The organism is Methylotenera sp. L2L1 (assembly GCF_000744605.1).
Taxonomy (GTDB): domain Bacteria; phylum Pseudomonadota; class Gammaproteobacteria; order Burkholderiales; family Methylophilaceae; genus Methylotenera.
Genome location: NZ_JQMG01000001.1, coordinates 2,364,029 through 2,479,371, shown reverse-complemented (window position 1 = coordinate 2,479,371; position 115,343 = coordinate 2,364,029). Strand labels below are relative to the sequence as shown.

96 protein-coding genes and 1 other RNA gene (2 of these 97 running past the window's edge) are annotated in these 115,343 nt (G+C 43.0%); 69 read left to right on the top strand and 28 right to left on the bottom strand.

Annotated features, from left to right (window positions below; genetic code table 11):
- The 4 genes from FG24_RS11670 to hflX (FG24_RS11655) form a co-directional block, all read left to right on the top strand.
- A protein-coding gene (locus FG24_RS11670) for a PD-(D/E)XK nuclease family protein (RefSeq protein WP_036303573.1) crosses the window boundary here: on the top strand, positions 1-334 show its 3' portion. The gene continues 2,378 nt to the left of window position 1, outside the view; 334 of the gene's 2,712 nt are visible here — the last part of the coding sequence; the start codon falls outside the window, past its left edge; the stop codon is at positions 332-334.
- The gene (locus tag FG24_RS11665) at positions 331-3,696 is read left to right on the top strand and encodes a UvrD-helicase domain-containing protein (RefSeq protein WP_036303572.1); all 3,366 of its coding nucleotides are present in this window, start codon (positions 331-333) and stop codon (positions 3,694-3,696) included. Before FG24_RS11670 ends, FG24_RS11665 begins: the two co-directional genes overlap by 4 nt.
- A 142-nt stretch (positions 3,697-3,838) precedes the next feature.
- On the top strand, positions 3,839-4,954 hold the full coding sequence (gene ald, locus FG24_RS11660) for an alanine dehydrogenase (RefSeq protein WP_036303571.1): 1,116 nt from the start codon (positions 3,839-3,841) through the stop codon (positions 4,952-4,954).
- Positions 4,955-5,122: 168 nt separating this feature from the next.
- Positions 5,123-6,466 (top strand): GTPase HflX, encoded by a 1,344-nt coding sequence (hflX, locus tag FG24_RS11655; RefSeq protein ID WP_036303570.1) that lies wholly within the window; start codon positions 5,123-5,125, stop codon positions 6,464-6,466.
- 45 nt (positions 6,467-6,511) lie between these two features.
- Here the strand turns inward: hflX (FG24_RS11655) and FG24_RS11650 are convergent, their stop codons facing one another.
- The 5 genes from FG24_RS11650 to FG24_RS11630 form a co-directional block, all read right to left on the bottom strand.
- Positions 6,512-8,479 carry a putative bifunctional diguanylate cyclase/phosphodiesterase gene (locus FG24_RS11650; protein WP_200876894.1) on the bottom strand — a complete coding sequence of 656 codons (1,968 nt, stop codon included), beginning with the start codon at positions 8,477-8,479 and terminating at the stop codon, positions 6,512-6,514.
- Positions 8,480-8,705: 226 nt separating this feature from the next.
- Positions 8,706-12,146: a transcription-repair coupling factor gene (gene mfd, locus FG24_RS11645; protein ID WP_036303569.1), complete on the bottom strand. Its 3,441-nt coding sequence runs from the start codon at positions 12,144-12,146 to the stop codon at positions 8,706-8,708.
- 79 nt (positions 12,147-12,225) lie between these two features.
- A complete protein-coding gene (gene tldD, locus FG24_RS11640; protein WP_036303568.1) occupies positions 12,226-13,701 on the bottom strand; it encodes a metalloprotease TldD in 1,476 nt (491 codons plus the stop codon).
- 246 nt (positions 13,702-13,947) lie between these two features.
- Positions 13,948-14,823, bottom strand: a complete 876-nt coding sequence (locus FG24_RS11635; protein ID WP_036303567.1) for a carbon-nitrogen hydrolase family protein — start codon at positions 14,821-14,823, stop codon at positions 13,948-13,950.
- Between the two features lie 55 nt (positions 14,824-14,878).
- Positions 14,879-18,805, bottom strand: coding sequence for a YhdP family protein (locus tag FG24_RS11630; RefSeq protein WP_036303566.1), 3,927 nt, complete (start codon positions 18,803-18,805; stop codon positions 14,879-14,881).
- A 283-nt stretch (positions 18,806-19,088) separates the two neighbouring features.
- On the opposite strand from FG24_RS11630, the gene FG24_RS11625 reads away from it, so the two are divergent.
- The gene (locus tag FG24_RS11625) at positions 19,089-20,993 is read left to right on the top strand and encodes an ATP-binding cassette domain-containing protein (RefSeq protein ID WP_036304336.1); all 1,905 of its coding nucleotides are present in this window, start codon (positions 19,089-19,091) and stop codon (positions 20,991-20,993) included.
- A 67-nt stretch (positions 20,994-21,060) separates the two neighbouring features.
- Positions 21,061-21,624 (top strand): hypothetical protein, encoded by a 564-nt coding sequence (locus FG24_RS11620; RefSeq protein WP_200876893.1) that lies wholly within the window; start codon positions 21,061-21,063, stop codon positions 21,622-21,624.
- A 61-nt stretch (positions 21,625-21,685) separates the two neighbouring features.
- On the opposite strand, the gene FG24_RS11615 is transcribed toward FG24_RS11620, so the two are convergent.
- The 11 genes from FG24_RS11615 to FG24_RS11565 form a co-directional block, all read right to left on the bottom strand.
- Positions 21,686-22,240, bottom strand: coding sequence for a hypothetical protein (locus FG24_RS11615; protein WP_036303565.1), 555 nt, complete (start codon positions 22,238-22,240; stop codon positions 21,686-21,688).
- Between the two features lie 206 nt (positions 22,241-22,446).
- Positions 22,447-22,848, bottom strand: coding sequence for a YchJ family protein (locus FG24_RS11610; protein ID WP_036303564.1), 402 nt, complete (start codon positions 22,846-22,848; stop codon positions 22,447-22,449).
- An 87-nt stretch (positions 22,849-22,935) separates the two neighbouring features.
- Positions 22,936-24,510, bottom strand: coding sequence for a peptide chain release factor 3 (locus FG24_RS11605; RefSeq protein WP_019898077.1), 1,575 nt, complete (start codon positions 24,508-24,510; stop codon positions 22,936-22,938).
- A 147-nt stretch (positions 24,511-24,657) separates the two neighbouring features.
- Positions 24,658-25,107: a CBS domain-containing protein gene (locus tag FG24_RS11600; protein ID WP_036304329.1), complete on the bottom strand. Its 450-nt coding sequence runs from the start codon at positions 25,105-25,107 to the stop codon at positions 24,658-24,660.
- 56 nt (positions 25,108-25,163) lie between these two features.
- A complete protein-coding gene (locus FG24_RS11595) occupies positions 25,164-25,610 on the bottom strand; it encodes a universal stress protein (protein ID WP_036303562.1) in 447 nt (148 codons plus the stop codon).
- A 68-nt stretch (positions 25,611-25,678) separates the two neighbouring features.
- Positions 25,679-26,284, bottom strand: coding sequence for a nitroreductase family protein (locus FG24_RS11590; RefSeq protein ID WP_036303560.1), 606 nt, complete (start codon positions 26,282-26,284; stop codon positions 25,679-25,681).
- Between the two features lie 438 nt (positions 26,285-26,722).
- Positions 26,723-27,535, bottom strand: a complete 813-nt coding sequence (locus FG24_RS11585) for a formylmethanofuran dehydrogenase subunit C (protein ID WP_036303558.1) — start codon at positions 27,533-27,535, stop codon at positions 26,723-26,725.
- Positions 27,532-28,440: a formylmethanofuran--tetrahydromethanopterin N-formyltransferase gene (gene fhcD / locus FG24_RS11580; RefSeq protein ID WP_036304327.1), complete on the bottom strand. Its 909-nt coding sequence runs from the start codon at positions 28,438-28,440 to the stop codon at positions 27,532-27,534. The genes FG24_RS11585 and fhcD overlap by 4 nt, the downstream gene beginning before the upstream one ends.
- A gap of 6 nt (positions 28,441-28,446) precedes the next feature.
- The gene (locus tag FG24_RS11575) at positions 28,447-29,106 is read right to left on the bottom strand and encodes a pyridoxamine 5'-phosphate oxidase family protein (protein ID WP_036303556.1); all 660 of its coding nucleotides are present in this window, start codon (positions 29,104-29,106) and stop codon (positions 28,447-28,449) included.
- Between the two features lie 27 nt (positions 29,107-29,133).
- Positions 29,134-30,810: a formylmethanofuran dehydrogenase subunit A gene (locus FG24_RS11570; RefSeq protein WP_036303554.1), complete on the bottom strand. Its 1,677-nt coding sequence runs from the start codon at positions 30,808-30,810 to the stop codon at positions 29,134-29,136.
- A complete protein-coding gene (locus tag FG24_RS11565; protein ID WP_036303553.1) occupies positions 30,807-32,081 on the bottom strand; it encodes a formylmethanofuran dehydrogenase in 1,275 nt (424 codons plus the stop codon). Before FG24_RS11565 ends, FG24_RS11570 begins: the two co-directional genes overlap by 4 nt.
- Positions 32,082-32,220: 139 nt before the next feature.
- Between FG24_RS11565 and ndk the strand changes: the two genes are divergently transcribed.
- The 12 genes from ndk to der all read left to right on the top strand — a co-directional run bounded on the left by ndk (position 32,221) and on the right by der (position 44,187).
- A complete protein-coding gene (gene ndk / locus FG24_RS11560; RefSeq protein ID WP_036303551.1) occupies positions 32,221-32,628 on the top strand; it encodes a nucleoside-diphosphate kinase in 408 nt (135 codons plus the stop codon).
- A gap of 99 nt (positions 32,629-32,727) precedes the next feature.
- Positions 32,728-33,831 carry a 23S rRNA (adenine(2503)-C(2))-methyltransferase RlmN gene (gene rlmN, locus FG24_RS11555; protein ID WP_036303549.1) on the top strand — a complete coding sequence of 368 codons (1,104 nt, stop codon included), beginning with the start codon at positions 32,728-32,730 and terminating at the stop codon, positions 33,829-33,831.
- A 16-nt stretch (positions 33,832-33,847) separates the two neighbouring features.
- Positions 33,848-34,645 carry a type IV pilus biogenesis/stability protein PilW gene (gene pilW / locus FG24_RS11550; RefSeq protein WP_036303548.1) on the top strand — a complete coding sequence of 266 codons (798 nt, stop codon included), beginning with the start codon at positions 33,848-33,850 and terminating at the stop codon, positions 34,643-34,645.
- Between the two features lie 2 nt (positions 34,646-34,647).
- A complete protein-coding gene (locus FG24_RS11545; RefSeq protein WP_036303547.1) occupies positions 34,648-35,658 on the top strand; it encodes a RodZ domain-containing protein in 1,011 nt (336 codons plus the stop codon).
- A 15-nt stretch (positions 35,659-35,673) separates the two neighbouring features.
- Positions 35,674-36,963 (top strand): flavodoxin-dependent (E)-4-hydroxy-3-methylbut-2-enyl-diphosphate synthase, encoded by a 1,290-nt coding sequence (gene ispG / locus FG24_RS11540; protein WP_081880982.1) that lies wholly within the window; start codon positions 35,674-35,676, stop codon positions 36,961-36,963.
- Positions 36,964-36,986: 23 nt separating this feature from the next.
- Positions 36,987-38,252 carry a histidine--tRNA ligase gene (gene hisS, locus FG24_RS11535; RefSeq protein WP_036303545.1) on the top strand — a complete coding sequence of 422 codons (1,266 nt, stop codon included), beginning with the start codon at positions 36,987-36,989 and terminating at the stop codon, positions 38,250-38,252.
- A gap of 37 nt (positions 38,253-38,289) precedes the next feature.
- Complete coding sequence (locus tag FG24_RS11530) at positions 38,290-39,042, top strand: SIMPL domain-containing protein (protein ID WP_036303544.1); 753 nt, start codon at positions 38,290-38,292, stop codon at positions 39,040-39,042.
- A 3-nt stretch (positions 39,043-39,045) separates the two neighbouring features.
- Positions 39,046-39,936, top strand: coding sequence for an ATP-binding cassette domain-containing protein (locus FG24_RS11525; protein WP_081881009.1), 891 nt, complete (start codon positions 39,046-39,048; stop codon positions 39,934-39,936).
- Positions 39,933-40,736 (top strand): ATP-binding cassette domain-containing protein, encoded by an 804-nt coding sequence (locus FG24_RS11520; RefSeq protein WP_036303543.1) that lies wholly within the window; start codon positions 39,933-39,935, stop codon positions 40,734-40,736. Before FG24_RS11525 ends, FG24_RS11520 begins: the two co-directional genes overlap by 4 nt.
- A gap of 83 nt (positions 40,737-40,819) precedes the next feature.
- A complete protein-coding gene (locus tag FG24_RS11515; RefSeq protein ID WP_036303541.1) occupies positions 40,820-41,443 on the top strand; it encodes a tetratricopeptide repeat protein in 624 nt (207 codons plus the stop codon).
- Between the two features lie 6 nt (positions 41,444-41,449).
- Complete coding sequence (gene bamB / locus FG24_RS11510; RefSeq protein WP_036303539.1) at positions 41,450-42,628, top strand: outer membrane protein assembly factor BamB; 1,179 nt, start codon at positions 41,450-41,452, stop codon at positions 42,626-42,628.
- Between the two features lie 104 nt (positions 42,629-42,732).
- Positions 42,733-44,187 (top strand): ribosome biogenesis GTPase Der, encoded by a 1,455-nt coding sequence (der, locus tag FG24_RS11505; RefSeq protein ID WP_019898987.1) that lies wholly within the window; start codon positions 42,733-42,735, stop codon positions 44,185-44,187.
- 232 nt (positions 44,188-44,419) lie between these two features.
- Here the strand turns inward: der and FG24_RS12945 are convergent, their stop codons facing one another.
- The 3 genes from FG24_RS12945 to FG24_RS11490 form a co-directional block, all read right to left on the bottom strand.
- Positions 44,420-47,494: a methyl-accepting chemotaxis protein gene (locus FG24_RS12945; RefSeq protein ID WP_036303538.1), complete on the bottom strand. Its 3,075-nt coding sequence runs from the start codon at positions 47,492-47,494 to the stop codon at positions 44,420-44,422.
- 690 nt (positions 47,495-48,184) lie between these two features.
- The gene (locus FG24_RS11495) at positions 48,185-48,517 is read right to left on the bottom strand and encodes a hypothetical protein (RefSeq protein WP_036303537.1); all 333 of its coding nucleotides are present in this window, start codon (positions 48,515-48,517) and stop codon (positions 48,185-48,187) included.
- 36 nt (positions 48,518-48,553) lie between these two features.
- Positions 48,554-49,357 (bottom strand): outer membrane protein assembly factor BamD, encoded by an 804-nt coding sequence (locus FG24_RS11490; RefSeq protein ID WP_036303536.1) that lies wholly within the window; start codon positions 49,355-49,357, stop codon positions 48,554-48,556.
- A gap of 38 nt (positions 49,358-49,395) precedes the next feature.
- Between FG24_RS11490 and rluD the strand changes: the two genes are divergently transcribed.
- The 4 genes from rluD (at position 49,396) to rimO (ending at position 53,827) form a co-directional block, all read left to right on the top strand.
- Positions 49,396-50,505, top strand: a complete 1,110-nt coding sequence (gene rluD, locus FG24_RS11485; protein WP_036303534.1) for a 23S rRNA pseudouridine(1911/1915/1917) synthase RluD — start codon at positions 49,396-49,398, stop codon at positions 50,503-50,505.
- A 36-nt stretch (positions 50,506-50,541) separates the two neighbouring features.
- A complete protein-coding gene (gene pgeF / locus FG24_RS11480) occupies positions 50,542-51,336 on the top strand; it encodes a peptidoglycan editing factor PgeF (RefSeq protein WP_036303533.1) in 795 nt (264 codons plus the stop codon).
- A 33-nt stretch (positions 51,337-51,369) separates the two neighbouring features.
- The gene (locus tag FG24_RS11475; protein WP_036303532.1) at positions 51,370-52,272 is read left to right on the top strand and encodes a ZIP family metal transporter; all 903 of its coding nucleotides are present in this window, start codon (positions 51,370-51,372) and stop codon (positions 52,270-52,272) included.
- 199 nt (positions 52,273-52,471) lie between these two features.
- Positions 52,472-53,827: a 30S ribosomal protein S12 methylthiotransferase RimO gene (gene rimO, locus FG24_RS11470; RefSeq protein WP_036303531.1), complete on the top strand. Its 1,356-nt coding sequence runs from the start codon at positions 52,472-52,474 to the stop codon at positions 53,825-53,827.
- Positions 53,828-53,831: 4 nt separating this feature from the next.
- Here rimO and FG24_RS11465 read toward each other — a convergent pair whose 3' ends face one another.
- The gene (locus tag FG24_RS11465) at positions 53,832-54,155 is read right to left on the bottom strand and encodes a hypothetical protein (protein ID WP_036303530.1); all 324 of its coding nucleotides are present in this window, start codon (positions 54,153-54,155) and stop codon (positions 53,832-53,834) included.
- A gap of 109 nt (positions 54,156-54,264) precedes the next feature.
- Positions 54,265-54,888, bottom strand: a complete 624-nt coding sequence (locus FG24_RS11460; RefSeq protein WP_036303529.1) for a TetR family transcriptional regulator — start codon at positions 54,886-54,888, stop codon at positions 54,265-54,267.
- Between the two features lie 177 nt (positions 54,889-55,065).
- Between FG24_RS11460 and FG24_RS11455 the strand changes: the two genes are divergently transcribed.
- From FG24_RS11455 to FG24_RS11445, 3 genes are read left to right on the top strand one after another with little or no spacing between them, the layout of a single operon-like run.
- Entirely contained in the window at positions 55,066-56,313 is a 1,248-nt protein-coding gene (locus tag FG24_RS11455) for an efflux RND transporter periplasmic adaptor subunit (protein ID WP_036303528.1), read from the top strand.
- A 45-nt stretch (positions 56,314-56,358) separates the two neighbouring features.
- On the top strand, positions 56,359-59,514 hold the full coding sequence (locus tag FG24_RS11450; protein ID WP_036303527.1) for an efflux RND transporter permease subunit: 3,156 nt from the start codon (positions 56,359-56,361) through the stop codon (positions 59,512-59,514).
- Entirely contained in the window at positions 59,511-60,953 is a 1,443-nt protein-coding gene (locus FG24_RS11445) for an efflux transporter outer membrane subunit (RefSeq protein WP_051901536.1), read from the top strand. Before FG24_RS11450 ends, FG24_RS11445 begins: the two co-directional genes overlap by 4 nt.
- 20 nt (positions 60,954-60,973) lie before the next feature.
- On the opposite strand, the gene FG24_RS11440 is transcribed toward FG24_RS11445, so the two are convergent.
- Positions 60,974-62,611 carry a hypothetical protein gene (locus tag FG24_RS11440; RefSeq protein ID WP_036304313.1) on the bottom strand — a complete coding sequence of 546 codons (1,638 nt, stop codon included), beginning with the start codon at positions 62,609-62,611 and terminating at the stop codon, positions 60,974-60,976.
- Between the two features lie 280 nt (positions 62,612-62,891).
- Here FG24_RS11440 and gltX point away from each other — a divergent pair, with 280 nt between their 5' ends.
- The 16 genes from gltX to FG24_RS11360 all read left to right on the top strand — a co-directional run bounded on the left by gltX (position 62,892) and on the right by FG24_RS11360 (position 78,299).
- The gene (gene gltX / locus FG24_RS11435; RefSeq protein ID WP_036303526.1) at positions 62,892-64,286 is read left to right on the top strand and encodes a glutamate--tRNA ligase; all 1,395 of its coding nucleotides are present in this window, start codon (positions 62,892-62,894) and stop codon (positions 64,284-64,286) included.
- Between the two features lie 125 nt (positions 64,287-64,411).
- Positions 64,412-64,648, top strand: coding sequence for an RNA chaperone Hfq (gene hfq / locus FG24_RS11430; RefSeq protein ID WP_019898964.1), 237 nt, complete (start codon positions 64,412-64,414; stop codon positions 64,646-64,648).
- A gap of 3 nt (positions 64,649-64,651) precedes the next feature.
- Positions 64,652-65,788 (top strand): GTPase HflX, encoded by a 1,137-nt coding sequence (gene hflX / locus FG24_RS11425; protein WP_036303523.1) that lies wholly within the window; start codon positions 64,652-64,654, stop codon positions 65,786-65,788.
- A gap of 124 nt (positions 65,789-65,912) precedes the next feature.
- Positions 65,913-67,118, top strand: coding sequence for an FtsH protease activity modulator HflK (gene hflK, locus FG24_RS11420; RefSeq protein ID WP_036303521.1), 1,206 nt, complete (start codon positions 65,913-65,915; stop codon positions 67,116-67,118).
- 9 nt (positions 67,119-67,127) lie between these two features.
- Complete coding sequence (hflC, locus tag FG24_RS11415; RefSeq protein ID WP_036303519.1) at positions 67,128-68,000, top strand: protease modulator HflC; 873 nt, start codon at positions 67,128-67,130, stop codon at positions 67,998-68,000.
- Between the two features lie 9 nt (positions 68,001-68,009).
- Entirely contained in the window at positions 68,010-68,195 is a 186-nt protein-coding gene (locus FG24_RS11410; protein WP_036303517.1) for a DUF2065 domain-containing protein, read from the top strand.
- 9 nt (positions 68,196-68,204) lie between these two features.
- Positions 68,205-69,368 carry an ATP phosphoribosyltransferase regulatory subunit gene (locus FG24_RS11405; protein ID WP_036303514.1) on the top strand — a complete coding sequence of 388 codons (1,164 nt, stop codon included), beginning with the start codon at positions 68,205-68,207 and terminating at the stop codon, positions 69,366-69,368.
- Between the two features lie 71 nt (positions 69,369-69,439).
- Positions 69,440-70,771, top strand: coding sequence for an adenylosuccinate synthase (locus FG24_RS11400; RefSeq protein ID WP_036303513.1), 1,332 nt, complete (start codon positions 69,440-69,442; stop codon positions 70,769-70,771).
- Positions 70,772-70,944: 173 nt separating this feature from the next.
- On the top strand, positions 70,945-71,502 hold the full coding sequence (locus FG24_RS11395) for a flavoprotein (RefSeq protein ID WP_036303512.1): 558 nt from the start codon (positions 70,945-70,947) through the stop codon (positions 71,500-71,502).
- Between the two features lies 1 nt (position 71,503).
- Positions 71,504-72,916, top strand: a complete 1,413-nt coding sequence (locus tag FG24_RS11390) for a DUF6513 domain-containing protein (protein WP_036303510.1) — start codon at positions 71,504-71,506, stop codon at positions 72,914-72,916.
- Positions 72,917-72,984: 68 nt separating this feature from the next.
- Positions 72,985-73,560, top strand: coding sequence for a DUF447 domain-containing protein (locus FG24_RS11385; protein ID WP_036303509.1), 576 nt, complete (start codon positions 72,985-72,987; stop codon positions 73,558-73,560).
- A gap of 80 nt (positions 73,561-73,640) precedes the next feature.
- A complete protein-coding gene (locus FG24_RS11380) occupies positions 73,641-74,327 on the top strand; it encodes a (5-formylfuran-3-yl)methyl phosphate synthase (RefSeq protein ID WP_036303507.1) in 687 nt (228 codons plus the stop codon).
- A gap of 125 nt (positions 74,328-74,452) precedes the next feature.
- Positions 74,453-75,544, top strand: a complete 1,092-nt coding sequence (locus FG24_RS11375; RefSeq protein ID WP_036303506.1) for an OmpA family protein — start codon at positions 74,453-74,455, stop codon at positions 75,542-75,544.
- A gap of 60 nt (positions 75,545-75,604) precedes the next feature.
- Positions 75,605-76,957 carry a TRZ/ATZ family hydrolase gene (locus FG24_RS11370; protein ID WP_036303505.1) on the top strand — a complete coding sequence of 451 codons (1,353 nt, stop codon included), beginning with the start codon at positions 75,605-75,607 and terminating at the stop codon, positions 76,955-76,957.
- Entirely contained in the window at positions 76,924-77,652 is a 729-nt protein-coding gene (ubiG, locus tag FG24_RS11365) for a bifunctional 2-polyprenyl-6-hydroxyphenol methylase/3-demethylubiquinol 3-O-methyltransferase UbiG (RefSeq protein WP_036303504.1), read from the top strand. Before FG24_RS11370 ends, ubiG begins: the two co-directional genes overlap by 34 nt.
- Before the next feature lie 2 nt (positions 77,653-77,654).
- The gene (locus FG24_RS11360; RefSeq protein ID WP_036303503.1) at positions 77,655-78,299 is read left to right on the top strand and encodes an HAD family hydrolase; all 645 of its coding nucleotides are present in this window, start codon (positions 77,655-77,657) and stop codon (positions 78,297-78,299) included.
- Positions 78,300-78,444: 145 nt separating this feature from the next.
- Here the strand turns inward: FG24_RS11360 and recR are convergent, their stop codons facing one another.
- The 5 genes from recR to FG24_RS11340 form a co-directional block, all read right to left on the bottom strand.
- Positions 78,445-79,047, bottom strand: coding sequence for a recombination mediator RecR (gene recR, locus FG24_RS11355; RefSeq protein ID WP_036303502.1), 603 nt, complete (start codon positions 79,045-79,047; stop codon positions 78,445-78,447).
- Positions 79,048-79,071: 24 nt separating this feature from the next.
- Positions 79,072-79,380 (bottom strand): YbaB/EbfC family nucleoid-associated protein, encoded by a 309-nt coding sequence (locus FG24_RS11350; RefSeq protein WP_036303500.1) that lies wholly within the window; start codon positions 79,378-79,380, stop codon positions 79,072-79,074.
- A gap of 20 nt (positions 79,381-79,400) precedes the next feature.
- A complete protein-coding gene (gene dnaX, locus FG24_RS11345) occupies positions 79,401-81,104 on the bottom strand; it encodes a DNA polymerase III subunit gamma/tau (RefSeq protein ID WP_036303498.1) in 1,704 nt (567 codons plus the stop codon).
- Between the two features lie 90 nt (positions 81,105-81,194).
- Positions 81,195-81,291, bottom strand: an RNA gene (gene ffs, locus FG24_RS12580) — signal recognition particle sRNA small type.
- A gap of 108 nt (positions 81,292-81,399) precedes the next feature.
- Complete coding sequence (locus FG24_RS11340; protein ID WP_036303496.1) at positions 81,400-82,464, bottom strand: HD domain-containing phosphohydrolase; 1,065 nt, start codon at positions 82,462-82,464, stop codon at positions 81,400-81,402.
- A 262-nt stretch (positions 82,465-82,726) separates the two neighbouring features.
- Here FG24_RS11340 and FG24_RS11335 point away from each other — a divergent pair, with 262 nt between their 5' ends.
- From FG24_RS11335 to FG24_RS11240, 20 genes are all read left to right on the top strand, one after another.
- Positions 82,727-84,226 (top strand): sensor histidine kinase, encoded by a 1,500-nt coding sequence (locus FG24_RS11335; protein WP_051901535.1) that lies wholly within the window; start codon positions 82,727-82,729, stop codon positions 84,224-84,226.
- Between the two features lie 101 nt (positions 84,227-84,327).
- Positions 84,328-84,975, top strand: a complete 648-nt coding sequence (locus FG24_RS11330; RefSeq protein WP_036303494.1) for a response regulator — start codon at positions 84,328-84,330, stop codon at positions 84,973-84,975.
- A 202-nt stretch (positions 84,976-85,177) separates the two neighbouring features.
- Positions 85,178-89,902, top strand: coding sequence for a tetratricopeptide repeat protein (locus FG24_RS11325; protein WP_235189770.1), 4,725 nt, complete (start codon positions 85,178-85,180; stop codon positions 89,900-89,902).
- Between the two features lie 17 nt (positions 89,903-89,919).
- Positions 89,920-91,074 (top strand): ATP-grasp domain-containing protein, encoded by a 1,155-nt coding sequence (locus FG24_RS11320; RefSeq protein ID WP_160172177.1) that lies wholly within the window; start codon positions 89,920-89,922, stop codon positions 91,072-91,074.
- A gap of 11 nt (positions 91,075-91,085) precedes the next feature.
- Positions 91,086-92,264, top strand: coding sequence for a Gfo/Idh/MocA family oxidoreductase (locus FG24_RS11315; RefSeq protein ID WP_051901533.1), 1,179 nt, complete (start codon positions 91,086-91,088; stop codon positions 92,262-92,264).
- Between the two features lie 51 nt (positions 92,265-92,315).
- On the top strand, positions 92,316-93,425 hold the full coding sequence (locus FG24_RS11310; RefSeq protein WP_036303492.1) for an iron-containing alcohol dehydrogenase: 1,110 nt from the start codon (positions 92,316-92,318) through the stop codon (positions 93,423-93,425).
- Entirely contained in the window at positions 93,410-94,735 is a 1,326-nt protein-coding gene (locus FG24_RS11305; protein WP_036303490.1) for a radical SAM protein, read from the top strand. Before FG24_RS11310 ends, FG24_RS11305 begins: the two co-directional genes overlap by 16 nt.
- A complete protein-coding gene (locus FG24_RS11300) occupies positions 94,719-95,750 on the top strand; it encodes a hypothetical protein (RefSeq protein ID WP_036303488.1) in 1,032 nt (343 codons plus the stop codon). The genes FG24_RS11305 and FG24_RS11300 overlap by 17 nt, the downstream gene beginning before the upstream one ends.
- 49 nt (positions 95,751-95,799) lie before the next feature.
- A complete protein-coding gene (locus tag FG24_RS11295; protein WP_051901532.1) occupies positions 95,800-96,894 on the top strand; it encodes an FkbM family methyltransferase in 1,095 nt (364 codons plus the stop codon).
- Positions 96,895-96,960: 66 nt separating this feature from the next.
- On the top strand, positions 96,961-97,371 hold the full coding sequence (locus FG24_RS11290; RefSeq protein ID WP_036303487.1) for a sugar 3,4-ketoisomerase: 411 nt from the start codon (positions 96,961-96,963) through the stop codon (positions 97,369-97,371).
- Positions 97,372-98,484, top strand: coding sequence for a DegT/DnrJ/EryC1/StrS family aminotransferase (locus FG24_RS11285; RefSeq protein WP_036303485.1), 1,113 nt, complete (start codon positions 97,372-97,374; stop codon positions 98,482-98,484).
- Between the two features lie 64 nt (positions 98,485-98,548).
- Positions 98,549-99,577, top strand: a complete 1,029-nt coding sequence (locus FG24_RS11280) for a class I SAM-dependent methyltransferase (RefSeq protein ID WP_036303483.1) — start codon at positions 98,549-98,551, stop codon at positions 99,575-99,577.
- Positions 99,578-99,617: 40 nt separating this feature from the next.
- Entirely contained in the window at positions 99,618-101,711 is a 2,094-nt protein-coding gene (locus tag FG24_RS11275; protein ID WP_036303481.1) for a tetratricopeptide repeat protein, read from the top strand.
- 347 nt (positions 101,712-102,058) lie between these two features.
- Positions 102,059-102,856, top strand: a complete 798-nt coding sequence (locus FG24_RS11270) for a flagellin (RefSeq protein WP_036303480.1) — start codon at positions 102,059-102,061, stop codon at positions 102,854-102,856.
- Between the two features lie 70 nt (positions 102,857-102,926).
- Positions 102,927-103,310, top strand: a complete 384-nt coding sequence (locus tag FG24_RS11265; RefSeq protein WP_036303479.1) for a flagellar protein FlaG — start codon at positions 102,927-102,929, stop codon at positions 103,308-103,310.
- 148 nt (positions 103,311-103,458) lie between these two features.
- Positions 103,459-105,144, top strand: a complete 1,686-nt coding sequence (gene fliD, locus FG24_RS11260) for a flagellar filament capping protein FliD (protein ID WP_036303478.1) — start codon at positions 103,459-103,461, stop codon at positions 105,142-105,144.
- Between the two features lie 21 nt (positions 105,145-105,165).
- Positions 105,166-105,645, top strand: a complete 480-nt coding sequence (fliS, locus tag FG24_RS11255; RefSeq protein WP_036303476.1) for a flagellar export chaperone FliS — start codon at positions 105,166-105,168, stop codon at positions 105,643-105,645.
- A 16-nt stretch (positions 105,646-105,661) separates the two neighbouring features.
- On the top strand, positions 105,662-105,985 hold the full coding sequence (locus FG24_RS11250) for a flagellar protein FliT (RefSeq protein ID WP_036303475.1): 324 nt from the start codon (positions 105,662-105,664) through the stop codon (positions 105,983-105,985).
- Positions 105,986-105,997: 12 nt separating this feature from the next.
- Positions 105,998-106,966 carry a flagellar hook-length control protein FliK gene (locus FG24_RS11245; protein WP_036303474.1) on the top strand — a complete coding sequence of 323 codons (969 nt, stop codon included), beginning with the start codon at positions 105,998-106,000 and terminating at the stop codon, positions 106,964-106,966.
- Complete coding sequence (locus FG24_RS11240) at positions 106,959-107,318, top strand: EscU/YscU/HrcU family type III secretion system export apparatus switch protein (protein WP_235189769.1); 360 nt, start codon at positions 106,959-106,961, stop codon at positions 107,316-107,318. The genes FG24_RS11245 and FG24_RS11240 overlap by 8 nt, the downstream gene beginning before the upstream one ends.
- On the opposite strand, the gene fliE is transcribed toward FG24_RS11240, so the two are convergent.
- On the bottom strand, positions 107,315-107,671 hold the full coding sequence (fliE, locus tag FG24_RS11235) for a flagellar hook-basal body complex protein FliE (protein ID WP_036303473.1): 357 nt from the start codon (positions 107,669-107,671) through the stop codon (positions 107,315-107,317). The genes FG24_RS11240 and fliE overlap by 4 nt on opposite strands.
- Positions 107,672-107,874: 203 nt before the next feature.
- Here fliE and fliF point away from each other — a divergent pair, with 203 nt between their 5' ends.
- The 8 genes from fliF to fliM all read left to right on the top strand — a co-directional run.
- Positions 107,875-109,515: a flagellar basal-body MS-ring/collar protein FliF gene (fliF, locus tag FG24_RS11230; protein WP_036303472.1), complete on the top strand. Its 1,641-nt coding sequence runs from the start codon at positions 107,875-107,877 to the stop codon at positions 109,513-109,515.
- A 5-nt stretch (positions 109,516-109,520) separates the two neighbouring features.
- On the top strand, positions 109,521-110,519 hold the full coding sequence (fliG, locus tag FG24_RS11225) for a flagellar motor switch protein FliG (protein ID WP_036303470.1): 999 nt from the start codon (positions 109,521-109,523) through the stop codon (positions 110,517-110,519).
- Between the two features lie 11 nt (positions 110,520-110,530).
- Positions 110,531-111,205, top strand: a complete 675-nt coding sequence (locus tag FG24_RS11220) for a FliH/SctL family protein (RefSeq protein ID WP_036303469.1) — start codon at positions 110,531-110,533, stop codon at positions 111,203-111,205.
- Positions 111,202-112,650, top strand: coding sequence for a flagellar protein export ATPase FliI (gene fliI / locus FG24_RS11215; protein WP_051901531.1), 1,449 nt, complete (start codon positions 111,202-111,204; stop codon positions 112,648-112,650). Before FG24_RS11220 ends, fliI begins: the two co-directional genes overlap by 4 nt.
- Before the next feature lie 43 nt (positions 112,651-112,693).
- Positions 112,694-113,140, top strand: a complete 447-nt coding sequence (gene fliJ / locus FG24_RS11210; RefSeq protein WP_036303468.1) for a flagellar export protein FliJ — start codon at positions 112,694-112,696, stop codon at positions 113,138-113,140.
- 96 nt (positions 113,141-113,236) lie between these two features.
- Positions 113,237-114,553: a flagellar hook-length control protein FliK gene (locus FG24_RS11205; protein WP_036303466.1), complete on the top strand. Its 1,317-nt coding sequence runs from the start codon at positions 113,237-113,239 to the stop codon at positions 114,551-114,553.
- Between the two features lie 179 nt (positions 114,554-114,732).
- Positions 114,733-115,224 (top strand): flagellar basal body-associated protein FliL, encoded by a 492-nt coding sequence (gene fliL, locus FG24_RS11200; RefSeq protein WP_036303465.1) that lies wholly within the window; start codon positions 114,733-114,735, stop codon positions 115,222-115,224.
- A gap of 14 nt (positions 115,225-115,238) precedes the next feature.
- On the top strand, positions 115,239-115,343 hold the beginning of the coding sequence (gene fliM / locus FG24_RS11195; RefSeq protein ID WP_036303464.1) for a flagellar motor switch protein FliM. It continues 900 nt past the right edge of the window; 105 of the gene's 1,005 nt are visible here — the first part of the coding sequence; its start codon is at positions 115,239-115,241; the stop codon falls past the right edge of the window.

Sequence of the window (115,343 nt, the reverse complement as noted above, 5' to 3'; positions counted from 1 at the left end):
TACCGCAGACCATGTTGCCGGCATCTATTTTGGGATGGTAAAAACTGCTGATCATGAATTTTCTGGTGTGGGTGAGGATAACTTCGAGACTGAGCAAGCCAAACGTAAACCAACTTTCACACAAAATTTTGTAGATTGGCAGCATTTGTTAAACCATTGGAAAGCATCTATCGAAGAAATTGCACTCGAACTGAGGGCGGGCGAAGCAGCCACCCGTTTTAATGATGAGGCAGACTTGATGTACTGCGAAGTGACCACCTTGCTCAGGCTGCCTGAGCGTCAATTACAATTTGAGCGGTTTCAAGGTGCTAACTCACAAGGTGGTCGTGTATGAGACCAGACCAAGTGAACCACATGGCGTCAGATGCTTTAGCGGATGATGCACAAAACCGTTTACGTGCGCTCGACTTAACTTCATTTATTGTTGAAGCACCTGCCGGCGCGGGTAAAACAGAGTTGCTTACACAGCGATATTTAAAGCTATTGCAAACGGTCAAGGCACCTGAAGAGATTATTGCAATTACTTTTACCAATAAAGCGGCGGCAGAAATGCGCTTGCGGATTTTGGATAGTTTATTAAGAGCTGCCAACCAAGATAAGCCTGCAGAGCCACATAAGCAAATTACTTATGATTTAAGTTTGAGGGCGTTGCAACAATCTGAACAGCACAGTTGGCAATTGATTGAAAACCCATCTCGGCTACGTATTTTTACCATTGATAGTTTATGTGCGCATTTAGCAAGGCAAATGCCACTAATGAGTCGTTTTGGCGCACAGCCCGGGGTGACGGTTGATGCCGGTGTTTTATATGCACAAGCGGCAGAACAGGCACTTGCTTTGGTGGATAGTGCTGAGCATAGCGAGTTGGTAAAAGCTGCACTGCGCTATGTAGATAATGATGCAAATCAGCTTAAAAGTCTGCTAGTCAAAATGCTGGAAAAACGCGACCAATGGCTGCATCACGCACAGCATGAGGTCGATGCAGAAGCATTGCAGCAAACGTTACGCTATTTGGTCGAGCAGGAGCTGGAAACAGCTACGCTTGCCTTGCCATTTAGGTTGCAGCATTTGTTAATGCCGATAGCACGATTTGCCGCGTCTAACTTGCCATGTGACCATGCGATTGCTTTATTGTTAGATTGGGAAACGCCGATTGTACAAAAACAAGAAGCGCTGCCTATGTGGTGTGCTGTGGCGGAGTTGTTACTAACTGCTAAAGGTGAGGCACGTAAAGAAGCGGGGCTTAATGTAAAAGTTGGCCTTCCCGCTACTGATGAAGGCCGTGCCCAAAAGAGTGCATTGGTTGAGATCATCAATGCGATTGAGGATGTTAATGCTCTGCATCGCGTGCGTTCATTACCAAATTTAAGTCATGAAAGCACGGGTTGGCAAATCATTACAACGCTTTCTAAGCTGCTGACGCTTGCAGTTGCTGAGTTGTGGTTGGTATTTCAACGTGCGGGAGAAGTGGATTTTGTTGAGATTGCCCAACGCGCCACACATGCATTGTCTGACCATTTTGGTGAGCCAACAGAATTAGCGCTAAAGCTTGATTATCAGATTCAGCATTTGTTGGTAGATGAGTTTCAAGATACCAGCCCTAGTCAAGTAGCGTTGATTGAGCAGCTAACGCTTGGCTGGCAGGCTGATGATGATGGACGTACCTTGTTTGCGGTAGGTGACCCGATGCAGTCTATCTACCGTTTTCGTAAGGCAAATGTTGGCCTGTTTATTGATGCCGCTGTCAATGGCATTGGTAGTATCTATCTGGAGCGCTTACAGCTTTATCGTAACAATCGCTCATGTCCTGAAGTCGTAAATTGGATTAACCAGACCTTCGCACCGATATTTCCACTGCATGATGAAGTGATGCAAGGGTCGATTCATTACCGGCCATTTATTGCGACAAAGCAGGCACTACCAGATGCGGGTGTAGAAGTGCACCCTATTATTAAGCAAGCCGATGAAAACTACGAAACCGCAGCGCAACGTGAAGCTGAAGCGGTCATTCGTATTATTCAAAAAGAGCGTACAACTAACCCGAACCAAAAAATTGCGGTGCTAGTGCGCTCTAAAAAACACTTGGCAAATTTGGTGAGCCAATTGCGCCGCGATTATAAAGAGACTCCTTTTCAGGCGGTGGAGATTGAAGCGCTTGAAGGTCGCCAGATTGTGCAAGATTTACTTTCACTGATGCATGCATTGCACCATCGTGCGGACCGCGTGCACTGGTTGGCGATTCTGCGCGCACCGTGGTGTGGCTTAACTTTGCAGGATTTATATACGTTGGCTGGGCATGCGCATCATCAAACGATTTGGTCGCTAATGCAGGATAACGAGCTTGTTGGCCGTTTGTCTGCCGATGGGCAAGCGCGTCTACTTCATGTGCGTGAAGTGTTACTAGAAGCTTATGCAAACCAAGGCCGTATGAATGTAAGCCGTTGGATTCGTGGCGTGTGGTTAATGCTAAACGGGCCAGATTGCTTGTGGGAGCAGGCTGATGTGATAGATGTACAAGCGTTTTTTGCTTGTTTGGATAATCTCGACCGTAGTAATCAGTTTTCACCAGAGCGCATGCAAGGTGAAATTACCAAGTTGTTTGCCGCACCTGATAGCCATGGTGAGCATCTGCAAATGATGACGATACATAAATCTAAAGGCTTAGAGTTTGATACGGTCATTTTGTTGGGGCTAGGCGCATCAACTGGCGGCAATAATAGCGATCAACCTTTAGTGCTATGGGAAGAGGTTAAAACGCCATACAGTCATGAGTTGCTTGCTGCGCCCTATATTCCTAAAGGCGCGCGCGATAAAGAGTCGGTGAGCCCTTATGATTATTTGGCATCACGTGAAAAAGCGCGGGATGCCAATGAATCTGCACGGGTGCTTTACGTGGCGGCAACGCGTGTAGAGCGTAAATTGCATTTGGTCGGCATTGCTAATCAAAATGCAAAGGGCGAGATTAGCGCCACCAAAAATACTTATTTGGATTTATTATGGTCTACAGTTGCGCCGATATTTGAAGCTGATTTGCAACTGGACTCTAGTCATCAAGAGCACAAGGATATTACAAGCTTTACGCCACAACTGGTAAGGCTTGCCAAGCCTGCTGTGCCGTCAATTCTACAGACGAATAAAGCGACAGCACTGTATTCAAAACCTAATACAAAACCTAGTTACCAGAGTAGTCTAGAAGCCGATATTGGTACCCTGGCTCATCGATATATGGAGATGATTGCACAACAAGGGTTGTCTCATTGGACGGAGTCTCACATCGAAACACTTTCGCCTGCCATGCAATACTGGTTGCGTCAGCGAGGGCACGTAGAGTCTATAGCCAACGATGCAGCGGTTACCGTACAAAAGATATTAAAACAGACCCTGAATAGTGCAGATGGTCAGTGGGTGCTAAAAACAAGACCTGATGCAGGCGCTGAGCTGGGTATTACTCGCTGTCAAAATGATGTGGTGAAAAGCTATGTGATAGACCGTACGTTTATTGAAGATGGTATCCGTTGGATTATTGATTACAAATCAGTGAGTTTAGAGCGTAATCTGACAGATAGTGAACTGAAAACAATTGCCGCGCAATATCGTGCTCAGTTAGAAGACTATGCAACACTATTTGCAGATCAAGTGGCGCCTGTACAAAAGGCTATTCTGTTTTTAAGTTTAGGAAAGTTAGTCATTATATAACAACTGTGCAATTAGCTTGGGTAAAGCTTAGTCAGTTGCTACAGCGCCAGCACCGTAACCAAAGTACCGTAACCAAAGTACCGTAACCAAAGTACCGTAACCAAAGTACCGTAACAAGAAAATAATGAAGGAGTGTTTGCTCATGCTCATTGGTGTGCCTAAAGAAATAAAAGTACAAGAATACCGAGTAGGCCTAGTACCTGAGAACGTGCGTGAGCTAGTATCACGAGGCCATGAGGTGATGGTAGAGGCCGGCGCAGGTATTGGCATTAGTGCCACAGATGAACACTATCTGGCGGCTGGTGCAAGCATTGTTCAATCTGCACAAGAGCTATTTAAAAGCGCTGAATTGATTGTTAAAGTCAAAGAGCCGCAAGCCTTGGAGCGGCAGTGGTTACAGTCAGGGCAGATGCTGTTTACTTATTTGCATCTCGCGCCAGACCCGCAGCAAGCAAGTGAGCTTATAGATTCTGGCGCAACCTGTATTGCTTATGAAACGGTAACGGGTAAAGTTGGATTACCATTATTGGCACCGATGTCTGAAGTGGCAGGTAGGCTTGCAGTGCAGGCGGGTGCCTATTTTCTTGAAAAAGCGCATGGCGGCTTAGGCATATTGCTGGGAGGCATCCCGGGAGTGGAGCCTGCCATGGTCACTGTGCTTGGTGGCGGTGTAGTAGGGGTACATGCGATTGATGTTGCGCTTGGCATGGGTGCTAATGTCACCGTATTAGATCGCAATATTGATGTATTGCATAAGCTTCAAAAGCAGTTTGGCCATCGATTGCATACTGTTAGCTCAACAGCCGATGCGATTGAACAGCACTGCATCATGGCTGATTTAGTGATTGGTGCAGTTTTGATTCCTGGTGCGTCAGCCCCTAAGCTGATTACGCGTGAAGTGGTAGCGCGTATGAAATCTGGTAGTGTGATTGTCGATGTGGCGATTGATCAGGGCGGTTGCTGTGAAACAGCGCATCCCACTACGCACGATGCACCGACTTATATCGTGGATGGCGTGATTCATTACTGCGTAGCAAACATGCCGGGCTCTGTGCCCCGCACCTCAGCGTATGCGCTTAATAATGCCACTTTGCCTTATGTGATTGCGCTGGCAGATAAAGGCTTACAAGCATTGCGCGATGATGAAGATTTGAGAAATGGCTTAAATATTCATCAAGGCAAAGTGACTAATTTACCTGTGGCTACTGCATTAGGGTTTGCTTTTCATGAGCCAGCAGAAGCCTTGGGCATGCTGTAAATGTATGATGGAAGAAAGTGCCTAGTTGTTTTTCTGAGAGCATGATTCTTAAAACTTAACTGAATAATTAAACGTAAATAAATAGTATCCAACCTTGAAACTCAATAAGGTCAAATCGCACTTTTCAGGTACTATCTGACCTCAACAAATTAAGACACAAAGTACCTAATGCAAAAAGAAGTTAAAGAGCGTTCAAATCTCGCGCTAGTCGCGGCTGTTCAATTGCCCAACGTCAGTGATGCCGAGTTTGAAGCCTCACTCACCGAGCTACGCGAACTTGCAAAAACCTTAGGTTACGATGTGGTGAAGACCTTTGTACAGAAACGAGCCGGGTTTGATATTAAAGCCTATCTCGGTGAAGGTAAGCGTGAAGAAATTCGCGCTTTTGTTAATCATGAGTCATATGATATCGAGTTTGATAAAGCGCCACCTAATATCAACGATTGGGAAATTGACACAGTACTAGTCGACCATGAAATATCGCCATCACAAGCGCGTAATCTTGAAAAAGAAGTGGGTTGTGAGGTGATGGACCGCACCATGGTGATTCTGGAGATTTTTCACCGCAATGCCCGCTCTCGTGCAGCACGTGCACAAGTTGAAATTGCACGTTTAGGTTATATGGCACCACGCTTGCGTGAAGCTGCAAAACTAGCCGGGCCTCAAGGCCGGCAGCGTAGTGGTGAAGGCGGGCGCGGTGCTGGTGAGTCACATACTGAGCTGGATAGACGTAAAATACGTGACCGCATTGCTGAGTTGCAGCAAGATATTCTCGCGATGGAAGCAGAGCGTAAAACACAACGTGCGCGCAGGCAAGAGCGCCAAGGCTTGGCTGGGGTTGCACTGGTTGGGTATACCAACGCTGGTAAATCTACCATGATGCGAGCACTGACAGGCAGTGAAGTGCTAGTGGCTAATAAATTATTTGCCACATTGGATACCACTGTGCGTGCGCTTTACCCAGAGAGTATCCCGCGTATTCTGGTGAGCGATACAGTTGGTTTTATTAAGAACCTGCCACACGGCCTTGTGGCCTCATTTAAATCAACACTAGATGAAGCACTAGATGCATCGCTGTTGCTACACGTGATTGACGCCAGTGACCCAGGGTTTGAACGTCAACTTGAAGTGACCAATCATGTACTAAGCGAGATTGGTGCAGATGAAGTACCACGCATTAAAGTATTTAATAAAATTGATTTTGTAGGTGATGATGCGGCACAAGCAGCATTAACGCTTACTTTGCAAAGCCGTTACCCAGATTGCGTGGTGATGAGTGCGAAGCGGCCTGAAGATGTAGCGAAGCTACATAAAAAGATCGTAGCGTTTTATCAGCAGGACCAAGTGGAGACCGAGCTGTTTCTGCCTTGGGAAGCACAGCAGTTACGTAAAGATATTTATGCGAATTGCCAAGTATTAGCAGAAACTTCTGACCATGAGGGTGCGTTTTTTAAAGTGCGCGGAGAGCCTAATGCAATTAAAAAGCTGACTGAGAGCGTTAAGCCTAAGTGAAAGCGTTAAATCAGTGAACGTGTTAAATTAAGTGAAAGAATTAAATTAGTTTAACGAGAAGTTAGATTGTGTAGCATTCAGTAAATTTTCAAACTGGTCGACCATCACTGGTCTTGAGTATAAATAGCCTTGCGCAAAGTCACAACCAGCATTGCGTAATAAATCACGTTGCTCATGGGTCTCAACGCCTTCAGCAATTACCTGCATGCCAAGTTTGTGTGACATTTCGATAATTGCCTCGCACAGCACCATGTCGCTTGAGTTAGGACTGATGTTTGAGGTAAAAGAGCGGTCAATCTTGACATAATCAATATCAAATCTGCGCAGGTATGCGAGTGATGAGTAGCCAGTGCCAAAATCATCAATCGCAACTTTTATCCCTGCTTCTCTAAACGCATTCAGTTGGTTAATCACAGACTCCCTAGCATCAAGCAGCAAGCCCTCTGTAATCTCGACAATAAAACTATCTCCTGATAACCCTAGTAGTTTTAGCTGTTCTATCCAATTAGTGCAGTTGTCGTGCACACTTCTAAATTGCACCGGTGATTTATTCACGCTGACTTGCAGGTTGGGGTAGTGTTGCTTCCACTTTGCGGTTTGACTGGCCACTTCATTAAAAAGCCAATCGCCAATATCTACAATTAAGCCAGTATCTTCAGCCACTGGAATAAACTCATCAGGACTCACTAAACCGCGCGTTGGGTGTTGCCAGCGTATCAGCGCTTCTGCTTTGTAAATAGCACCTGTTGCAAGGTCCACAATCGGCTGATAGTAGACTCTAAATTGGTTGTCATTTAAAGCACCCCATAAATCGCTGATTAAGCGCATACGTTTTAATGCTTCTTCTTGCATGATCGGCGTGAAATATTGGAAGCGGTTTCGTCCTTGCTCTTTAGCCGCATACATTGCCTGGTCAGCATTTTTGAGTAAGAGTTCTACTTCACTCCCATCTTTAGGATAGTTACTAATGCCGATACTGGTTGAAACATGGATGACTTCATCGCCAAGGTGAAAGGGGCTGGTCACTTTATCTAAAATATCTTGTGCAATACGCTCGATGTTTATTTGGCTATTCATGTCATTCAGAATAATGGTGAACTCATCACCGCCCATGCGCGCCACAGTGTCGGATTCCCTCACGCAACTTTCAAGGCGTTGCGCTACGTTTTTTAGTAGCATATCGCCCATGTCGTGTCCGAGTGAATCGTTCACTTCTTTAAACTTATCTAAGTCTAAAAACATGAGTGTTACGGTTTGCCCTGTGCGTTGTGCCTTTTTAATATCTTGTCTAAAACGGTCAAGAAATAACACGCGATTTGGTAAGCCTGTTAATTGGTCATAGTGCGCTAAATGCGTGACTTGAGCTTCTGATGTTTTACGGTTGGTAATGTCGGTATGGGTGCCGATCATCCTCAGCGGTTTCCCATCTTTAGACCTGCTCACTGTCATGCCACGAGCCAATGTCCATTTCCAAGAGCCATCTTTGCAGCGTAGGCGAAATTCAGAAATGTAGACGTCATTATTGCCCGAGAAGTAATTTTGAACATCACCAATTAGTATTGCTAAGTCATCGGGGTGAACCAGCTCTCTGCCGGCAGTAGCGGTGGCGGCTATTTCATTTTCTGCGTAACCGTAAATCTCATGCCAGCGAGAGGAACGAAAAACATGGTCGGATGGTATGTCCCAATCCCATACCCCATCACCAGAGCCTTCAAGTGCAAACTTCCAGCGCTCTTCACTTGCTTGCAGTGATTCTTCAATGCATTTTTGTTGTTGTAAGGTTTGGCGGAACAGGGAGTATAGGATAACTGCTGTGACCAAAATAAAGGCGACACCTTTATAGGTGTTAAACAATGAGAACTCTTCGTGATCAGTAATGAGCTTAAATAGCGCTGAGTCTGTCGTTAATATCCAAAGCAAGCCGAATGCAATGTAGATGCCTACGATGCGCAAGACGATTAAATCTAGCTTGGGTATTTTTTTACTAAATAACTGATTGAAGAGCTTATTCACTACACTACGCCTTTACCTGCTTTTAGCTAGCATTGTAAATTGATTTTACGGTGTTACAAGATTTACTTATGCAGTCTAGCGCTATTTTTATATTATGCGATTTAATGGTAACTGTTTGAATAGTATGTTAATTATTTACATTTACTCAGTGAGGATGTAAATTTTAAGATAATTTACACGAAGTTGTGTGAATAAGCACCTCCTCGTGCAAACTTTCAAACATTATCTATGCAAACTCTTTGAGTAAACTCTTCACAAAATCCGCACGTAGATTAATCGCTTCAAACTCTACTGACACCCTAAGTTTATCTGGCCCATTCATGCGGCATCTTCTGTCGCGTTGTAATAGGTTAATTAACTTCAGCGGATCTATATCGGCTTTAGGGTTAAATTGTAATTGAATCGCCGCATCCGAGGCGTCAATTTTAATGATACCCAGCGGCTTAGCAGCAATACGCAAGCGGTGGCATGCTATCAGTGCCTCACCTTGTTCTGGCAGTAAGCCAAAGCGGTCAATTAGCTCTTCTTGCAAGTTATCTAAGCTATCGTCATCGTTGCAGTTGGCTAGGCGTTTATAAATTACCAAACGTTCATGCACATCTGGGCAATACTCATTGGTGAGTAGTGCAGGGGTGTGCAGGTTGATTTCTGTGGTCACGCCTAAAGGTGCATTTAGGTCTGGTTCTTTGCCAGCTTTCAGTTGCTTCACGGCGTGGTTCAACATATCGGCATATAAATTAAAGCCGATTTCTTGCATTTCACCGCTTTGTGAGTCACCTAGCAATTCACCTGCGCCACGAATCTCTAAGTCGTGCATCGCAAGGTGGAAACCTGCGCCTAGGTCTTCCATTAACTGAATCGCATCTAAGCGTTTTTGTGCCTGTACCGTAATTTTACGGCCAGCCTCAGTCAATAGGTAAGCATAGGCTTGATGATGCGAGCGTCCAACACGGCCGCGTAGTTGATGCATTTGCGCTAGGCCAAACATGTCTGCTTTGTTCATGATGATGGTATTGGCGGTTGGCACGTCAATACCCGTTTCAATAATCGTGGTGCACAACAATAGGTTGTAGCGCTGATGATAAAAATCACGCATCACATGCTCTAGTTCACGTTCGCGTAACTGTCCGTGTGCAACGGCAATGCGTGCATCTGGCAGAATACGCTCAAGTTTTTCACGCATGGAATGTATCGTATCTACCTCATTGTGTAGGAAATACACTTGACCGCCGCGTTTAAACTCACGGGTCACCGCTTCACGGATAATGCCTTCTGAATATTCGGTATGGAATGTTTTAATGCTTAAGCGTTTTTGCGGTGGTGTAGCAATCACACTAAACTCACGTAAACCTTCCATTGCCATGCTTAATGTACGCGGAATAGGGGTTGCTGTCAGTGTCAGTACATCAACCTCTGCACGTAATGCTTTGAGTTGCTCTTTTTGACGCACGCCAAAACGGTGCTCTTCATCCAAAATCGCTAGGCCTAAGTTTTTGAACTTCACGTCTTTTTGAATCAAGCGGTGGGTGCCGATAATAATATCAATTTCACCAGCCTCTAGTCCACGTAAAGCTTCAGCTTGTTCTTTGGCTGTTCTGAAACGTGAGATTTCTGCGATTTTAATGGGCCACTCGGCAAAGCGGTCACTAAAGTTATTAAAATGCTGCTCAGCAAGCAGGGTGGTCGGTACTAGCACTGCAACCTGACGCCCACCCATGACAGCAACAAATGCTGCGCGCAGGGCTACCTCGGTTTTACCAAAGCCAACATCACCACATACCAACCTATCCATCGGACGGCCTGATTGCATGTCTTTAATGACGTTTTCAATCGCTTCCAGTTGGTCTGGCGTTTCTTCAAACGGAAAGCCTTCACAGAATGCTTCGTAATCTTGCAGACTTAAGGTGAATGCATGACCACGTCTGGCAGCACGTTGCGCATAAAGATTCAGTAATTCTGCCGCAGTGTCACGAATTTGTTTCAGTGCTTTTTTCTTGGCTTTTTCCCAGCTGCCGCTGCCTAAGCGATGCAAAGGCGCAGATTCTGGCGGTCCACCAGAGTAGCGTGAGATAAGAAATAATTGTGATACCGGCACATACAGCTTGTCATCACCGTAATACTCTAACAGTAAGAACTCAGTTTCACCTTCGCCTAGGTCTAGGTTAATTAAACCTTTGTAACGACCTACACCGTGTTGTTCGTGTACAACAGGGTCGTTAATGCGCAACTCAGATAAGTCTTTGAGCATGCCTTCGGTGCTACGTGCTTTTTCTTTCTCTCGACGGCGCTGCTGGCGCACGGTAGCTGCATAGAGCTCCGCTTCAGTCACAATGGCAATTGACTGTGCATGATTGTCTTTAAAAGCGACACCACTGTGTAGTGTGCTTACGCCCAACATCACGTGTGCATCACTAGCTTGGAACTCAGCCCAAGTTTCGCAGATGGCGACTTTTAAGCCATGTTCTGCAAACAGTTGGCTCATGGTTTCACGACGACCAAGACTTTCAGCCACAATGAGGATGCGACCTTTAAACTGACTGATAAATGCGGTTAATTTATGTAGCGGTTGCTCTGCGCGACGTTCAATATCGAGTGCTGGTAGTGTGCTGGTAGTCTTTCCAGCTTCCAAAGTACCGCTAGTGAGTACCACTCTGGCAAAGGTATGTGTAGCACTGAAAAAGTCTTCAGTTTTAATCAGCAGTTTTTCTGGTGGCAGTAATGGCCGCTCAGCGTCATGGGCCAAGGTGCGATAGCGTGATTGCGCCTCTCGCCAAAACTGCTGTGCACTTGAATCTAGGTCACCATGCAGACATAATAGGCTGTCAGTCGCTAGATAGTCCAGCAAAGTGGCAGTCTGTTCAAAAAATAGGGGTAAATACCACTCAATACCACCCGAGGCGATACCTTTACTTACGTCTTTATAGATTTTTGCGCGTTGCGGGTCGCCTTCAAATGTTTCGCGGAATTGGCTGCGGAATAGCGCAATTCCCGTTTCATCTAATGGAAACTCACGTGCCGGCAGTAAACGTATTTCTGGCACTGGGTAAAGGCTACGCTGTGTGTCTACGTCAAAAGTGCGGATGGTTTCAATTTCATCGTCAAACAGGTCAATCCGATACGGTAGTGCAGAACCCATCGGGAATAAATCTACTAAACCGCCACGTACACTGAATTCACCGTGTGAGATCACTTGCGTCACATGATGGTAACCCGCTTCTGCACATTGCAGTCGCAGTGCTTCAATATCCAGTGTCTGCCCTTTTTTGAGCATAAAGGTATTGGCACTTAAATAAGCCTTAGGACTTAAGCGAATCAGCGCTGTTGCCAAAGGCACAATCACGACATCACAGGCGTTCTGTGCGATATGGTAGAGCGTAGTAAGGCGGTCTGAAATTAAGTCAGGGTGCGGAGAAAACTGGTCATAAGGTAAGGTTTCCCAATCCGGTAGCAAATGCACTGATAAATCTGGCGCAAAGTAAGGGATTTCCTCTAATAGCCTTTGCGCATCAAATCCGCCCGCAGTGATAATCACTAAGGGTTGATTAGGTTTCTGCGCCTTGGATTGCGTTGCTAACATCGCCAGTGCAAAAGCATCTTCGCCACTGTTTTTGAGTGTTAGCCGATTCGCTTGGCCTTTATTGGGAATTGGCAGGGTGTTCTGCGTCATGGGATTATGATTTTGTTGCGATGAGAAAGGGCAGATTATAACGGCTGTTCACAAACAACCGTTATAAAATCTATATTATTTAGGCCGTGCCGCCCACGGTTAAGCCATCAATTTTTAGGGTTGGTTGTCCAACACCTACTGGCACGCTTTGTCCTTCTTTACCGCAAGTGCCCACGCCTGAGTCAAGCGACATGTCGTTACCAATCATGGACACGCGTTTCAGCACATCTGGACCGTTACCAATCAGGGTTGCGCCTTTGACTGGATAGGTAATTTTGCCGTCCTCAATCATATAGGCTTCTGCGGCGCTAAATACAAACTTGCCGCTAGTGATATCGACCTGACCACCACCGAAATTGGCGGCATACAAACCTTTTTTAACAGACTTGATGATTTCTTCAGGCGGTAGTGTGCCGTTGAGCATGTAAGTATTAGTCATACGTGGCATTGGCACATGTGCGTAACTTTCACGGCGTGCATTGCCTGTAAGTGGCATATTCATGAGGCGTGCATTTAATGTGTCTTGAATATAACCACGTAAGATACCATCTTCAATCAGTACAGTTCTATTGGTTGGGTTGCCTTCATCATCGATGCTAAGTGAACCGCGACGGTCTGCAATCGTGCCATCATCAACAATGGTAATGCCTTTTGCCGCTACTTGCTGCCCAATCATATTGCTAAAGGCAGAACTACCTTTGCGGTTAAAGTCACCCTCTAAGCCGTGGCCAATTGCTTCATGTAACAAAATACCAGGCCAGCCCGCACCTAATACTACTGTCATGCTGCCAGCAGGGGCAGGGCGTGCGTCTAAATTAACCAGTGCCTGATGCACTGCTTTTTGTGCATACTCGTGCAGGACTTCATCGGTGAAATAGCTGTAGTCAAAACGGCCACCACCGCCAGCTGAACCTTGCTCGCGACGACCATTGCTTTCTGCAATGACGTTAATGCCAACACGGACTAAAGGGCGAATGTCCGCAGCCATCACTCCATCATGACGTGCCACCATCACCACTTCATACTCACCAGCTATTGATGCAGTCACTTGCGTGATGCGTGGGTCTAATTTTCTTGCTATTGATTCTAAATGCTCTAAAAGTCTCACTTTTGCATCTGCTGAAAGTGAGGCAATCGGGTCTTGCGGAAGATATAACTGCGGAGCTTGAGGCTTGATGATTGAGCTTGCAGTTTGTTCATTACCCAAGCTTGAGATCGACTTTGTCGCTTTGGCTGCTTCTACCAGCGCTTTTAAATTAATATCATCAGAGTAGGCAAATGCGGTTTTCTCACCACTCACCGCGCGTACGCCAACCCCTTGGTCGATTGAAAAATTACCAGATTTCACCTGACCTTCTTCTAGCCCCCAGCTCTCACTACGGCTATATTGAAAATATAAGTCGGCATAGTCAATTTGGTGAGACATCATGTCGGCGAGTACATTTTGTAATTTTGCTACATCTAAGTTCGCGGGTGCGAGCAATGCTTCGGTAGCGGCATCAAAATGCGAACCTTTGATAAGGTTGGTATGCGGTAGTGATGATTCAGTTTTCATGAGTATATTTTCAAAAAGTATTCGGTAAGCAAAAGTAACGAGTTGGGCTATATTTCAACAAACGCTTATTTTTAGCAAACACTAAGGCCAGATAGAAATTATCCAGCTGAGTCATGCGTAATACAAAGCGTGCAGCATGTTATGCAGATATTTAGCCAGATAACATTTTACTGTGATGGTGCTAACCACATGCACCTGTCAGCATCAGTGGCGAAATAGTCACGCCTCAAATCCTGATACGTACCGTTATCCGACAACCTTAATGGTGCGATGTTTCAATGCAGGCAAACTTTTTCGTAAACTTTCTTGATAGGTTGGATTCATGGTTGCCATGACAACGCCTGAGCCGCGTGGTAAGCGATCAAGCACAACTCCCCATGGGTCTACAATCATACTATTGCCATGTGTTTCACGTCCTGATATATGGTAGCCACCTTGTGCAGGTGCAATCACATAACTTAAGTTTTCTATCGCACGCGCACGAATCAGGCTTTCCCAGTGCGCTTTACCTGTGGTATCTGTAAAGGCAGAAGGCACGACAATAATACTGACCTCTCCCATCGCGCGGTATAGCTCTGGGAAGCGCAAATCATAGCAAATTGATAAGCCGATTTTGCCGAATGGGCTATTGATCACGATTACTGTATCGCCAGCTTCAATCGTTTTTTCTTCAGTGTAATGTTCATTACCTAGTTTTAGGCCGAACAGATGGATTTTATCGTAGCGCGCAACCTGTTTACCTTTGTCATCGAACACTAGGCAGCTATTGCGCACTTTATTGGGCGCATCACACACTAAGGGCACAGAGCCACCAATTAACCAGACCTTATGTTTTTTTGCAGTTTTGCTCAGAAAGTCCTGAATTGGGCCTTTGCCTTCTTCTTCACGGGCTGCTACTTTGTCAGACTCTTTTAAGCCCATGATGGCAAAGTATTCGGGTAATACAATCAGCTTTGCACCTTGGTTAGCGGCAATCTCAATTAGGCGTTCAGCTTCACTTAAATTGGCACTAACATAAGGGCCAGATGCCATTTGAATGCCTGCTATTTTAGCAATGCCTTTCGTGGCATTTTGGCTGCTGAGTTTAGCTTTGGTAGTTGTTACGCGAGAAGTGATAGCCATGTGATATCCAAACAGTTTTTAAATTCTTTTTAGCGCTGATATTAAGCGCTTATCTTTAATTGATTAGTGGGTTGTCTTGATTATTTTTAAGCTCGTTTTCAGATTTTACTTCTTGAGGGTTATCCCAAGAGCCAATGATTTCATAATCAGTCGATGCAATTTTATTTAAAGGGTCTTTTAGCACTTTCTGGGCTAAAAATGCCACAGCACCGACTAGTGGCCCACCGGCCAAGGCGGCAAGCGAAATGCTATCACTAATCCTAGGCGAAACGTTAACAAAAAGATGTTGTGTCTCTTTTTGTAGATTGGTTTCACCTTTAATGCTGACATCAGCCGCAGGGCCTGCCATTTTAAAGTTGTCGCTACGCATGATGCCTCGGTCAATTTTAACGGTTGCATTGATTTTGTCAAAAGCAAAGCCATTGCTAAACAAATCTCTAAAATCTAATGTCAGGCGTCTTGGTAGGCTTTGCAGGCTGAGTAAGCCTAGCAGTCTACCCACGCCTGGTTGCACTTGTAATATCTGGCCTTTACGCACGTCAAACTTCAGTTCGCCGCTAAGACGTGTTGTATCAAACTGGTGTGGGCTACCAGGCCAGTGCAGCTGACCGCTGAGCTTACCTTCGCCATCTTTGATGGTGTCGGCATAGCCTAGCCTAGTCAGCGTTTGACCTAAATCTTTGATGTCCCATCTAATGTTAAGGTAAGTGTTTGGGTTTCTTACCCAGTTATTCCACTGACCTTCTGCACTTATCGTGCCTTCAGGGGTAATGAACTTTATTTTCTGGATATCCCAGTTGTCATTCTCTGGATAAGCAATGACCTCTAAGCTACCAAGATTTTTTTTATGGAACTCAAAGTTATCCGCAATAATGTCTAGTGCAGGGTAGTCTTGCTCTAGTTTGGTAAATTGTTTTACCTTGCTAATGTCTGGAATATCGCTAGGAGCTGATAACTGGTCTGGTGCAGTTTCTGGAATGGTGAGGTTGCTTAAACGAGCAATCAACTTGCCATTTTTCTGGTCTATCCATTGCAAGTTACCAGTAATCTCTTTACTTTGAATGGCAATACGTAAATTGTCTGTGTTGTTAAGCTCAGTAATATTGACTTGGTTAAGACGTCGGTTAAAGATGTCGAGTGCCTTAATAGATAGTGCTACTTTCTGAATGGGTAATTTAGGCTGTTGTTTTGTGGTGTCTGATAAGTTTTTCACCACATAGCGCCATGCATCCGCGTTCAAGTAATCTAGGTGACCCGTTAAAGAAATACCTGCTGGTTTGCCTAAATCATTGGATATCGAAGGCTCAACTTTAATGTCCCCACCTAGTTGAATACTGGCATTATTCAACTCAAACTTCCCGTCATTTAATGTACTGGTGATTTTTGCGCCAGCTTTGTTACCAATATTGATGAAAGTGTTACTTACGTTAGGCTCTTGTCTTTTATCAACACGCAAACTTAGTGCTTGGCTAGCAGACTTATCAAACGGTGCGGGCAAGCGAGAAGTAATGCCTGTTAAATCACTGCGGATACTAATGTTAATACGTGGCTTCTGGATCAGAATGTCGCCAATCCAATCAGTGCTGCCGCTGATATAGTCACTCGCTTTTGTTAGCGATTGTTCTTTAAGCACCTGTTTGATGCTGTTATCACTTAGTCTGCCTTTTGCCAGTATGCGTATGGACTTATCCTTATTTGAGCTTAAACTAAAGGCTAGAGGAGAGCCAAATGCATTGGCTTTAATGTTTTTAGCGCTTAGGCTATTTTCTGTGAACTCTAAATTACCGTTAATCTGAGTCAGTGTTGGAATATCTTCACTTTCCATTTTCCCGTTGGTAATTTGATAGAGTCCTTTATATTTAGAAGCATCCAAATCTTCTAATGGAATACTTAAACCTAAGCTAAGCTTACCAGCACCACTGGTTTTGAGGTTGTCAGTAAAGCCTTCAGTGAGCGTGTGTACAGGACTTTTGTTAACAAAAGCAATGCCTTCGCTTACTGGGCCTTGTAGTTCAGATTGAATGCTGAGGATAGGATAGTCCGCATCTAATTGTGCGATGGTTGTTTTGCTCTTAATGATTTGATTACCCAATATACGCCCAGTATGCGCATTAAGCTCCATGCGATTACCTTCAAATAAAAGGTCCAAGCCTAGCTTTTCGATGACAGGCCAATCAGTACCGTACTCTAAAAGGGCATCACTGAGCTTGGCAGTTACTCTGAACAAGCCTTGTTTGGTATCCAGATTATTTTTACTATCCACAAACGGAAAATCGGCCAATCGGCCTTTTACGGTTAAATTGATATCGTTAGCGGTGCCTTCCAATATGGAGGTGTCCAACCAATTAAGCGTGGTTTCACCCAGCGTGGTTGGATAGTAATATTTGGCATATTTGGCATTGCCGTGATTAAATTTTCCTTTTAAATCAAGGAGACCACCTTTTTCCCCATCCATCAGGTAGCTGGCATCAACAGTACCTGATAAATGTGGGCTACTCATGGTTAATGAATTTACATTAATTTTTGTTTGATGATTATCAATGTTCCAAGTGACTTTACCCTCAAGCTTATTAAAAGGGATTGGCCAGCGTAATATGCCCTTCATTTCTAAATGAGCCTGATGTGTATCTAGCAGTAAAGCCCCAGATTTTTGGTTTGCCCTAAGCTCGCCTGATAAATTGTTAAAACCGGGAATGTTTTCGTAAGCGGTTAAATTTAAACGATTAAATTTAGTGTTTAGTTGGTAGGTTTTTGTTACATTGTTTTGTGCTTCCCATGCGATGTTCAGGTCTTTTAGCTCACCCTGTGGATTTGTAGCGTTGATAGGCGCTAGGACCTTTTCAGGAATTGGTAATTGGGACAATGTGTTTTGTATGTTGCTTAACCCTAAGCTTGGCATGCTTAGGTTAAAGTTTTGCTCACCCTTAATCGTTTGGGTATAGTTTGCTGACAGTGCTTTGATATTAAATCCATTAACGGTACTCGCATTCAGCTCATTCACGCTTAAAGAATGGCCGGATATGTTTGTCGTGCCTAGTAGCTTGTTTTTGTTTAGATTTTCCCAGACAATATTTCCTGAAAGCTTGTCTAGCATTAATGGCGCAAGGTTTTGTTTTGTTTGCAGTTGTATGTTTTCTAATGCAACATGACTGTTGATTGATTGCAATTGATTGTTTGAAAAGGTAATCGTTACATCGGTACTGCCTATGCCAGCACTTAAATTGACAGGGTAATTTACCCATATTTTATATGCGGCTAGATCAGCATTTTTTAGCTGTAGGCGTATCTTGCCATCCCATTCTTGAGTTTTGCTGATATCGCTTCCGTAAAAGCTACCACTTAGCAGTATTGGATGGCTGCTGCCGACCGATGGAGATGCACTGGCGCTAAAGCTGTGATTTCTTATCAGGCTTCTCCAGGGCGGGCTTAAAATCTCCAAATTAAGTTGATTTAAACTTAATTCAGGCGCGTTTCTTAGTTCGTCTATCCAAAGCACTTTGGCATTGGTAATCGCTAATTTATTTTGTCTTAATAGCCAATTGGTTAAATCAGGTTTTGATTCCCCAGCAATGCTAATACCTGCAACAAAAATTTCACCATTGGTGTTACGGCGTATGGTGAGCTCTGGGTTGTGAATAATCAGTTCGGCTAAATGCGGCTCTAGTAGTGGAACACTGAGCCATGACAAAGCAACCTCAATATTTTTTAACTGTAGTGCAGTGCGGTCTTGTGTATCAAAAATATCGATATTACTTAACAGTAAATGTGGATTAATCCCTTGCCAGTCAGCCTTGATGTCGCCGATGACAACTTTCTGATTAGCAGATTTGCTAGCAAAACGGGCAATTTCATCTTTATGTTGGCCGATATTCGGCATCAGCCAGAAGTGAATAGTGAGTGCGATAGCAAGCACGATAATAGCTGAAACACCAGCTAGCCAAAGTGTTGCTCGATAAACCCAAAGTAGAGATTTTTTAACCATTGATAATGTGGGTTTTATTTTTAATATGTTAGACCTGCATTTTACTTGAATATTGGCTGTATAGATTGATAATCGGGGAGACGCTATTGTAAAACTGCGTAAATTTTCACAAATCTAGCTTAAAAGTAAAAGAGTGTTTAAGACTATGCACGTTAATCATTTAGAATAACGAACTTGGTAGCTTAGCGACATGTAATTATTACGCTTTTATTATGCTAACAATGACTGGGTGGCGCTCATGCAACTCACCAGTTTTGTTCAATTTAATTCATATGGTTATCTCTTGATTCAATTTAAACAACTTACTTTAACGCGCGGCCTTAAAATTTTAATTCAAGGCGCATCCATGCAGCTTCACCCCGGCCATAAAGTTGGCTTAACGGGTGCTAATGGTGCCGGTAAATCTTCTCTTTTTGCTATGCTGCGAGGTGAGGTGCATCCTGAGCAGGGTGATTTAGAAATGCCGGTAAGCTGGGTAGTAGCACACGTTGCACAAGAAACCCCCGCTTTAGCCATGCCTGCTATCGAGTTTGTGCTGGATGGCGATGCAGAGTTACGTGAAATTGAAGCAGGATTAGTGGCTGCAGAGGCGAACCATCAAGGTGAACTCATTGCAGAATTGCATCAGCGTTTAACCGATATTGATGGCTACAGTGCAAAAGCGCGCGCTTCTGAGTTACTGAATGGCCTAGGGTTTAGTCAAACAGCGCTACAGCAGCCCGTATCAACTTTTTCTGGTGGGTGGCGCGTTCGCTTGAACTTAGCGCGTGCTTTGATGTGCCGTTCCGATTTGTTACTGCTAGATGAACCAACCAATCACTTGGATTTGGATGCTGTGATTTGGCTGGAAAGCTGGTTGCAGAGCTACCGCGGCACCTTGTTATTGATTTCGCATGATAGAGACTTTTTAGATGCTATCGTCAACCACATTGTACATATTGAGCAACAGACATTAACGCTTTACCGTGGCGGCTATTCTGATTTTGAACGCCAACGTGCAGAGAAGCTTGCCTTGCAACAAGCCATGTTTGAAAAGCAGCAGCGTAAAGTTGCCCACTTGCAAAGCTACATTGACCGTTTTCGCGTACAGGCTACTAAGGCGCGTCAAGCGCAAAGCCGTATTAAAGCACTTGAGCGTATGGAGATGATTTCTGCTGCGCATGTGGACTCACAATTTGGTTTTGAGTTTAGAGTGCCAATTGCTGCGCCTGACCCTTTGCTGGTCTTGGATGACATGAGTGTGGGCTATTACGATAAGCCTTTGATTAGCAATATTGAATTAGCCATCAGGCCCGGTGAGCGTATTGGCCTACTTGGTAAAAACGGCGCAGGTAAAACCACGCTGATTAAACTATTGGCGCATGAGTTGGCGCCATTAGGTGGTAAGCGCGTAGAGGGTAAAGACCTGAATATTGGGTACTTTGCACAGCATCAACTGGAGCAGTTGCGCCCAGATGATTCGCCGCTCCAACATATGATGAAGTTAGACCCGCTTACACGTGAGCAGGAACACCTTAATTATTTAGGTGGTTTTGACTTTAAAGGCGATATGGCAAGGTCACCTTGTGCTAATTTTTCTGGCGGTGAGAAATCCCGTCTGGCATTGGCATTGCTGATTTGGACGCGCCCCAATTTACTATTGCTCGATGAGCCAACCAACCATTTAGATTTAGAAATGCGCCATGCCCTCACGCTTGCCTTACAAGACTTTGAAGGTGGTGTTATCTTGGTGTCGCATGATCGAGCCTTGCTGCGAGCAACCTGTGATGAATTTGTGTTGGTGGCAGATGGCAAAGCGAGCCAGTTTGATGGTGATTTAGAAGATTACAGCCAATGGCTGAATGAACAGCGTATCAAAGAAAAGCAACTGAATCAGATCGTTGCAACAGATAAATCAAATAAAAATGATCGTGCAGCCAATAAAGCGGAACGTCAGGCTAGAATTGTAGAACGCCGCCCCTTGTTAAAAGAGCTTGAGCAAATTGAGCGCAATATGGCACAGTGGCAAACGGATAAAAAACTGTGTGATGAGCAACTCAATGATGCAGACCTTTATACCAGTGCTGATAAATCAGTATTGCAACAGCTTTTAAAAACACAAGCGACGCTAACGAATCAAATAGAAACCGCTGAAGAGCGCTGGTTAACCTTGCATGAGATGTTAGAAGCAATGCCTGTGCTGGATTAAAACCATTAGATTATTTAATTGCTGGATTTATACCCGTTTTACTTAAAGATTAATAAGGACTTTAAAGATGGAAATGACGTATTCACAACGTTTAAAGCTCATGCATGCGTTATGCTTGGCAGCGACACACCGCGATGATGAAACCCCTAATACAAATTTAGATGAATATGATGCATTGAACGCCGCTGATTATTTAAGCTGTTATGTGACATTTAAGGCGATTCAATCTGCCGACCGATCACCGCTAGCTGAGCGCAGTGAAAACTTTGATATGTTGAGCGTGTACCATGCCTTTGCATTACTGAGCTATGCATTTTTTACCACACCGCTAGTGCAAGAGAATATCAAGCCTGATTTTCAGGCCGTGCAAATTACCATTGCAAAAACACTATTTGCAGGGTTGCCAGATGCCGAGCTGATTGAAATTGTAGAATCAGGTTTAAACAAATTTCAATTAATTGCGGATGCAGAAGCTGAGCACTGGACGCAGTTTAGAGAGAATGTGGATAAATTAGTGATAGCACTTGTGGTTGCTGCTACAGACGATGATAGCCCACATACAATGGAAGAAGTATTGCCAATTTTTGGCCAGTTGTTGAGCCAATTATGTGAGGCGTTTGAAAGCGCTTAATGATAGGTTAAATCAGAACGCTTACCCATGGTGCTTTGTAGACGGTGTGCTCTTGTGGACATTAATGCTGGGGTTGCGCACTGCTTGCAGTATCGATGATATTTCCTTCTAGGGTTTGGTGAATCTGCTCCATTAAAAAACTGGTAGATTCACGCCCAAGTTTAGATTCACGCATTGCCATATGCCAGCTTGAGATACATTGTCTTAAGCTGGTCTCATTCTCGCAGCTTTCAATTTTAGTTTTAATGCCGCGCCCCATCATGCCAAGATAGTCATCGGTCGCTTCAATGAGTATGCTTTTCACTGTCGCTAGCTTTGTCGGGCAGATAGGTGCTACTTGGTCTGTCGTTTCGAGTAAAGATGTTGTGATTGTAGGGGTGTGCATGCTGGCAGGCATGACTTGCTGTGCTCGCTGTTCCTGCGGTCGTTGGATATAGCCTTCGGACTCCAGCTTTCTAATCGTGTCTAATAGCTGGTCTTGCTTGAAAAACTTGTTCAGGTCATCCAGATTGCGTACACCATTCACCAGCAATAATACTTGGCGTTCGCGCACACTCAATGTGCGTTGATTGCTGGAAAACTCGTTAAAACCACGCGTGGATTTTTCATACACCATGATGTTGATCTCATGTGAGCGCCGCCATTTGTTTTAAATGGGGTAAGCGCGTAATGATGTGCATCATAGTGTGTGAGTATGAAGCTAAGGTGATGCTTTTATGTCACATTAGTGACGATTGTGTGACTTTAGGAGGATGTTTTAAGATGCTACAAGGTTTTATTGAATGCTGCGGTGACACTCAAGCCCACAGAAGCGTTTGTTGATTACTGATAATCACCGTCTATGTAAAACCAGCAGTTATCAATCCGTTTAAAACGGCTGGTTTCCTGTAGTCTTTCAGCTTTTCCGCTTAGATTTTTGGCATATTTGTAACGTGCAACAAAGGCGACAACTGCATTGTCTGCATCTATGTTTTTATGGCGCTTCACTTGCAAACCTAGCCATTTGATTGCCTCTTCACCTTCTAAATTCAGGTTTTGCGGCCGTGAGTCTGGGTGCCAAGTGTGCAGTAGATAATCTTTTAAATCAGGCTTGCTGCTTGCAAGCGCATAGGCGCTGTAACGTGAACGCATAAGCGCTTCCGCATTGGGGGCAGGGGTGCCAAGGTGGTAAACCTCACAGCATAGATGGTATGGATTTTCGCTATCGCATGGGCACAGTGTCATGATTTTATGCTTTCCAATATAACCTCAAGCCTGCGAGATGATGTTTGTGCATCATCTCCCTATTGTCAGGCTGTTTTGAGGGTAAAGTTAGGCAATTTCACGTGTTTCTAAAAACTGGATATCCGGATAGCGTTCTTGTGCCATCTGTAAGTTAACGCGGTTAGGCGCTAAGTACACATAATCATCGGCACCATCTAATGCCACGTTAAAGCCGTATTTATCTGCAATGGTTTTTAAGTCTGCGTCAGAGCCGCGTAACCAGCGTGCGGTATAGCAGTCGTATGGTTCAAACACCATATCTACGCTGTACTCATGCTCTAAACGGTGTGCGACCACCTCAAACTGCAACATACCAACCGCACCTAAAATCAGGTCGTTAGAAAGCAGAGGGCGGAACAGTTGCGCAGCACCTTCTTCAGCTAACTGTTTTAGGCCAATTTGCAGTTGTTTCATCTTCATCGGATTTTTAATGCGCGCACGGCGGAAAAACTCTGGGGCAAATGATGGAATACCGGTAAATTTAAGGTTTTCACCTTCACTAAATGTATCGCCCAATTTCACTGTGCCATGATTAGGTATACCGATAATGTCGCCAGAGTAGGCCTCATCCATGGTGGTACGGTCTTGCGCCATAAAGGTAATGGCGTTATTCACGCTCAATGTTTTGCCGGTAGCAACTTGCTTCACCTTCATGCCACGCTCAAAACGGCCAGAGCACACGCGCAAGAACGCGATACGGTCACGGTGTTTCGGGTCCATATTCGCCTGAATCTTAAACACAAAGCCTGAAAATTTACCCTCATTTGCTTCTACTGGGCGGCTTGCTGTGTTGCGTGATTGTGGCGGCGGCGATAAATCTACCACGGCATCTAGCAATGATTGCACACCAAAGTTGTTAATGGCAGAGCCAAAGAACACTGGTGTTTGTTTACCGTTTAGATAGCGCTCTTTATTAAACTCATGGGATGCACCACGCACTAGCTCAATATCAATACGCAATTCCTCAGCTTGGCGACCTAATAGTTCATCGACGCGTGGGTTATCTAAGCCTTTAATGGTTTCAGAGGTACCTTTTTCTGCACGTGGGTCAAAGAACGAGATTTCATCGTTATACAAATGATAAACACCACGGAAGCCTTTACCCATGCCGATTGGCCATGTCATCGGTGCACATTCCATACCGAGCGTGGTTTCAATTTCATCTAGTAATTCAATTGGTGGGCGGCTTTCACGGTCTAGTTTGTTGATAAACGTGATGATAGGTGTATCGCGCATGCGACACACATTTAACAATTTAATGGTTTGCGCTTCTACACCGTTAACTGAGTCAATTACCATCACCGCAGAATCCACTGCGGTTAATGTACGGTAAGTATCTTCAGAAAAGTCATCATGGCCTGGGGTGTCAAGCAGGTTGATCATGTGCTCGCGGTAAGGGAACTGCATCACAGATGAGGTCACAGAAATACCGCGTTGTTTCTCTAGTTCCATCCAGTCTGACGTTGCATGACGTGCTGCCTTACGGCCGCGTACCTCACCAGCTACCTGAATTGCACCACCGAACCAAAGTAGTTTTTCGGTCAGTGTGGTTTTACCAGCATCGGGGTGAGAAATAATAGCAAACGTACGGCGGCGGGAGATTTCGTCTTGAAGCGATGACATGTTTTGATAGAGTTGATTTAAAAGCGCTATTTTACCTTAAATATGGCTTAACTCGTAGAAACGGATATTGGCTGAGCAGGCTTTGTCATCTACATATGACACACGCTTAATATTTGAGATGATTCGAGTTTAATGTCAGTCTTGTCGTTAACGTCTTGATGACGCCTCATTTTTAAGTTCGCGTGTCACCAGTTTTGTTAATGACCCAATCTCGTTGGAGAGCAGTATTAATAAGTCATCCAACGTTACAATCCCAGTTAGCGAGCCATGCTCGTCAACAACTGGCAGCCTTCTGACGCCTTTTGAAGTCATCATTTTAATCGTTTCAAATACCCCAGCACTTTCTTTGACTACCGATAAATGCCTGACCATGATGTCACTCACCGTAATCACTTTGCAATCCAACTCAGTTGCTACAACTTCTATGACTAAATCACGGTCTGTGACGATGCCTAATGGTATGGTTTGGTCTTGATTTTCTTTGATGACTACGACATCGCCAACATGATGGCTTCGCATTAGTTGAGCAGCTTCAAAAACAGTGGCGTCGGCTTTAACCGTCACCACTTCGTGATTACAAATTGAGCTAATTGACATGATGGCTTCCTTTTTATTGTTAAATACCATTGTGTATATGTTAATTATTTTATTGTTTAACTGAGTGCCTTGACTAAAAGCACTGGCACGTGACTTTGTTTTACCACCATATCCGCATCACTGCCCATCATGAATCGTGCAAACCCACGTAGGCCGTGTGTCCCCATGACGACCAAATCTGCCGGCCATTCTTCTACTTGCTTAATAATCAGTTTAGAGACGCGCTCACCAATACTTTCTACGATTGTGCACTCGGCTAATACGCCAGACTGACGTGCTTTTTCTTCAGCAGCCTCTAGTATTTTTTGACCTTGGTTACGTTGAATATCTGCCAGATATAAAACATTAAGCTCGCCATTTGCATCTAAAATTGGGAAATAGGTGTCCACCACATGCAAGAATCTAAGTTTTGCGTCTAGTGTTTTAGCAAGGTTAATCGCTTCTACCATGCCACAGTTAGAAGTGCTACTACCATCTATCGGGCAGAGAATTTGTTTGTACATTTTTATTAAACTCCTATCAAAAAATACAAGCCGCGTTGATAGTATGGCCAATTATTTAGTTGAGTAGGTTAATTAACCCTTCCTGTTGGTATGCTCGACAGAATGCGAGGATGCTTACGTGAGGTAGGAGCAGGCATGTCATTAGGGTAGCCAACAACAATCGGTGCCACTACCGTAAATTCATGAGGGATGCCTAGCTTAGTTTTTACCTCGGCTAAATTCAAAACAGGAAGCGCGCAGCCAATAATGCATGACCCAAGACCCATCGCACAGGCGGCTAAAATCAAATTTTCAGTGGCTAGCCAACAATCAGCCTCAGAAAAATTTATCTTTGTATTGCCACAGATGAGGATGAGCGTTCCCGCATCATAAAAAATATTAAAGTCTTGATTGATAGGTAATTCAAATAGTTTGAGTGCTTGCTGATGCTGGTTGTGATGCATCATCGTGAGTAGCATAGGCTTGACTTGGTCTGAGATTTTTTTTAGCAACTGCTGGTCTTGTATGATGACAAATGCCCAAGGTTCACCGTGCATTGCGGTAGGGGCACGTATTGCAGCTTCAAGAAGGCTAGAAACAGCCCCTTTTTCTAGCTTTTGTGTTGTGTAGCTCCGTACGGAGCGCCTAGCTAATATGGCTTCGTAAAGGCTCATTTCCACTTCAAGTAATGCCATTTTTATGTGCTCCCGCCTGTGACTCAAATGATATGTTTAACGGTATGTTTTGTAGGTTTGTCTAGAGCACATTATCAAGAATAAAGAGATTAGTTAATCCGCGCGAGCACGTATAACTAGATGATTTGACGCTGACAGTTGATACTGGAATGTTGATGATTGATATCAGGATAGTCTTAAGTCATAGAGCTGGGAGTTGATGCACAATCAACCCATAGATGTTTGTGGCTATGCTGTGGATTAGTTTGTAGGCATCTATTTCAGACAGTTTCTACTAAACTCCAGCTCGATAAACTCTTAGCTCGACATATGGAAATGTGCTGTATTAGGACGCCTCGCCAGCCAAAGTACAGTACAAAGAAAGTGCTATATCAGTGGGATGGGGAAGGCGACATTTAAATTAGCGTTAAGAGAGTTGGTAATTGTAATTACATAATATTATTGAGCATTTAAAACTAATACTTCACCGTTACCTTTGTAGGCTGCATCACCAACAAAACGTTGTACACGTTGCGAGTTTAATTGGCTAAATTGAGTGTTGTATTTTTTAAATGATTTAAACAATAGGCTCAAGTATGGCAATGTGTGTGTGCCACAGTCTTGCACTGTTGAGTGTAGGCTTGGTGCATTTTTTAGTAATAGTGTGCCACGATGCATATTAAATGCAGTATAGGCACCAACATTTCCTAACACGCCAATGGTGCCAGCAATCATGCGGCTACCACAATAGTCGCCAGCATTACCCTCAATTAAAATCAAGCCTCTGCGCATTTGGTCACCTACGCGGTCGCCAGCGTTACCTTTAATGATAACAGTGCCGCCGCGCATGCCTTTGCGTAGGCCTTCAGAACCTGCACCTACAAAATCACCTACGTTGGCATCGATTTTTAATAGGCCATTTACCATGTTGCATGCGGCATAGCTTTCTGCACTGCCAGTGCAGTGAATTTCACCACTTTTCATAGTGAAGCCTAAATAGGAGCCTGCATTGCCTTCAATTGTAATGTTGCCAGACGACATATGGGCGCCAATATAGTCTAGCTTGTTTGACGCATTTTTAAAGACGATATGTGTAGCGTCACTACCTGTAATGTCAAATAAATCGCTTACAGGTACGGTGTTGTTACCATAAGTCACTTTAATATTAGCGACATCAGTGATTGATTTGTTATCCAAGCTATTTGGCGTTAAAGCACTGCAATTTACTGAAAATTTGAGTGCATTTTTTAATGTAAAGGTAAGCGCGTTCATGAGTTGCTGCCGTTTAAAATATCATGTAGTTTGAAAAGGTGAGGGCCAAGCTTGCCGCCATAGTTACCTGCTGAAATGCGCTTCACGCCACTATCAGCGCCTAGATTGCAAATGGCTTCGATACCCACTTTCATTGAGAGTGCGATGTCTTCAAAAGTTAAACCATCAATCACGATTTCCATTACGCTTTCAATTTCTGGTGAAAGTTCGGTATTGGTAGCACCTTTTAGCGTAGGGCAGAATGCATCGTTGGTTGAGGCAAACATGGTTTTATATTTACTACCGACTTTAGAGCCAGAACGGACTACGCCACCAGGGAACGGCATAATGACGTTAGGCACTTTTTTCATCGCTTCAATTGCTACTTCAGCTGCGGCTAAGGCAGCTGGTTGCGATGTTGCTAGGATTAAAAAGTTACCACCGCCGATAGCGCGCACCATACTAGTGGTTTCTTCTGTAATAAACTCACCATCCATCACTGGAATGCGCCAGTAGCGTTTGCCATCAATCAGTTTAGAGGTTTGAAAGCCATCGCCAAAATAACGAAGGTGCTTACCTAGGCTGATTTTATCTTCGCCATCGATACCTGAAAAAGCAGCAGCAGTTGGGCAGGTAAGGATACATTGCCCCATGCGGGTTTCTAGTTGCTGCATGAGCACTTTGCTACCCATGGCGAACATTAAGATGCTCACACCAGGTCTGCCATCAGGAGTTTCTTCGATGGTTAGTTCACGCTCAATGCCAGCCTCGACACCACAACCAATCACTGAAGTTGCAAAGCCAGTCATGGCGTTAGCAGCATGGTATGCCCACTTGAGGTTTTGCGCAGTAATGATCACGCGTGCGCCGCGCATATTAAATGCTTCGGCGAAAGTATCGTCAATTTGTATATTATTTAGCAACATCATTATTTAGGCCGTTGGATCAGCAGTTTTAATTTTATCAATCCATTCTTCAATTTGAATGGTACCTAGTTCTTTTACCTTAGTAATATCCGCTTCCGGCAGCACATCCTGCACCAAATCAATACGCTTCCATTCGGCAAGTGGGGTTTCACAATGTTCACGTGGTACGTAACGTGAATCGCGCACTTTCGTGCGTTGGTGAATATAACGTGGGCAGTTTTGCCATAACTCAGATAGGGTAACCCTAACAATAAAGTCAGCTTCTTTATATTCGCTCATCAAAGGGTCATTGTGTGAGATGCTTGCGGTGCCTTGTACACGAATGCGATGAGGTGCTTCAAATGAGATAAACAGCAAACCGACTTGCGGTTGCACATTGATATTTCCCATCGAGAAGAACATGCCATTGCCGTCGTAGCTTGGAAATGCCAATGTTTTGCTATCAATCACTTTGACAAAGCCAGCATCACCGCCTTTATAAGAAACGGTAGGGCGGCCTTGATGGTCTACTGTGGATAAGAAGAACATATCCATATGCTCGATAAAGCCTTTAGATTCTTCATCAAATTCAGTTTTACAAGCTAGTTCTTCAACGCGGTCTGCCATTTTTCGTGTGGCAAACTCATCTTGCAATTGACGGTGTTGCTCGCCATATAACCTACTCATATCAATCCTTTTCAGTAATTTAGCTTGTTAGTTTTTGTTAACGACAACACTGCCTCTACCGTCATCAAAAATCTCGGCATCGCTAATTTTGAAGTTATCTAAGCTTATGGTCTGGTAGCGGTCGAAATAGTCTTTTAGGTCTTTTTCTACACCAATATCAAACGCTGGTTTTGCGGTGTGGGTAGCACCCCATACAACTTTAACAACGGTACCATTTTTAACCACTAACTCACCATTTTTGAATACGTAATCCGGTTTGGCGAACATCGCTTCTCGGTTCTCTTGGTCTGTGTAAACCGTGATGTCTGCATTTGCACCTATACCCAAGTGACCACGGTCGTTTAGGCCAATCAGCTTGCTTGCGCCAGCGCGCGTCATGATTGCAATGTCATATAGACTGTATTCGCGGTCTAGGCTTGTGAGGTTGCTCATGGATTGTGCATCCAGATTTAGCTTGGCAAATGCTTCGTTTCTGAAACTTTTATCCATTAGTAAGCGAATCAGATGCGGGTAGCTGGTGAATGGCGCGCCGTTAGGATGGTCTGTGGTTAAGAAAATACGCCATGGATCTTCAACTGATAAGAAAATCTCCAAGCCAATAGCCCATTGCAATGCATTCACGTAGTTTTGATCGCGATATTTAAATGGCAATACGCCACAGCCAGCATCACACTCCATATCCATGATGACGGATTTTTTAGGGTTAGCATGTTTAGCATTCAGGTGCTGCATCATGGAGTCGCCAGACGCGGTCACCGTTTGATTAAACAATATTTGGCCAACGTCTGCAGTAATGTTCTTGTTTTTATTAATCGCTTCCGATATTTGCGCAGCCGCTGAAGAGAATTTTTTATCACCCTCAGTGCCGTAGCTATGAAATTGAATGTGTGTTAGATGCATAGGCAAGCCATTACTTGCCCCCATGGTGTTCAGCGTAGTTTCAAAGTTACCTGCTGCACCAAGGTTATTACAGTGCACATGCAACGGTTTGGCAATCCCAAGCTCATGCACAGCACGACTTAGGCTTTGTAATACTTCACGTGGACTAACTTGGTAGTGTTGATGATTTTCATCTAAATTAAGTCTGCGCTGATTAAACTTAAATGCACTAATCCCGCCAGGATTCACGACTTTAATGCCAATCGCTTGCGTGGCATGTAAAGTCCACGCTACATAATCGTTAATCGCTTTTTGGTCTTTTTTAGCTGTTAGCATGCGCAAAAAGTAATCGTCATTACCTAGCATTGCATAGCCACCCTTGTCGATCATCGGGGTGTCGCCCATTTCTAGATGCGCTTGACGTGCGTTGATTGGTGAAATGGCAGGCTCAAACGCAGCGGTGTAGCCCATTTCAATGTATCTAAAGCCAGTATCAGTGGCAGTAGGCGTGGCATGGTGGCTACAATATGGTGTACAAATATGTGCTTCTGGCTCACTCAGGGTTTTAATTTCCTGCATCTGTTTTTGTTGGTACTCTGGCAACATCATCCGAGCAATGTTGACCTTGCCACCACCGATGTGGCTATGCATATCGATAGCGCCAGCCATCACGACTTTTCCAGTTAAGTCATAAGTTTGGGTGATTTTAGCGTGGTCGAGTGGTTTAGGGACGATACGGCCTTGATAGATATAGATATCTTCTACCACGCCATTTTTGTTGTGCGCAGGGTCGTATAGTTTGCCGTTCTTGAGTAAAGTGATCATGCTAATTCTGCCTCAATTCTATTTATTACCTCACTCAAGTTGGGTAATTCGTTATTACGTAATTTTTTTAGTGGTAGCGTGATAGAGCTATCCATACGGAACATCAGCCCTGCATGGTCAACCCCAGGGATGCCTACCGGGATAAACACATCAGGCGTGCTATCGAGTTTGGTGTCAGGGTGTCCAATCACTATGCTAGGTAATGTTGTTGGTGGTGGGCTCACTGAGTTGAATGTGCTGACCCATAGCAACGCGTCACTGTTCTGCAGTTGTTTCTGTGTTGAGAAGTGATAATTATCATATTCAGGCTTGCCATTCACGAAGCGATTTCTAGTTGGATATCCACTTAACCATGCGCTCGTATTGTTCACTGAAGAGTCGCCATCACCAGAGTTGAGTGGCAGGCCAGCAGCGCGTGTTGTTTCGTTAAGCTGATTAATTAGTTGCACGATGCTTTGAATCGCAAGCTCTGCGTGGCTAAATTTAAAGCTACTTGCAGACCATACAATCACTGCATATTGTGCGGCCTTTAGTTTTTCTACTAGCGCTTGAAGCGTCGCCACTGGAACACCGCCAATAGTTTCACCTTTGATTTTTTTATTGATTAATAAGGCGTTAAGCGCGTTAATGATTTCTGGCACTTTGCTTGGATCATTGCCTATTGCGTTTGCCTGCTTGCCATCAGGTGAACTGCCTGAGCTGGCTTTTTCTTCAGGTACGCCTAAGTAAATTACTTCAGGGGTTGGTTTGTTGAAAAGACTTGCTGAGTCCCATACGAGTTTTTCGAAAAAACGTGGGTGGCTGCTACCAATGTCTGTCCCAATTGCTAAAATCACATCAGCACGGTTTTTAATTTCTGAGAGCGTAGTCGTTAACCACCCACCATTTTGCATGGTGAGCGTGTTGCGCACGGTTGACTCACTATGCATATGATCTAACGTAGCGTTGCTTTTTGCGGCTAGGCGCATGATGGCTCGCATGCCTTGTACCTCGGTGCCGAGCCCTGCAATTAGTGGTGCTCTGCTTTTTGCTAAGATTTCAGCCGCTGCTTTAATCGCAGTGGTTAGATCTGTTGGCTTTCCAGATATGCTTGGTGTGCAGGCGTTTGCGTTACTTAAGTTAAAAGACTGCTCAAAAAATTTAATACTTTTAGAGCACCCGTTTTTAATCACTACCGGTGCTGTATTGGTGAGTGTTAAATCATCGCAAAGCATACCGCATGCAGGACAAGTAACAGAGATTGGGAGGGGTGAATTTAAATTGTTTTTCATAATAACGCCAATTTTGACACATCAAGAGTGATTCTAAAACTCATTTAATTAACACCATAACATAAAATGTTGGTTTATTTTAAGTGCTAAAAATGGTATTTTAACGGTCTTTTCAATAAGTCTATTTAATGGAGTAATTATGGCAGTTCAACGTACGCTTTCTATCATCAAACCTGATGCAGTGGCAAAAAATGTAATCGGTAAAATTTACACACGCTTTGAAAACGCTGGTTTAAAAGTGGTTGAAGCTAAAATGGCGCAATTAACACAAGCTGATGCTGAAGGTTTCTACGCAGTACACAAAGAGCGTCCATTCTTTGCTGACCTTGTGAAATTTATGATTTCTGGTCCAGTAATGATTCAAGCGTTAGAAGGCGAAAACGCAGTGCAAGTTAACCGTGACTTGATGGGTGCTACTAACCCTAAAGAAGCTGCTGCTGGTACTATCCGTGCTGATTTTGCTGAAAGCATCGACGCAAATGCAGTGCACGGTTCTGATTCTGCTGAAAATGCAGCAATCGAAATCGCTTACTTCTTCGGTAAGTAATTTAATTATTCGGGTTGCGTTACATTAGTTTGTTTTACAAGCGCGTGTTTTGCAACCTAGAAAAATTAATTAAAAGTTAATATTAAGGCGTAAATAATTTTGGTCAATTTGCTCAATTACAATCAAACACAGCTAGCTCAATGGTTTGCTGAAAGAGGTGAAAAACCTTTTCGTGCCAAGCAGTTAATGCGTTGGATGTACCACTTTGGCGTGCATGATTTTGAGCAGATGACTGATATTGCTAAAAGCCTGCGCGAAAAACTGGCTGTCGATGCAGAGATTACTTTGCCGACAGTACAGTTAGCACAAGTATCCAATGATGGCACACATAAGTGGCTCATTGGTACAGATACAGCAAACAGTATTGAAACCGTATTTATCCCCGAGGATGATCGCGGTACTTTATGTGTTTCTAGCCAAGTAGGCTGTGCACTTGAGTGCACGTTTTGCTCTACTGGGCGTCAAGGGTTTAACCGCAACTTAAGTGTTGCAGAAATTATTGGTCAGCTTGCGATTGCAAACAGATCGTTGCGACAAGAAACAGGTTATGACATGTTACCTGCCAATGATCGCATCATTAGTAATGTTGTCATGATGGGTATGGGTGAGCCTTTGGCTAACTACGATAATGTAGTGACCGCGATGCAAATTATGTTGGATGACAGTGCTTATGGCTTAAGTCGCCGTCGCGTAACATTATCTACAAGTGGCTTAGTGCCAGCGATGGATCGTTTGAAAGAAGATTGTCCTGTTGCGTTGGCAGTATCTCTGCATGCGCCAAATGATGCCTTGCGCGATGTGATCGTGCCTATCAATAAAAAATACCCACTCAAAGAGTTAATGGCTGCGTGTAATCGTTATTTGGAAAAAGCGCCACGTGATTTTGTGACGTTTGAATACGTCATGCTGGATGGCGTGAATGATACGGTTGAGCATGCGCATCAGCTCTTAGCGTTGGTAAAAAACGTTTCTTGTAAATTTAATTTAATTCCTTTCAATCCATTCCCTAATAGCGGTTATGATACGTCTAAGCCAAATCACGTTCGAGTTTTCCGTGATATTTTGATGCAAGCTGGATATGTTGTTACTGTGCGTAAAACACGCGGTGATGATATCGATGCTGCTTGTGGTCAATTAGCAGGTAAAGTGTTAGACAAAACAAAACGAACTGCTAGGCGTATTCCTATAGAATCCGCTGACTAAATGAGGTGAATGTTAAATGAATTTGATACAGTTACTTACTCGGCAATTTGGGTCTGTTAAATTTTTTAATCGTCAATTAGGTTTTATTTTCTTACTTACTTTCTTTGTGGGTGCTTGTGCAACGCAGCAACAGCAAGCGTACGATGTCGATAATTTAAAAGCACGCGCTCGCGCGCATAGCGATTTAGGCTCTGTTTATTTTCAACAGAGAAATTTCGAAGTGGCGTTAGATGAGTTTACTATCGCGACTAAAATTGATCCAACTTTTGGTTTAGCTTACAACGGCTTAGGTTTAGTGCACTCAGCACTTGGTCAAGATACATTGGCTGAAAAAAACTTCAAGCAAGCAATACAAATTGAGCCTAATAACTCAGAATCACACAATAATTTTGGTAGTTTTTTGTGTTCACGTGGTCGAATCGATGAGTCGATTAAAGAGTTTATGGCCGCAGTAAAAAATCCACTGTATGCAACACCAGCAATGGCTTATACCAACGCGGGTATCTGTTCGTTACGTAAGCAAGATACACGAAATGCAGAAGTCTATTTTCAGCGCGCTTTGCAAATTGAGCCTTTGTTTCACTCTGCAGCGTATCAGCTTGCACTAATCCAATTTAATCGAAATGATGCAGCCAGCGCAAAACTCACGTTACAGAATGCAATGCTAAGCAGACCAGGACCTGAGTTGTTATGGTTGTCTGTCAGAGTTGCGCGTGTGCTAGGTGATCGAGATGATGAGTCAAGTTATGCGCTTGAGCTAAGACGTCAATACCCAGATTCAGAGCAGGCTAAGTTGTTACAGAGTGGAAATTAATAATGACAGATACACAACAGGTTGAAGAGGTAAGCGCAGACGCTTCAGTGGGTGCGTCTTTAGGTGCAATTTTACAGGCCGCTAGAAATGAAAAGAAGTTGTCACAACAAGACGTGTCAGATAGCTTACGTTACAGTGTTAAGCAAGTTGACGCACTGGAACGTGATGCCTTTGACTTGTTGCCGGACGCGATGATTACACGCGGTTTTATCCGCAATTATGCGCGATTACTAGATATAGACGCGGCGCCATTATTAGATATTTATCGTCAATTATCGCCAACACAGTCACCAAGTCACTTGGGCGTTAATGCATCAATGCAACCAGTGCAGTTAACTAAAGACAATCAGCCTTGGCTTATTTATATTTTAGGCAGCATTCTGGTTTTATTATTTTTACTAGCGTGGTTTGTGTACCTTGAGTATTTGCCAGACCAGTTCAAGTTGCCAGAAAATGAAGTGCAAAAAGAGACTACACTGGCGGTAGATCAGCCAGCGGAAGCACAAAACTCTTTAGAAATGCCGTTGCCTGAAGTTGCTTTACCAGCCGCTGAGCGTCAATTTGAGGAAGCGCCACTGCCTGCAACTGACGCTGCTATTATTAATCAGCCTGTCATTAATCAGCCGACCCAGCCAGCTATTGTGCCCACTCCACAAGCTACACCAGCGATTGCTGCAGTGCCTGCGGTGCAAGCTCCTGTGGTGCCAGCTAAAGTTGAGCCCCAAATTAAACCAGAGCCTCAACTCAAAGCTGAGCCTAGAGCACCTGCCTTAGCTGCAAAAAAAGTGAGCATGACAGTGACAGAGGAAACCTGGGTGCGTGTCAGTGATAAAGCTGGTCAAGTGCTTTATGAAAGCACATTACGCACTGGCGATACGCAAGTGCTTAGCTTTCAACCACCATTTAATGTGATTATCGGTAATGCGAAAGCCGCAACAGTTAATGTTTCAGGACAAGCTGTAGATTTGGCTGGATACACTCGAAACAATATTGCACGTATTAGTTTGGAGTAGTCATTGAGTTTGTTTATGCAAAATAAAGCCCGTAACACTTTACAAGTGATGGTTGGTCATGTGCCTGTAGGTGGAGGTTTGTTAAATACATTACCATCACCCGTAGTCGTGCAGAGTATGACCAATACAGATACCGCTGATGCTGATGCCACTATCAAGCAAGTGTATGAATTATGGCAGGCAGGTTCTGAGGTTGTACGTATTACAGTTAACTCTCCTGAAGCGGCAGCACAAGTCGGTAATATTCGTCGTGGCTTAGATAAGTTAGGTTGTAATGTGCCGCTGGTTGGGGATTTTCATTACAACGGACATAAGTTGCTGGCTCAATACCCTGATTGTGCTGAATCTTTAGCAAAATACCGCATTAATCCAGGTAATGTAGGTAAGGGCTCAAAGCGCGATGAGCAGTTTGCTGCAATGATTGAAGCAGCCATTCATTATAAAAAGGCTGTGCGTATCGGTGTTAACTGGGGTAGCCTCGATCAAGCCAAAATGGCGCAGATGATGGATGATAATGCCAAGCTGGCAGAGCCGCTAACTGCCGATGCTTTAATGCGTGAGGCCTTAATACAGTCAGCACTTGAAAGTGCTGAGCAGGCGGTAGCGTTAGGGTTATCTCCAAATCAAATCATCATTTCCTGCAAGGTGAGTGATGTACAAGACTTAGTGAAAGTTTACACAGAGCTTGCAAGCCGTAGTGATTACCCTCTGCATTTAGGACTCACAGAAGCCGGCATGGGCTCTAAAGGCATCGTTGCTTCTACCGCTGCTTTGGCTTTGTTATTGCAACAGGGCATTGGTAATACGATTAGAGTTTCATTAACGCCAGAACCTAATGAGTCGCGCACTAAAGAAGTCGTGGTAGCCCAGGAAATTCTGCAAACCATGGGTATTCGATCATTTACACCGCTGGTGACTGCTTGCCCAGGGTGTGGGCGCACCACTTCCACTTATTTCCAAGAACTTGCCATGCAAATTCAAACTTATCTGCGTAATCAAATGCCGATTTGGCGTGATGCGTATACAGGTGTTGAGAACATGAGTGTGGCTGTGATGGGTTGCGTGGTGAATGGCCCTGGTGAATCTAAATTAGCCAATGTTGGCATTAGCTTACCGGGCACCGGTGAAGTGCCAGTAGCGCCGGTGTTTGTGGACGGTGAAAAAACCGTCACACTGAAAGGCGACCATATCGCTGAGGAGTTCCAAGCGATTGTGGAAGCTTACGTGCAAAAAAACTATGCTGAAGGTGGCAAGTTACGCTTGGCAACTGTGCAAAAAACGATACCAATACAAGTAGTCAATTAATAATAGGCAATAATATAAAGTTCATGAGTAACAAATTTCAAAGCATTAAAGGTTTTTACGACATTCTGCCTGAGGCTACGCCTTTATGGTTCAAACTTGAAGACACTGCACGTCGCGTATTGGCACAGTATGGATATAAAAATATCCGCATGCCTTTAGTTGAGCCTACAGAGCTATTTGTGCGCAGTGTTGGTGAGCATACCGACATTGTAGAAAAAGAAATGTACGCATGGGAAGACGCGCTTAACGGTGACAAACTCACGTTACGTCCAGAAGGAACCGCCGGCTGCGTGCGTGCTGTTGTTGAGCATAACCTTACTTACAATGGTCCACAGCGTTTATGGTACACCGGTGCGATGTTCCGTCACGAAAATGTGCAAAAAGGACGTCAGCGGCAATTTCATCAAATTGGTGTTGAAGCTTTTGGGTTTGATACGCCAGAAGTAGATGCAGAACAAATTGTGCTGTTGGCTAGATTATGGCGTGAACTTGGGATTCAAGAGGTAGAACTGCAAATCAACAGTATTGGCGATGCGCATGAGCGCGCTGAGTATCGTAATGTATTGATTGCTTACTTTGAGCAATATGCTGACTTGCTAGATGAAGATGCTAAGCGCCGCTTGCACACTAATCCATTACGTATTTTGGATACTAAAAATCCACGCATGCAAGTCATGTGTGAAAATGCGCCTAAGCTGATTGATTGTTTGGGTGTTGAAACTCGTGCACATTTTGAGGGTCTGTGTAAAAGACTTAGCGATGCTGGCGTGACTTACACGATTAATCCGCGTTTGGTCCGTGGTTTAGATTACTATAACCGCACGGTGTTTGAGTGGGTGACAACTAAGCTAGGCGCGCAAGGAACAATTGCTGGTGGTGGCCGCTATGACACCTTAGTTGAACGTCTAGGTGGCGATGCAACGCCTGCATGTGGTTTTGGCATTGGTTTAGAGCGTGTGTTCTTATTGATGCAAGAGTATGGTATTCAGGCAGATGATGCACCCGATGTGTATCTTGTCAACGTTGGTGAGCAAGCGGAAAATGCGGCCTTTACGATTGCTGAGCAGTTGCGCAATGCTAATATTCAAGTGGTACTACACGCTGGCGGTGGCAGCTTTAAGTCACAAATGAAAAAAGCAGATAGAAGCCATGCCAAGTATGCATTGATATTGGGTGATGATGAAGTAGCTAACAATCAGGTAACATTAAAACCGATGTTAGTCACGGTGAAAGGTGAGCAGCAGAAGTTTAGCGTTGAGGCTGCGATTGAGTATTTAACGGCTAATTAAGCTCAACATTTAAATAACTAATTTAAAGGTACTCCCAATGAATGAGCAAAATAATTTGTTTAAAGCGATGGTTGCATTGGGTATCTTTTTGGCAATTGGCATGTCTGCTGCGGCATTCATTTTGGGCGTGCAGGGTAAGCGGGCGATGTCTGGCCAACAGTCGATTACAGTAAAAGGCTTAGCTGAAAAACCAATTAAAGCCGATAGTGCCGAATGGGAGTTGAGTGTTGGGGTTACGCAACCTACGCAAGCAGCCGCCTTAGATAAGTTGGCGATAGAGCGAGAAGTGGTAGAAATATTCTTGGAGGCACAAGGGCTGGATGCTAAAACTTGGAGTGCTGACATTGCGACATTGAATCCGCATTATGACGAAGTGTTTATTAAAGACATGCCACGACAAGTACAAAATGGTTTCGATGCGTATCAAACGATTCGAGTGGTGACTAAAGATTTAAACAAAATCACCAATGCTAATAAAGCCTTATTGCAACTACGTGCAGAAAACCACCCTGTCACTGCCAGAGCCCCATCATACTTGGTCAGTGATTTAGAGAATATTAAGATGTCGTTAATCGCTGCCGCTACAAAAAATGCACGTAGTCGTGCCACTGAGTTTGTCAAACAAGATGGTGTAAAAGTAGGGGTGATGAAGTCTGCTTCGCAAGGTGCATTTTATATTTTGCCTGTAGGAGGTGATGCAGGCGATGATAGTTACGGTGGTGTTTACGATAAATCTACCATCGACAAAACTGCTCGCGTTGTTGTGACTATTGTCTATAGCATTGAATAAATGATGACAAATCCGATTAATACAGTTCAGCCCTTACTGCAGCTTCAGCATGTCAGTATTTCGCCTAAGAAATCTCCATCGCGTTTATTGGTCAATGATGTAAGTTTTACGATTGAGGCCGGTAAGACCACTTGTGTGGTAGGCGAGTCTGGCAGTGGTAAAAGCCTTACAGCACTGTCGGTCATGGGTTTGTTATCTCAGCAATTACAACTGACAAGTGGCAACGTATTGTTTAACGATACAGAGTCAGGAGTGCAAGATATTGCATTGTTAAGTGAGAAAGCGCTGCAAAAAATCCGTGGTGCGAAGATTGCCATGATTTTTCAGGAGCCGATGACATCACTAAATCCTGTGCTTACCGTCGGTTATCAAATTGGTGAAAGTTTGACTACGCACTTGGGTTTAAAAGGCGAAGTATTAAAGGCCAGAGTTGCAGCTTTGCTGGAAATGGTGGGTATTCCGTCTAGCCGTGCTGGTAGCTACCCAGATGAGTTATCTGGTGGGCAGCGTCAGCGTGTGATGATTGCGATGAGCATTGCTTGCGAGCCGCGCTTGCTGATTGCAGATGAGCCTACTACTGCGTTAGATGTGACGGTTCAGGCACAGATATTGAATTTACTGGATGAGCTAAAAACCCGCATGAATATGGGAATGCTGTTTATTACGCATGATTTTGGCGTGGTGGCCGATATTGCTGATAATGTAGTGGTGATGTTCAGAGGCGAAATTGTTGAGGCTGGCAGTAAAGAGCAGGTGTTAAGTAACCCCCAGCATCCTTATACTAAGGCCTTGCTTGCTTGTGTACCTGATGCCGAAGGTAAAAAAGATTTAAAACCAATTGATTACGCTTGGTTGCCAGAAAATAATACACCAGCGTCTGGTGCTGCAATATGAGCGAATATATTTTAGAAGCCAGTCATTTAATTAAGACCTACACGCAGCGTAGTGGTCGGTTTGGTTTTGGTAAAAGTCAGGTAAAGGCTTTAAATGATGTGAGTATCAAGCTGCGCACAGGTAAAACGTTGGCAGTTGTCGGCGAATCTGGCAGTGGCAAATCCACCTTAGCGAGATGTCTGTTACAATTGCAATCCATTGATAGCGGAGAAGTAATTTTCTCTGGAAAAGATCTGGCCAAATTGAATGCAGAAGCGCTTCGATCTGTTCGTAAAGATTTGCAGATGGTGTTTCAAGATCCCTTTGCTTCACTCAATCCGCGTATGCGTGTAGGTGACTTGGTGGGTGAAGGTTTGCTGATACATAGCTTGGGTGATACCTCTGAGCGGCGAAGAAAAGTGATTGCTATGTTAAATCGTGTTGGTTTAACTGAAGCCGATATGCAAAAATACCCGCACGAATTTTCTGGGGGGCAGCGGCAGCGCATTGGTATTGCAAGAGCGTTAGTGCTACAACCAAAGGTCGTGGTGTGTGATGAGCCTGTATCCGCATTAGATGTGTCGATACAAGCCCAAATATTATTGCTACTTAAAGAGTTGCAGCAAGAAATGGCACTTAGTTATATTTTTATCAGCCATGATTTACGTGTGGTGCGCCATATTGCAGACGATATTGTAGTCATGCATCAAGGGCAGGTAGTTGAGCAAGGAAAAGTGGCTGATATTTATGAGCAGCCTCAGCATACGTACACACAGAACTTATTGGCGGCAATTCCCGGTAAAAAAGTGGCGAATGCTTGATATAAAAAGCATAAGGTTTAAGAAAAAATAGATTTTTGAATTAAATATACATTAGGTTTGAATTAAATATATTAGGACTAAGCATGGCATACGATTTAGAAGAACAAGAGCAGTTAGATGAGTTAAAAGCATGGTGGAAAACTTACGGGAAAATGGTAAGTAACCTAGTCATTGGTTTATTAGTGGCTTATGCAGCTTATCAAGGCTGGACATACTACCAAACTAAACAGGCTGTTGAGGCTTCTACAGAATATCAAGCATTACAAGTTGTAGATGCTAAAGATTTAAAAACCATACAAGCAAAATCTGCAGTATTGATGGAAAAGTATAGTGCGACACCATATGCGGGTCGTGCAGCAGTATTTGCAGCTAAAGCAAATTACGAAGCAAAAGATATTAAAAGTGCTAAAGCACAGTTGGAATGGGCGATTAGCAATGCTAAAGAAAGCGCTGTTAGTGCTATCGCAAGTTTGCAATTGGCAAATATTTTGTCTGAAGAAAATAACTTTGATGCTGCTTTGAAAGTGCTTGAGGCAAAACACGATGCGGGTTTTGATGGGTTATTTTCTGATTTAAAAGGCGATGTGTTGCTTGCTCTGGGTAAATCTGCCGAAGCTAAAGCTGCATATGAGCATGCGCTTACTAAGCTTGATGCACAGGGTAGATATCGTCATTTAACACAACAAAAACTTGATTCGCTAGGTTAGTCATTAATGCGTTTTATTAAACAATCAAAACTATTATTGGTTTTATGTAGCTTGGTGTTATTGCCAGCTTGTACCGCTATTACCGAGCTTCAAACGGACTTGTCAGAACGTGTATTTGGTCGAGAGCTGGTGGATATAGAGCCTTTGACTGATTTTGAAGCAAATGCTACCGCAAAAGTACTTTGGCAATCGAAAGTTAGCTCAGCGGGTAATTATGATTTTTCACCTGTAGTTGAGGCTGGTTTTGCCTATGTAGCAAGTTCTGAAGGTGATGTTGTAAAGTTGGATATCACTAATGGTAAAGAGCAATGGCATGTAAATGCTGGAGAGAAACTGACGGGTGGAGTTGGTGTTGGCGGTAGTTTAGTGTTGGTCGGCACTCAAAAAGGCGTTATCTATGCTTATGATATTGCTGGGAAATTGCAATGGAAATCAAGACTCAGCAGTGAAGTGCTGAGTGCGCCTAGATATTACGATGGTATGGTGATTGTGCGTACTGGTGATAGTCGCATTTATGGCATCAACGCGGATGATGGTAGTAGAAAATGGGTTTATGACCGTACAAGCCCAGCACTTACTTTACGTAGCAGTGCAGGCCTTGTTGTTGATGGTGGCGCGGTATATGCAGGTTTTGCCGGTGGGAAATTAGCAGCGATTCGCGCTGATAATGGGAAGCTACTATGGGAAGCTTCAGTAGCTCAGCCTAAAGGTGTTACCGAGATTGAGCGTATTGCGGACATTACAAGCTTACCTATGGTGGATGGGCCTTTGGTGTATGCCGTTGCTTATCAGGGACGCATTGCTGCAGTAGATCGTGCAACAGGCCGTGTAGTTTGGAATAGAGATATATCAAGTCTGGCTGGATTGAGTCATGAAGATGCTCGTATTTACGTGTCCCATGCAATCGGTTCGATTTATGCACTTGATTACACGACTGGTAAAACCTTTTGGCGACAAGCAGCACTTAAAAATAGACAACTTACCGCGCCTTTGCCAATGGGTGATCGCGTTGCAGTAGGCGATGTTGAAGGTTATGTTCATTTTCTCAAACGTGAAGATGGTGCATTCTCTGCCAGAATTAAAACAGATGACACACCGATTATGCCGCAGATGGTTGCTATTAATAGCGACACCTTACTTGCGCAATCTCGTGGTGGCGGATTGTATGCGATTCAAATTAAGTAATATGATTCACTTGATGTAATCGCTTTTCGTTAGAATTAAAAATTAATTAAGCTAATTGATGATTGAATTTATCAATTAGCTTCAATGCTTTATAGAAGGCTCCCATGATACCTACCATTGTTTTGGTTGGTCGACCTAACGTCGGCAAATCAACATTATTTAATCGATTAACAAAAAGCCGTGATGCGCTTGTCGCTGACTTACCAGGTTTAACCCGTGATAGACACTATGGACGGGGGATTGGCGCTAGTCAGCCTTACTTGGTCGTCGATACTGGTGGTTTTGAGCCAAATACAGACAGCGGTATTCTTAAAGCGATGGCAAAGCAAACGCTGCAAGCAATTGATGAAGCTGATGCGATTATCTTTTTGGTTGATGGTCGCCAAGGTGTTTCACCGCAAGATATGGAAATTGCTAATCGCTTACGTAAAACTAAGTGTCCAATATTGTTGGCCGTGAACAAAACTGAAGGAATGCAAAAAGCGGTTGTTAGTGCAGATTTCCATGAGCTTGGTTTAGGATACCCACTTTCAATCTCATCAGCACACGGGGAAGGTGTACGTGACATTATTGAACTAGCTTTAGAAAACTTTAAAGTCATTGAAGATGAGCCTGTTACCGATTACACCGGCGATAAAATCCCTAAAGTAGCGATTGTTGGCCGTCCTAATGTGGGTAAGTCTACTTTAGTGAATGCATTACTAGGCGAAGAGCGTGTGATTGCATTTGATGAGCCTGGTACTACGCGTGACTCTATCCATATTGATTTAGAAAAGAACGGTAAACATTACACGTTGATCGATACAGCAGGTGTGCGTAAGCGTGGTCGTGTGTTTGAAGCCATTGAGAAGTTCTCTGTGATTAAAACTATACAAGCGATTGAAGAGGCGAATGTGGTGATTCTTGTGGTTGATGCACAAGAAGGCATTACTGAACAAGATGCGCACGTAGCCGCTTACATTTTGGATGCTGGTCGTGCATTAGTGGTTGCCATCAATAAATGGGATGGCTTGAAAGATGACGAGCGCGATTGGATTAAACGTGAGATTGACCGTAAGCTACAGTTCTTAGATTTTGCTGAGTTTCATTACATTTCAGCATTGCGTAAGAAGGGCCTGCCGGAGCTATTTACATCAGTGGATGTGGCTTATAAAGCAGCTTTTGCTAAGCTGGCAACGCCTCAACTTACACGTGTTCTGATTGATGCGATGCAACAGCATCAACCACCAATCAGCAAAGGCATTCGTCCAAAATTACGTTATGCGCACCAAGGTGGCAGCAATCCACCTATCGTTGTGATTCATGGTAGCCATGTGGATGGGGTTAAAGATGCTTATACTCGCTTTTTAGAGAAAACATTCCGCAGAACATTCCAGTTATCTGGCACTCCATTACGTGTTCAGTATAAACAAGGACATAATCCGTTTGCTGAGGAAGAGGATAAACGCAAGTCTGGTGAAGGTATTGTCAGTATGCGTCGTCGTAAGACGGCACAGCGTGCTGAATTAAAAGCTAAAAAAGAAGTTGAAGATAAAGATCGTCGCGCTAAGAAACATTAATACTTTGTTTTAACTGATTGATAGCGGACTGAGCGTATCAATCAGTAACAGTACTTGATTTCTTGATTGAATAAATCGGCACTTCGTTTTTAAATACTTATGTTTAGATTTTTTAATACTTAAGCTTAGTATTTAATGGTTTATACGACTCCATCAAAGAGTATGTTGTAATCATCCCAAAGAGGCCTCGGACGCTAGCATATTTGAATATGCGTAGTCCGAGGCTTGTTCTTTAGAACTCTTCCCAATCTCCATTGCTGTCCGATTGTTTACTCACTATCGTTCTCATAGTGCTGCTTGCTCGAGGCTGGCTCTTTACAACAGATAATGCAATATTATTGTGAGTTGGCATCGAGTTGTGATTCATACGATTAGTGCTTTTGGTGTTGTCTAGTTTAAAAGCACTGATTGCTGTAGACAATTGGTTAGCTTGTTCTACTAACGACTCAGCCGCCGCTGCTGCTTGTTCTACCAAGGCTGCATTTTGTTGAGTAGATTCGTCCATGCTGGTCACAGCTTCATTGACCAGATCAATGCCCGCTGCTTGTTCAACTGATGCTGCAGCAATCTCACCAATAATGTCGGCTACATGTTTAACGGAAACAACTACTTCTTCCATGGTTTGTCCGGCATTTTGAACCAGTGTGGTGCCTTCTGTTGTTTTGTTTACCGAGTCGGTAATGAGGTCTTTAATCTCTTTAGCAGCACTTGCTGAGCGTTGTGCTAGGCTACGCACTTCGCCAGCAACAACTGCAAACCCTCTACCTTGCTCGCCAGCTCTGGCAGCCTCAACAGCAGCGTTTAGTGCAAGGATGTTAGTTTGGAAGGCGATGCCATCAATGACGGAGATGATGTCCTCAATCTTACGTGAGCTATCGTTGATTGCAATCATTGTGGTCACAACATCAGAAACGACTTTTCCACCTTTAATTGCAACATTGGAAGCAGTAAGCGCCAGTTGATTGGCTTGTTTTGCATTTTCTGCATTGTGTTTGACGGTGCTAGCTAGTTCTTCCATGCTGGCAGCTGTTTCTTCTAGGCTAGATGCTTGCTGTTCGGTGCGGCTTGAAAGGTCATTGTTACCCGTTGAGATTTCATTAGCTGCCGTAGTGATAGTTTCGATAGCGTCTTTGACTGCGATGATAGGCTCTACAATTGTTTCAAGTGTTGCGTTGACGCCCTCTACCACCTTGCGGAAGTCACCTTGGTGTTGGCTTGCATCCGCTCTAGTGCTAATGCGTCCTTCTGTCGCTGCCTCGGCTAGCATGTTAGCATCAGTAACTAAACGGTTAACTGCATCAATACAAGTGTTAAGGTTGTTTTTAATGACATTAAAGTCACCGTTGTATTGCTGGCTGATATGGGTGGGAATATCACCTTTAGAAATGCGGTCAACGTATTGAGCTGCTGTATTTAGAGGGTTAATGACGTAGTCTAATGCGTTGTTAACACCGTCCACAATCTTGCGGAAATCACCTTGATGGCGGCTTACGTCAGCACGTGTTGAAAGCTGTCCTTTTTCTGCGGCATCTACTAGTAATGCGGTATCTGCAATCATTGCGTTAACGGCATCAATACATTGGTTCAGGTTGTTTTTAATTGCGTTAAAGTCACCGTTGTAGTCGTCTGTGATTTTTGCTGGAATATTGCCTTTTGCGATGTCATCCACATATTGGGCTGCCATATTTAATGGATTGATAACAGCGTCTAATGTGTGATTAATGCCTTGGACAATCTTACGGAAATCTCCTTGATGGCGGCTTGCATCAGCGCGTGTTGAGAGTTCACCCTGAATAGCCGCGTTGACCAAGACGTTGGTATCGAGAACGAGTGCATTAATGTTGGCTCTTACTTGTTCAATTGCTTCATTAACAAATGCTTTTTTCCCTGGGAACTTTTCTAATTGCGGCGTTAAATCACCTTCACCAAAAGCTTTAACAACAGTAATTGCCTTTTTATTCATTTCAATATGGTCAGCGACCATTTTGTTAATACCCATCGCCATTTCAGCATATACACCATTAAATTGATGCGCGTTAAGCGTTGCGTCTATATCGCCAGCATGATGTTGCTGGCTGACCGTTTGCATGGCATCAATCAGATTTTTAATGGTTTGCTCCAAGCTGTAAGCAGAGCGCATGACATCGCCCATTTCATCACGACTGAAAGCTTGATTGCCGTTGTGTTCTAGTTTGCCTTGTGCGAGATTGTTCATCAGGTCTTTAGCTTCGCTGGTCGCTTGGACGATACTTCTTGCTACTGAGAACAACATGACGCAAACCATTAAAATGGTAATAGCGGCTAAAGCTAGCACTATAAAGAGTTGTTTTTCTTGTTGTGCCAAACGGTCACTCAGTAGGCTCTCAAGTAAGTTGCTTAGTTTGTCGTAAGCTTGGTAGCCCTCATTAATTGATTGAGTAGCGTTATCAAAATAGACTTTTGAATCTAGATTAATGGCTTCTGTTTCAATGATTTCAGTTTTTACCAGTGTATTTAGCGCAGAAATTGACTTATGTAAGGAACTCATGACAGGTTTGATTTGGTCATAAGTACTCTGATAGTTTTTGAGGGCTAACATGTCGTGTTCGTAACTTTTTAGAGATGCTTCTACTTGGTTCGTCAGAATAGAAAGCTTTAGCTTCTCCTCGCTAGTTGCAAACTGTCTAGATGCGATGCCTGCGCCTAAACCGCGAATCTTTGCCATATTTTCAACAACATTGATTGTTCTTAGGTAAACAATATCCATTAAGTAGTAAGAGTCAATTTCCGGGTCTAAAGTAAGCGTGCTTGCATCTGCTACTTGTAAAGAGAACTCAAGGAGCTGATTGATTAAGTCGGTGTGCGCTGCAAAGCTGTCTTTTGACGTGATTTCTATGGACTTTGATTTAATTTGAGCCCAATTAGATTTAATTTTATCTAAGTCTTGCTTAATTTTATTCCAATTAGCTGTCGTGTTGAATTGAGTGCCAAGCTTACGATCAATTTCATCAATGTTTAAAATTAAGTCACCAGACTTTTTTTCATTAGCATCAATTTTTTCTGCAAAGCTATCGTTGCCAGATAGATATGAGTTAGACATGCCACGATGTGCTTGCACATTCTCAATAAGGTTACGCAAAGGATTTAAATAAGTAACGCCCTGAAGCTCAGTTTCAGTGATTTTTTTGTCCGAGTTCAGTCGGTCGATATTGACGAACAGTAAAACTAGCAAAGGTAAAATTGTGACCAAGCCGAGTAGGGTGAATTTTCTTTTATAGCTTAGATGATTTAACAAGTTGCTAATTTTAAAAGAGGTCACGTTATTCATAGTTATATCCTTAACCTAGATTGATTGATACAGCGTAACGATAGAAATAAATTATTTAAATTCGTGCAGCTGTCAGCTTCCATAGGAGCGCTTCATAGCCCAGTTCGGTGATGAATGTTAATGTTGCAAAGACTTATTCCCACGTTGGAATAAATTTGACTGTGCTGACTATCTGATTAATATCACAGTCCAAACTCCCCCTCGTTGGGGAGCAGGTTAAAGCTTTAGTTGCTATTTGCTAGTATTAAAGCCCATGTTAAACGCGCCGTTGCAGATAACATGTATTTCTTGCTATATCTAGCACTAGTTTCAAAGTCACTTAGTTTCAAAGTAACAATTTGGTTAATTCTAAATACTAAATAGCGTGAATGCTTGAGTTAGTAAATTCACACTGATAACGCAATATGACAATTAAACACAATTCATTCATGAATAGCAATCATTCCTAAGGTTTATACCTATGCGCTAATATTGTAACGACCAGAATCTAGGAATATTGATAGGGCTAGTGGTTGTCTGTATTGATAGAAGTAGATTTCTTAATTAAATACAGTAATGGCAGTAGTTGTTAATTAGAGGTTTTAATCGCTGACTCGATTGTCATCAAAATGTTAATGATGTTTTAGGCTAAATAATTTTTAGTAAACTAACATGATATGGTGAAGCGTTCATGCATTAAATGAGGTGAGGTTACGAATTAGGATGCTGCTCGAGTTTCTTGTTTTCTTTGGGGAGGTCGTAGGGGTCTGCTACATAAGCCGGCCCTTTCATTAGCATGACGACAACACAGCCAATGACAATAGTGCCAATCAAAAACCAAACACTAAATAATACCCCGAGTAGTTGATAGATGACTTGCTGCAGGTCTCTGCTTAAAGGGTTGTTGCTGAAGTAGATAACTAGCATCGGTATGCATGGTATTGCTGTTCCGATGCTAAAAATCAGAGGTATTTTTTTGAATAAAATCCACTCCAAACCTGATGGCGTTTTAATGAAACCTGGTAATTTATTCAAGTACTTCATTAAAATAATGGATGCATTTAATACGGTTTAGTTCACTTAGTATAAGCTTTCCCAGAACTTCCACCATACGCGCTCATCATCAGGCACACCTTTACCCAACATTGCGCTATCCGGGTAGTTTGTTTTTAGGATTCTCAGCGTGTCATTTTTTAAATCATCTAATCCCATTAAATCATAAGCGCTGATCATAATGACTAATGCTTCTTCAATATGTGGAGATTGTGGATAATATTCAAGCACATACTTAGTGCGGTTAACTGCAGCTACATAAGCTTGACGTTTCATATAGTAACGCGCGACATGTAGCTCATGGTCGGATAAGCTGTTTGCTAAATACACCATACGTTGCGTTGCATCTTTTATATAGCGGCTTTTTGGATAGCGCGTGACTAGCTCTTTAAATGTAGCGAATGAATCTTTTAACGCGCGAGGGTCACGGTCACTCACTTGTTGCTTAGTTAGTTTTTCAATAATCCCACGCTCGTTAAATACAGCAAGTCCTTTTAGGTAGTAAGCGTAATCTACGTTTGGATGGTTCGGATGTAGTTTAATAAAGCGGTCCGCCGCGGCGACTGCTGAAACAGGGTCTTGTTTTTTATAATGGGCGTAAGCGGTTTCAAGTTGGGCTTGGGTGGCAAATCGGCCATGAGGATAGCGAGACTCTAGCTTTTGAAAGTAAACAAGCGCTTTATCGTAATCTCTATCTTGCATTTTTGTCGCACCTTCTTGATAGATGCGTTCAGCAGTCCAGCCTTTTGTTTCATCAAGCTCAGTTGGGGCGCCAAAGATTGCACAACCACTGAGTAAGAAGGTAAAAGCCAAAATTGAGATATACTTCATGCAAAACCACCTTTAAGAATTTCTCACAATTATAACCGATGACAGACGCTACTCAACAATCTCTTAATAACCTAATTTCACTAACCATTTCTTCTGATTTGGGTGGTTTACGCTTGGACGTTGCTTTGCAACGATTACTGCCTGAACATTCACGCTCTAGGCTGCAGGCTTGGATAAAGTCTGGACTAGTCACGGTCGATGGTCAGCCCAGCACCTCAAAAACTAAAGTGTGGGGAGGGGAGAAAGTGTTGGTTGATGTGCAGGTTAAGCCTGAGGTCTATGCATTCACTGCACAGGATATCCCACTTGATATTGTGTATGAAGATGATCATATCTTAGTGGTTAACAAACCTGCCGGTATGGTTGTACATCCAGCTGCGGGTAATTGGGAAGGTACATTGCTGAATGCTTTACTGTTCCATGCGCCGCAACTACAAGATGTGCCGCGTGCGGGTATTGTGCATCGTTTAGATAAAGAGACGAGCGGCTTGCTTGTTGTTGCTAAAACATTAAGTGCGCAAACTAATTTGGTGCGTCAGCTACAGGCACGTACCGTGAAACGTGAGTATCGTGCCATTGTTTGGGGGCAGTTGTGGCGTAATGGTGTAGTCGATCAGCCGCTTGGTCGTGACCCACGCTCTCGCACAAAAATGGCGATTAACAGAATGGGTAAGCCTGCCGTCACGCGTTATGAGATATTAGAGCGTTTTTCTGTGCAAACTTATTTACGATGCAATTTGGAAACTGGCCGCACCCATCAGATTCGCGTGCATATGCAGCACCTTAAAGCGCCTTTAGTGGGTGATCCGGTTTATGGCTTCCGCGGCATTGTGCCGATTCGTGCAATGACGCAAACGTTACGTGATGCCGTGAGTCAGTTTAATCGCCAAGCGCTGCATGCAATTAAACTTGGCTTAGTTCATCCCGCTACTAATGAGTTTGTGGAATGGCAAATCGAGCTAGCTGATGATATGAAAGTATTGTTAGAAGCCATGCGCCATGAAGACGTTCGTGATGATGAGGAAGATTTTGAATTAAGCATGGAGCCTTATCTTGCTGATGAGGACTATGAGTATGATGATGAAGACCTGTTTGATGATGGCGATGAAGAAGATGATGCCGATCTTGATTTAGAAGAAGACGTTTAATTCTTATCACGTTTAATTCTAACCCCTAGATTAACCATGACAAATCCAGCACCTATTGCATTTATTACCCCAAATTGGCCCGCGCCGGTAAACGTGAAGGCATTACAAACGACACGCATTGGTGGTGTCAGTGTTGCTCCGTACTCCAGCTTGAATTTGGGCGCTCATGTACAAGATGACCCGCTCGCCGTTACGAAAAATCGTCAATTATTAAGCCCATATTTACCAAGCGAACCGGTTTGGGTAAATCAGGTGCATGGCGTGGATGTGATTGATGCTACTACTAGCACTTGCCTGCAAAACGCGGATGCATCGTTTACGACAAAGCCAAATGTTGTGTGTGTCACGATGACGGCTGACTGTTTGCCTGTGTTACTTTGTGATAAAAAGGGAACAATAGTTGCTGCAGTGCATGCTGGCTGGAGAGGTTTGTGTGATGGCGTGATAGAAGCAGCCGTTAATAAAATGCAGGTATCACCTAGTGATGTATTGGTATGGTTAGGCCCAGCCATTGGTCCAGATGCATTTGAAGTGGGTGGTGATGTTCGTGAGCAGTTTATTGAAAAAGATAGCCAAGCAGCATTGGCGTTTAAATCGATAGGTAACCAAAATGCAGATGATAAGTGGTTATGCAATCTATATCTGCTTGCAAAGCAACGACTTAATAACATTGGTGTGACAGCGTTGTATGGCGCCAGTGTTAATGAAGATTTCTGCACTTATACAGATGAAGCTCATTTTTTCTCATTTAGGCGCGATAACGTGACAGGGCGTATGGCAAGCATGATTTGGTTGGAATCACACGCTGCTGTGACGGCTGCTCGGTTATAATAGCGCTCTCTTAATATATAAATAAAGTGTTGCATGACAATTCCAGAGTTACCCATTCTTGTATGGATCATCATTTCTAGCTTTATCGGTGGGGTGTTGAGTGTATCTTTAGCGGCATTGTTTGCATTAAGTCTACGCACTGCTTGGATTCCCATGCTCGTTAGCTATGCAATCGGTGCAATGTTGGGTGCAGTGTTTTTAGAAATTCTTCCACATGCTTTTAGTGAAGCGAGTAGTATAGAAAGCATCTCGGCAACCCTACTATTCGGATTGTTGCTATTTTTTGTGCTAGAAAAGTTGGTGATTTGGCGGCATTGCCATGGTGACCACTGTGAAGTGCATGCGATTCATACTGAAGAAGATTGCCCATTAACACATCCGAAGTCTGAGGCTACAGCGGATGGAGTGAAGTATAAAGCGGTGAATGCTGCAAAGGCGCCGTCTTTAACGCAGGCACACAGCCATGCACATGCGCACCACCATGATAGTGGCCGCAGTGGGATGATGATTATGATTGGGGATACTTTTCATAATTTTGTGGATGGCGTTTTAATTGCAGCGGCGTTTTTAGTGGATGTTAAATTAGGCGTGGTGACCGCGCTGGCTATTATTTCGCACGAAATCCCACAAGAAGTGGGTGACTTTTTAATTTTGCTACACTCGGGATATACTAAAAAACAGGCACTGATTTTTAATTTAGTGTCTAGTTTGGCCACCTTGGTTGGGGGGCTCATTGCTTATTATGCTTTGCAATATGTGATGAGTTGGGTTCCCTATATTTTAGGGTTGGCAGCAGCAAGCATGCTCTATGTGGCGGTGGCCGATTTGATTCCCAGTTTGCATAAGCGCACGGAGTTAAAGGCAACGATCAGTCAGGTGCTACTCATCGCCTTGGGGGTTGGTTCCATCTTCTTGGTGGGATACTTCATCCACTGATTGTTTATTGTGTTGGTGGCGACGATGTTTAACGCCGAGCAACCACAGTAGCAGAGCGCAGGGTAATAGCCCGTAAAATGTAAACGTAAGTAAGCCTGCCGTCACTGACTTTTCAGTGGCCGCCATTAAAATAACAACATACATCCAAGCAATCGCAATAATATACATTTGAATTAATTTTTAAGATTTATAGGTTTTTATGACAATGAGTACTACAAGCAAAAACTCCGCGCCTAAAGTAGGCTTTGTATCGTTAGGCTGCCCTAAAGCTGGCTCAGACGCAGAACGTATTCTCACCCAATTACGGGCAGAAGGCTACGAAATTTCTGGCAGTTATGATGAAGCCGACCTAGTGGTAGTGAATACCTGTGGTTTTATTGATAGTGCAGTTGAAGAGTCATTGGATGCTATTGGTGAAGCGATTAACAAAAATGGTAAAGTGATTGTCACTGGTTGTTTAGGTGCCAAAAAAGGCGTGGTTGAAGCAGCCCATCCTAGCGTACTAGCGGTAACCGGCCCGCATGCGTTAGAAGAGGTGATGACGGCAGTACATGCAAATCTACCTAAGCCGCATGAGCCATTTATTGATCTAGTGCCGCCGCAAGGCGTAAGACTTACGCCTCAGCATTATGCGTATCTGAAAATATCAGAAGGCTGTAACCACCGTTGTAGCTTCTGTATTATCCCTAGCATGCGTGGTGATTTAGTTAGTCGCCCAATTGGTGAAGTGCTTAATGAGGCTGAGAATCTAGTCAATGCTGGTGTGAGTGAAATTTTAGTGATTTCACAAGACACTTCAGCGTATGGTGTCGATGTTAAATATCGCCCAGGTTTCTGGAATGGCCGCCCAGTTAAAACGCGCATGACGGAACTGACACAAGCATTGAGTGAGCTTGGTGTTTGGGTGCGCTTACATTATGTATACCCATATCCGCATGTAGATGAAGTGATTCCATTGATGGCAGATGGTCTGATTCTACCTTATTTGGATGTGCCATTTCAGCATGCCAGCCCACGTATATTAAAAGCGATGAAGCGCCCAGCAAGCAGTGAAAATAACTTAGCACGTATTAAAGCGTGGCGTGACATCTGTCCGGATATTACGATTCGTAGCACGTTTATTGCTGGCTTCCCTGGTGAAACTGAAGATGACTTTAAGCAGTTGCTAGATTTTATGGAAGAGGCGCAGTTAGATAGAGTAGGCTGTTTTGCGTATTCAGCAGTGGATGGCGCAGCAGCCAATGCTTTGCCAGACCAAGTGCCAGAAGAAGTTAAGCAAGAGCGCTTAAGCCGCTTTATGGAAGTGCAGGAACGCATTAGTGCGGCGAAAGTACATGCCAAAATTGGCAGCATTCAAACCGTACTGGTGGATGAAATCGTGACCGATGTTGAAGGCAATATCGAAGCAATCGGCCGTACCAAAGCAGACGCACCTGAGATTGATGGTGTTGTCTATTTAGAGGATGCTGACGGTTTAACGCCGGGCGACTTTGTAGAAGTAGAAATTTACAGCGCAGATGGTCATGATCTAAGAGGTGGCCCTCCACGCAGCTAAAAGACTAGCTAAATAAGTCCTGCATAATCGGTGCAGGACGTTCACTATCCGCACGATCTTCTAAAAAATCAAAGGTAAGCGGGCAGCGAGTAGGTTTTTTTGCTGCTTTACGACGTTTTGGGGTGGTTGATTCTAAATCGATAAAAGGGGTTTGGCTAACGCGGATATAACCTGAAGCGCTTAGTTTTTGTTCTGTTGTTTCAAAAAGACTCAGTGGGTTGTCTATGTTTTGTAAAGTAACAAGCTGCTTACTCACTTTTAGCACGTTGTACATCACAAATTTGCTTGCGGTTTGTTTACCGTAAATTTCACCAGTATAAATAGCCACAATGCCTCCAACGCTTAATATGTGCGTATGGTATCTCTACAATAACTGAACTACAAGAATTTTCTGTAAGAAGCGTTTTTTGTAAGATTTTATATAGATTTCTTACACTCTATTTTCGGCGTAAATTGATATGCGATTTAATCAGATCAATTGCTTGGTATCTAAATTTAGTGCCATCCGCATCTTTAATCCACATATGTAACAATCCGCCAAAGAATAAATGCGTATCTAGCGCGAGTGCGCGGGGGGTGAGGGTGCTGGCTAATAGGTTTTGTGATCGAGCACGCTCGTAAGTGACTTCTATTTTTTCAATCAAGCTTGAACAGTTATTTAATATTTGATGTAACACCAGCGCAAACTCGTCGACGTATTCACATTTAATCATCATAATTTCGTAAATCTCACGCATTTCAATGTTTTCATTCAGCTCGTGTATCGTATGGCATAGACTTGCTTCAATTTGATCAAGTGGGTTTTGTGAGCTGTCGTTTGAGATTGCTAAGGTGTCGTCCATGCGATCGATCAGTGGCAGAAATACTTGTTCGCGGATTGCATGAAAAATTTCGGCTTTATTATTAAAGTGCCAGTACACGGCTCCTCGCGTCACATTGGCTTGTGATGCAATATGTTCCAATGTAGATTTGCTAACGCCTCGTGCAAGAAATACAGCGCGTGCCGCATCTACAATCTGTTGGCGAGTTAGTTCTGCATCTTCTTTGGTTTTTCTGACCATAATAATTCCACTGGTTTAAACTTGATTATTGAATATTTTAACATTTAGGCATTTACATACATTCCTGTTTGTATATAATATACATACAAATCTGTATGTAAGCAAGTGCAGATAGCTATTGTTTTGATAAAAACATAGAATAATTAGTGAGTTATAAAAATAAACGTGGAGTTTTCAATGGTAACTAAGACTGCAAGTCACAATCAACAGCATATTCGCATACAGTCTATGAATGGACAGAGCGCTCATGTGAAACAAACCATCATAACATCTGGCATGATGTTGGCGCTTATTGGCGTTCTTGCAGTGTCTGTGCTTGCTGCCTGTGGAAAACAGGAAAGTGCTGCGCAGACACAAGGTATGCCGCCAATGCCTGTTAGTGTAGTGACTGTGGAGCCAACCAGTGTGCCGATGAGTGCCGAAGCGGTTGCGCAAACCGAAGGTGCTAAAGAGGTTGAAATTAGACCGCGTGTTGGTGGTATTTTGCTTAAAAAGCTATTCGAAGAGGGGGCGCCGATTAAAGCTGGTCAGGCGATGTTTTTAATCGACCCTGTGCCGTATCAAATTGCGCTATCCAATGCCAAAGCACAATTGGCACAACAAAAAGCAAGATTAGATCAAGCGCAGCGTGAAGCTCAGCGTTTGCAAGCACTTGTGGCAACTCAGTCAGTGAGTCAGCGTGAGGCAGATAATGCTCGTTCTGATAATGCATTGGCACAGGCAAGTTTGGCTCAATATGAGTCTGCTGTGCGCGAGGCTGAGTTGAACTTATCTTACACAACAGTGACATCGCCTTTATCTGGTGTAGCTGGCAGATTCGAGTTATCTGAAGGCGCTTTAGTCAGCGCTAACACAAGTTTATTAAGTACCGTGAGTCAGCTCAGCCCAATTTGGGTGAGATTTAGTTTGTCTGATGCTGAGTTAGCACAGCTGGGTGGCCCGTTGACGCAAAAAGGTGTTAAGGACGTAAGGCTGATTTTACCTAGTGGTGAAGAGTATTCAAAATCAGGTCAGTTAAACTTTGCTGCTAGTGGTATCGATCCACAATTAGGCACACAGTTGCTACGCGCTACCTTTGACAATGAGGATAAACGCTTGCTCCCAGGTCAGTTTGCTCGCATTAGAGTCATTACAGGCAAAAAAGATGGTGTATTTGTTGTGCCACAAACCGCAGTATTAAGTAGTGATCAGGGCAAGTTCGTGTATGTGGCTGATGCTAAAAATGTAGTGACGATTAAACCAATTGTTGCCGGCAACTGGGTTGGTAAGGACTGGGTAATTTTAAGTGGCCTTGAAGCTGGTGATAAAGTGATCGTTGATAATATTATTAAATTACGTCCTGGCGCACCAGTATCTCCGCATCCGCTAAGCGACCCTAGCGCAAGCCCTGTACCAAAAACCAATGAATCAACTGGTTCTAAATAAGTTCATTACTAATAGCTAAAACAACAGGCTTAATCGAGAATCTATATGAGTAAATTTTTTATTACGCGGCCTATTTTTGCGAGTGTATTGTCTATCATTATCGTGCTGGCTGGCTTAGCCGCAGCATTGAAGCTACCGATTGCACAGTATCCGCAAATTGCACCGCCAACTGTATTAATTACAGCAACTTACCCAGGCGCCAGTGCTGAAACACTTTCTAAAACAGTGGCTGCTCCGATTGAGGAGCAGTTAAGTGGTGTTGAAGGCTTGTTGTATTTCAACTCTAGTGCAGACTCTAGCGGCACTTTGACTATTACTGCTACGTTTGAAGTCGGCACTGATGTTAATCAGGCTACTTTTAACGTCAGTAATCGGGTGAATATCGCTTTGCCACGTTTGCCTGATGAAGTTAGGCGGACTGGCTTGGTGGTGCAGAAGCGATCTAACGATATTTTGTTAGTTGTGATGCTGACTGACAAGCAAAAAAAGTATGACACCTTATTCTTGAGCAACTACGCAACGCTCAATGTACTTGATGAAATTAAGCGTATTAAAGGCGTTGGTGATTCTGTTATCTTTGGTGCGCAAGATTACTCTATGCGCATCTGGTTACGTCCTGATCGTATGGCGCAGTTGGGAGTAACTACCACTGATATCGCTAATGCGATTCGGTCACAGAATGCGCAGTATGCGGCAGGTAAAATTGGTCAGGATCCATCACCATCTAATCAACAATTGGTTTATACAGTAACGGCAAAAGGCCGCTTAATTGACCCAGAAGAGTTCGGCAATATTATTATTCGTGCTGATGGCCAGCGTGGTGTGCTTCATTTGAAAGATGTTGCACGTATAGAATTAGGTTCACAAAGCTATAACGTTCGTACTACTTTGGATGGCACGCCTGGTGTAGGTATTCCTATTTTCTTGCAATCTGGTGCTAATGCATTAGATACAGCAGAAGCAGTAAAAGAAAAAATGAAGGAATTGAAAGAGCGTTTTCCAGAAGGTATAGATTGGGAAGTGCCTTATGACACCAGTGACTTTGTAAAAGCATCTATCCTTGAAGTGTTAAAAACATTGGGCGAGGCGATGTTGCTTGTGGTGCTCGTAGTGTTTTTATTCTTACAAAGCTGGCGTGCGACATTAATTCCTATTATCGCTGTGCCTATTTCATTAATTGGTACTTTTGCCGGTTTGTGGATATTTGGATTCTCAATCAACACGTTAACCTTGTTTGCGATGGTACTTTCTATCGGGATTGTGGTCGATGACGCGATTGTGGTGTTAGAAAACGTAGAGCGGTTGATGGAAGAGGAGAAGCTATCAGCAATTAAAGCCGCAGTGAAGTCAATGGAGCAGGTGTCAGCGGCGGTAGTAGCGATTGTGCTGGTATTGTGTGCAGTGTTCGTACCTGTTGCCTTCTTAGGTGGTATTGCAGGTGAAATGTACAGGCAGTTTGCAGTGACGGTTGCTGTTGCTGTTGTGATTTCAGGTGTTGTTGCCTTGACGTTAACACCTGCATTGTGTGCAGTACTGTTAAAGAAAACACATGGGGAATCCGCATTCTTTAAAGCGTTCAATCGTGGTTTTGTGCGACTGACTCATGTATATACGGCAACCGTAAATTTAACTTTACACCATAAAATCATTGGTACTCTTGTGTTCGCAGCAATCATCGCATTAGTTGCGGTATTGTTAAAAGTGATTCCAGGGAGTTTTGTGCCACCTGAAGATCAGGGCTATGTGATTTCTGCAGTGATTATGCCGGATGGTGCTACGTTAGGCCGTACAAGTAAAACGACTGAAAATGTAAGGGCGGCGATTGCTCAAGATCCTGCAGTTGCACATGAGTTTGCTGTGAATGGCTTCGACTTGATCGGCGGCGGCAACAAGACCAGTGCGGCGACCATGTTTGTGCGTATGAAAGATTGGTCTGAACGTGAGGCGACAGCTGATGACATTGTGCAAAAGTTGTTTGGCATTGGTATGCAACAGCCGGATGGGATGGCGATTGCATTCAACCCACCAGCGATTCGTGGTTTAGGTAGTTCCGGTGGTTTTGAGTTGTATGTACAGACGCGTGGTGACTCTGATCCTGCACGTTTGGCTGCTGTGGTGAACAACTTGATTGAAGCACTTAAAAAAGAGCCAAGGTTGACTGAAATTAATACATTCTTCAGACCAACCGTACCACAGCTGTTTTTAGAAGTGGATGAGGCAAAGGCAATTTCTCAAGGCGTGCCAGTATCAAGTATTTACGATACTTTGCAAAGCACGATGGGCTCGTTGTATGTGAATGACTTCAACAAGTCCGGTCGTACTTACCGTGTGCAATTGCAAGCCGAAGCAGACTACCGTATGAAAGCAGAGGACTTAGGTAAGGTTTATGTGCGTTCTGATAAAGGCTTGATGGTGCCGTTATCTGCACTGAGCAAAGTGAACTACATTGTTGGTGCGGAGCAATTAGAGCGCTACAACGGTTTACTTTCAGCTAAGGTGTTAGGTAAAGGCGCGTCAGGTGTGAGTTCTGGTGATGCAATTGAAATGGTTGAAAAGATTGCGGAAGCAAACTTACCTGATGGATACCAAATTGCATGGACTGGACAAGCTTACCAAGAAAAAAGAACAGGCTCAGCTGCAGTGTTTGCGTTTGGTTTTGCCATCATTATGGTGTTCCTGATCTTGGCTGCGCAGTTCGAAACATGGGCTTTACCACTTGCTGTGATTATGGCCGTGCCTTTTGCTTTAGCTGGTGCGTTGTTGTCTGTGCTGCTAAGAGGTATGCCAAATGATATTTACTTCCAGATTGGTTTAATTACACTCGTTGGCTTGGCTGCTAAAAACGCGATTTTGATTGTGGAATTTGCAAGCCAGAAAATGGAGGAGGGTATGCCGATTGCAGAGGCTGCGCTTGAGGCTGCAAGGTTACGTTTTAGACCGATTGTGATGACGTCAATGGCGTTTGTGTTAGGTATTGTGCCATTGGTGATTGCAACAGGTGCTGGTGCGGCTGCTCGACAGTCAATGGGTACAGGTGTGTTTGGCGGTATGTTACTAGCGACATTTGTAGCCACGATTTTTATTCCATTGTTCTTTACGTGGTTAAGTAATAAAAACGTACACAGAAAACACCATGAAGTACCTGACGATGAGCCAGTGGTTGTGACTTCAGTAGAGACCGAAAATAAAGGTGCTGTATGAAACAGAAAAAAAATAACTTTTTAATTAGACCTGCTTTTTATTTGGTTGGCAGCCTGGTGTTGTCTGGTTGCCAATCTTTAGTGTGGCCTGATTACCTAAGGCCAAAAGTCGATACCCCAGATCGCTATGTTGAGATGAGCCAAGATGCGGCACAGAATCAAATTGCTAAGGATTGGTGGACTTTATATCAAGATGAAACGCTGAATACTTTAATCGCCAGTGCATTAAAGCATAATACTGATATTAAAGTGGCTGTCGCTAATATTGAACAAGCGGATGCTGTGATGAAAGAAGCAGGTACTTTACTGTTTCCTACAGTTGCTTTAGATGCTGGGGGCACACGCTCACGAGTAACTGAGGCAGGTGCATTTCCTGTGTTTGGTGATAATCCCCGTGAGAGCTACAACTTTAAATTCGGTACTAATTTTGAGCTGGACTTTTGGGGGAAGTTAAGTCGAACTAAAGAGTCCGCTAGAGCGTCTGCTTTGTCTAGTCGATATGCCAAAGATACTGTTGCACTGTCGCTAACTGGCTTGGTAGCAAATCAGTATTTGGCCTTACGTAGTTTGCAAAAACAAATTCAGATTGCGGAGCAAAATTTAGTCAGTCGCGATGAAAGTCTAGCATTAACGAAACGCCGTTTAGAAGGCGGAATCGTTTCAGCTCTAGATGTTTATCAGGCTGAGGTGGCCAGTGCTAATTTACGTGCACAGCTTTCAGACTTAAAACGATTGCAAGCATTGAGTCTGAACCAGTTAGCATTATTAACTGGTGATATGGATTTGGCAGTGCGTGGATTAGGGCAGGCTCAAGCTGATGTAATGGCCTTGCCGATACCACCAGTTCCGCCTTTAGGCTTGCCTTCTAGTTTGCTGGAGTCTCGCCCTGATGTGCGTCAGGCTGAAGCGCAAATGGTGGCAGCAAATGCCAATATCGCTGTAGCGAAGGCGGCCTTGTATCCAAGTATTTCGCTCACTGCGAGTTGGGGTGGAGAAAGTCTTGAGTTGCAGGATGTGTTGAAGTCAGCAGCGCGTATTTGGACTGGTGGGCTTAGCTTGAACTTGCCAATTTTTAATGGTGGAAGATTGAATGCTAGGGTCGACCAAGAAGCAGCCAAGCAGAAGAAAACACTGGCTACTTACGAGCGCACGATTCAAACCGCTTTTACTGAAGTGAATGATGCATTAATCAATTTGCGCCAACAAACAGAACGTGAGCAGTCTTTACAGACTAGCCAGGATTCTGCAAAGAAAATGCTGGCTTTATCAGAAAATAGATATCAGTCAGGTTACTCTGCCTATATTGAAGTGTTGGATGCACAGCGTACTTATAATGAAGCGAGTTTGGCTTTTGTCCAAGCACGTCAAGCAAGGTTGAGTGCGTCGGTCGAGTTGTTTAAAGTGTTAGGTGGTGGGTGGCAACCCACAGAAACTCAGTAATGACGAAGACGGTACTTTGATTATTTGCTGATGTCGGTGGTAAATGTGACGCGTACCCAGTTGCCATGACGTTCAAAAGACTTGGTGAATCTTAAAAGTATCTCTTCACCAAGTATTTGTACTTTGAAAATATCATTCTTGTTGTATTGGAGCTTAGGAATAAGCAGCGTCTCTTGTTTCGACAGTGATTGTTCCTTAGGTAAGAAAATACAGGTGAAGTTGCTCGGGTCGGTGCCAAAGCTACTATCTAAAAAGCTGGTTGTGTTAGCAAACACTGTATTAGCGAAATAGTTGTCTTTGGCCCCGGGGTCCCCTATAGAGACTGCGACTTTAGGTGTTATTAGGCTCATGTTCTCACCTTGTGAGTAAAAACCGATATTGCTAAGTAGCTCAACGCCTAGATGTAACTCACCGTTGGCAATAGGTCTGATGTTCTTGATGATGCCAAGCTTGGTATTGTTTCTGAGTTCTTTGGTAGAAATGCCGATTAGCATACCCAAATTCACTTCGTGAGCGTGTTTGCTGACATGTAAACCTAAGCCCTTATTGGATTGATCTATGATACTTGAGTGAACAGTACTTAAGTCCATGTGAATGATATTGGGTTCGTTGCGATTGATGTTGTGAGATGCTAATCGTTCTTCAAATGACTTTTCACCTAGATAACCACGCTCACCACGTTGCATCTTGATATTCTCAACTTGTTTGAGTTGTTCGCAAACCTCTTTAAAACCAAAAGTAGTTGTTGCACTAGATGCAGCTCGATTGCGGTCTTCTGTTCGGCGCTGGCGGTTGTAATCAACACGTGACCACTCAGTATTCAATATTTCAAATGTGTTGAAGGCATCTTTATGGGAAACCAGTTCTTTCATGAACGGCTGTTTAGGTGAGATATTGAATTCGATAAGAGACATGCAAAGTTCTATTTTGGAAATGACAGTATCAAAATCCCAGTAACGATAAGTACTAGCCGGTTTGAAAGTGCGAATACGCTTAGCGGGTTTGTTACTAGTGGTATCCACATAGAACAAATGTTGCTGTTCATCAAATTTTTTATCTACAGTGGTTTTTGATGTCCAAATCGCCAGCATTTTACAAACCAATTCAATTTGTTCACATTTTAGGCTAAGGCTCTCCAGTGTCCCCAGCATGCATACTTGTATATATGCATTAGATAGTGAGATAGGCTCAAGGTCTGCGTAGGGTTGGATTTTTGCGTTTAAAAGCGATAGATTTTCAGCCAGCAAGTAAAGTTGAGATATTTGTAGCCATACATTGGCTGGTGCACTTTGATAATTGTAATAACGCCATTTAATCATTTGCGTTGAATTTCTAAGCGCACGTGCTAGGAAAATATGGATGTGCTTTTGGTATTGATCATAAAAATGGTCAATTAACGAGAAGTAAATTAAGAATAGCTGGCGGTGATAAAAAAACACAGCATTTGATACCCGTTCTTCCAGCTCAACGCTGATATGTTCGATATGAATGAAATGGGTTGTGATTGTTTCGACAATGATGTGTGTGTTTTCGTCTATAGTGAATAATGCTTCTAAGTTAGCAGGGTTGTTAAATGCGTTCGCTTTGAAGTCATCGCCTAATTTTGCAGTCGCAAACTCAATGGCAGAGATGTCATCCATGCCTTTGATTTGACTCATCCAATCCATCGATGTTTTCATCTTAGGTCGGGATGTATTCTTGAACAAGTTTTGGAGAAAAGCCATTTTTAACTACATTCTTTCACTAGGTGTAGTAATAAAAGCAAGTAGTATGCCACATGGTTTTTTATTGGCAGAGTATTTAGCGCTTTGATTGATCTAATATTGTTTGGTCGCGCTTGGATAGATTGAAACATTAATCTGTTTTTAATTTTTTAGACTCCGTGCGACCATGATAAAATGACGTTCTAACAATATAGATAGTAAAAAATCAACACTTATGACAGTTCGTACACGTTTCGCTCCTAGTCCAACAGGTTTTCTTCATATCGGTGGTGCACGTACCGCTCTGTTTTCATGGGCTTTTGCTAAAAAGCATCAAGGTGACTTTATTCTGCGTATTGAAGATACCGATGTCGCCCGTAGTACACCTGAAGCTGTGCAAGCAATTCTTGATGGTATGCAATGGTTGGGTTTGGACTACAACGAAGGTCCTTTTTATCAAATGCAACGCATGGATCGCTATAAAGAAGTGATTCAAAAAATGCTGGATGAAGGCAGTGCGTACTATTGTTATTGTAGTAAAGACGAGTTGGATGCCCTGCGTGAGTTACAAATGCAGCAAGGTGTTAAACCACGCTATGATGGTCGCTGGCGTCCGGAAGAGGGCAAGGTGTTGCCTGCACCTCCGCAAGATGTTCCGCCTGTCATTCGCTTTAAGAACCCGAAAGACGGCCATGTGGTATGGAATGATTTGGTGAAGGGTGAGATTAGCATCGCCAACCAAGAGCTGGATGATTTGATCATTGCACGCGCTGATGGTACGCCTACTTATAACTTCTGTGTTGTGGTAGATGATTGGGAGATGGGAATTACACAAGTGATTCGCGGTGACGATCATGTCAATAATACGCCACGTCAAATCAATATGCTTAAAGCACTTGATGCCACGATTCCGCAATATGCACATTTATCAATGATTTTAGGTGATGACGGTCAGAAGTTGTCCAAGCGTCATGGTGCTGTTAGTGTGATGCAGTACGACGATGAAGGCTACTTGCCGGAAGCTGTGCTTAACTATTTAGCGCGCTTAGGCTGGAGTCATGGCGATGAAGAGATTTTTAGTACGCAACAGTTTTGTGAGTGGTTTGATTTAGACCACATCACACCATCTGCTGCACAATTTAATACTGAAAAGCTTAGATGGCTCAATGCGCACTATATTAAACAGGCAAGTTCTGATTACCTAGTGAGTGATGTGACTAAGCGTCTTGCTAAGCTAGACGTGCAAGTCACGGCAACCCCTAATCTGGCAGCAGTGATTGATCTGTACAAAGAGCGCGCGCACACCTTGAACGAGTTAGCCAATAGTATCGCCTACTTTTATCAGAAACCATTGGTTGACCAAGCGGCTGCAGAGAAGCATTTAACAGCAGAAATTAAACCAGCCATGCAGAAGCTTGCGGAGGCACTGGCTGCGGTTGAATGGCAGGCTGAGGCCATTCATCATGTGTTGAATGATGTAGTGACTGAGTTTCAGTTAAAATTTCCAAAAGTAGCAATGCCTTTACGTGTGATGTTAACCGGTATCGCGCAGTCACCAAGTATTGATCAGGTGATGTTTTTACTTGGTAGGGATGAAGTAATGGTGCGAATTAAAGACGCTAAATTTTAAATTTAATTAAATTAAAGAACGAATTTGGTTGTTCTATATCTTAACGAGAGTAAGATATTTGTATATGGTCTTAATAATGGCCATTAGTGGTAAATTTTATTTAACTCCAAACAATAGGAGACATCATGAATCAAAAAGGGCAAATGTTACAAGACCCATTTCTCAACGCACTGCGCAAAGAGCATGTAGCAGTATCTATCTATCTCGTGAATGGTATCAAGTTGCAAGGTCAAGTCGATTCGTTTGACCAATATGTTATTTTGCTTAAGAATACTGTGACACAAATGGTCTATAAGCATGCGATTTCGACGATTGTACCTGCGCGTGCAGTCAATATTAGTTTGTCTGAAGGTGATGATTAAGCGTTGAAAGATTTATTTGATAGACCAAGCGGTGGCGAAGCTGCCATATTGGTAAGTGTTGATTTTGGCGAAAATGATTACGAAGAAAGTTTAGAAGAGCTTCGTCAATTGAGCTTAAGTGCAGGGCTTGCTGTGCTTGGTAAAGTAGAGGGGAAAAGGTCTGCGCCTGATGCTAAGTTGTTTATTGGCAGTGGTAAGGCTGATGAGTTGTCGCAGATGATGCGGGCAACTGAATCCAATATTGCTGTCTTTAATCATGATTTAACACCATCACAACAGCGCAACCTGGAGCGCCTGCTACAGGCGCGTGTCGTGGATCGAACTGGCTTAATTCTAGACATATTTAGCCAGAGAGCACAGACGCACGAGGGTAAATTACAAGTTGAGCTTGCTCAGCTCGAGCATCTTTCCACGCGCTTAGTACGTGGCTGGACTCACTTGGAGCGCCAAAAAGGTGGTATCGGTGTTCGTGGCGGCCCTGGTGAAACTCAGTTAGAGCTGGACCGTCGTATGTTACGTGTGCGCGTTAAACAGTTACGAGAGAAGTTGCTTAAATTAAAAGCGCAGCGCGGTATGCAGCGTAGAGCACGTAAGCGTTCTAATGTGATGACTGTGTCGTTGGTGGGTTACACCAATGCGGGAAAATCTACCATTTTTAATCGGCTGACTAAGGCCAATCTCTATGCCGCAGATCAGCTGTTTGCAACCTTAGACACAACCACGCATAAGATTTATATTGCAGGTTGCGGGTCGGTTGTACTTTCAGATACGGTTGGCTTTATTAAGCATTTACCGCATGCATTGGTGGAGGCGTTTGGCGCTACTTTAGAAGAGGCTGTACAGGCTGATTTACTATTACATATTGTAGATACGGCTAGCACCAATCGGGATGAGCAGATTACACAAGTGAATAAGGTGTTACATGAAATCGGTGCTTCTGATGTACTGCAGATTCTAGTGTATAACCAAATAGACCGCGTGGGTTTGGAGCCTGCTGTCGACCGTGATGAGTATGGTAGAATTACGAGCTTACATGTTTCGGCAAAAACAGGTGAGGGGCTTGAGTTTTTGAGGTTGGCGATGGCAGAACATTATCAGTACTTACAAAAGCAAAGTACTGAAGAAAGTGCCTTTGTTTAAGTGTTAAGTAAATTGTGAAGTATAAAGTTTGATGTGCTGATGTTGATTAGCAAATTGTTTGAATTAGATTTTAAACTTAAACCCAGATTTTAAAGTAATTCAATTTTTAGTGTTGGAGTGATGAATGATTAAATTCCCTGGCTGGAGACAGCAAAATAATGAAGGGCCACCTGACCTTGATGAAGTGATGCGTGATCTAAGCCGCAAGATAAATGCGATGTTTGGAAAAAACGGCAGTAATCAATCAAACTCTCAGCCAAAACGTCCGTCATCAGGGGACATTAATTTGCCAATAGTGCCGATTATCGGGTTTGTACTACTTGTTTGGCTTGGTTCTGGATTCTACATTGTGGACCAAGGCTCTACTGGCGTGGTGACGCGTTTTGGTAAAGCGCTAGATGAAACGACTGAGCCTGGCCCGCGTTGGCACTTGCCTTACCCTATTGAGACTGTAGAGGTCGTCAATATGGGGCAGGTACGTAGGCTCGAGGTTGGCTATAGAAGTAGTGCAGAAGGTTCTGGAGGCGGTAAAACCAAGCTTCCTAAAGAGGCTTTGATGCTAACCGAAGATGAAAACATTATTGATCTGCAATTTGCAGTGCAATATAACTTGAACAATGCCAAATATTATTTGTTCAATAACCGATCAACAGATACTGCTGTCATGTCTGCCGCTGAGTCTGCGATTCGTGAAGTTGTGGGTAAAAATAAACTGGATGATCTGTTGCAAAAAGGTTTAGTTGACACATCTGAGCGCATGCAAGTGATATTGGATAGCTACAAGACTGGTGTAAAGATTATCAGTGTGTCACTACAAAGTGCTCAGCCTCCTGAGCAAGTACAAGAGGCTTTTGAGGACGTTAACCGTGCCAATCAAGACAATCAACGTCAAATCAATGAAGGCCAGGCCTACGCTAATGACGTGATTCCGAAAGCACGTGGTACCGCTTCGCGTCTGTTATCAGAGGCAGCTGGTTATAAGTTGAAAGTTGAAAGTGAAGCAAGAGGTAATGCAAGTCGATTTGATCAGATTTTAGCGCAATACAATAATGCGCCAGAAGTGACACGTCAGCGTTTGTATTTAGATGCGCAAGAGCAGATTTTATCTAATACAAGTAAAGTGATTGTTGATCAAAAGGCTGGTAATAGCCTGTTGTATTTGCCGTTGGATAAATTAATCAATGCGACTGGCGCGTCTAATGCTCCTCAGTCTCAATCCGTACAGTCATTAAATCCGCAAACTGAGTCAGGCGCAGCTTTTGATTCAGCAGCAGCTACTACAGAGCGCTCGAGAGAAGCTTTTCGCAGCCGAGATAGAGAAAGTAGATAAGGAAAAATAATGAATAAGGCAAAAAACATAATAATTATGGTGATTGTTGGGTTGATGTTGCTATCAGCCTCTGCATTTACAGTGAACCAAACCCAGTATGTGATTGTGCAAAGACTTGGTGAGATCGTATCCGTCAATAAAGAGCCTGGTCTTTACTTCAAAGTACCGTTCGTGGATAACCTTAAATACTTTGATAATCGTATTTTGACGCTTGATTGGGAGCAACCAGCAAAGTTTATTACTAGCGAAAACAAATACATGATGGTGGATTCGTTTGTAAAATGGCGCATTGTTGATCCTGTAAAATACTACGTATCCATTAAAGAGGGTGGCGAAGCTGCCGCAGAGGATAGGCTCTCTAAAGTGGTTAACGCAGTATTACGTACGGAGTTTGGTAAACGTACTGTGCGTGATGTGATTGCTGGTGAGCGTGGTGCCGTGATGGATAACTTACGTAAAACGGCTGATGCTGAAGCTCGTCAAATGGGTATCGCAGTGGTTGATGTACGATTAAAACGCGTTGATTATGCAGAGGAAATAAGTAAGTCTGTGTTTGACCGTATGATTGCAGAGCGTAAGCGTTTAGCTAATCAACTGCGCTCTGAAGGCGCTGCTGCTTCAGAGAAAATTCGTGCAGATGCTGATAAACAGCGTGAAGTGATTATTGCCGAAGCCTATCGCGAAGCACAAAAAACCAAAGGTGAGGGTGATGCTAAAGCTGGTGAAATTTACAATCAGTCTTATAGCCGCAATCCAGAGTTCTATGCGTTTTATCGTAGCCAAGAAGCTTACAAAAACAGCTTTAAGAGCAAGAGTGACGTAATGGTGCTGGATCCTAATTCAGATTTCTTTAAATACATGCGTAGCCCAAACAGAAAATAGCAGGTTGTGGTGAGCGACTATTTGTTAGCTGCTTTAGGGTTGATGCTGGTACTTGAGGGTTTGCTTCCATTGCTGATGCCTCAAGTCTGGCGAGAAACCTTTATAAAAATGGTGACATTGAAAGATGGGCAACTCCGCTTCGTTGGTTTGATATCCATAGTTGGCGGCTTGCTCTTAATTTTATTAAGTAAATGATTGATAAATATGCGTAATTGGTTGTTACCTGAATATATTGAAGATGTATTGCCTGCAGAGGCTATGCGAATTGAAGTTTTACGTCGTAAATTGCTAGACCTGTTTAAAGTGCATGGCTATCAGTATGTGATTCCGCCAATGTTAGAGTACATGGAGTCTCTAATTACCGGTGCGGGACATGATTTGGATTTAGCTACATTTAAAGTGGTTGACCAGTTAACTGGTCGGCTCATGGGTGTACGTGCTGACATGACACCGCAGGCTGCCAGAATCGACGCACACCTGTTAAATCATCAGGGGGTTACACGCTTGTGTTACGCGGGGAGCGTCCTACGTACTAAACCTGATGGGCTGGCGTTGACACGCGAGCCATTGCAAATTGGTGCTGAGCTATATGGTCATGCTGGCATCGAAAGTGATATCGAGATTCAGCGCTTATTGATTAAAGCATTGCAAGCGATTGGCATTGATGAGATTCATCTGGATTTTAGCCACGTTAATGTATTTGGTAGTTTGATCGAGGCTAGTCATGTAGATGCACAGTTAGAGCAGGATTTATATGCCGCGTTGCAAAGTAAAGATCAGCCTGCAGTGGCGTCTTTGACAAAAGCACTGGATCATACAACGAGAGAAGCGTTGCTAAATTTAACAGAGCTTAATGGTGACAAAGCTATTTTAGCTAAAGCATTTAATGTATTACCTGCAACACCAGCCATTAAAAAGGCTTTAGATAGTTTACAGCAGGTCAGTAATGCAATTGATCAGCTCGGTGCTAGTGTGAGTTTCGATTTAAGTGAGTTACGTGGATATCACTATCATAGTGGTATTGTATTTGCTGCATATGCACAAGGCTACAAAGGCCCGCTGGCATTAGGCGGTCGTTATGATGAGGTTGGACAATCTTTCGGACGTGCTCGTCCAGCGACTGGGTTTAGCCTTGATTTACGTGGTGTAGTGAGTGCTCTACCACCAGCGAAATCTGAGATGGCGATTTATGCACCAGCTTCAGAAGATGCTTTGCTTGCAAGTAAAGTCGAAAGCCTAAGAAATGAGGGTTATGTTGTGATTGAGGCCTTGGCTGGATCTGATGCAGACTTAACTGAACTGAATTGCAATAAGAAGTTAGAGCATTACAATTCAGGCTGGCATGTTGTTGATGTAGTGAAAAACTAGTTATCACAAACGGTTTTGTCTTGGACAGCATCTCTATTTTAAAAAATTAATATTTAATCAAAGTAAACGTTATGGCAAATAAAGCAGCAAAAAATGTGGTCGTCATTGGTACGCAGTGGGGCGATGAGGGTAAAGGTAAGATTGTTGATTGGTTAACCGATCATGCACAAGGTGTTGTGCGCTTTCAAGGCGGCCATAATGCGGGTCACACTTTAGTGGTTGGCCAAGGTGATGCGCAGCGTATCTATAAACTAAATCTTGTGCCCTCAGGTATCGTGCGTGCTGGCGTTAATTGCTATATCGGTAATGGCGTAGTGTTAGATGCTGGACATTTACTTAAAGAAATTGCCGCTTTAGAAAAAGACGGTTTAGAGGTCAGTAATCGTTTAAAAGTAAGCCCTGGCTGCCCACTCATTATGAGTCACCATGTGGCGGTAGACGTGGCGCGTGAAGCAAAACGCAGTGCCGAGAAAAAAATCGGCACTACTGGTAAAGGCATAGGCCCAACCTATGAAGACAAAGTGGCGCGCCGTGCTCTGCGTGTGTATGACTTGTTTTATCCTGAGCGTTTCTCAGAAAAATTACGTGAAGTCATGGATTACCATAACTTTGTGTTAACCAATTATCTTGATGCTAAGCCGGTAGATTTTAATCAGCAGTTCGATGCGAGTATGCAGCAGGCAATCGCGTTGAAACCGATGATTGCGGACGTTTCTGCAGAAATTTATGCAGCGAATGCTAAAGGTGAGAATCTGTTATTTGAAGGCGCACAAGGCACCTTGCTGGATATCGACCACGGTACTTATCCATACGTGACTTCAAGCAACTGTATCGCAGGGCAGGCATCGGCTGGTACAGGTGTGGGTGCTAATATGTTGCATTATGTATTAGGCATTACTAAAGCCTATACAACGCGTGTAGGTGGTGGTCCATTCCCTAGCGAGTTGGATATTGAAACACAAGGTTTACCTGGTTATCAGATGTCGAATAAAGGCCAAGAAATTGGCACTGTGACCAAACGTAAACGTCGTTGTGGCTGGTTTGATGCGGCAGCATTGCGTCGCTCTGCCATGATTAATGGCCTAACTGGTTTGTGTATCACCAAGTTAGACGTGTTGGACGGCATCAAAGAGCTCAACATCTGTACAGGCTATGAGCTAGACGGCAAAAAAATTGATTTGCTACCAATCGGTGCAGACGATGTGGCTGGATGTAAGCCGATTTATGAAACTGTACCTGGCTGGACTGAAACTACGTTTGGTGTAAAAACGTGGGATGGCTTGCCTAAAAATGCACAAAATTATCTAAAACGTTTAGAAGCATTGTGCGGTGTGCCAATTGCCATTGTTTCTACAGGTCCAGAACGTGATGAAACGATTGTCATTGAGCATCCTTTTGCTTAATCAGTAATCGTTTGATGCTAATGCATTAAAAGTCATTAGCATCATATTTACACAACCATGGCTGCTCATCATTAGTGCGCCAGACAGTCTTTGTCGATGTTTTCAAAGATGTCGTCTGGTGTTTTGTTTTGTGGTGATTGTCATGTGTTTTCAAAGTATAAGTTTGGTTAAAAATGATAGATAAGAAAAGTCGGCGTTTGGCTTGGGCAATTACAGGCTCTGGTCATTATTTGCGTGAATCAATTGCAATTCTCAATACATTAGAAAATGTTGATGTTTTTCTAAGTAGGGCAGGTGCTGAGATTATCCAGCAATATGGTTTTCAACAGGTGTTAAGTGCTGCTGGCCATCGTGTTTATCAGGATAAAACGGCGAGCAGTGTTCCTGTAGAGTTGTTTTATCAGGGCAAATATCATGGCTTAGTCATCGCACCGGCAACTTCAAACACGATTGCTAAAATGGCTTACGGTTTTTCTGACAGCTTAGTGACTAACTTATACGCACAAGCAGGAAAAACACGTGTCCCTAGTATCGTATTTGCATGCGATACTGCGCCAGAACTTGAGTCAGAAGCACCTCGAGATCATGTCGTTAAAGTGTATCCACGTAAGATTGATTTAGATAATATTACAAAACTTAAAGCGTTTGAGATGACTAGCGTTGTTGAGGATATGGATAGTTTAAGCAATTGCATCCAACAGCATTTAAAGTTGGCGTTACAAACTGACTAGTATGACGAAGAATCTACTTTTTTTAACGGGTAAGCTTGCCGAAAAAAGTCTGAACAAAGTATTAAGTGAAGTGCAAAGTAATCCTAAAACACCGCCTTTTAAGTACCGTGTGGAACAAATAGGTGTTTCTGTCGCTGCGTTAATGACGCCAGATTTAATTGCGCGTAGAGTGAAAGAAACCGGTGATGCCGACAAGGTGATTGTACCCGGCTTGTGTCAAGGTGACTTAACGATGCTTGAGGCTAAATATGGAGTGCCTGTTGAGCGCGGTCCAGCAGATCTAAAGGACCTACCTCAATACTTTGGACATCAGGGCGTTGTGCCTGATCTAAGCCAGTATCAAGTAAAAATATTTGCTGAGATTGTAGATGCACCATATTTAAGTGTGGAAGGCGTGCTGCAGAAGGCGTTGCAATATCAGGCGCAGGGTGCCAATGTAATCGACCTTGGTTGCTTGCCGACTGTGCCTTTCCCTCATCTTGCAGAAACCATTAAAGCGCTTAAGCAGCAAGGGTTAGATGTCAGTGTCGATTCTCTCAATACAGATGATTTGCTGACAGCAGGGCATGCTGGTGCTGATTATCTGTTAAGCCTTACTGAAAAAACACTTTGGATTGCACAAGAAGTCGCTTCTACGCCAATCTTGATTCCAGCAAAACCGCATAGCTTGCCTTCGTTGTATCGTGCGATTGAGGGATGTCTTAAGTTAGGTAAGCCTTTTATTGCTGATGCAATTTTGGACCCGATACATTTTGGATTGACTGATTCGATAGTCCGCTACCATCAGTTACGTAAAAAATACCCTGATATTGAGATTATGATGGGGATTGGTAACTTAACTGAGCTGACTGATGCAGATACAACAGGAATCAATGCATTGCTGTTCGGGATGATTAGTGAGCTTAATGTAGGTGCTGTACTGGCAACCTCAGTAAGCCCTCACGCAGTTAATGCAATTGCAGAGGCTGATATTGCTAGGCGTACCATGCATGCTGCAAAACGAGATGAGCGGCTACCTAGGGGTTATAGCAATGCTTTACTTGGGCTACATGATAGACGGCCATTTACCTATAGCGCAGACGAGATTAAAGAAATTGCATCGCAAATCAAAGATCCAAGCTTCCGCATTCAGGTGAGTGAGCAAGGGCTGCATGTTTATAACCGAGATGGTATTTATGATGCGCTTGATCCATTTATCTTATACCCACATTTAAAAGTGGATAACGATGCCTCACATGCATTTTACTTGGGCGTTGAGTTGGCTCGCGCGCAAATCGCATGGCAATTGGGTAAGCGTTACGTGCAAGATCAGGAATTAGACTGGGGTATCAATGCAAAGCGCACTGATATCGAAGGAAAAACCGCACATCGTGAAGCTTCTATTAAAGAAAAGCGTGCTAAGAAAGATGTTTAGAAAACTCGAGCGTGCATGAATGTTAGCAGCAGACTTGATATCACTCGCAGTAAAATGAAAGTTAACGCATGATTTATGAAACCATTGTTAGTTCTGTAGATGCTCAAGGTGTTGCCCACGTTACGCCTTTTGGCATACGTATTCAAGATGGCTTAGTGGTGATTGCGCCTTTTAAGCCATCGACGACTTTAGCGAATATATTAGCAACAGGGCATGCTGTCGTTAATTTAACAGATGACGTACGTGTGTTTGCTGCCGCCTTGACTTCAAGGCCTGCTGGCAGTTTAACGCCAGCTACCAAAGTTAATGGTGTTCGATTAACTGAGGTGTTGGCACACAAAGAACTTAAGTTGGTGAAGTTTGAGGATGACGATATACGTCCGCAACTTTTTCTAGAGGTAGTGCATGAGGCATACCATCAACCCTTTCAAGGCTTTAATCGAGCGCAAGCAGCGGTGATTGAACTTGCAGTGTTAGTCAGCCGTTTAAAAAGATTGCCATTAGAAAAGATCTGCCAAGAAATCGATTATTTAACCATTGCTATTGAGAAAACAGCTGGACCAAGAGAGTTAGAAGCTTGGGGTTGGTTGATTGAAGTGGTAGAAAACCATAAAGCCGCGCTTGACTCTGAAAACCTAGCTTAAGAGAACCTAGCTTATGAGAGCTTGGTATAAGAAAACTAGGTTTAATTTATGAACGATATTGGTTGAAGAGTTACATTGGCATGACACAATTATTGATTAGCGTGACAGATGTTCATGAAGCAGGGCTGGCCTTAGCGCATGGTGCAGATTTGATCGATTTAAAAGATCCTCACCAAGGCGCATTAGGCGCACTACCTATCAAGACTATCCAAGAGGTAGTGAGTTTTGTGAATGCACATCGAACTCATACACAACAGTACACTAGTGCGACGGTGGGTGACTTGCCAATGCAGGCGGATTTAATTTCGCAACAAGTGCTGGCTATTGCCAGTACAAACGTTGACTTTGTAAAGATAGGCTTTTTTGAATCAGAGCATTATCAGCCGTGTTTAGATGTTTTAAGTGGTATTGCAAAAAAAGGCGTTAAATTGATAGCCGTTTTATTTGCTGAGACTCAGTATCCAAAGGATTTGATTGATCTGATTAAGAGCGCAGGTTTCTACGGTGTCATGTTAGATACTGCAAAGAAAAATGGCGCTACGTTCATGGATTATTATACAGACGAACAGATGTGGTCTTTTTCAAAACAGGTCAAACATCATGCAATGGCATTTGGATTGGCAGGATCACTCAATATACAACATCTAGCGAAAGTGGCTACCTACACACCAACTTATATAGGTTTTAGAGGCGGAGTGAGTATGGATAATCAACGTAAATTGAGTTTGGATGCGTCTAAAATAAAAGCAATTCGTAAAATTTTGTAATTTTGTTGTATTTAGGCAACAATGGCAGCTACAAGCTAATATCTATCAGATGTTATAGGTTGCGTTGTGTTGTTTATATGCGTATTATCAGCACCATAAAGATTCATTAACAAGGAGTAATAAGAATGAAAAAGAACATGTTAAATATCGCAGTAGCAGCAACATTAGGCTTGGCAGCATTTGCTGTATCTGCAGAAGATATGTATCGCGGCGCTTGGTATGCAGTACCAGGTGTTAGCTACATGAATACAGATAGCGACCTAGAAGCTGACAACGGCGGTGGCGCATTCATCAAACTTGGTAAAGAGTTATCTGAGCATTGGGACATCCAAGGTGGTTTAGGTTATAACCGTGCAAGTGAAGACACTGGTATTGCTGGTGTTGGCGGCCGTTATAAACAAACGACATTAGGCGCTGATGCGTTATACATGTTTAGCCGTGAAAAATTCCGTCCATTCTTGTTAGCTGGTTTAGGTGTAGCGCGTAACAATGTAGATTACAGCCACCCTACGCTAGATATCGATGGTAAGAAAACATCTTGGTTAGCTAACGTTGGTTTAGGTGCTCAATATCTAATTAATGACACATTCGGCTTACAAGCTGACTTGCGTCATCAATGGAGCCGTGCATCAATTAAAGTAAGTAACGGTGTAGCAACATCTAGCGATACTGACACTATCGGCAATACGCTATTAAGCTTAGGCGGTATCTTCCGCTTTGGCGCACCAGCTGTAATGCCAGTAGCCGCAGTTGAGCCGGAGCCAGCACCAGTTGCACCAGCACCTGTAACTGCTGCAGAGCCAGCACCAGCGCCTGTATGTGAGCCACAGTATGAAACAATCACGATTGAAGCTTCTAAGTTATTTGCTTTTGATGAAGCTAAATTAAAAGATACTAGCGTTTTAGACAACGAAGTTGTTCCTAAAATGAAAGAGAACAAAATCTTCGCAACTGTGAAAGTAACTGGTCATACAGATAAACTTGGTAGTGAAGCATACAACCAAAAATTATCTGAAAAACGTGCTAATCAAGTACGTGATTATTTGATTAGCCAAGGTGTTGAAGCTGATCGTTTAATCGCTGTTGGTAAAGGCGAGTTGGTTCCTGTAGTTGATTGCGATGGCGTTAAAGGTCGTAAAGCATTGATTGAGTGTTTAGCACCAAACCGCCGTGTTGAGATTGAAGCAACACGTTCAATGGAAAAAGGTTGCAAATAATTTTTCTGGTTTTAAAAAGCCCCGCTCTGCGGGGCTTTTTTATTGGTAGAATGAGATGCTATGACAAAACAAGAACAATTGCCGATACCGGTAACTCATGTAAATCTGATAATAGAGGCGCGCTGGGTTGTGCCTGTGGACTCAAATAATACATTGCATGAGTTTTACTCTGTAGTGATTAATCATCAGGTGATTGTTGATATATTGCCAACCGCTCAGGCGCGGATGAAGTATACGGCGAGCGAATTAACGGTTATCGATAACCATGTCTTGATGCCAGGTTTGATTAATGCGCATACGCATGCTGCGATGACATTAATGCGTGGGATAGCAGATGACTTGCCTTTAATGGTGTGGCTAAATGATCACATATGGCCAGCAGAGCGCGCAATCGTGACTGCGCGTTATGTTGAAGATGCGTCTTTGCTTGCCTGTGCTGAAATGTTGAGTGGTGGAACAACTTGTTTTAATGATATGTACTTTTACCCACAGGCAACCGCAACGGCAGCTAATAAAGCGGGTATGCGGGCGCATTTAGGGTTAACTGTACTTGAGTTTCCAACGAACTATGCAGCTGATGCTGACGATTATTTGCAAAAGGGTTTTGAAGCGCATGATAGCTGGCGTGGTAACCCATTGATAAGTTCATCATTAGCGCCACATGCGCCTTATACAATATCTAACCAGACTTTTGAAAAAGTATTGACCTATGCCGAGCAATTGGGTGTGGGCATACATACGCATTTACATGAAACACGTGATGAGATTAGCCAGAGTGAGGCTAGCTATGGCGTGAGACCTATTCAAAGAATTGTTGATATTGGACTGTTAGGGCCAGGTTTCATTGCGGCACATGGCGTGCATTTATTGCCACATGAAATTGATATACTGGCTGAGTATGGGTGTCATATTGCACATTGCCCAACCTCTAATCTAAAGTTAGGGAGCGGTATTGCACCAATCAATGCATTATTAAAAAATAATGTTAATGTGTGTATAGGCACCGATAGTGCTGCAAGTAATAACCGGCTTGATATGTTTAGTGAGATGCGCCTTGCTGCTTTATTGTCAAAAGGGGCTAATGAAGATGCTGCTGTATTGCCTGCACATCAGGCGCTTAAAATGGTGACGATTAACGCAGCGAGAGCGATAGGCTTAGACAGTAAGATTGGTAGTATCGAAGTAGGTAAACAAGCAGATTTAGTGGCCGTTAAATTGAGCGACTTTTCAATATCACCTTGTTATGATCCAATCTCACATTTGGTTTACAGCTGTGGCCGTGAACATGTGACGCATACATGGGTCGCAGGTGAGTTGCGTTACAGTAACGGGACATATGCGAATATAGAACCATTAGAGTTAAAGGAAATTATCCAAACATGGCAACCGAAGCTAAGACAATACAAACATTAAATGCAGATGTACTAGAGTTACAGAAATTTGGCGAACTTGCTCATAAGTGGTGGGATAAGAATAGCGAATTTAAACCTTTACACGAAATTAATCCGCTACGCTTAAACTACATTGATAACCTTGCGGGCTTGAGTGGTAAGCGTGTGCTTGATTTAGGTTGCGGCGGCGGTATTTTGTCTGAATCTATGCATTTTAAAGGCGCTGATGTGACAGGGATTGATTTAGGTGAAAAAGCACTTAACGTTGCCAAATTGCACCAGTTAGAAAGCGGTGCAAAAGTAAATTATATCCTCACATCCGTAGAGCAATTGGCGCTTGAGCAACCGGCGAGTTTTGATGTGGTGACCTGTATGGAAATGTTGGAGCATGTGCCTGACCCTGCTTCTATCGTGGCGGCGTGTGCAAAACTGGTCAAGCCCGGCGGCTCAGTCTTCTTTTCAACGATTAACCGTAATCCTAAAGCTTATTTATTTGCAGTGCTGGGTGCTGAGTACATATTGAATATGTTGCCAAAAGGCACGCATGATTATGCAAAGTTTATTAAGCCATCAGAACTGTCTGGCTGGGCGAGACAATCTGGCCTGACTGTTGCCGGCATGCGCGGCATGAGTTACCAGCCTTTTACGCAACATTATTCGTTGAGCAATGATGTTTCTGTCAACTATCTGCTACACACAGAGCTTAGTGATTATTAAACATGATTTTATTTGATTTAGACGGCACATTGGTCGACACTGCGCATGATCTTGCCTACGCGCTTAACTTGCAACGAGTACGACATGGTTTAGCGGAGTTGCCGCTAGATGTGATCAGGCCTTATGCCTCGCATGGCTCTAAAGGTTTGTTAGCTGTTGGATTTGATTTAACAACTGAAGATGCTGTTTTTGATGAGATGCGCGAAGAGTATCTCGCCATCTATGACCAAGTGTTAACGCGTCAACCAATTCTTTTTGATGGCATTTCTGAGTTGTTGACCTCATTAGAGGCTAAAAATATACCTTGGGGTGTGGTAACCAATAAGCCACGACGTTTTACGCAACCTTTAATGCAGAGTATTGGTTTGTTAACGCGCGCTGCATGTGTCGTCAGCGGTGATGATGCACCGCAACCTAAGCCTGCCCCTGATACTTTGTTGATGGCTTGTAAACAAGCTGATATCAACCCAGAGCAGTGCTGGTATGTAGGCGATGCAGAGCGTGATATCCAAGCAGGGAAGGCCGCAGGCATGCGAACGGTTGTCGCTTTATATGGATACTTAGCTGATACCGATCAGCCGGCAGCTTGGGGTGCAGATCAGACGATTAATGAACCCTTAGATTTATTAGCATTAGTGAATGCTTAGATGGCAGTGTAAGCTGGGTGTGTGATGTTAATCTGACATTGATCTAAAGCCAGCTAACTTTTTCCGCTGATGTACTGATTGCTGTTACTTGTTTAAACTTATTTTTTGAGTTTGGATACAGTCAGGCTATATAACCTGTTTAATCTTATTTAAATACGCTTCTGCGTTCCAGCATGGCTTGTGCAAGCGTGCCTGAGTCTACATATTCAATCTCTCCACCCATTGGCATACCACGCGCAATGCGGCTCACCTTTATGCCGCGCACACGTAATAACTCACTGATGTAATGGGCGGTTGCATCACCTTCTACAGTGTAGTTAGTCGCTAGAATGACTTCTTCTACAATACCATCGTGAGCACGTTTAATGAGTTTGTCTAAATGAATTTCTTTAGGGCCAATGCCATCTAGTGGCGACAGCCTACCCATCAGCACAAAATACATGCCTGTGTAGGCGCGTGTGTTTTCTAGCATGATGAGGTCTGTAGGCATTTCTACGACACATAGTACCGTTTTGTCTCGTTGTGCTGACTCGCATAACGGGCAGATAGGTTGTTCGCTAAAGGTATTGCAAAGTTTACAATGATCAACGACCTGTAGTGCATTATCTAAGGCTAAAGCTAAACCACTTGCGCCTTGTCTATCACGTTGTAAAAGGTAGTAAGCCATGCGTTGCGCTGATTTTGGCCCCACGCCAGGTAAACAACGTAAACTCTCAATGAGTTGTTCAAGCGCTGGCGGGTTTTTCATGAAAGTCTTGAGCTTAGGCTGAAATTAAAATGGCAGTTTCATACCTGCAGGCATAAAGCTTGATAGGCGTGAAGAAGAGGTTGCTTCAGCTTTTACTGTTGCATCTTTTAAAGCGATGACTAATAAGTCTTCTAGAGTCTCTTTGTCATCCATGACGCTGTCATCTAAAGTGATGCGTTTTACTTCATTTTTACAGGTCATTTGTACTTTAACCAATCCGTTGGCTGCAATACCTTCAACCTCAATGTTGGCAAGCTCTTCTTGCGCTTTTTGCATGTTAGCTTGCATTTGCTGGGCTTGTTTCATTAGATTGCCCATGCCACCTTTCATCATATTGTTCTCCTTAAACTTGATTAAATTGGTTTGATACTATTGGGAATGATAGTTGCGCCAAAGTCATCAATCAGCGCTTGTACGAAGCTATCCTCTTCAATTGCGTTTTCGGCATTGGCTTGTGCTTGTGCCTTTTCTTGAGAAATTTGCTTGGCAGGGGTGTTGCCTGTACCGCCAATGCTAAATTGCAGCTTAATTTTTCTATCAAAGTGCTGAGTAATTGCCGTCGTTAACTTTTCTTGATAATTGGCTGAGACTAGGTGCTTCTGGCTCTCTGGTACGCTTAGCGAAATACTATGTTCATCATAAGCAATAAGCTCACAGTGCTTGGCCAACTCTCTGGCAAGCCCAAGTTTTAACGCGTCTACTAATGCACGCCAATTACCGTTAAAGGCAATGTTGTTTGCTTGTGTTGGTATTGCAGTATTTTCACTAGGCACCGGTGCTGGTGCATTAGTTTCTATCCGATTGTTTTCGATTGCAGGTGGTGCATCTGCAATTTTAGCTTCAATCTCAGCAACGGTTTCTTGCTTGATTGGATGCTCGGTTTGCGCGACTGGTGCAGTTACACTTGTGTTATTAGCATGTGCGTTGTTAATTGGACTAGGTGTTTTAGGCTTGCTAGCGGCGTTGCTATTTTCGTTGGGCGTAAATGCTAACATGCGCAACAGACTCATGGTGAAGCCAGCAAACTCATCAGGAGCTAAGCCTATATCACGGCGACCTAATAAGGCGATTTGATAATAAAGCTGTAAGGTTTCAGGCTGAATCTTTTGCGCTAGGCTTAATAGCACTTGGCGTTCTGGGAGGTCATTCGCGACGCTTTCTGGTACCGTTTGTGCGACAGCGACTTGATGCAGCAGTTGTGCGAGATCATTTAATGCAGCGTCGAATGAGATGCTACGTTCTTCCATCGCTTTTGCTTGATTAATCAGGCTATTGCCATCATTGGCGAGCAGTGCATCTAATAGTTGATATAAATAGCTTTGGTCGATTGCCCCCAACATAGCACGCACTTCTGACTCGTTGACTGTTTGGCCGCCATAGGCAATGGCTTGATCTGTCAGCGAGAGGGCGTCACGCATGCTGCCAGCTGCGGCACGGGAGATTAAGTGCAGAGCCGTTGGCTCAAATGCGATACTTTCCTGCGTGAGAATGTTTTGCAAGTGACCTGTAATTGAAGTGCCAGCCATTTGGCGTAAATTAAACTGTAAGCAGCGTGAAAGCACTGTCACAGGCACTTTTTGAGGGTCGGTCGTGGCAAGGATAAACTTAACGTGAGCTGGAGGCTCTTCCAGTGTTTTAAGCATCGCATTAAATGCGCTTTTGGAGAGCATGTGCACTTCGTCAATGATGTAGACTTTGAAGCGGCCAGCGGTTGGCGCATATTGTGCGTTGTCTAACAAGTCACGCATTGCATCTACCTGCGTATTACTTGCCGCATCGACTTCGATCAAATCAATAAATCGGCCTTTATCAATCTCTGTACATGCATTGCAAACGCCACATGGTTTTGCAGTGATGCCTGTTTCACAGTTAAGCGATTTAGCTAGAATACGAGCGATTGTCGTTTTACCGACACCACGCGTGCCAGTAAACAAATAAGCGTGATGTAAGCGGTTTTGTTCAAGAGCATTGGTGAGCGCACGAACTACGTGGTCTTGACCGACCAGCGTCTCAAAGGATTTTGGGCGCCATTTACGCGCTAGCACTTGATATGACATAACCTAAACTTTAGCTGAAAATTGTATTTTCGTCTTTAAATTATTAGGAGGTTCTTTGGCTTTTAAAATGTGCTTTAGCTAAAGAAAAGAAGAGGCGAGCCTTGACCCCGGCACTTGCTTAATAGTTGTGGCTGCTTGCTTCCGCACCTGACCAGATTGGCTACTTCACAATGCGGGGAGGCCCGCCAGACGTAATTTTACAATACTTTGGCAGATTTACGTTAGTGCTTTGTTGATATTTGTGTTTGTTATCGTGCTTAAAGAATTGCCGCCTATTCAGGCTATTGTTCTGCATTCAATGCAGGGCATGGTTTTCAGCTTCAATGACTTCATCTAAGAAGGTGTTTTTAATCGTGATGATTTCATTAAAGTCGCTAAAAAAAGCATCCACACACACAGGATCAAAATGTCCGCCGCTTCCTTCTCTCAATAGCTTGCAAGCATCTTCAATCGACCACGCTTTTTTATAAGGACGTTCTGAAGTGAGTGCGTCAAATACGTCGGCTACGGCAACAATGCGACCGAATAATGGAATATTCTCACCGGATAATCCATGAGGGTATCCGCTTCCATCATATTTCTCATGATGGGTCAGTGCGATTTCAGCTGCCGTTTTGAGTAAAGGGGAGTTGTTTGCATTGAGGAGTTCGTAACCAATCATCGCATGCTGTTTCATGATGACAAACTCTTCCGGTGTGAGCCTGCCTGGTTTGAGTAAAATAGCATCGGGAATGCCAACTTTGCCAATATCATGCATAGGGGCAGCTTCAAGCAGTAGCTGTTGCTCTTGTAAGGATAAGCCAAGTACGTGTGCGATATGTTTAGAGTAGTGTGCCATACGTTGAATGTGTGCGCCGGTTTCTGGGTCGCGGAATTCAGCTGCTTTGGCTAAACAAAATATCGTTTCACGTTCTTGCTCTTTAATTTTTGCAGTGGCCTTGCGCACTTCATCATCTAGCCACTCTGCACGATCTATTAAAGCTTTTTGGCTTTGACGTAATGCCAACATGTTTCTTGCACGAGTAATAAACTCAATATTATCTAGAGGTTTATTCAGAAAATCTGTGACTCCGCTGGCGAGCGCTTTTTGGCGCACAGATGTATCACTATTGGCAGTAATCATTAGCACGGGAATTTCTTCGTAGTTAGCGAAACCTCTAAACTGCTGAGTGAACTGAATGCCATCCATTTCAGGCATTGCATAATCTACGATCACTAAATCAGGTTCGTTATCTCTACACCAGAGGAGCGCTTTAACAGGATTGGTAAAAGCAATCGACTCGTATTCTGGTATCTTTTTGATGAGATGTTTCAGTAATGTAATGTTGAGTTCGGTGTCGTCAATTAACAATATGCGCATGTTTTCTCATTGAGTTATTATTAAAACACCCTGTAATTATGTCTTAAAATGGGGTTGAAAAAAATCTCTTAGTGTTTTTTAGTGCTTGAACAGCAAATCACGTTTAATGTGAGCCTTCAACTTTAGTTTGAATAGTAGCACTTTGGACGATATGTAGGTCTTTTGTGTTAATACTTGAATGTATAATAAGTTTACCAGTCGTTAGACTGTATTTTTGCGATTTAGTATTTTATAACTTATTGAAAATATAGGGTTTAATCAAATGATTCCTTCGATTAAAGTGCCGCAAGAGTCTCTACCTGTATTTTTTAATGAGAACCCACAGCTTTTTAATGAGTTGCTACACGCGGTAGCCGATGAAATTTATTTGCTTGATGCTGCGGATATGAGGCTTGTCTATGTTAATGCAAGTGTATTAAACAATACAGGTTGTGACTTGCCTGAGTTGCAAGAACAGCTGCTTATAGATCTGCTGGGAGTAAGCAAAATAGCTTTACAGGCGCATCTATATGCGCACCGAAATGCACTTGATTTTTTACCTTTGATGCAGGACCAAGCACCAGTCATCGGGCATCAAGGTCATGATCAGTTACGTGTTAAGTTAGTTACGTTCGAGCAAAAAGCTTTTTTATTCATCATTAAAAATGATTCTTTACCAGTTTCAGTGAGTGATTGTCGCGAATGTAAGAGTACTTTTAATCAAGTGTTGATTGATAGTGAGTCTAGGGTAGAGGCGATTATCTCAAATACGCCAGGCTTGGTTTTTCAGCTACATCTTGATCCTAAAGGTGACATTGTTTTCAACTATCTTAGTGATGGTTGTAAAGCGTTGCTAGGTTTGAATGCCTCGGACCTAATGCATGAGTCGAAATTGTTTTTTGCGATGATGAATCCAAGGGATAGAGTTTCATTACGGAAGCGGTTAATATTTTCTGCAGATGGGCTTACTCAGTTAGATTGGGAAGGCCGGGTTTGGATTAATGATTGGCAGGATAATAAGTGGATTAATCTGCGTGCAATTCCTAAGGTTTTGAATGATGGGGTCATTCAATGGGTTGGCATTATGATTAATATCACGCAAAGTAAAAACGAAAAGCATGAGTTACAAGAGTCTCGCCATGAATTAGCGCAATTAACTGCGCACATGAATCAAATTAAAGAGTTGGAGCGCACCAGGATCGCGCGTGAGATACATGATGATTTAGGTGGTAATTTAACCGCCATTAAAATTAGCTTGGCCTCTATCATTAATCGATTAGCAACCGGCCAGTCTGTTTCTGTTGAGCAGGCAAAAGGCTTGGAGTGTATTGTAGATAATACATTTGAGGCCATTCATAAGATATCGAGTGATTTAAGACCGAATATATTAGATTTAGGGATTGTTGCTGCACTTCAGTGGCAGGCTAAAGAATTTGAAAAGCAAGTGGGTGTGTCGTGTACTTTTTCGACCAATCAATCGGAGATTGTCGTGACACCAGATCAAGCAATTACTTTGTTTCGGATTTGTCAGGAGTCGATGTCTAATATTGCGAAGCATGCTAATGCGACCTCTGTGCATGTGGATCTGAATCTACATTATCATGAAATAATCATGAAAATTAGTGATAATGGCATCGGTATTAATTTTGCCGATACTTATAAACCTAACTCTTTTGGATTAAGAGGAATGCAGGAGCGGGTTGCCGCGCTATATGGTAGTTTTGATATTGATCAGTTGGCGGAAAAAGGCACTGCGATTACAGTCACTTTGCCCATAGAATAATTAGTGTGTTAGGTGGTTTGATTCACGCTAAGTATCTTAGCGTGGTAAATGCAAAGCTTTTGCGTGAGTTGTTGTTCAAAAATGAAACGATGGTGTGAGTGATGAGTAAAAAACCTAAAATAAAAGTCATTATCGCAGATGATCATGCAATTTTAAGAGCAGGTCTCAAGCAAATCCTTTCTGAAACCGATGATATTTTGGTGATAGCAGAAGCACAAAATGCGAATGAGGCAATCAAGCTAGGCTCTCAACCCGATGCGGATGTTTTATTGCTGGATATTTCTCTGCCAGATAGAAGTGGCATAGAGGCGCTTAAGTACATTAAGCGTGAGAACAATCATATCGCGGTATTGATGCTTTCTATGCACAGGGAGGATGAATACGCAATTCGAGCTTTAAAGTCAGGTGCCGCAGGTTATCTATGTAAGCAGAGTGCGTCATCCGAGTTAGTGAATGCGATTCACACAGTGGCTAGGGGAAAAAAGTACATCACACCTGAGGTGGCCGAGATCTTAGCCAATCAGATTGGTAGAGATGACCAGAAAGCACCACATGAGTTACTTTCAGATCGAGAGTATCAAACATTCATTATGATTGCTTCTGGCTTGTCGGTAACAGACGTGGCCAATAAACTTTCGCTGTCTGTGAAAACTGTCAGCATGTATCGCACACGATTGCTTGAAAAAATGCAGCTTAAGCATAATGCTGAACTAACGCATTATGCTTTTAAACATAACTTGGTGAGTTAAAAGCACCGGTGATGGTTGAGGTAATGATAGGACGAGCACTTTGCTGTCCTCGGTGCAAACAGTAAAGAGAACTACTTTTGCGTATTTGTTTTAAATATCAAGTGGCTAGTGGTTTCTGAATAATGTCATTATCTAAAACTGGCGGCAATCACATGTTATATTGCTATTTGCTTGTTAAAACTATCGCTGATTGACTGGGATAATGGTTAAAACTAAAAATAATACAAATCCTGCTTTAGACGAAATGAACGCATTATTAGCGTTGTTTAATCAAAGAAAACTCCCTGAAGCTCTGGCTTTAGCCTCATCTATGGTTCAGCAGTACCCTAAACATGGATTTGCATGGAAAGTGCTTGGTGCTATCTATCAAAATCAGGGCGCAGCTGACCATGCGCTGCAAGCATTAAAAAATGCCGCACTTTTTTTACCTGAGGATTATGAGGCTCAATATAACCTAGGTAACTGTTTTTATGACCAGCAAAAACTAGACTCAGCTGTTGTTTGTTACCAAAAAGCCATACAGCTTAATTCCAGCTTTGCACAGGCGCATTACAACTTAGGCAATGTTTTAAAAAATCAGGATTTATTAGCACAAGCCGAGCAGAGTTATAAAAATGCATTACGTTTAGATACCAATAATATTTGGATTCTAGATAACTTAGGACACGTTCTTTACGAACTGAGCCACTTTGCTGAGGCAAAAGGTTGCTATGAGGATGTGTTGAAATTGCAGTCTGATTTTGTTGCAGCCCATATAGGATTAGGCGCCGTAGCAAAAGCCTTAGATCAGTTGCAAGATGCTGAGGACAGCTTTAAGAAGGCGATTGAAATTGGTGCCAAATTTGAGGCTTATAGTAATCTTGCCGACTTATTACATGCGGCTGATAGGTTGACTGAGGCGGAAGCATGCATACAGGCTGGCATTTCGGCACACCCCAAGTCAGTTGATGCATATGTCAAAATGGCGGTCTTTTTAAGGACGATAGGGCGAGTGCCGGAGTCTATTCCATACTTTGCTCAAGCGCTGTCAATTGATCAATCGCGTAAAGATGTGCATGTGGACCTTGGTTTGGCGAAGGCTGAGCAGGGCTTGTTTGCCGAGGCCGAGGCATGTTACCTGCGCGCTTTAGAGTTAGACTTAGATTACTGGTTGGCCTATAACAACTTAGGCCTTGCTTTACACAGAATGGAGCGTTATCAGGAGGCTGAAGTGGCCTTTGGTAAGGCGATAGATCTGCACCCGAGTGAGGCTTTGCTGTACAGTAATTTAGGGCTGACTTTAGCTGCGCTTGGACAGATTAAAAAAGCTGAGCTGTCGCTTAAAAAAGCCGTTGAGATTCTCCCTGAGTACGTCAATGCACATATTAATTTGTGCACAAATTACATTGCACAAGGGCGCTTGGAGGAGGCTGAGTACGAGTGTTTTGAAGCACTAAAATATGACCCGGCCTCTAACAAAGCAAGAAGTAATTTATTGTTTGCGATGAATTACTCTGGCCATCACAGCGCCGAATATCGTTTAGAACAAGCCCTAGCGTTTGATCATGTCGTGACCGAGAAAGTGCAGCAAGCATACACCACTTGGAAAGCTAGATCTGGTCGTCAACGGTTACGTATTGGCCTGATGTCTGGCGATTTACGTCAGCACCCCGTTGCTTATTTTCTAGAGAATTGGGCGAAAAACGTTGATTTCTCCCAGTTCGAGCTAATCGCATATTTAACGGATATCCGTGAAGATGCTTTTACCGGCCGGCTTAAACCAAACTTCGCGCATTGGAAATCTCTGGTTGGCTTAACCGATCAGGCTGCCGCTGAGTTGATTCACCAAGATGGTATCGATATTTTACTTGACCTTTCTGGTCATACATCCGGCAATCGATTACAGATTCTGGCGTGGAAGCCAGCTCCAATACAAGTCAGTTGGCTAGGTTATTTTGCGACTACGGGTATGAAGTCCGTGGATTACTTTATTGCAGATGAAGTAGGTGTGCCGGCAGCGCATTACGCTCACTTTGTAGAAAAAATTAAATATTTATCCGATACTCGGTTGTGTTTTACGGCACCGCATGTGGCGGTTGATGTGTCTGCGTTGCCAGCCCTCACCAATGACTATATCACTTTTGCAAGTTTTCAAACTTTGGCAAAAGCAGGGGATGATGTGTTGGCATTATGGGCAGCGGTGATGCTTGCATTGCCTAATGCTAAATTACGTTGGCAGTGTAAGTCTTTTGGTGATGCTGATGTGACGGCAGACATGGTTGCACGATTTGCTAAATTAGGGGTTAGTGCAGATCGGCTGACGCTTTTAGGTTCGGTATCACGCGAGGCTTATTTTGTAGCTCATCATGAAGTAGATGTCATATTAGACACTTTTCCTTATCCTGGGGGTACGACAACCTGTGAAGCCCTATGGATGGGTGTTCCTACATTGACACTTGCCGGTGATAGTTTAATTGCAAGGCAAGGCGCGAGCATGCTTAGTGCTGCAGGCCTTGCTGATTGGGTGGCAAAAACTAAAGATGAGTATCTAGATAAGGCGCTTTCACTATGCAGTGACTTAAATCAGCTTGCTAATTTAAGGGCGGGACTACGAGCACAGGCGCTAGCTTCACCATTGTTTGATGCTGAACGATTTGCAAAAAACATGGAAACTGCATTGTGGGAAATGTGGCATGAGCATTACCCTGCGGCTGAAACAGATAAGGTAGCAAGCGGTAATAAAGCAGAGTTCTCAGCCTTAACAAAAAATGCTGATGAACATTCAGTGAACAGTAGTACAAACCGTCATGTACAAATTGTTAGTGCTACACGGTATTCGGAACAAGATTTCTGGCGTAAATCGGCACTTGGTCTTTCATTGCACCGCCATTTAAAACAAAGTAGAGGGGTGTCTGCAAGCGTTGCTTTTAATAATACCTTAGGGCTTTCTGATGTGTTTAATCAGGCGATCGAACAAGCTGATGACAATGCTATTTTAGTATTTGTGCATGATGACGTATGGATAGATGAAGCTAACTTTGTCGACACGCTGATTGCCGGGCTTGAGTGTTTTGATATTATCGGCGTTGCCGGCAACAAACGTAGATTACCTAACCAGCCCGCTTGGCTTTTTGTCGATACCGCGCTTAATTGGGATGAGCCTGAGTACTTAAGTGGAACCGTATCGCATGGCTTGCATGCTTTTGGCAAAAGTTCTTTTTATGGCGAAGCACCAGCTGCCTGTGAATTGTTAGATGGCGTGTTTATTGCTACTACAAAATCTGCGTTAGAAAGCGCACATGTTAGATTTGACCATCAGTTTGACTTCCATCTTTATGACATAGATTTTTGCAGAAGTGCTAGAGAAGCTGGCTTGCATTTAGGCACGTGGCCGATAAAACTCACCCATCAAAGTAAAGGTGCATTTGGCTCGCCACATTGGGGCCAGAAATGTCAGCTTTATTTTAACAAGTGGGAACATCACACTCCGCAACAGCAGGCGCTGCATGATGCTATGGACGAAGTGATGGAAATGGCTCTGCAACATGAAGCAGGCGGTCAGCTTGAGCAAGCCGCGCTTCTATATCAAGAAGTGCTAAAGATTAACCCCGACAATCCAGAGGCAAATTACAAGCAGGGTATCCTAGTATTTAATCTACATGGTATTGATGAAGCTTTGCCATTATTTGAAAAGGCGGTGCTCTGTAAACCAGAGATTGAGCAATACTGGGTCACCTATATCGACGCGCTGATGCAAGCTGGTGCTACTTCAACTGCTGCGGATGCTTTAGAGCTTGGTCAGCAGTATGGTTTGCGAGGAGAGACTGCCCAAATGTTGGCAGCAGAGTTTGTTGAACAAATTGAGAAGGTGCAGCAAGTTGGGCAATTATCGCCAAGTCATGTGGTTGCTGCCAATCCTGTTTTGACCACACTCATTCCAGCTTACAAAACTCAATATCTTTTTGAATTGCTTTCTTGCTTATCTACACAAACCTATACCAATATTAAAGTGATAGTTTCAGATGACAGCCCTAATAATGAGGTTACAACTGCTATAAAAAGCACCAAATTTGCTGAGATACTGAAAAAACTAAATTTGGATATCATTGAGGGACCCAAAAAGGGCTCATCTGCTAACGTCGTGAATTTATTGAATTTTTGGAACCAGTCTACGCCTTATGTGCATATCTTGTTTGATGACGATTTAATTTATCCAACTTTTTACCAAATGCACCTAACAGCACACTCTAAAAGCGGTATAGGAGCATCTGTGAGTTATCGTTGGGTGGGTAATGAATTAGGAGTGCCAATATCAAGCCCTAGAATTCCTAGTTTTATATCGGATGGATTAGAAAAAGTGGATGTTTTGAGTGCTAATCAAATATTTCCATCGATAGTGCCAGATTGTGTGAACTGGCTGGGTGAGTTTAGCAATACGGTATATTCTGCTAGTGCTGCTTGGGAGCTTAAACCTGCCACACTCAATGGTATTCCATACAATGGCTTAGGTGATATTGGACTGTGTTTACACACATCCTTGTCGTCTAATATCGCAATCATTAAAGAGCATCTGGGATTGTTTAGGGTTAACCCTCACCAAAATACTGGTAACTTTTCCTCCATCAGTTTTAGGTGTGGTTACATTGCTTGGATAGCGATAGCTTTAGGTAGCTATGAGTTAGGGAAAATAGATATTAAGCAAACTGAGCATGCTATTCATATGGTGAGCGGAATTGTCCACAGACTTTTTAAGGGCAATGAAGAAATGCTTGCTTTTGCAAGGCTGCAGGAAGAGTATTCTGTTGGAAGTAAAGAATTTAAACAATCTTTTATACAGTTATGGGAGACTATGCTTAGCCAAGATAAAGGCTGGGTTGAATTAAATCAATTGAATCTGTTGCAACATCAAAATAATGCTCATTTTAATCTTCTGGAGCAGTTCCCATGATGCCAAAACGAGCGCTATTGGTTGGCAGTAGCTTTAGCGCAGCTCCCATATTTTTTGCGTTAAAAAGCCAAAATATGCATGTGTCTGTTTGCGGTAATGATCGGACTGATCCATGCCATCAATACGCAGACGCATCATATTTTATCGATTACTCTAATCCAGACGCACTTATCAGTTTAATCGCACAAGAGAAGTTCGATTTTATTGTACCGTCATGCAACGATTACGCTTATATGTCTTCTACTTTGGCGGCGGAGCGTCTTACTTACCCTGGTTTTGACGCTTATGAAGTGGCTTTGACGTTATATAACAAAAGACTATTCAGAATTTTTACACAACAATATCAATTGCCAACACCTAAGTTTTTGCAAATAAACGCGAATGAGATTAATAAATCCTTAGCGTTAAACTTCCCCTTGCTTGTTAAACCCGTTGATAGTTTTAGTGGTCGTGGCGTCACTAAAGTAAACAGTATTAATGAGCTCACAGAGGCCATTGCACTTGCTTTAAAAAGTTCGCGCTCTGAAGAGTTTGTTGTAGAAGAGTTTGTTGAAGGAGAGCTTCACAGTCACTCTGCATTTATTCAAGATGGAAAAATCATAACAGAGTTTTTTGCTGACGAGTTTTGCACTGTATATCCATACCAAGTTAACTGTTCAAATCACCCATCATTGCTGAAAACGGCAGTCAAGCAAGCTGTTGCACTCGCGATTCAGAAATTAGTAAGTTTACTGAAGCTCAGCGATGGCTTGTTGCATACACAATTCATCGTTAACCAAAATCAATTCTGGATAATTGAGTGTATGAGGCGTTGCCCAGGGGATTTATATGGAAAAATGATAACGCTTTCTACAGATATTGATTATATAGATTTATACATTAAACCCTTTATCAATCAAAAACTGCCAGACATTAATCAAGATCAAAGCCTTAAATATAAAGTGATTGGCAGGCATACAATATCTGTTGTCGAGCAAACGGCTATTTTTAGTTTTTCATGCAACATTCCCTCAAAACAGACGCAAATTGTTCCATTGAAATCTAGTGGCGAACTTCTTCGAGCTGCACCATATGACAAATTGGCAATTCTTTTTATTGAGTATCTGCATCAGCAGCAGATGCAAGAGGTTACGGTTAATTTAGATCAATTTGTCTCAATTCAAACTCATTAGGAAACTTCATTTTGAAATCAGGTTTAGCTCATTCACAAGTTACAGATACATCGGCTGGCGTTGAAAAATTGCGTTTGGGGTTTGTTGGTGGAGCATTTAACTCTGCTGTTGGACGGGTGCATCGAATAGCTAGTGAAATGGATCAGCGATTTGAGTTGGTTGCAGGTTGTTTTAGTAGAAATGAAGATGTCAATAAAGAGACAGCTAAACAATATGGCGTATCTGGTGCCCGCACTTATAAAAGTATGGAGTCTTTATTTGAAAATGAAATAGAGCATTTGGATGCTGTTGTAATTCTGACGCCAACAAATCAACATAAACAGCAAATTCAAGCATGTCTTTCCTCTGGGCTCCCTGTTATTTGTGAAAAGGCCTTGGTTACCACTGCCGATGAAGCTTTAGAGGTACGTCACTTGTTGGAAGAAAAAAGTGGTTTTTTGAATGTGACATATAACTACACAGGTTATCCAATGCTTCGTGAGTTCCAAGCGATGGTTCAAGCGCAAAAGCTTGGCACTCTAGAGCAAATTCATATAGAAATGCCACAGGACGGTTTTACTAAGCTAGCATTGGATGGCACGCCTATTACTCCACAAGAATGGAGGCTTCATGATGGCCGTGTGCCTACAGTATCGCTCGATCTTGGTGTGCATGTTCACTCTATCGTCAAATTTTTAACTAATCAATCTCCCCTTGAATTAGTGGCAGTTAGCAACACCTTTGGTAATTTTAATCAAATCGTAGATAGTGTAATTTGTATAGCAAAGTATTCGGGAAACCTGGCGTGCAATGTTTGGTATTGCAAAACTGCGCTAGGAAATCGAAATGGCTTGAAAGTTAGACTATTTGGATCGAATGGTTCATTAGAGTGGTATCAGGACAATCCTGAGTACCTACATTTCACTGATCAGCATGGCAGAAAGAGTGTTATTGACCGTGCTCATCCAGAAGTAACGGTCAGTAACCAACTCCGCTATAACCGTTTTAAAGCAGGTCACCCAGCTGGATTTATTGAGGCTTTTGCAAACACTTATTGTGATATCGCAGAAGCATTACATTCTTTTAAGCAGGGGTGTTTAAGTACAAATAACCCCTATGTCTTTGGTGTTGAAGAAGCGCTCGAAGGCTTGTTTATGCTAGAAGCAATTGCACGGTCATCAAAAGATAAAAGCTGGGTTACTGTGAAATGAGCCTAGTTACCCTATTTGATGTTTGTTCATGGATATTCTCAGGATCACAATATGCAATTCTATAATTTCAATCCCACTAAGTTAATTCACGGAGGCGATGCTCTTGAGAAAGTTGTATATGAAATTCCACAGCAGACAACGTTGGCAGTCATACATAGCAGTACTCTTGGTAGGTATCCCAACGTGCGTACTTTCTTTGCTGGAATCAATAAGTGTTTGAGAGTTGATTTTTATGAAACAAATAATCAAGAACCAACTCAGAGTGCCGTTAATAGCTTACTTGGTAAATTAAATCAAGATACTGATTTAATCATTGGAGTAGGCGGTGGAAGCGTTATGGATACCACAAAAGCGTTAGCGGTATGTTTCGGAAATAAGATTAACGCGTATGAACTTAAAGACATATCCCCTATGTTACTAAATAAAACAACAAAGTTTGGATTAATATCTACAAAACCAGGTTCAGGGGCAGAGTCAAATAATGCATATGTGCTTAAGGATGATGTTGACAACTTCAAACGATCCTATTTTAGTTTGTATTCCTATCCTCAGTTTAGTGTTCAAGACCCGTTATTTTATGAATCGTTGAGTGTGAATGATTTTGCGTCTGGACTAACTGACGCAATTTCACATGCTATTGATCAGTATTTAGTGCAAAGGGATGAAAATCTTATCCAAGACTCACTGACTTTATCTTTTTTAGATATTGGGCGTAAACTTGCTCAATGCATGCCTACACCAAGCTTGGATGATTATGCAAGACTGGCTTGGTTTGGCTCAATGGTATCATCCGGTCTTCTTTCGAGAGGGGTTAAGCCTAGTTGGTTGACTCATGAGGTGGCGCATTCAGTGGCTAGTGTTACGTCTTTTGGACATGGACAAACGATTGCCATGGTACTAACGAAAACACTAAGTCTTGATCGAAATCCAATAGAAAGATTAAGGTCTATAGCTTTAGCATTAGGTCATGAAAGTGTTTCAGATAAATTAAGCCGAACTGATGCAATTGATACTATTGTAGGATTTTTTTCTGAACTTGGGATGCAGACGAGTTTTTCTGAAATGAACTCAGAAGCTTACATTGAGTGGTGCAATGAAGTTGAGCATCTATGCCCTAATCTTAATAAAGAGGAGGTAGCGTTTATATGTCTGAGAACATAATATCTTTTCAGCCTCGTAACTCCTATATTCGGGATGACTCTTTGTTGCGAGGGGCTCCAGTCGATCATTCGGAGTTCTTAAGCCTCGCAAAAAATTTAAATATATATATATTTTCTATTAATCTTGAAGGAATAGGGCTTTCAAAACGATTGAGGGCACTAGGTCTTAATGTTAAAGCATTTGTTGATAGCCGATTTACAGGTAATAGACATGGTTTGCCTATATTAAGCCCAGATGAGTATTTTAAAAACTGTAATCAGAACACTGACTTATTATTCATATGTACGAAAGACAGGGAGTGGAAAAAAAGATACCTTGAGTTAGCGGAAACAAAAGGACTCATAAGACATAAATCTCTGTTTACGCCACTAGACGTATGCCGACATTTTCCTACTATTGAGGTAGCTGGGAAATGCAATTTGTATTGTAAAACTTGTGATATGGGATTACCTGGCGCCAATAAGGGGCGCGGACATATGTCTATTGACTCTTTCAAAAAAGTACTAGAAAAGATGACGGAAGAAATTCCATTAATGAATTCTTTAGCTTTGTATACATGGGGAGAGCCGCTTCTTAATCCCGACATCTCAGCGATTATTCGCGAATGCAGAAGGCAAGGCGTAGCCAGTGAAGTTTCAACAAATTTAGATTATCAAAAGTATCTGGACGATTTTCTTTTAGCAGAGCCTGATCAGATAGTAGCACCTTGCGCTGGGGTTGGTGAGCGGTATGAAAGAGGGCGCACTGGTGGTTCTTGGGATAACTATTTGAAAGGTTTGGAGCGAATAGCTGAGTTCAAGCAAAAATATAATCTAGATTACAACGTTCGTATAATGTATCACTTGTACAAAGACAATCTCTATGAGGATTTGGATTACATGAGGAAGTTGGCGCATGATTTTGGATTCTCGCTCATAGAAATTGTAGCTCATTTATTCCCAGGGCAGGTTTTTAAGCATGCAGTGTCTGGGGCACCTATTCCCCAGGTGATGATGGATGCATCTGAACATCTGCTTTTCTCGTTAGAAGATCAGCTTGAGTTCGCAAAGGCTAGAAAAGATAGTAATTGCCATATTATCAATGCTTTCCCAACTGTTAGCTGGGATGGGAAGGTGTTACATTGTTGCAATATGCAAAAACCCACCGTTAAGCAATGGGCATATCTCGAGCATCCTCTTTCCGAATTTATTGAAACTAGAAATAACTCGTCGTTCTGCACTACATGTATGGATAATGGGGTTCATCGATTTTTTGATGTCAACATAAGAATAGATGACGTTGATGGTATCCGTAATGTCGTTAGGTTATGAATTATGTGAGTTATCTAACCCATTTGATATCAATTGGGTAATAGCCTTAAAAAGAAGAACGCTTGACAGAGCGCTCATTATTGTTGGTTCTGGTGTAACTGCCGATGAATACAATAAGTTATTAACTGCGAATAATGTTGTTTGTACATTGATAAGTGTTCAGGATTTTAAAAACCGAGTTTGTGAAAAAAACACCTCTGAACATCCTGAGCCATTATTCATATTTGCGTCCCCATCATCGGGTGGCATTTTAAATAGCATAGCAAAAGAAGCTAATTTGTTGCCTGAAAAGGATTATCTTAGTTATCACCAATTAATTCGAAATAGAGCTGTGTTTGATTTACGCAACGTTACTGATCAAGTAAATCAGATAGAGTTTGCTAAGGTGCTAAACGCCATTTGTAAGATTAATACTTTGGGTGGTGTTGATATCTTGGTAAAAACTCCCTGCATACTCCCTCTAATCGATGTATGTGTGAAGATGTATGAGTCCAGGCTGAATATCAAATATGTGTTATACCCATCTGTAAAAGATTTTGCGATAAAAGAGCTTGTTCTGCATCACTATGCGATGGAGATAAATTTTATCAATACAAATATTCCACATGAAATCGCGAAGGATTTTCTATCCACGCTTGAAAGTTACCTGCTTCAAGATCCCAAAGCATATGTGTTAATGACTAATGAACAGATGGAAATGTTAGGTGTTAGAAACCATCATCGAATTTTTTTAGATGCATATCATCCCGAGTATTATGACGGTCTTTTGAGTGACTTTGAGGCTAACGCTTTCGATTTCCAGACTTGTTATAAGGTTAAGCCAGGTAAATTTTGTTTATCTCGGAGGATGTTTCCTGTCATTGATGGGGCTTTTAAGTTAAAAACATGTTCACTTTATGAAAACTTGTCATTGACCGACTTTTCTATAGAGGATTTACACAACGACACTTTTATAAAGCTAAGGCAGCAACTGTGTGTCCGCTGTAGCGCATCTGGCCTACATCGATTAATATGAAAAAAACTTATCATCTCGCGTTTTTTACAAATTATTGGAAAATATCAGTGTGAGTTTCAATCTACTTAAAAATCCTAATAGAGCTAGTTCTTTAGAAGAGGCAAGGCAGTTTTGCGCCGAGTTTTGTTTTATCGGATCTCAACCGAAATATATTCTTGGTCGAAATGTTTATGCTGAATGTGTTGCTGGACAAGTTAATGTAAGTGGATTTATTGATGATTATACCAATGATAAAGACTATCTTGGCCTTCCTGTCCTCAAGCTTGCTGATGTTCCAAAGGATGCACTTGTTCTCAACTCTGCTGGTGGCCGGCCACTTTCTGCAAGGAAGAGATTATCAGAAGCCGGATTAAGAAATCTTGATTATTTTTCTTTCTATAGGCTTTCTGGATTATCTTTGATCGAGATGCGATTTAACGAAGGGTTTTCAGAAGAATATTCTGCTAATGAAGAGCAGTACAGTTGGATCTATGATTTATTGCAAGATCAAAACTCTCGCGACATATTCAATAAGCTTGTAAATTTTAGGCTAGAGTATGATTTAGCTTATTTAGAAGGATTTGTCTGCAAAGAGGATGCTCAATATTTCGAAGACTTTCTTAACCTTGATGTTAATGATGAAACTTTCATCGATGTTGGTGGTTACGATGGATTTACAAGTTTGGAGTTTATTAAGCGAGCTCGAAATTACAAAGCAATTCATGTTTTTGAGCCTGAACCCACTAATTATCAGAAATGCCTCAATAATCTGAGCGCTTATAGCGATATTCATGTTCATAACTTGGCTTTATCTCGTAACAAGGCAACGATGAAGATAGAGGTTCAAGGTTCTGGATCTAGAATTTCAGGAGATGGCACAGTAAATATTAATGTAGTTAGGCTTGATGATGTGTTAACTGACGTGGATACGCCAACTTTTATAAAAATGGATATTGAAGGTGAGGAAATTGCTGCACTTGAAGGTGCACGCAACACAATAGCAACTCATCATCCCAGACTTGCTATAAGCGTTTATCACAAACCAAGTGACTTCTGGAAAATTCCGAAATTAATTTTTTCTATACGCGATGATTATGAGGTTTATATGCGTCATTACACAGAATGCATATACGAAACGGTCATGTTCTTTGTGCCAAAGAACTGATATGAGACTATATGCTATGAGCAATATAGAGTGGTCTAAAAATGCAGAAATTAGGGGTTAATCAGTATGCCGTTAGACGATTGTAGAGTCATTGAGTTACCCAAGATGTCAGACCCACGCGGCAATCTGTCATTTGTTGAGAGTGACAGCCAAGTTCCTTTTGCAATACAGCGCGTGTATTACGTGTATGACGTGCCTGGTGGCACAGACCGTGGAGGTCACGCACACAAAAACCTACACCAATTAATAATAGCAATGTCAGGTAGCTTTGATATTACTTTAGATGACGGCAAAGATAAAAAGAAATTTCACCTAGCCCGTTCTTATTACGGCTTATATATATGCCCAATGATTTGGCGAACGATGGACAACTTTTCATCAGGCTCAGTATTGATGGTGTTAGCTTCTACTAAATATGCTGAAGATGACTATTACCGAAATTATGATGCTTTTATGAATGCCAGATTGGTAAAGTAATTGAGTGATATACGCGTACCATTTTTAGACCTTAAATTTGCTTATAGTGAACTAAGCCGTGAGTTAGATGACGCTGTACTGAGGGCTAGCCGTTCTGGTTGGTATATAGGTGGCCCAGAAGTAGAAAGCTTCGAAGCTGACTTTGCTGCTTACACGGATGCAAAATATTGTGTAGGAGTCGGTAATGGCTTAGATGCATTAACGCTGGCATTACGTGCTTTAGACATAGGCGCAGGGGATGAGGTCATTGTGCCTTCACATACTTTTATTGCTACTTGGCTTGCGGTCAGTGCCGTTGGTGCAAAGCCTATTCCAGTCGAGCCCGCATCAGGTAGTTATAATATAGATGTTGCCAGCATTGAACGTTGTATTACGCCTAACACTAAGGCGATTATGCCCGTACATTTATATGGCATACCTGTAGACATTGATGCAATTTGTATTTTAGCAAAAAAATATGGCTTGGCCGTGGTTGAAGATGCAGCACAAGCACACGGTGCTCAGGTGCGCGGAAAAAAAATTGGCAGTCATGGTGATGTCGTCGCGTGGAGTTTTTACCCAGGTAAAAATCTAGGTGCGTTGGGCGATGGTGGGGCAGTTACGACCAATAATGAAGCAATTGCATCACGGGTGCGCGAATTAGGTAATTATGGCTCTGCTGTTAAATATTACAATGGAGAGCGTGGCGTCAATAGCCGTTTGGATCCAATTCAGGCGGCAGCACTCTCGGTGAAACTCAAGCATCTTGATGCATGGAATCAACGTCGTCAGGCTATCGCAAAAACGTATAGTCAAGCCTTGGGTGGTTTAGCATTAGAGTTGCCTCATGTGCCAACATGGGCAGATCCTGTGTGGCACTTATATGTAGTGACTGCGCCTAAACGTGACGCATTGCAATCACAGTTGGCATCAGCAGGCATACAGACCTTGATTCATTATCCAGTAGCTCCACACTTGCAAAAAGCTTATCAGGCACTTGATATTAAGCTCGGAAGTCTGCCAGTAGCAGAACGCTTAGCAAAAGAAGTGTTGAGTTTACCGATAGGTCCCCATCTAAGTGCTAGTGATGTTGATTATGTGATTTCAGTATTAACAGCAATCCATCAGGTGTAAAACTAACTGTCATTTTAACAAGCTAAATTTATATAGGTTTAATTTAAAAATAGGATCATTGGGAATGAAAACTTTTTTACATGTGGGCTGCGGTCCTCTTTATGTTGATCCTGTCACGCAACAACCAAGCCGCCCACAGGGGTTTGATATCAGCAGTTGGAATGAATTGCGCTTAGATATTAATCCGGCAGTAAATCCGGATGTGGTTGGCACCATGACCGATATGTCTGCAGTGCCATCTAGCAGTGTAGATGCAATTTTTTCATCTCACAATATTGAACACCTTTACCCGCATGAAGTGCCAATTGCATTGGCAGAATTTAAACGTGTACTTCGCCCTGATGGCTTTGTTGTGATTACTTGCCCAGATTTACAATCAGTCTGTGCATTAGTTGCACAGGGTAAGTTAACTGAGCCAGCTTATATTTCTCCAGCCGGACCAATCGCTCCGTTAGATATTCTATACGGTCACCGTCCGCCGATGAGTCAAGGTAACCTTTACATGTCGCATCGCTGCGGTTTTACACTAAACGTGTTGTTAGGTACTTTAGAATCGTCTGGTTTTTCAAAGGTGGTAGGAAACTGTCGACCGAGTTATTTTGATTTATGGGCGTTGGCTTGTGTGTCTAATGTGGATAATGAGCAGTTGTTGAATCTAGCAAGGCAGCATTTGCCAGAGCAGCCTTTTGATCCAAGCCAAACTAACCCAGCTGCGCAGGATATGCAGCAGGCTATTCAGGATGTATTGTCACTTGCACAGTCAAAGCATCGTGATGGTCATTTAGAAGAAGCTCAAAGTTTATTTATTGAAATATTAAATATCGAGCCGCGGAATGCAGAAGCTAACTATGGCTTGGGCTTGATTGAAGCGAGCCAAAAAAGTGCGGCAGATGCCCTACCTCGACTAGAGACGGCAGTTGAGTCAAATCCTGCAATTGAGCAATATTGGGTCACTTATGTCGATGCATTGATGATGTCTGGGATTACACACTCAATTGCTGATGTATTGGCGTTGGGTCAGCTGCATGGGCTAAAACCTGAAACAGCACAGGCCTTAGCTGGTGAACTTGCAGAGATGTTGAAATCTAAGTAGTTGTTATGGATGTAGTACCTGATAGATATAGCCCATTGATATGATTCAAAATAATCAGAACATTGCTCATACACTTGAGTGCGCTGTGAGCTTATATCAATCAGGTGATTTGCTAACTGCTGAAAATAAGTTGCGAGCTATATTAGCAATAGACGCTCAGCAGCCTCAAGCAAACTACTACTTAGGGTCGTTGTTGCTAGAAAGTCTACGCGCTTTAGATAGCTTGCCTTATTTTAATATAGCACTAGAGTCAGACCCTCAACAAGCAGAATACTGGTTGAGCTATATCAATGCGTTGATAGATGCGGCTTACTATGAAGATGCTAAGCTAGTGCTATCCTATGGGCGAGATGCTGGCCTTAGTGGAGAGCCAGTTGAGCAGCTGGAACAGTTGCTTGTAAGGCGACAATCTGAGCAAGCTATGTTAAATGCTGCAGAGTCTGTAAGTGTGCCAGAAGCGTATATACAAGAAAAGCTGATTCAGTTATTTCTCAATAAACGCTACCAAGCAGTCGAAATCGCATTACAACCATTGCTTGAGCGTTATCCTAACTGGCTTGATGGTTGGAAAATCTTAAGCGACACCTTGCTTGTACAAAAAAAAGATGCCAGATTAGTGGCCAATCAAGCCTTAGCATTAAATTTAAATGACGCCAAAGAGCACTGCTATTACGGCTTGGTCTTAAAGGGGCAGGGTGATTTAGCCAATGCTGCCGATGCTTTTAGGAGTGCCATCAAGCTTCAGCCAGACTATGCTGCTGCCTATAATAATTTAGGCATTGTTTCTAAAGATATGGGCGACATTGTGTCTGCTGTAGGTTATTACCGAAAAGCACTTGAAATCAACCCTGGATATGCCAGTTGTTACAGCAATTTATTGTTCTGCCTTTCACATGCTGATGTTGTAAGTACAGCAGACTTAATCGCAGAGCATCGCAGGTTTGGAATGCAATATGAGGCCGTTTATCAATCAGCATGGCCAAAACATACACACAAAAGTAATACAACAAAATGTTTAAATGTTGGTTTTGTCTCAGCTGACTTTAGAGAACACTCTTTAGTCAATTTTTTTGAGCCAGTGCTTGAGCATCTGTCGTCACTGACAGACGTTTCTTTGTATGCATATTCAGCTAGTGCAATTGAAGACAATGTCACACAGCGACTTAAATCTAAATTTAAGCATTGGCTTAAAGTGGATGAGTTAACAGATGTAGCTTTAGCCCAGAGGGTTAAAGAAGATAAGATTGATATCCTCGTTGATTTAGATGGACACACCGCAGGTAATCGGTTGATCAGTTTTGCAATGAAGCCTGCACCAATACAAGTGAGTTGGCTAGGGTATCTAGCAACCACAGGCTTAAGCGCAATAGATTATTATTTAGCGGACGCACATCTTTTACCGCCAAATCAGTTTGATGAACAGTTTACGGAAAAAATTGTTCAGTTACCCGCCAATGCACCATTTATACCGTCAGAACTATCGCCAGAAGTGAATGGGTTGCCAGCGTTTAACAATGGCTTTATTACGTTTGGATGTTTTAATCGCGTAGAAAAAATCACCCCTAGTGTCATTAGCTTATGGTCAAAGCTGCTTAATGAAATACCTAATTCAAAACTACTATTAGGGTCAATGCCGCAAGATGGCAGTTATGATGCAATCATCAAAGCCTTTGCTTACCATGCAATTAGTGTAGATCGACTGATTATTCACCATCGCAATACAATGGCAGACTACTTAAAGTTGCATCATCAGGTGGACATTTGTTTAGATACATTCCCGTCGAATGGAGTCACAACGACTTGTCACGCAGCATGGATGGGCGTGCCAACGTTGTGTGTGGAAGGAAAAAGCCTCATGAGCCGTGGTGCAATGGCCATCATGTTGCATTTGGATTTAACTGACTTTGTCGTGAAATCGCATGAAGATTTTGTGAATCAAGGTCTATATTGGTCACAGCACCTGCAATATTTATCTCAAGTTCGTGCCCAATTGCGCAAACAATTTAGTACGTCTGCGCTTAATCAACCTAAGTTAATCAGTGACCATTTAGTGCTCGCATTCCGTCATATGTGGATGCGATGGTGCAAAAAGCAGTCAGCAATATCATTTGCTACAGCAGTAGTTGATATGTAATCTGTTGCAGATTATCTTTACTTAAATTTAATTTTAACCAAATAAAATCAATGTGTTGGATCCAATCCAATATCACACTCTACTTAAAAAAATGCTAGTCCACAAAAAATCTGCTAAAGATTTTTCTGATATTACCGATATCCTAAACATCAGGATTGCTTAATTGATAGGTGAACAAGAAAGTATTCAGTAGGAAAAACAGAATTTAAAAAATATTTAAATCTGACCCTAAACTTTCTAAAAAACTTACCGATAACAGAAATAACAGCAGCGCAAATTGAACTGAATATGCAAAGCTAAAAGCAACAAGATGTAGTTGTAATTAACTAAATATTAGGAGAATTAACATGGCTTCAGTTATCAATACAAACCTTGCGTCACTAAACACACAACGTAACTTATCAGCTTCACAAAGCTCATTAAATACATCACTACAACGTTTGTCATCAGGCTTACGTATCAACAGCTCTAAAGATGATGCTGCTGGCTTGGCAATTGCTACACGTATGGACTCACAAGTACGTGGCCAACAAGTTGCGATCCGTAACGCTAACGACGCAATCTCTTTTGCACAAGTTGCTGAGGGTGGTTTGTCAAAACAAACTGATGCATTACAACGTATGCGTGAACTAGCTGTTCAATCAATCAACGGTACAAACACAAGTACAGACCGTGCAAACTTAGATGCTGAGTTTACACAACTGACTGCTGAAGTTACGCGTCTTTCAACTGCAACTAAATTCAACGGTACTACTGTGTTCGGTGCTGCTCAAACATTCCAAGTAGGTGCTGATGCTGGTGATACTATTGCTACGGCTTCAGTGGCAGCAGCGACAATTACAGGTAGTGTTTCTGATGTTGCAGCCGCATCTGCTGCGATTACCGCGATTGACGCTGCATTAACTGCTGCAAACACTAGCCGTGCAACATTAGGTGCGATTCAAAACCGTTTTGAATCTGTAGTAAGTAACTTACAAATTTCAGTAGAAAACCAATCTTCAGCTAAATCACGCATCATGGATGCTGACTTCGCGGCAGAAACAGCTAACTTGACTCGTGGTCAAATCTTACAACAAGCAGGTACTGCGATGTTAGCGCAAGCGAACTCACTACCTAACAACGTGTTGTCATTGTTAAGAGGTTAAGTTTTAGAAGTGTAAGACCCTTATCACCCACAGGACTGATCATCCTGTGGGATTTTTAGGAGGATAAATCATGTTTAATACACCAGTAGATGGTTATGGTGCAGTAAAAAATTCGGCCGCCGTGCAAAATATTGCCGGGGGCCAAAATGCTATTTCAGGCTTGGCTGGTGCTAAAGCCATTGATAAAGTCGAAAACGCCAAGCCGGAAACAAGGCAATCTGCTGAGGTGGATAGAGTGGCGTTGTCAAATGCAGTGAAAAAACTCAACGAACTCGTTGCGCCAGCATTGCAAACCGTCCAATTTACAATGGATGAAGAATCGGATCGCGTTATTGTTCAAGTTGTTGATACTGCGACCGATAAAGTATTAAGACAGATACCAAATGAAGAAGTGTTGGCATTTTCTAAAACTTTAGGCCGGCTGCAAGGTCTAGTAGTAAGAGAACAGGCTTAATCTGCAATAAGAGGCTTGTTTTTACGCTTTATTAAGTAAATGAATTTTTGTTTATAAATTATGCTTGTCGTATTAAATGTATTTGTGTTGTTTTGTATGTAAAAGAGTAGCAAGCATTTAACGAGTAATTTTAACGAGGAGAATCATTATGGCTACAACTTCAGGAATAGGCTCTGTCCTTGACGTTAACACCATTGTGAGTAACTTGATGAGTGTTGAAAAAGCTCCTCTAACTAAAGTTGCAACACAAAAATCAGCCTATCAATCACAAATTTCAGCATACGGAACACTGAAAAGTGCATTGTCTACGTTTCAAACTTCTGTCAGCGCGCTGTCGAGTTTATCTAAATTTAATGCACAGAGTGTTACTTCAAGTAATACAAGCGTATTGACAGCGACCTCAACTGGCAGTGCAACAGTAGGTAGTTATGACATTAGTGTTAGTCAGTTAGCTAAATCTCAGAAGTTGAGTGTGGGTGGTTTTTCAAATGTTTCTGATGTTGTTGGCACAGGCAGTTTAACGATATCTTTTGGTACGTTTACACCTGAAGTTGCCAGTCCATTTACGCCAAGCTCTTTTACCTCAAATTCAGCTAAAGCTGACCTCAATATCACCATTGATAGCTCTAATAATACATTAGCCGGCGTACGTGATGCGATTAATGCGGCTGATGGCAGTGTCAGTGCGACTATTGTGAATGACGGTACGACTAATCGAATCGTGATTACCTCAAAAGATACGGGTGAGGTGAATAGCCTTAAAATTTCAGTAGCTGATGATGATGGTAATAATGTAGACGCAACAGGTTTGTCTAAGCTGGCATATGACCCACAGGCTACAGCCGGTAATGGTAAAAATCTGACATCATTACAAGAAGCTAAAAATGCGATCTTACAAATTGATGGTATTGATATTGTTAAATCTAGCAATTCAATTAGTGACGCAATTGAAGGCGTCACATTAAATCTAGTCGGTATCACTTCTGGAAGTGCATTGAGCTTATCTGTAGCAACGAATCAAGATGCTATCAAGACTTCAGTTACTTCATTTGTTGATGCCTTCAATAAACTAGACACGACATTACGTAACCTGACAAAGTTTGATGAAACTGGCCAGGCGAATGGCGCCTTGTTGGGCGACTCTACAGCTCGCTCTATCATCAACCAGATTCGATCTGTCATGAATACAGCGGTTGCCAATGGCAGTTCGCTAAATACACTCTCACAAATTGGTGTGACATTCCAGAGAGATGGGAAGTTGAGCCTAGATAACACTAAATTCACCAATGCGGTTAGCAGTAATTTCAATGATATCGCAAGTTTGTTTGCAGCGACAGCTAGGGCAACTGATCCACAAATCAGTTTTGTCAGTAGCACATCTAAAACGCAAGAAGGTACTTATGCGATTGCAGTGACGCAGCTTGGCACAACATTGTTAAATGCACAAGGCACAATTAATGGTGCCGCTGCTACTGGCAGTACTACAACCTTAAGAGGTCCGCTTGGTGATGCAAGTGAAGGGTTAACTGTTAATGTCGCGGGTGGTGCGCTAGGTGCACGTGGTACTGTTAATTTTAGTCTTGGTTATGCTGCTAAGCTGGGCACTTTATTAGAAAACCTACTCAGTGAAGATGGCATCTTGGCAGCAAGAACAGATGGCATAAATAGCTCAATCGAGCGTTTGGATACGCAGACAGAACGACTAAATGCCCGCTTGACGGTGATTGAGAGTCGTTACAGAGCGCAGTACTCTAGACTTGATGTTTTGTTAACGAGTATGTCCTCTACCAGTAACTTCCTCACACAACAAATTGCTGCGCTTAACGCAGGCTAATCAATAGTAAAGGGTCTCGTTATGTTTGGACTAAACCAAAAAGGTGTTAACGGATATGCCAAAGTAGGTGTGGAGACTGGTGTATTGGCAGCGAGCCCAGTTAAGCTGATAGTGATGCTTTACGATGGTGCTATTGCTGCATGTCATAGTGCAATTGCCTGTATGCAACGTAAGGATATTGAGCAAAAAGGCGCCATGCTGTCAAAAGCTATTATGATTATTGAGAGCGGGCTTAGGCTGAGTTTGGATAAAAAGGCAGGTGGTGAAATTGCTGATAGCTTAGATGCGCTTTATGTTTATATGAGTAGTAAATTGGCTTCTGCCAATGTGCGTAATCAACCAGAGCAAGTGCAAGAAGTGATTAAGTTGTTGTTGGATTTGAAGGGTGCATGGGAAGCTATTGATAATAATAAGGCAACAGCTCAAGTACTGAATCAAGTGAAAAATAACCAGCAAACGATAGATGCTACGCAAACCTATGCGTATCAGGCTAAAATTTAGTGAGGAACTAAAGGTAATGGAATATCAAAATACTATTCAGCTTTATGAGGCTGTTGCTAAGATTATGCAACAAATGCTGCATGCAGCAAAAATGGAAGACTGGGAAAAGTTAACAGAGCTAGAGGCTTTTTGTGCGCAACATGTCGCCACGTTGAAAACTATAGAAGATGCGCAGCCACTGCCAACGGATGCGTTAAATCGTAAGGTGGCCAGCATAAAAAGCATTCTTGCTGATGACCGTGAGATTCGTAATTTAATTTCACCTTGGATGGCAAAATTAAATGCATTGATGAACACCAATCAAACAGAAAGGCGGCTGACGCAAGCTTATAGTCAGTAACTTTAACGTTATATGCTTAAACTGCCAGACAATCTAAGTATTAGTCCTGGTCCAGTACCAGTAGGCCGGGTGTTACCTGTTCTTGCAGTTGATGGAATTGGTGCTACATTACAAGAGTTAAACGCCAGAGCAACCCAATTTATACTTGGCCGTGAATATTCTGCGCAAGTTGTTTCAAAAGTCGACGATAAAGCTTACTTGGTTAAAGTTGATAGTGCTGTGTTGAAAATGGAGTTGGGTAACACAGCGCTTGTTGGCCAGTCTATCAGACTACGGTATGTGCAAGACAGCCCGGTCCCTACTTTTTTCTTTACGCCCCCAACAGGAAAGCCAGCGTATGATTCTGCCGAGTTAAGTTCGGCAGCACGTTTAATTGGACAACTCTTACAAGAAGCTGAAAAAAATGGAGTTTCTGGCAAATATGAAGCGGCTGCTGTCGTTACTCATAGCCCCAAAGACCCTCAAATGGTTGCTCAAGGTTTAAAGCAAGCTGTTGCCAATAGTGGGCTGTTCTATGAGTCTCACTTAAGCGAAATGCTGCAAGGTGGGCGTAGTTTGACTGCAATCATGCAAGAGCCCCAGAATCAAGCTCAGCAAACTCAAGCGCAGATTGCAACATTAACATCGCAGCAATTGGCGATATTAGAGCAGAATCGTCTTAACTGGCACGGTGAGGTATGGCCGGGGCAGAAAATGGAATGGGATGTCTATCTAGAGCAGCGCGATGGTGAGTCTGCTGAGCAGGGTAGTGAGCGTGAAGATGTCGCTAGGCCTGTGGTCAGTGAGATAAAGTTAACTTTTCCACATTTGGGTGTTGTTGCTGCTAAGCTAACGATTGTTGATGGGCATGTGTCAATTAATTTGCGAGCAGAACAAAGTGAAACATTAGATGCACTTAAGAGTAAAAGCCGCGGCTTAACACAGGCGATGAGTGACAGTGGGTTGCAGGTGGAAGGCTTGGTTATTTCAGTGTATGAGTAAATCTGAAGAAAGTAAGTTGTTGAGTCCGATTCTAGGGCTTGCACCAAATCCGCATATTTCGCATAACCCTAATCAACAGGCGATTGCGCTTACTTATGCAACTGGTGATTATGCGCCGCGAGTTGTTGCAAAGGGGCGTGGCTTAATTGCTGAGCAAATTATTGCTAGAGCAAAGCAGCACGATATTTTTGTGCATGAATCTAAGGATTTAGTCGCGCTGTTGATGCAGGTGGACTTGGATGACCATATTCCACCTGCACTTTACCAAGCAATTGCTGAAATTCTATCTTGGCTTTACCGTTTGGAAGAAGCTAAAGCCGATTCTGTGGATGAGGCGTTATTTAAAGCTTAAATCTGCATGCTCATAATGTCTTGGTACGCAGAAACAAGTTTGTTGCGTACCTGAATTGTTGCTTGAAAAGATATGTTTGCTTTTTGTCCTGCAATCATCACGTCTGACAAGCTGACGCTATCGTCACCTAGCGCAAAGTTCTTGCCCAGCGTTTCAGCATTTTTTTGTACTTGGTTAACTTGATCTAAGGACGCTTTTAATGCATCTGCAAAATCAATTTTCCCAGTACTTTTATCTGCGTTGATAGGGGATGCTAAATTTGCGATGCCCTCTGTTTGTGGACGTTGTGCTGCTGCCCTCATTTGCGCAAGCATAGATTCTATTCTGCTTGAATCAATACCACCTGCCTTCATGATTGACCTCCTATTAATATCTAACCTAAAATTTCTCATTGCTAATGTAACATTTAATTCAAATATCAAGCTTGTAAATAAGAAGAGTAAAATCATTCTATTCTTAGGTTCGATGTGAGATGAAATTGGCATAATGTCGATTAACTAGTGGTTATACCGACTTGATTTGTAGTAATGTGTTTAGAGTTTAATGGAGAAATATAATGGCAGCAGCTGACGCCACCTTGGTGAGTGAGGGTAGTTCTGGCGCATTCGCTCAGATGGGGAGTAAGTTACTACTAGTGGCGGGTATTGCTGCGGTTGTGGCTGTGATGGTTGTGTTTTGGCTATGGAGCCAGCAGCCTGACTATCGAGTGCTGTTTTCTAATTATTCAGATAAAGACGGTGGCGCGATTGTTGCGGCACTAGAAAAATTGAATGTGCCTTATAAATTTTCTGATAGTGGCACAGCGATTATGGTGCCAGCAGCACAAGTACATCAAGTTAGATTGAAGTTAGCTGCAGATGGCTTGCCTAAAGGCGGTAATATCGGCTTTGAGTTGTTAGAGAATCAAAAGTTTGGTGTGTCGCAGTTTGTTGAGCAAGTAAATTTCCAGCGTGGTTTAGAAGGTGAGTTGGAGCGCAGTATTCAATCTATCGCTGCCGTCGATGTGGCGAGAATTCATTTGGCAATACCAAAACCATCAGTATTTGTAAGAGACCAACAAAAGCCTACAGCATCAGTATTATTAAACCTCCGTCCAGGTAGAACGTTGGATGCACAGCAAGTGAGTGCAGTCGTGCATTTGGTTGCTAGTAGCGTGCCTAATTTGCCTACTGCCAATGTTACCGTGGTTGATCAGAATGGTAATTTGCTTTCAGATACCACTAAGAAGTTAGGTGCAAAGAACCTAGACCCAGAACAATTGAAGTATGTTGATGAGATTCAACAAAGCATCGTTAAACGTGTTGAATCAATCATTAGCCCAATTGTGGGGTTAAAAAATGTTCGTGCAGAAGCAAGTGCTGAAATAGACTTTTCAGTACAGGAACAGGCTGCTGAAACTTATAAACCGAATCAGCAGCCAGATGCTGCTGCCGTTCGTAGTATGCAAAGTAATGAAACTCAATCAGTCAATGGCGATACTGCAGGTATACCAGGGGCACTTTCTAATCAGCCGCCTCCAGCGGCAACCGCGCCAATTACAACTGAAGGTGCTACAGATGCTAACGGGCCGGCCACAGCTAGTCCAACCCCAATCAATAGTGAAAAAAACCTTACAACCAACTATGAGGTTGATAAAACTGTGAGCTATAGACAGCAGCCAATGGGCGGGATTAAACGTTTAAATGTTGCCGTGGTTGTTAATAATATGCCGGTGATAGATAAGAAGACAGGCAAAGTTAGCTATCGCTCTTTAACTGCTGCAGAAAAAACGCAGATTAATGATCTTGCTATGCAGGCGATGGGTTTTAGTCGTGAACGTGGAGATTCACTCACGATCGTCAATACACCGTTCGCAGGGGAGCCGGAAGAGGTATTGCCAGCTATTCCATTGTGGGAAAATCCTCGCGTAATTGAAAATGCTAAAGATGTGCTACGTTTCTTGGTTGGTGTAGTCGCACTATTTATTATTTATCGCAAGGCCTTAAAACCATTGTTGAATAAATTAACTGCGCCTAAAGCAGCAGATGTTAATCAAAGTGAGGCACCAGATACTGTTGTGAGTATTAGTGAGGATGGTACTGTCTCCCTTAGCAAACCAGCCTATGAGCAAAAAATAGAGACCGCAAAGCAGATCGCGAAAGATAACCCTAGAATGGTAGCGAGTGTAGTGGCTAACTGGACGAATGGAAACGAGTAATATAGATGAGTGATGCAGGCGTGATTAGAAGCGCAGTTTTAATGCTGGCGTTGGGTGAGGATGAGGCGGCTGAAGTCATGAAGTTTCTGAGCCCTAAAGAAGTGCAGAAACTTGGTGCTGCCATGGCAACATTAAAGTCTGTGGGTCGCGAGCAAGTAGAAACTGTTGTGAGTGATTTCTTGACTGAGGCTGAAATGAATAGCAACCTGGGTCTCGATTCAGATGAATATATTCGTTCAGTTCTTACTAAAGCGCTTGGCGATGATAAAGCCTCTAGTTTACTTAATCGTATTTTGCAAACTAGGGATGCTAGCGGTATTGAAAGCTTAAAGTGGATGGATGCGCACACTGTGGCTGAATTTATTAAAAATGAGCATCCACAGATTATTGCGACTATTTTAGTGCATTTGGAGCCTGACCAAGTGGCGGAGATTTTTGGGCATTTTACCGACCGTTTACGTCAAGATGTGATGTTGCGTATTGCAACACTGGATGGTGTTAAACCTGTTGCATTACGTGAGCTGAATGAGGTAATGACGAAGCTACTAACCGGTAATGAAAACATCAAAAAACAAACGATGGGCGGCGTGAAAGTAGCGGCTAACATCATGAACTTTATGAACAGCGAGACAGAGGCTGTGGTGTTAGAGGGGCTTAAGAATTACGATGATGACATGGCTCAGCGCATTATGGATGAGATGTTTGTGTTCGATAACATTATGGATATCGATGATAAAGGTATTCAGGTGATGTTGAGAGAGGTGCAATCTGAAACGCTTATTATTGCACTTAAGGGCACAACAGATGAGATGCGTGAGAAGATATTCAAGAACATGTCATCTCGCGCTGCTGAGATGATGCGTGAAGATTTGGAGTCAAAAGGACCTGTTAAGCTTTCAGAGGTTGAGGCACAACAGAAACAAATATTGCAAATTGTGCGTAGGCTTGCAGATGAAGGGCAGATTCAATTGGCTGGTAAAGGCGGCGATGACCAATATGTATAAGGCAGATCTGCATGGCTAATACAAATATTCCTAAAGAGCAGCAGAGCGCATACGAACGCTGGGAAATGGCTTCATTTTCAGACATCAGTCATGAGCGTAGTAGAGGGCTTGCAGCCTCAAGTCAGCCTAAAAAAAAGGATGTACCATCTGTCAACCCTGCAGAAATAGCGCAGGTTTTTGAAGCGACTCGTAAAGATGCTTACAGTAAGGGAGTGCAGGAGGGGTTTGCCGCTGGAATGGCTCAGGCCCGAGAGTTGGCGCAGGTAGAGAAAAACCAACTCCTGCAGCTAATGAATGCATTTAGTAGTGCACTTGAAAACTCAGATGAGCAGATTGCTGAGGATGTGCTTTCTTTGGCGTTAGATATTGCGAAATCTATGCTGAAAATTAAGCTTGATGTTGATAAAAAGGTTTTACTTCCTGTGGTGCTGGATGCCATCCATTATTTACCACATATTCAAAGGCCCGCCAGAATTCTCGTGCATCATGAGGATATGCATCTATTACGCGAATATATGGCTGATGAAATTGCTAATGATCATTGGCAGATACACGAAGACAGTAATATCGAGCGTGGTGGCTGCTTGGTTGAGACTGGTGCAAATCAGGTAGATGCTACCAATGCGATGCGCTGGAAAAGAATTACTGAAGCATTAGCGCAGAATAATGATTGGTTACTCCCATGAGTGACGAAGTGCTAGATATTGCTGGGAGTAAGCATTTAAACGTGCACCAGCAACGTTGGCGCGATCATATTCGTGATTGTAAGGAAATTTTACGCATCGTTGAGCCTTTAGAGATTGCTGGGCGTATTGTCAAGCTTACTGGGTTAGTGATGGAGGCGGTCGGTATCAAATTGCCAATAGGCAGTGCATGCTATGTGCCGCTTGCAGAAGGTCGGCGAGTGGAGGCTGAGGTCGTTGGCTTCGATGGTGAGCGCATGTTGCTGATGCCACAAAGTAGTGTAGATGGCATTACACCAGGTGCAAAAGTGTTTGCGTTAGAGATAGCAGAAAGCTTGCCTAAACCGCATCACGGACAGCCTCCGCGTCGTCGCGCAACAGATAGAGCACGTCATTTGCCCGTAGGGGCTGAGTTGCTTGGGAGGGTTGTCGATGGCGCTGGTAATCCATTGGATGATTTAGGTGATATCAAGCCAAGCCAAAGTTCTGCATTAAACTCAAGACCGATGAATCCGTTAATGCGAGCACCCATAGAAGAGGTCTTAGATGTTGGCGTGCGTGCAATTAACAGCATGTTAACTGTTGGTCGCGGCCAACGTATGGGCTTGTTTGCAGGTTCTGGTGTAGGTAAAAGTGTCTTGCTTGGGATGATGGCGCGATATACCACTGCTGATGTTATTGTGGTCGGACTCATTGGAGAGCGGGGGCGAGAAGTTCAGGAGTTTATTGAACAGATTCTAGGCCCTGAAGGTCTCGCACGGTCGGTTGTTGTGGCTGCGCCAGCTGATGCTCCTGCGTTAATGCGCTTGCAAGGTGCAAGCTATGCTACCACCATTGCTGAGTGCTTTCGTAATGAAGGCAAGAATGTATTGTTGATTATGGACTCATTAACTCGCTATGCAATGGCGCAACGTGAAATTGCGTTGGCGATTGGTGAGCCTCCTGCGACCAAAGGCTATCCACCTTCTGTGTTTGCCAAGTTACCTGCACTAGTTGAACGAGCTGGCAATGGCCGTCGTGGTGAGGGATCCATTACTGCATTCTATACGGTGTTGACGGAAGGTGATGATCAACAAGACCCGATTGCTGATGCGGCGCGTGCTATTTTAGATGGGCATATCGTACTAAGTCGTGGGTTGGCTGAAAGCGGACACTACCCTGCGATAGATGTTGAGCAATCAATCAGCCGAGCCATGCATAATATCACTAGCCCAGATCATCAAAAGCTAGCGCGTAAGTTAAAGCAACTGAATTCACGCTACGCACGGAGTGTCGACTTGATTAATGTGGGCGCCTATGAGGCAGGTAGTGATGCTGTGTTAGATATGGCGATTTCTAAACATGAGTTAATAGAACGATTTTTACAGCAAGATGTGGCTGAACGTTCAGATTGGGAAGAAAGTCTACATTTCTTAGAGGCGGTACTACATGGTGTTCCGCTAAGCTAACTTCAGAGAGTGCACCAAAGCGAGAATTGGAGAGGGTTATCTTATGACAACAAAATCTAGCAGTGTGCTGAAAATGTTAGAGGAAATAGCGGCCAAAGAAGTTGAATTGGCGACGGAAGCTCTAGCAAAAGCGATGAAAGTAGTGGGTGAAGCGCAGGGGAAGTACGATATGTTGTTGGAATATCGTAAAGGCTATCAGGATAATTTGAATGCAAATCTTGCTAAAGGTATGACTGCTGAGGCTTACCAGAACTTCCAAAACTTTTTTAAAAAGCTTGATCATGCCATCACAGGTCAGAAAGACGTGGTGAGCTTTGCTGAGCAGCAAGTGAAAGTGCATCGAACATTATGGCAAGAAAGCCAGCGTAAGAAGCTTTCTTATGATGTGCTTATTACTCGTTCAGACAAGCGAGCCGCTAAAGTTGAGCAAAAGAGAGATCAGAAAATGATGGATGAGTTTGCGACACGAATGACAAGAGTAAAACGTTAAACTTTTGGAATTGACGATGATTTAGTCCTCATTTTGAAGGATTGAATACACAGTCTCCCATTTAGAATAAAGTCATTATCAAATAGGTGAATTACCATGCAAACATTACCAACGCCAGTATCGCAAACAAAAGCGCCTAGTTTGGCTGATGTCGTGAACCAGAATGGATCGCATGCTAATAAGTCTTCAACAGAAAATGCTAAAGCAACTTTTCAGGCAGAGCTAAATAGACAGGTTCGAGCTAAGCAAGGCCAAGCGCAAGCAAAGCAGGAGAAAAGTGCTGAGCCTATAAAAAGCCAAACACAACAGAAAACATCGGTGAAAGACCAGTCTGACATTGATAAGACAGCCAGTTCAACGAGCAAAAACTTAAACAATGGCCAGAGTGATGATTCCTTTTTGACAGACTTAAATAGTCAACTAGATGCAGCGCGCGACTTATCTAATAAGGTTGTACTTGATGATGCTAAAGATGCGTCTCACGCTGCTGTAGCGGCTACAGCAGAGGGTGATGGGCTTGCGATTGCCGATCTGATTGCTGCATTAGGTATAGCTTCTGCACAGAGTTTGCAGAATGATTCAAAAGCATCAGTAGCGTCGGAGGCTGGAGATGCTCTGTTAGCAACATCTGATGCAACAGTAGCACAAAAGAACTTGATGGCAGCGTTGAATAGCTCCATCACGAAGGGCCAGCCCGAGTCGAAGCAGGCAGTTGATGCTACGCTAACAGCAGATGATGTGACGGCTAAGCCTCAAGATGAAGGTTTGACGGATGTGTTGGCTGGTAGGTCTGAGCCTAAATTGGCGCCAGAAGAGTCGGCATTTAATAAGACTATGCTAAACGTTGCCGCAAAAGACTTGCCGGCTAAAGACGCAGCATCTAATATCATTCAGGCACAAGCAGCGTCGGCACAAACAGCGTCTGTAAACGCAGTGCAAAATAATAGCAATCTTGCCTCTCAACAGTTGGCTAGTGGGAATATCATTAATGTTTACCCTGGCAAAACAGGCTGGGATCAAGCGATTAGCCAAAAAGTGGTATGGATGGTAGGGGCTGGTCAGCAATCAGCTTCACTGACATTAAATCCGCCAGATATGGGTCCATTGAAAGTAGTGATTAATGTACATAACGATCAAGCAGACACGACCTTTATTTCAGATAACGACGAAGTGAGAAAAGCGCTTGAAAGTGGCATGTCTAATTTGCGAGATAAAATGAGCGAGTCAGGCATTCAATTGGGTCAAGCGAACGTGAGTACCAGTCAGCAGTCGCAACAAGAGTTCCAGCAAGCCGCTCAAAATAGAGTGTTCCAAAGCGCAAAAAGTCAAACAAACACAGAAGTCGTAGAGCGTGACACTCAGGCTAAAGTAAGTGTTCGCGTATCCGATGGCTTAGTCGATACTTTTGCTTAATACTTTTTAGCTGATAAATTATTTAGCTAACCAGCATCAGTATTCGGCTAAATATCAATCTAAAGCGCTTTTCCCTCTCTTATTCCTGTATCTTATGGTTTAATTTTTTTGCATAATGTAGCCATAATATGGCTATGATTGCATAATATGCGACCAAAGTTCAATTTAAGGAAAAGTACATGGCTCAAGATCCAAAACAACAATCAGAAGAAGCAGCTCCAGCATCAAAGAAAAAACTTATTATCATCATTGCTGCCATTGTATTAGCGGTTGGTGGCGGTGGTGCAGCATGGTTTTTCACACAACAAAAATCACATGACAAAAAAGAAGAAGTTAAGAAAGAAGAGCCAGCAACGGCACCAGTTTTCTTAACTTTAGATACCTTTACTGTAAACTTACAGCCAGACCCTGATGAAAAATTCTTACAAGTAGATATTTCATTACAAGTAGCTAGTCCTGAAGCGGCCGAAGCAATTAAATTACACATGCCAGCCGTTAAAAACCGTTTATTGTTATTGTTAACCAGCAAAAGTGCTGCCGAGATATCTACGGTTGAGGGTAAGCAAGAGTTGAGTAACGAAATTATTGAAGAGGTAAAAAAACCTTTTTCTCCTAACACCAAGCCACAAGAAGTCTCTGGTGTGTTTTTTACTTCATTTGTGGTTCAGTAAGCTCTATTTAAATTATGTCTGATAAGTTTTTATCACAAGATGAAGTTGATGCCCTACTAAAAGGCGTAGGTGGGGATCAGGATGAGGATAAGTCCGCCTCTGAAGCTGAGGGTGTGCGT

What these genes read in the sequence shown, in the direction of transcription:
- FG24_RS11475 (WP_036303532.1), top strand. Translation starts at nt 51,370, where the DNA reads ATGACAATTCCAGAGTTACCCATTCTTGTATGGATCATCATTTCTAGC.
- FG24_RS11455 (WP_036303528.1), top strand. Translation starts at nt 55,066, where the DNA reads ATGGTAACTAAGACTGCAAGTCACAATCAACAGCATATTCGCATACAG.
- pilW (WP_036303548.1), top strand. Translation starts at nt 33,848, where the DNA reads ATGAATTTGATACAGTTACTTACTCGGCAATTTGGGTCTGTTAAATTT.
- FG24_RS11370 (WP_036303505.1), top strand. Translation starts at nt 75,605, where the DNA reads ATGACAAAACAAGAACAATTGCCGATACCGGTAACTCATGTAAATCTG.
- FG24_RS11515 (WP_036303541.1), top strand. Translation starts at nt 40,820, where the DNA reads ATGGCATACGATTTAGAAGAACAAGAGCAGTTAGATGAGTTAAAAGCA.
- FG24_RS11575 (WP_036303556.1), bottom strand. Translation starts at nt 29,106, where the DNA reads ATGAGTAGGTTATATGGCGAGCAACACCGTCAATTGCAAGATGAGTTT.
- FG24_RS11330 (WP_036303494.1), top strand. Translation starts at nt 84,328, where the DNA reads ATGAGTAAAAAACCTAAAATAAAAGTCATTATCGCAGATGATCATGCA.
- FG24_RS11615 (WP_036303565.1), bottom strand. Translation starts at nt 22,240, where the DNA reads ATGGTGTATGAAAAATCCACGCGTGGTTTTAACGAGTTTTCCAGCAAT.
- FG24_RS11395 (WP_036303512.1), top strand. Translation starts at nt 70,945, where the DNA reads ATGATAGATAAGAAAAGTCGGCGTTTGGCTTGGGCAATTACAGGCTCT.
- hisS (WP_036303545.1), top strand. Translation starts at nt 36,987, where the DNA reads ATGAGTAACAAATTTCAAAGCATTAAAGGTTTTTACGACATTCTGCCT.
- fliD (WP_036303478.1), top strand. Translation starts at nt 103,459, where the DNA reads ATGGCTACAACTTCAGGAATAGGCTCTGTCCTTGACGTTAACACCATT.
- fliG (WP_036303470.1), top strand. Translation starts at nt 109,521, where the DNA reads ATGAGTGATGCAGGCGTGATTAGAAGCGCAGTTTTAATGCTGGCGTTG.
- rluD (WP_036303534.1), top strand. Translation starts at nt 49,396, where the DNA reads ATGACAGACGCTACTCAACAATCTCTTAATAACCTAATTTCACTAACC.
- FG24_RS11610 (WP_036303564.1), bottom strand. Translation starts at nt 22,848, where the DNA reads ATGACACTGTGCCCATGCGATAGCGAAAATCCATACCATCTATGCTGT.
- FG24_RS11605 (WP_019898077.1), bottom strand. Translation starts at nt 24,510, where the DNA reads ATGTCATCGCTTCAAGACGAAATCTCCCGCCGCCGTACGTTTGCTATT.
- FG24_RS11270 (WP_036303480.1), top strand. Translation starts at nt 102,059, where the DNA reads ATGGCTTCAGTTATCAATACAAACCTTGCGTCACTAAACACACAACGT.
- bamB (WP_036303539.1), top strand. Translation starts at nt 41,450, where the DNA reads ATGCGTTTTATTAAACAATCAAAACTATTATTGGTTTTATGTAGCTTG.
- FG24_RS11305 (WP_036303490.1), top strand. Translation starts at nt 93,410, where the DNA reads ATGTCTGAGAACATAATATCTTTTCAGCCTCGTAACTCCTATATTCGG.
- FG24_RS11460 (WP_036303529.1), bottom strand. Translation starts at nt 54,888, where the DNA reads ATGGTCAGAAAAACCAAAGAAGATGCAGAACTAACTCGCCAACAGATT.
- FG24_RS11240 (WP_235189769.1), top strand. Translation starts at nt 106,959, where the DNA reads ATGAGTAAATCTGAAGAAAGTAAGTTGTTGAGTCCGATTCTAGGGCTT.
- ald (WP_036303571.1), top strand. Translation starts at nt 3,839, where the DNA reads ATGCTCATTGGTGTGCCTAAAGAAATAAAAGTACAAGAATACCGAGTA.
- FG24_RS11630 (WP_036303566.1), bottom strand. Translation starts at nt 18,805, where the DNA reads ATGGTTAAAAAATCTCTACTTTGGGTTTATCGAGCAACACTTTGGCTA.
- FG24_RS11265 (WP_036303479.1), top strand. Translation starts at nt 102,927, where the DNA reads ATGTTTAATACACCAGTAGATGGTTATGGTGCAGTAAAAAATTCGGCC.
- fliE (WP_036303473.1), bottom strand. Translation starts at nt 107,671, where the DNA reads ATGAAGGCAGGTGGTATTGATTCAAGCAGAATAGAATCTATGCTTGCG.
- tldD (WP_036303568.1), bottom strand. Translation starts at nt 13,701, where the DNA reads ATGAAAACTGAATCATCACTACCGCATACCAACCTTATCAAAGGTTCG.
- gltX (WP_036303526.1), top strand. Translation starts at nt 62,892, where the DNA reads ATGACAGTTCGTACACGTTTCGCTCCTAGTCCAACAGGTTTTCTTCAT.
- FG24_RS11340 (WP_036303496.1), bottom strand. Translation starts at nt 82,464, where the DNA reads ATGCGCATATTGTTAATTGACGACACCGAACTCAACATTACATTACTG.
- FG24_RS11205 (WP_036303466.1), top strand. Translation starts at nt 113,237, where the DNA reads ATGCAAACATTACCAACGCCAGTATCGCAAACAAAAGCGCCTAGTTTG.
- FG24_RS11600 (WP_036304329.1), bottom strand. Translation starts at nt 25,107, where the DNA reads ATGTCAATTAGCTCAATTTGTAATCACGAAGTGGTGACGGTTAAAGCC.
- FG24_RS11490 (WP_036303536.1), bottom strand. Translation starts at nt 49,357, where the DNA reads ATGAAGTATATCTCAATTTTGGCTTTTACCTTCTTACTCAGTGGTTGT.
- FG24_RS11525 (WP_081881009.1), top strand. Translation starts at nt 39,046, where the DNA reads ATGACAAATCCGATTAATACAGTTCAGCCCTTACTGCAGCTTCAGCAT.
- FG24_RS11380 (WP_036303507.1), top strand. Translation starts at nt 73,641, where the DNA reads ATGACACAATTATTGATTAGCGTGACAGATGTTCATGAAGCAGGGCTG.
- FG24_RS11450 (WP_036303527.1), top strand. Translation starts at nt 56,359, where the DNA reads ATGAGTAAATTTTTTATTACGCGGCCTATTTTTGCGAGTGTATTGTCT.
- hflC (WP_036303519.1), top strand. Translation starts at nt 67,128, where the DNA reads ATGAATAAGGCAAAAAACATAATAATTATGGTGATTGTTGGGTTGATG.
- FG24_RS11350 (WP_036303500.1), bottom strand. Translation starts at nt 79,380, where the DNA reads ATGATGAAAGGTGGCATGGGCAATCTAATGAAACAAGCCCAGCAAATG.
- FG24_RS11545 (WP_036303547.1), top strand. Translation starts at nt 34,648, where the DNA reads ATGACAGATACACAACAGGTTGAAGAGGTAAGCGCAGACGCTTCAGTG.
- FG24_RS11530 (WP_036303544.1), top strand. Translation starts at nt 38,290, where the DNA reads ATGAATGAGCAAAATAATTTGTTTAAAGCGATGGTTGCATTGGGTATC.
- pgeF (WP_036303533.1), top strand. Translation starts at nt 50,542, where the DNA reads ATGACAAATCCAGCACCTATTGCATTTATTACCCCAAATTGGCCCGCG.
- FG24_RS11570 (WP_036303554.1), bottom strand. Translation starts at nt 30,810, where the DNA reads ATGATCACTTTACTCAAGAACGGCAAACTATACGACCCTGCGCACAAC.
- fliF (WP_036303472.1), top strand. Translation starts at nt 107,875, where the DNA reads ATGGCAGCAGCTGACGCCACCTTGGTGAGTGAGGGTAGTTCTGGCGCA.
- FG24_RS11635 (WP_036303567.1), bottom strand. Translation starts at nt 14,823, where the DNA reads ATGGCTATCACTTCTCGCGTAACAACTACCAAAGCTAAACTCAGCAGC.
- hflK (WP_036303521.1), top strand. Translation starts at nt 65,913, where the DNA reads ATGATTAAATTCCCTGGCTGGAGACAGCAAAATAATGAAGGGCCACCT.
- fhcD (WP_036304327.1), bottom strand. Translation starts at nt 28,440, where the DNA reads ATGTTGCTAAATAATATACAAATTGACGATACTTTCGCCGAAGCATTT.
- FG24_RS11520 (WP_036303543.1), top strand. Translation starts at nt 39,933, where the DNA reads ATGAGCGAATATATTTTAGAAGCCAGTCATTTAATTAAGACCTACACG.
- FG24_RS11250 (WP_036303475.1), top strand. Translation starts at nt 105,662, where the DNA reads ATGGAATATCAAAATACTATTCAGCTTTATGAGGCTGTTGCTAAGATT.
- FG24_RS11595 (WP_036303562.1), bottom strand. Translation starts at nt 25,610, where the DNA reads ATGTACAAACAAATTCTCTGCCCGATAGATGGTAGTAGCACTTCTAAC.
- FG24_RS11280 (WP_036303483.1), top strand. Translation starts at nt 98,549, where the DNA reads ATGAAAACTTTTTTACATGTGGGCTGCGGTCCTCTTTATGTTGATCCT.
- fliJ (WP_036303468.1), top strand. Translation starts at nt 112,694, where the DNA reads ATGACAACAAAATCTAGCAGTGTGCTGAAAATGTTAGAGGAAATAGCG.
- FG24_RS11390 (WP_036303510.1), top strand. Translation starts at nt 71,504, where the DNA reads ATGACGAAGAATCTACTTTTTTTAACGGGTAAGCTTGCCGAAAAAAGT.
- fliL (WP_036303465.1), top strand. Translation starts at nt 114,733, where the DNA reads ATGGCTCAAGATCCAAAACAACAATCAGAAGAAGCAGCTCCAGCATCA.
- FG24_RS11275 (WP_036303481.1), top strand. Translation starts at nt 99,618, where the DNA reads ATGATTCAAAATAATCAGAACATTGCTCATACACTTGAGTGCGCTGTG.
- FG24_RS11385 (WP_036303509.1), top strand. Translation starts at nt 72,985, where the DNA reads ATGATTTATGAAACCATTGTTAGTTCTGTAGATGCTCAAGGTGTTGCC.
- FG24_RS11335 (WP_051901535.1), top strand. Translation starts at nt 82,727, where the DNA reads ATGATTCCTTCGATTAAAGTGCCGCAAGAGTCTCTACCTGTATTTTTT.
- hfq (WP_019898964.1), top strand. Translation starts at nt 64,412, where the DNA reads ATGAATCAAAAAGGGCAAATGTTACAAGACCCATTTCTCAACGCACTG.
- FG24_RS11290 (WP_036303487.1), top strand. Translation starts at nt 96,961, where the DNA reads ATGCCGTTAGACGATTGTAGAGTCATTGAGTTACCCAAGATGTCAGAC.
- FG24_RS11360 (WP_036303503.1), top strand. Translation starts at nt 77,655, where the DNA reads ATGATTTTATTTGATTTAGACGGCACATTGGTCGACACTGCGCATGAT.
- FG24_RS11400 (WP_036303513.1), top strand. Translation starts at nt 69,440, where the DNA reads ATGGCAAATAAAGCAGCAAAAAATGTGGTCGTCATTGGTACGCAGTGG.
- FG24_RS11310 (WP_036303492.1), top strand. Translation starts at nt 92,316, where the DNA reads ATGCAATTCTATAATTTCAATCCCACTAAGTTAATTCACGGAGGCGAT.
- dnaX (WP_036303498.1), bottom strand. Translation starts at nt 81,104, where the DNA reads ATGTCATATCAAGTGCTAGCGCGTAAATGGCGCCCAAAATCCTTTGAG.
- recR (WP_036303502.1), bottom strand. Translation starts at nt 79,047, where the DNA reads ATGAAAAACCCGCCAGCGCTTGAACAACTCATTGAGAGTTTACGTTGT.
- ndk (WP_036303551.1), top strand. Translation starts at nt 32,221, where the DNA reads ATGGCAGTTCAACGTACGCTTTCTATCATCAAACCTGATGCAGTGGCA.
- FG24_RS11445 (WP_051901536.1), top strand. Translation starts at nt 59,511, where the DNA reads ATGAAACAGAAAAAAAATAACTTTTTAATTAGACCTGCTTTTTATTTG.
- FG24_RS11325 (WP_235189770.1), top strand. Translation starts at nt 85,178, where the DNA reads ATGGTTAAAACTAAAAATAATACAAATCCTGCTTTAGACGAAATGAAC.
- FG24_RS11405 (WP_036303514.1), top strand. Translation starts at nt 68,205, where the DNA reads ATGCGTAATTGGTTGTTACCTGAATATATTGAAGATGTATTGCCTGCA.
- FG24_RS11440 (WP_036304313.1), bottom strand. Translation starts at nt 62,611, where the DNA reads ATGAGTCAAATCAAAGGCATGGATGACATCTCTGCCATTGAGTTTGCG.
- FG24_RS11375 (WP_036303506.1), top strand. Translation starts at nt 74,453, where the DNA reads ATGAAAAAGAACATGTTAAATATCGCAGTAGCAGCAACATTAGGCTTG.
- FG24_RS11665 (WP_036303572.1), top strand. Translation starts at nt 331, where the DNA reads ATGAGACCAGACCAAGTGAACCACATGGCGTCAGATGCTTTAGCGGAT.
- FG24_RS11590 (WP_036303560.1), bottom strand. Translation starts at nt 26,284, where the DNA reads ATGGCATTACTTGAAGTGGAAATGAGCCTTTACGAAGCCATATTAGCT.
- fliS (WP_036303476.1), top strand. Translation starts at nt 105,166, where the DNA reads ATGTTTGGACTAAACCAAAAAGGTGTTAACGGATATGCCAAAGTAGGT.
- der (WP_019898987.1), top strand. Translation starts at nt 42,733, where the DNA reads ATGATACCTACCATTGTTTTGGTTGGTCGACCTAACGTCGGCAAATCA.
- rimO (WP_036303531.1), top strand. Translation starts at nt 52,472, where the DNA reads ATGACAATGAGTACTACAAGCAAAAACTCCGCGCCTAAAGTAGGCTTT.
- ispG (WP_081880982.1), top strand. Translation starts at nt 35,674, where the DNA reads ATGCAAAATAAAGCCCGTAACACTTTACAAGTGATGGTTGGTCATGTG.
- fliI (WP_051901531.1), top strand. Translation starts at nt 111,202, where the DNA reads ATGAGTGACGAAGTGCTAGATATTGCTGGGAGTAAGCATTTAAACGTG.
- FG24_RS11495 (WP_036303537.1), bottom strand. Translation starts at nt 48,517, where the DNA reads ATGAAGTACTTGAATAAATTACCAGGTTTCATTAAAACGCCATCAGGT.
- hflX (WP_036303570.1), top strand. Translation starts at nt 5,123, where the DNA reads ATGCAAAAAGAAGTTAAAGAGCGTTCAAATCTCGCGCTAGTCGCGGCT.
- ubiG (WP_036303504.1), top strand. Translation starts at nt 76,924, where the DNA reads ATGGCAACCGAAGCTAAGACAATACAAACATTAAATGCAGATGTACTA.
- FG24_RS11585 (WP_036303558.1), bottom strand. Translation starts at nt 27,535, where the DNA reads ATGAACGCGCTTACCTTTACATTAAAAAATGCACTCAAATTTTCAGTA.
- FG24_RS11245 (WP_036303474.1), top strand. Translation starts at nt 105,998, where the DNA reads ATGCTTAAACTGCCAGACAATCTAAGTATTAGTCCTGGTCCAGTACCA.
- FG24_RS11565 (WP_036303553.1), bottom strand. Translation starts at nt 32,081, where the DNA reads ATGAAAAACAATTTAAATTCACCCCTCCCAATCTCTGTTACTTGTCCT.
- mfd (WP_036303569.1), bottom strand. Translation starts at nt 12,146, where the DNA reads ATGACGCAGAACACCCTGCCAATTCCCAATAAAGGCCAAGCGAATCGG.
- FG24_RS11300 (WP_036303488.1), top strand. Translation starts at nt 94,719, where the DNA reads ATGTCGTTAGGTTATGAATTATGTGAGTTATCTAACCCATTTGATATC.
- FG24_RS11220 (WP_036303469.1), top strand. Translation starts at nt 110,531, where the DNA reads ATGGCTAATACAAATATTCCTAAAGAGCAGCAGAGCGCATACGAACGC.
- FG24_RS11620 (WP_200876893.1), top strand. Translation starts at nt 21,061, where the DNA reads ATGGAAATGACGTATTCACAACGTTTAAAGCTCATGCATGCGTTATGC.
- FG24_RS12945 (WP_036303538.1), bottom strand. Translation starts at nt 47,494, where the DNA reads ATGAATAACGTGACCTCTTTTAAAATTAGCAACTTGTTAAATCATCTA.